Source organism: Actinoplanes sp. TBRC 11911 (assembly GCF_012933445.1).
GTDB lineage: Bacteria > Actinomycetota > Actinomycetes > Mycobacteriales > Micromonosporaceae > Actinoplanes.
Genome location: NZ_JABBNC010000007.1, coordinates 52,997 through 167,584, shown reverse-complemented (window position 1 = coordinate 167,584; position 114,588 = coordinate 52,997). Strand labels below are relative to the sequence as shown.

Annotated in this window: 105 protein-coding genes, 1 tRNA gene, 2 pseudogenes and 1 riboswitch (2 of these 109 only partly in view); of the genes and pseudogenes, 51 read left to right on the top strand and 57 right to left on the bottom strand. The window is 69.9% G+C overall.

Annotated features, from left to right (window positions below; translation table 11 throughout):
• Together HH310_RS13085 and HH310_RS13080 are read right to left on the bottom strand one after the other, a co-directional pair.
• A protein-coding gene (locus HH310_RS13085) for an ABC transporter substrate-binding protein (RefSeq protein ID WP_169175784.1) crosses the window boundary here: on the bottom strand, positions 1–621 show its start. Its footprint begins 687 nt before the window's first position; the window shows 621 of its 1,308 coding nt (coding positions 1–621); the start codon lies at positions 619–621; the stop codon falls past the left edge of the window.
• 22 nt (positions 622–643) lie between these two features.
• A complete protein-coding gene (locus HH310_RS13080; RefSeq protein WP_169175783.1) occupies positions 644–1,810 on the bottom strand; it encodes an ROK family transcriptional regulator in 1,167 nt (388 codons plus the stop codon).
• 174 nt (positions 1,811–1,984) lie between these two features.
• On the opposite strand from HH310_RS13080, the gene HH310_RS13075 reads away from it, so the two are divergent.
• Complete coding sequence (locus HH310_RS13075) at positions 1,985–2,698, top strand: chitosanase (protein WP_248293961.1); 714 nt, start codon at positions 1,985–1,987, stop codon at positions 2,696–2,698.
• A gap of 160 nt (positions 2,699–2,858) precedes the next feature.
• A complete protein-coding gene (locus HH310_RS44800) occupies positions 2,859–4,049 on the top strand; it encodes a chitosanase (RefSeq protein WP_169175781.1) in 1,191 nt (396 codons plus the stop codon).
• A 35-nt stretch (positions 4,050–4,084) separates the two neighbouring features.
• On the opposite strand, the gene HH310_RS13065 is transcribed toward HH310_RS44800, so the two are convergent.
• From HH310_RS13065 to HH310_RS13035, 7 genes are all read right to left on the bottom strand, one after another.
• On the bottom strand, positions 4,085–4,651 hold the full coding sequence (locus tag HH310_RS13065) for an HAD-IA family hydrolase (RefSeq protein ID WP_169175780.1): 567 nt from the start codon (positions 4,649–4,651) through the stop codon (positions 4,085–4,087).
• Positions 4,648–5,667 carry a LacI family DNA-binding transcriptional regulator gene (locus tag HH310_RS13060; protein WP_169175779.1) on the bottom strand — a complete coding sequence of 340 codons (1,020 nt, stop codon included), beginning with the start codon at positions 5,665–5,667 and terminating at the stop codon, positions 4,648–4,650. Before HH310_RS13060 ends, HH310_RS13065 begins: the two co-directional genes overlap by 4 nt.
• A 42-nt stretch (positions 5,668–5,709) precedes the next feature.
• The gene (locus tag HH310_RS13055; RefSeq protein WP_169175778.1) at positions 5,710–6,576 is read right to left on the bottom strand and encodes a glycerophosphodiester phosphodiesterase family protein; all 867 of its coding nucleotides are present in this window, start codon (positions 6,574–6,576) and stop codon (positions 5,710–5,712) included.
• A 10-nt stretch (positions 6,577–6,586) separates the two neighbouring features.
• Positions 6,587–8,269, bottom strand: coding sequence for an iron ABC transporter permease (locus tag HH310_RS13050; RefSeq protein ID WP_169175777.1), 1,683 nt, complete (start codon positions 8,267–8,269; stop codon positions 6,587–6,589).
• Between the two features lie 17 nt (positions 8,270–8,286).
• A complete protein-coding gene (locus HH310_RS13045) occupies positions 8,287–9,276 on the bottom strand; it encodes an ABC transporter ATP-binding protein (RefSeq protein WP_169175776.1) in 990 nt (329 codons plus the stop codon).
• A 38-nt stretch (positions 9,277–9,314) separates the two neighbouring features.
• A complete protein-coding gene (locus HH310_RS13040; protein WP_169175775.1) occupies positions 9,315–10,394 on the bottom strand; it encodes an extracellular solute-binding protein in 1,080 nt (359 codons plus the stop codon).
• Positions 10,395–11,358: 964 nt separating this feature from the next.
• Positions 11,359–12,516 carry a homogentisate 1,2-dioxygenase gene (locus HH310_RS13035; RefSeq protein ID WP_169175774.1) on the bottom strand — a complete coding sequence of 386 codons (1,158 nt, stop codon included), beginning with the start codon at positions 12,514–12,516 and terminating at the stop codon, positions 11,359–11,361.
• Between the two features lie 159 nt (positions 12,517–12,675).
• Here HH310_RS13035 and HH310_RS13030 point away from each other — a divergent pair, with 159 nt between their 5' ends.
• Genes HH310_RS13030 through HH310_RS13015 form a run of 4 tightly spaced genes read left to right on the top strand, consistent with a single transcriptional unit; the run spans position 12,676 to position 15,983 of the window.
• Complete coding sequence (locus HH310_RS13030) at positions 12,676–13,521, top strand: hypothetical protein (RefSeq protein WP_169175773.1); 846 nt, start codon at positions 12,676–12,678, stop codon at positions 13,519–13,521.
• Positions 13,518–14,615 carry a fumarylacetoacetate hydrolase family protein gene (locus tag HH310_RS13025; RefSeq protein WP_169175772.1) on the top strand — a complete coding sequence of 366 codons (1,098 nt, stop codon included), beginning with the start codon at positions 13,518–13,520 and terminating at the stop codon, positions 14,613–14,615. Before HH310_RS13030 ends, HH310_RS13025 begins: the two co-directional genes overlap by 4 nt.
• Before the next feature lie 52 nt (positions 14,616–14,667).
• Entirely contained in the window at positions 14,668–15,126 is a 459-nt protein-coding gene (locus HH310_RS13020) for an SRPBCC family protein (RefSeq protein WP_169175771.1), read from the top strand.
• Positions 15,127–15,176: 50 nt separating this feature from the next.
• Complete coding sequence (locus HH310_RS13015; RefSeq protein ID WP_169175770.1) at positions 15,177–15,983, top strand: SMP-30/gluconolactonase/LRE family protein; 807 nt, start codon at positions 15,177–15,179, stop codon at positions 15,981–15,983.
• Positions 15,984–16,034: 51 nt separating this feature from the next.
• On the opposite strand, the gene HH310_RS13010 is transcribed toward HH310_RS13015, so the two are convergent.
• Positions 16,035–17,156: an ROK family protein gene (locus HH310_RS13010; protein WP_312034023.1), complete on the bottom strand. Its 1,122-nt coding sequence runs from the start codon at positions 17,154–17,156 to the stop codon at positions 16,035–16,037.
• A 24-nt stretch (positions 17,157–17,180) separates the two neighbouring features.
• Here HH310_RS13010 and HH310_RS13005 point away from each other — a divergent pair, with 24 nt between their 5' ends.
• Entirely contained in the window at positions 17,181–18,353 is a 1,173-nt protein-coding gene (locus HH310_RS13005; protein ID WP_169175769.1) for an MFS transporter, read from the top strand.
• Here the strand turns inward: HH310_RS13005 and HH310_RS13000 are convergent.
• Positions 18,348–20,135 (bottom strand): glycosyltransferase, encoded by a 1,788-nt coding sequence (locus tag HH310_RS13000; RefSeq protein ID WP_169175768.1) that lies wholly within the window; start codon positions 20,133–20,135, stop codon positions 18,348–18,350. The genes HH310_RS13005 and HH310_RS13000 overlap by 6 nt on opposite strands.
• 189 nt (positions 20,136–20,324) lie before the next feature.
• On the opposite strand from HH310_RS13000, the gene HH310_RS12995 reads away from it, so the two are divergent.
• Entirely contained in the window at positions 20,325–20,855 is a 531-nt protein-coding gene (locus HH310_RS12995) for a SigE family RNA polymerase sigma factor (RefSeq protein WP_396027511.1), read from the top strand.
• A gap of 1 nt (position 20,856) precedes the next feature.
• Positions 20,857–21,864 carry a hypothetical protein gene (locus tag HH310_RS12990; RefSeq protein ID WP_169175767.1) on the top strand — a complete coding sequence of 336 codons (1,008 nt, stop codon included), beginning with the start codon at positions 20,857–20,859 and terminating at the stop codon, positions 21,862–21,864.
• A gap of 144 nt (positions 21,865–22,008) precedes the next feature.
• Here HH310_RS12990 and HH310_RS12985 read toward each other — a convergent pair whose 3' ends face one another.
• From HH310_RS12985 to HH310_RS12970, 4 genes are all read right to left on the bottom strand, one after another.
• On the bottom strand, positions 22,009–22,737 hold the full coding sequence (locus tag HH310_RS12985; protein WP_169175766.1) for a sulfite exporter TauE/SafE family protein: 729 nt from the start codon (positions 22,735–22,737) through the stop codon (positions 22,009–22,011).
• A 4-nt stretch (positions 22,738–22,741) separates the two neighbouring features.
• Positions 22,742–24,418, bottom strand: a complete 1,677-nt coding sequence (locus tag HH310_RS12980) for a fumarate hydratase (protein WP_169175765.1) — start codon at positions 24,416–24,418, stop codon at positions 22,742–22,744.
• Positions 24,419–24,503: 85 nt separating this feature from the next.
• Positions 24,504–25,799 (bottom strand): PQQ-binding-like beta-propeller repeat protein, encoded by a 1,296-nt coding sequence (locus tag HH310_RS12975; RefSeq protein ID WP_169175764.1) that lies wholly within the window; start codon positions 25,797–25,799, stop codon positions 24,504–24,506.
• A gap of 61 nt (positions 25,800–25,860) precedes the next feature.
• Complete coding sequence (locus tag HH310_RS12970; RefSeq protein ID WP_169175886.1) at positions 25,861–26,343, bottom strand: Lrp/AsnC family transcriptional regulator; 483 nt, start codon at positions 26,341–26,343, stop codon at positions 25,861–25,863.
• A gap of 95 nt (positions 26,344–26,438) precedes the next feature.
• Here HH310_RS12970 and hppD point away from each other — a divergent pair, with 95 nt between their 5' ends.
• The 3 genes from hppD to hisC all read left to right on the top strand — a co-directional run bounded on the left by hppD (position 26,439) and on the right by hisC (position 30,092).
• A complete protein-coding gene (hppD, locus tag HH310_RS12965; protein WP_169175763.1) occupies positions 26,439–27,593 on the top strand; it encodes a 4-hydroxyphenylpyruvate dioxygenase in 1,155 nt (384 codons plus the stop codon).
• A gap of 121 nt (positions 27,594–27,714) precedes the next feature.
• On the top strand, positions 27,715–29,001 hold the full coding sequence (locus HH310_RS12960) for an RDD family protein (RefSeq protein WP_169175762.1): 1,287 nt from the start codon (positions 27,715–27,717) through the stop codon (positions 28,999–29,001).
• A gap of 2 nt (positions 29,002–29,003) precedes the next feature.
• Positions 29,004–30,092: a histidinol-phosphate transaminase gene (gene hisC / locus HH310_RS12955; RefSeq protein ID WP_169175761.1), complete on the top strand. Its 1,089-nt coding sequence runs from the start codon at positions 29,004–29,006 to the stop codon at positions 30,090–30,092.
• 678 nt (positions 30,093–30,770) lie between these two features.
• Here hisC and HH310_RS12950 read toward each other — a convergent pair.
• Positions 30,771–31,349, bottom strand: a complete 579-nt coding sequence (locus HH310_RS12950) for a hypothetical protein (RefSeq protein ID WP_211192067.1) — start codon at positions 31,347–31,349, stop codon at positions 30,771–30,773.
• A 341-nt stretch (positions 31,350–31,690) separates the two neighbouring features.
• On the opposite strand from HH310_RS12950, the gene HH310_RS12945 reads away from it, so the two are divergent.
• The 4 genes from HH310_RS12945 to rlmB are packed head-to-tail and all read left to right on the top strand — an operon-like array spanning position 31,691 to position 38,469.
• Entirely contained in the window at positions 31,691–34,528 is a 2,838-nt protein-coding gene (locus tag HH310_RS12945; RefSeq protein WP_169175760.1) for an AfsR/SARP family transcriptional regulator, read from the top strand.
• Positions 34,525–35,922 carry a class II fumarate hydratase gene (locus tag HH310_RS12940; protein WP_169175759.1) on the top strand — a complete coding sequence of 466 codons (1,398 nt, stop codon included), beginning with the start codon at positions 34,525–34,527 and terminating at the stop codon, positions 35,920–35,922. Before HH310_RS12945 ends, HH310_RS12940 begins: the two co-directional genes overlap by 4 nt.
• A gap of 22 nt (positions 35,923–35,944) precedes the next feature.
• Positions 35,945–37,360 carry a cysteine--tRNA ligase gene (cysS, locus tag HH310_RS12935; RefSeq protein WP_169175758.1) on the top strand — a complete coding sequence of 472 codons (1,416 nt, stop codon included), beginning with the start codon at positions 35,945–35,947 and terminating at the stop codon, positions 37,358–37,360.
• On the top strand, positions 37,360–38,469 hold the full coding sequence (gene rlmB / locus HH310_RS12930; protein ID WP_169175757.1) for a 23S rRNA (guanosine(2251)-2'-O)-methyltransferase RlmB: 1,110 nt from the start codon (positions 37,360–37,362) through the stop codon (positions 38,467–38,469). Before cysS ends, rlmB begins: the two co-directional genes overlap by 1 nt.
• A 722-nt stretch (positions 38,470–39,191) precedes the next feature.
• On the opposite strand, the gene HH310_RS12925 is transcribed toward rlmB, so the two are convergent.
• Positions 39,192–39,854, bottom strand: a complete 663-nt coding sequence (locus tag HH310_RS12925; RefSeq protein ID WP_169175756.1) for an alpha/beta hydrolase — start codon at positions 39,852–39,854, stop codon at positions 39,192–39,194.
• Between the two features lie 112 nt (positions 39,855–39,966).
• Between HH310_RS12925 and HH310_RS12920 the strand changes: the two genes are divergently transcribed.
• Positions 39,967–40,593, top strand: coding sequence for a TetR/AcrR family transcriptional regulator (locus HH310_RS12920; RefSeq protein WP_169175755.1), 627 nt, complete (start codon positions 39,967–39,969; stop codon positions 40,591–40,593).
• Between the two features lie 3 nt (positions 40,594–40,596).
• On the opposite strand, the gene HH310_RS12915 is transcribed toward HH310_RS12920, so the two are convergent.
• The 5 genes from HH310_RS12915 to HH310_RS12895 all read right to left on the bottom strand — a co-directional run bounded on the left by HH310_RS12915 (position 40,597) and on the right by HH310_RS12895 (position 45,468).
• The gene (locus HH310_RS12915; RefSeq protein ID WP_169175754.1) at positions 40,597–41,061 is read right to left on the bottom strand and encodes an SRPBCC family protein; all 465 of its coding nucleotides are present in this window, start codon (positions 41,059–41,061) and stop codon (positions 40,597–40,599) included.
• 147 nt (positions 41,062–41,208) lie between these two features.
• On the bottom strand, positions 41,209–42,435 hold the full coding sequence (locus HH310_RS12910; protein WP_169175753.1) for an NAD(P)/FAD-dependent oxidoreductase: 1,227 nt from the start codon (positions 42,433–42,435) through the stop codon (positions 41,209–41,211).
• A 143-nt stretch (positions 42,436–42,578) separates the two neighbouring features.
• Positions 42,579–43,223, bottom strand: a complete 645-nt coding sequence (locus tag HH310_RS12905) for a PadR family transcriptional regulator (protein WP_169175752.1) — start codon at positions 43,221–43,223, stop codon at positions 42,579–42,581.
• 87 nt (positions 43,224–43,310) lie between these two features.
• On the bottom strand, positions 43,311–44,114 hold the full coding sequence (locus HH310_RS12900) for an MHYT domain-containing protein (RefSeq protein WP_312034022.1): 804 nt from the start codon (positions 44,112–44,114) through the stop codon (positions 43,311–43,313).
• Positions 44,115–45,394: 1,280 nt separating this feature from the next.
• Positions 45,395–45,468: transfer RNA gene (locus HH310_RS12895), tRNA-Thr, on the bottom strand.
• Positions 45,469–45,603: 135 nt separating this feature from the next.
• On the opposite strand from HH310_RS12895, the gene HH310_RS12890 reads away from it, so the two are divergent.
• Positions 45,604–46,689: an ABC transporter ATP-binding protein gene (locus HH310_RS12890; protein WP_169175750.1), complete on the top strand. Its 1,086-nt coding sequence runs from the start codon at positions 45,604–45,606 to the stop codon at positions 46,687–46,689.
• 42 nt (positions 46,690–46,731) lie between these two features.
• On the opposite strand, the gene HH310_RS12885 is transcribed toward HH310_RS12890, so the two are convergent.
• Positions 46,732–48,342 carry a PQQ-binding-like beta-propeller repeat protein gene (locus HH310_RS12885; RefSeq protein ID WP_169175749.1) on the bottom strand — a complete coding sequence of 537 codons (1,611 nt, stop codon included), beginning with the start codon at positions 48,340–48,342 and terminating at the stop codon, positions 46,732–46,734.
• Positions 48,343–48,449: 107 nt separating this feature from the next.
• On the opposite strand from HH310_RS12885, the gene HH310_RS12880 reads away from it, so the two are divergent.
• The 4 genes from HH310_RS12880 to HH310_RS12865 all read left to right on the top strand — a co-directional run bounded on the left by HH310_RS12880 (position 48,450) and on the right by HH310_RS12865 (position 54,834).
• Positions 48,450–49,661 carry an RNA-guided endonuclease TnpB family protein gene (locus HH310_RS12880; RefSeq protein ID WP_169175748.1) on the top strand — a complete coding sequence of 404 codons (1,212 nt, stop codon included), beginning with the start codon at positions 48,450–48,452 and terminating at the stop codon, positions 49,659–49,661.
• A gap of 141 nt (positions 49,662–49,802) precedes the next feature.
• Complete coding sequence (locus HH310_RS12875; protein ID WP_169175747.1) at positions 49,803–50,231, top strand: GNAT family N-acetyltransferase; 429 nt, start codon at positions 49,803–49,805, stop codon at positions 50,229–50,231.
• A complete protein-coding gene (locus HH310_RS12870) occupies positions 50,228–51,400 on the top strand; it encodes a low temperature requirement protein A (RefSeq protein ID WP_169175746.1) in 1,173 nt (390 codons plus the stop codon). The genes HH310_RS12875 and HH310_RS12870 overlap by 4 nt, the downstream gene beginning before the upstream one ends.
• A 191-nt stretch (positions 51,401–51,591) precedes the next feature.
• Positions 51,592–54,834 carry a S8 family serine peptidase gene (locus tag HH310_RS12865; RefSeq protein ID WP_396027510.1) on the top strand — a complete coding sequence of 1,081 codons (3,243 nt, stop codon included), beginning with the start codon at positions 51,592–51,594 and terminating at the stop codon, positions 54,832–54,834.
• 52 nt (positions 54,835–54,886) lie between these two features.
• Here the strand turns inward: HH310_RS12865 and HH310_RS12860 are convergent, their stop codons facing one another.
• A complete protein-coding gene (locus HH310_RS12860; protein WP_169175744.1) occupies positions 54,887–55,765 on the bottom strand; it encodes a hypothetical protein in 879 nt (292 codons plus the stop codon).
• Between the two features lie 115 nt (positions 55,766–55,880).
• On the opposite strand from HH310_RS12860, the gene HH310_RS12855 reads away from it, so the two are divergent.
• The gene (locus HH310_RS12855; protein ID WP_312034021.1) at positions 55,881–57,668 is read left to right on the top strand and encodes an NAD-binding protein; all 1,788 of its coding nucleotides are present in this window, start codon (positions 55,881–55,883) and stop codon (positions 57,666–57,668) included.
• Here HH310_RS12855 and HH310_RS12850 read toward each other — a convergent pair.
• On the bottom strand, positions 57,633–58,865 hold the full coding sequence (locus HH310_RS12850) for a DUF4032 domain-containing protein (protein WP_169175742.1): 1,233 nt from the start codon (positions 58,863–58,865) through the stop codon (positions 57,633–57,635). The two genes, HH310_RS12855 and HH310_RS12850, sit on opposite strands and share 36 nt — an antisense overlap.
• 92 nt (positions 58,866–58,957) lie before the next feature.
• Here HH310_RS12850 and HH310_RS12845 point away from each other — a divergent pair, with 92 nt between their 5' ends.
• Both HH310_RS12845 and HH310_RS12840 read left to right on the top strand, forming a co-directional pair.
• Complete coding sequence (locus HH310_RS12845; RefSeq protein ID WP_169175741.1) at positions 58,958–60,349, top strand: serine protease; 1,392 nt, start codon at positions 58,958–58,960, stop codon at positions 60,347–60,349.
• 10 nt (positions 60,350–60,359) lie between these two features.
• Positions 60,360–61,094, top strand: a complete 735-nt coding sequence (locus HH310_RS12840) for a phosphatase PAP2 family protein (RefSeq protein WP_169175740.1) — start codon at positions 60,360–60,362, stop codon at positions 61,092–61,094.
• On the opposite strand, the gene nagA is transcribed toward HH310_RS12840, so the two are convergent.
• From nagA to HH310_RS45785, 4 genes and pseudogenes are all read right to left on the bottom strand, one after another.
• Positions 61,060–62,154, bottom strand: a complete 1,095-nt coding sequence (nagA, locus tag HH310_RS12835; RefSeq protein ID WP_169175739.1) for an N-acetylglucosamine-6-phosphate deacetylase — start codon at positions 62,152–62,154, stop codon at positions 61,060–61,062. The two genes, HH310_RS12840 and nagA, sit on opposite strands and share 35 nt — an antisense overlap.
• The gene (locus HH310_RS12830; RefSeq protein ID WP_169175738.1) at positions 62,151–63,080 is read right to left on the bottom strand and encodes an ROK family protein; all 930 of its coding nucleotides are present in this window, start codon (positions 63,078–63,080) and stop codon (positions 62,151–62,153) included. The genes nagA and HH310_RS12830 overlap by 4 nt, the downstream gene beginning before the upstream one ends.
• Before the next feature lie 18 nt (positions 63,081–63,098).
• Positions 63,099–63,692: pseudogene (locus HH310_RS45790) on the bottom strand (SIS domain-containing protein); the annotation flags it as partial.
• Positions 63,693–63,866: 174 nt separating this feature from the next.
• Positions 63,867–64,157, bottom strand: a pseudogene (locus HH310_RS45785) (SIS domain-containing protein); the annotation flags it as partial.
• 191 nt (positions 64,158–64,348) lie between these two features.
• Here HH310_RS45785 and HH310_RS12820 point away from each other — a divergent pair.
• Positions 64,349–65,134 carry a DeoR/GlpR family DNA-binding transcription regulator gene (locus HH310_RS12820; RefSeq protein WP_169175736.1) on the top strand — a complete coding sequence of 262 codons (786 nt, stop codon included), beginning with the start codon at positions 64,349–64,351 and terminating at the stop codon, positions 65,132–65,134.
• On the opposite strand, the gene HH310_RS12815 is transcribed toward HH310_RS12820, so the two are convergent.
• Positions 65,101–65,511, bottom strand: a complete 411-nt coding sequence (locus HH310_RS12815; RefSeq protein WP_169175735.1) for a DUF6069 family protein — start codon at positions 65,509–65,511, stop codon at positions 65,101–65,103. The genes HH310_RS12820 and HH310_RS12815 overlap by 34 nt on opposite strands.
• Positions 65,512–65,881: 370 nt before the next feature.
• On the opposite strand from HH310_RS12815, the gene HH310_RS12810 reads away from it, so the two are divergent.
• From HH310_RS12810 to HH310_RS12775, 8 genes are all read left to right on the top strand, one after another.
• The gene (locus HH310_RS12810; protein WP_312034017.1) at positions 65,882–66,988 is read left to right on the top strand and encodes a histidine kinase; all 1,107 of its coding nucleotides are present in this window, start codon (positions 65,882–65,884) and stop codon (positions 66,986–66,988) included.
• A 1,520-nt stretch (positions 66,989–68,508) separates the two neighbouring features.
• Positions 68,509–69,204 carry a response regulator transcription factor gene (locus HH310_RS12805; RefSeq protein WP_169175734.1) on the top strand — a complete coding sequence of 232 codons (696 nt, stop codon included), beginning with the start codon at positions 68,509–68,511 and terminating at the stop codon, positions 69,202–69,204.
• A 78-nt stretch (positions 69,205–69,282) separates the two neighbouring features.
• Positions 69,283–69,600, top strand: a complete 318-nt coding sequence (locus HH310_RS12800; protein ID WP_169175733.1) for a hypothetical protein — start codon at positions 69,283–69,285, stop codon at positions 69,598–69,600.
• A gap of 52 nt (positions 69,601–69,652) precedes the next feature.
• Complete coding sequence (locus HH310_RS12795) at positions 69,653–70,759, top strand: putative T7SS-secreted protein (RefSeq protein ID WP_312034016.1); 1,107 nt, start codon at positions 69,653–69,655, stop codon at positions 70,757–70,759.
• Between the two features lie 37 nt (positions 70,760–70,796).
• Entirely contained in the window at positions 70,797–71,183 is a 387-nt protein-coding gene (locus HH310_RS12790; RefSeq protein WP_169175731.1) for a contact-dependent growth inhibition system immunity protein, read from the top strand.
• A 33-nt stretch (positions 71,184–71,216) separates the two neighbouring features.
• Positions 71,217–72,206 carry an ABC transporter ATP-binding protein gene (locus tag HH310_RS12785; RefSeq protein WP_169175730.1) on the top strand — a complete coding sequence of 330 codons (990 nt, stop codon included), beginning with the start codon at positions 71,217–71,219 and terminating at the stop codon, positions 72,204–72,206.
• Positions 72,203–73,201 carry an ABC transporter permease subunit gene (locus HH310_RS12780; RefSeq protein ID WP_169175729.1) on the top strand — a complete coding sequence of 333 codons (999 nt, stop codon included), beginning with the start codon at positions 72,203–72,205 and terminating at the stop codon, positions 73,199–73,201. The genes HH310_RS12785 and HH310_RS12780 overlap by 4 nt, the downstream gene beginning before the upstream one ends.
• 89 nt (positions 73,202–73,290) lie before the next feature.
• Positions 73,291–73,602: a DUF3263 domain-containing protein gene (locus HH310_RS12775; protein ID WP_169175728.1), complete on the top strand. Its 312-nt coding sequence runs from the start codon at positions 73,291–73,293 to the stop codon at positions 73,600–73,602.
• 2 nt (positions 73,603–73,604) lie between these two features.
• Here HH310_RS12775 and HH310_RS12770 read toward each other — a convergent pair whose 3' ends face one another.
• Complete coding sequence (locus tag HH310_RS12770; protein ID WP_169175727.1) at positions 73,605–75,815, bottom strand: AAA family ATPase; 2,211 nt, start codon at positions 75,813–75,815, stop codon at positions 73,605–73,607.
• A 131-nt stretch (positions 75,816–75,946) separates the two neighbouring features.
• Between HH310_RS12770 and HH310_RS12765 the strand changes: the two genes are divergently transcribed.
• From HH310_RS12765 to HH310_RS12750, 4 genes are all read left to right on the top strand, one after another.
• Positions 75,947–78,685: an alpha/beta fold hydrolase gene (locus HH310_RS12765; protein WP_169175726.1), complete on the top strand. Its 2,739-nt coding sequence runs from the start codon at positions 75,947–75,949 to the stop codon at positions 78,683–78,685.
• Positions 78,682–79,536, top strand: coding sequence for an ABC transporter permease (locus HH310_RS12760; protein WP_169175725.1), 855 nt, complete (start codon positions 78,682–78,684; stop codon positions 79,534–79,536). The genes HH310_RS12765 and HH310_RS12760 overlap by 4 nt, the downstream gene beginning before the upstream one ends.
• 85 nt (positions 79,537–79,621) lie before the next feature.
• Positions 79,622–79,757, top strand: a riboswitch (SAM riboswitch).
• Between the two features lie 11 nt (positions 79,758–79,768).
• Positions 79,769–81,052: a threonine synthase gene (thrC, locus tag HH310_RS12755; RefSeq protein ID WP_169175724.1), complete on the top strand. Its 1,284-nt coding sequence runs from the start codon at positions 79,769–79,771 to the stop codon at positions 81,050–81,052.
• A 1,032-nt stretch (positions 81,053–82,084) separates the two neighbouring features.
• The gene (locus HH310_RS12750) at positions 82,085–83,062 is read left to right on the top strand and encodes a GNAT family N-acetyltransferase (protein WP_169175723.1); all 978 of its coding nucleotides are present in this window, start codon (positions 82,085–82,087) and stop codon (positions 83,060–83,062) included.
• Here the strand turns inward: HH310_RS12750 and HH310_RS12745 are convergent.
• Both HH310_RS12745 and HH310_RS12740 read right to left on the bottom strand, forming a co-directional pair.
• Positions 83,001–83,486 (bottom strand): hypothetical protein, encoded by a 486-nt coding sequence (locus HH310_RS12745; RefSeq protein WP_169175722.1) that lies wholly within the window; start codon positions 83,484–83,486, stop codon positions 83,001–83,003. The two genes, HH310_RS12750 and HH310_RS12745, sit on opposite strands and share 62 nt — an antisense overlap.
• Complete coding sequence (locus HH310_RS12740) at positions 83,486–83,995, bottom strand: GNAT family N-acetyltransferase (RefSeq protein WP_169175721.1); 510 nt, start codon at positions 83,993–83,995, stop codon at positions 83,486–83,488. The genes HH310_RS12745 and HH310_RS12740 overlap by 1 nt, the downstream gene beginning before the upstream one ends.
• A 96-nt stretch (positions 83,996–84,091) precedes the next feature.
• On the opposite strand from HH310_RS12740, the gene HH310_RS12735 reads away from it, so the two are divergent.
• The 4 genes from HH310_RS12735 to HH310_RS12720 all read left to right on the top strand — a co-directional run bounded on the left by HH310_RS12735 (position 84,092) and on the right by HH310_RS12720 (position 89,126).
• Positions 84,092–85,021, top strand: coding sequence for a hypothetical protein (locus HH310_RS12735; protein ID WP_169175720.1), 930 nt, complete (start codon positions 84,092–84,094; stop codon positions 85,019–85,021).
• Between the two features lie 297 nt (positions 85,022–85,318).
• Complete coding sequence (gene groL, locus HH310_RS12730) at positions 85,319–86,941, top strand: chaperonin GroEL (protein ID WP_169175719.1); 1,623 nt, start codon at positions 85,319–85,321, stop codon at positions 86,939–86,941.
• 104 nt (positions 86,942–87,045) lie between these two features.
• On the top strand, positions 87,046–88,845 hold the full coding sequence (locus HH310_RS12725) for a glycerol-3-phosphate dehydrogenase/oxidase (RefSeq protein WP_169175718.1): 1,800 nt from the start codon (positions 87,046–87,048) through the stop codon (positions 88,843–88,845).
• Positions 88,842–89,126 (top strand): DUF4031 domain-containing protein, encoded by a 285-nt coding sequence (locus HH310_RS12720; protein WP_169175717.1) that lies wholly within the window; start codon positions 88,842–88,844, stop codon positions 89,124–89,126. Before HH310_RS12725 ends, HH310_RS12720 begins: the two co-directional genes overlap by 4 nt.
• Here the strand turns inward: HH310_RS12720 and HH310_RS12715 are convergent.
• Positions 89,123–89,758 (bottom strand): metal-dependent phosphohydrolase, encoded by a 636-nt coding sequence (locus HH310_RS12715; RefSeq protein WP_312034012.1) that lies wholly within the window; start codon positions 89,756–89,758, stop codon positions 89,123–89,125. The genes HH310_RS12720 and HH310_RS12715 overlap by 4 nt on opposite strands.
• A gap of 38 nt (positions 89,759–89,796) precedes the next feature.
• Between HH310_RS12715 and HH310_RS12710 the strand changes: the two genes are divergently transcribed.
• Positions 89,797–90,945 (top strand): FUSC family protein, encoded by a 1,149-nt coding sequence (locus HH310_RS12710; RefSeq protein WP_312034010.1) that lies wholly within the window; start codon positions 89,797–89,799, stop codon positions 90,943–90,945.
• Positions 90,946–90,997: 52 nt separating this feature from the next.
• Positions 90,998–92,746: a PrsW family intramembrane metalloprotease gene (locus HH310_RS12705; RefSeq protein WP_169175715.1), complete on the top strand. Its 1,749-nt coding sequence runs from the start codon at positions 90,998–91,000 to the stop codon at positions 92,744–92,746.
• A gap of 113 nt (positions 92,747–92,859) precedes the next feature.
• Here the strand turns inward: HH310_RS12705 and HH310_RS12700 are convergent, their stop codons facing one another.
• Entirely contained in the window at positions 92,860–93,156 is a 297-nt protein-coding gene (locus tag HH310_RS12700; protein WP_133876913.1) for a co-chaperone GroES, read from the bottom strand.
• A gap of 171 nt (positions 93,157–93,327) precedes the next feature.
• On the opposite strand from HH310_RS12700, the gene HH310_RS12695 reads away from it, so the two are divergent.
• Complete coding sequence (locus tag HH310_RS12695) at positions 93,328–94,584, top strand: AI-2E family transporter (protein WP_396027514.1); 1,257 nt, start codon at positions 93,328–93,330, stop codon at positions 94,582–94,584.
• 117 nt (positions 94,585–94,701) lie between these two features.
• Here the strand turns inward: HH310_RS12695 and HH310_RS12690 are convergent, their stop codons facing one another.
• The 5 genes from HH310_RS12690 to HH310_RS12675 all read right to left on the bottom strand — a co-directional run bounded on the left by HH310_RS12690 (position 94,702) and on the right by HH310_RS12675 (position 98,068).
• Positions 94,702–95,034, bottom strand: a complete 333-nt coding sequence (locus HH310_RS12690; protein WP_169175713.1) for a DUF1416 domain-containing protein — start codon at positions 95,032–95,034, stop codon at positions 94,702–94,704.
• 2 nt (positions 95,035–95,036) lie between these two features.
• Entirely contained in the window at positions 95,037–95,885 is an 849-nt protein-coding gene (locus tag HH310_RS12685) for a sulfurtransferase (protein ID WP_169175712.1), read from the bottom strand.
• A gap of 164 nt (positions 95,886–96,049) precedes the next feature.
• On the bottom strand, positions 96,050–96,127 hold the full coding sequence (locus HH310_RS45330) for an Ms5788A family Cys-rich leader peptide (protein ID WP_312034049.1): 78 nt from the start codon (positions 96,125–96,127) through the stop codon (positions 96,050–96,052).
• Positions 96,128–96,196: 69 nt separating this feature from the next.
• Positions 96,197–96,985 (bottom strand): DUF2993 domain-containing protein, encoded by a 789-nt coding sequence (locus HH310_RS12680; RefSeq protein ID WP_312034009.1) that lies wholly within the window; start codon positions 96,983–96,985, stop codon positions 96,197–96,199.
• Positions 96,986–97,060: 75 nt separating this feature from the next.
• Positions 97,061–98,068 carry a hypothetical protein gene (locus HH310_RS12675; protein ID WP_312034007.1) on the bottom strand — a complete coding sequence of 336 codons (1,008 nt, stop codon included), beginning with the start codon at positions 98,066–98,068 and terminating at the stop codon, positions 97,061–97,063.
• A 355-nt stretch (positions 98,069–98,423) separates the two neighbouring features.
• Here HH310_RS12675 and HH310_RS12670 point away from each other — a divergent pair, with 355 nt between their 5' ends.
• On the top strand, positions 98,424–99,293 hold the full coding sequence (locus tag HH310_RS12670) for a tyrosine-type recombinase/integrase (RefSeq protein WP_169175711.1): 870 nt from the start codon (positions 98,424–98,426) through the stop codon (positions 99,291–99,293).
• Here the strand turns inward: HH310_RS12670 and HH310_RS12665 are convergent.
• On the bottom strand, positions 99,290–99,607 hold the full coding sequence (locus HH310_RS12665; RefSeq protein WP_169175710.1) for a hypothetical protein: 318 nt from the start codon (positions 99,605–99,607) through the stop codon (positions 99,290–99,292). The genes HH310_RS12670 and HH310_RS12665 overlap by 4 nt on opposite strands.
• Positions 99,608–99,763: 156 nt before the next feature.
• On the opposite strand from HH310_RS12665, the gene HH310_RS45325 reads away from it, so the two are divergent.
• Positions 99,764–100,072: a hypothetical protein gene (locus HH310_RS45325; protein ID WP_312034006.1), complete on the top strand. Its 309-nt coding sequence runs from the start codon at positions 99,764–99,766 to the stop codon at positions 100,070–100,072.
• A 158-nt stretch (positions 100,073–100,230) separates the two neighbouring features.
• Here HH310_RS45325 and HH310_RS12655 read toward each other — a convergent pair whose 3' ends face one another.
• Together HH310_RS12655 and HH310_RS12650 are read right to left on the bottom strand one after the other, a co-directional pair.
• Positions 100,231–100,476 carry a hypothetical protein gene (locus HH310_RS12655; protein WP_169175709.1) on the bottom strand — a complete coding sequence of 82 codons (246 nt, stop codon included), beginning with the start codon at positions 100,474–100,476 and terminating at the stop codon, positions 100,231–100,233.
• Between the two features lie 184 nt (positions 100,477–100,660).
• Complete coding sequence (locus HH310_RS12650) at positions 100,661–100,909, bottom strand: hypothetical protein (protein ID WP_169175708.1); 249 nt, start codon at positions 100,907–100,909, stop codon at positions 100,661–100,663.
• Between the two features lie 235 nt (positions 100,910–101,144).
• On the opposite strand from HH310_RS12650, the gene HH310_RS12645 reads away from it, so the two are divergent.
• From HH310_RS12645 to HH310_RS12635, 3 genes are all read left to right on the top strand, one after another.
• Positions 101,145–101,366 (top strand): AlpA family transcriptional regulator, encoded by a 222-nt coding sequence (locus HH310_RS12645; protein WP_169175707.1) that lies wholly within the window; start codon positions 101,145–101,147, stop codon positions 101,364–101,366.
• A gap of 139 nt (positions 101,367–101,505) precedes the next feature.
• Positions 101,506–101,646: a hypothetical protein gene (locus HH310_RS12640; protein WP_169175706.1), complete on the top strand. Its 141-nt coding sequence runs from the start codon at positions 101,506–101,508 to the stop codon at positions 101,644–101,646.
• A 93-nt stretch (positions 101,647–101,739) separates the two neighbouring features.
• The gene (locus HH310_RS12635) at positions 101,740–101,946 is read left to right on the top strand and encodes a hypothetical protein (protein WP_169175705.1); all 207 of its coding nucleotides are present in this window, start codon (positions 101,740–101,742) and stop codon (positions 101,944–101,946) included.
• Here the strand turns inward: HH310_RS12635 and HH310_RS12630 are convergent.
• Complete coding sequence (locus HH310_RS12630) at positions 101,933–102,157, bottom strand: holin (RefSeq protein ID WP_169175704.1); 225 nt, start codon at positions 102,155–102,157, stop codon at positions 101,933–101,935. The genes HH310_RS12635 and HH310_RS12630 overlap by 14 nt on opposite strands.
• A 65-nt stretch (positions 102,158–102,222) precedes the next feature.
• Here HH310_RS12630 and HH310_RS43140 point away from each other — a divergent pair, with 65 nt between their 5' ends.
• Entirely contained in the window at positions 102,223–102,999 is a 777-nt protein-coding gene (locus HH310_RS43140) for a hypothetical protein (protein WP_211192063.1), read from the top strand.
• A 12-nt stretch (positions 103,000–103,011) separates the two neighbouring features.
• On the opposite strand, the gene HH310_RS12620 is transcribed toward HH310_RS43140, so the two are convergent.
• From HH310_RS12620 to HH310_RS12560, 13 genes are all read right to left on the bottom strand, one after another.
• Entirely contained in the window at positions 103,012–103,305 is a 294-nt protein-coding gene (locus HH310_RS12620) for a hypothetical protein (RefSeq protein WP_169175703.1), read from the bottom strand.
• Positions 103,302–104,240 carry a hypothetical protein gene (locus HH310_RS12615; protein WP_169175702.1) on the bottom strand — a complete coding sequence of 313 codons (939 nt, stop codon included), beginning with the start codon at positions 104,238–104,240 and terminating at the stop codon, positions 103,302–103,304. Before HH310_RS12615 ends, HH310_RS12620 begins: the two co-directional genes overlap by 4 nt.
• Positions 104,241–104,248: 8 nt before the next feature.
• Positions 104,249–104,692: a hypothetical protein gene (locus HH310_RS12610; RefSeq protein WP_169175701.1), complete on the bottom strand. Its 444-nt coding sequence runs from the start codon at positions 104,690–104,692 to the stop codon at positions 104,249–104,251.
• Between the two features lie 9 nt (positions 104,693–104,701).
• Positions 104,702–107,386: a hypothetical protein gene (locus HH310_RS12605; protein ID WP_169175700.1), complete on the bottom strand. Its 2,685-nt coding sequence runs from the start codon at positions 107,384–107,386 to the stop codon at positions 104,702–104,704.
• 10 nt (positions 107,387–107,396) lie between these two features.
• Positions 107,397–110,078 carry a hypothetical protein gene (locus HH310_RS12600; RefSeq protein ID WP_169175699.1) on the bottom strand — a complete coding sequence of 894 codons (2,682 nt, stop codon included), beginning with the start codon at positions 110,076–110,078 and terminating at the stop codon, positions 107,397–107,399.
• Positions 110,079–110,230: 152 nt separating this feature from the next.
• Positions 110,231–110,725 (bottom strand): hypothetical protein, encoded by a 495-nt coding sequence (locus tag HH310_RS12595; RefSeq protein ID WP_169175698.1) that lies wholly within the window; start codon positions 110,723–110,725, stop codon positions 110,231–110,233.
• A 3-nt stretch (positions 110,726–110,728) separates the two neighbouring features.
• Positions 110,729–111,205: a hypothetical protein gene (locus HH310_RS12590; protein WP_169175697.1), complete on the bottom strand. Its 477-nt coding sequence runs from the start codon at positions 111,203–111,205 to the stop codon at positions 110,729–110,731.
• Positions 111,206–111,208: 3 nt separating this feature from the next.
• Complete coding sequence (locus tag HH310_RS12585) at positions 111,209–111,619, bottom strand: hypothetical protein (RefSeq protein WP_169175696.1); 411 nt, start codon at positions 111,617–111,619, stop codon at positions 111,209–111,211.
• A 68-nt stretch (positions 111,620–111,687) separates the two neighbouring features.
• Complete coding sequence (locus tag HH310_RS12580) at positions 111,688–112,437, bottom strand: hypothetical protein (protein ID WP_169175695.1); 750 nt, start codon at positions 112,435–112,437, stop codon at positions 111,688–111,690.
• A 2-nt stretch (positions 112,438–112,439) separates the two neighbouring features.
• Positions 112,440–112,865 (bottom strand): hypothetical protein, encoded by a 426-nt coding sequence (locus HH310_RS12575; RefSeq protein WP_169175694.1) that lies wholly within the window; start codon positions 112,863–112,865, stop codon positions 112,440–112,442.
• Positions 112,862–113,116: a hypothetical protein gene (locus HH310_RS12570; protein WP_169175693.1), complete on the bottom strand. Its 255-nt coding sequence runs from the start codon at positions 113,114–113,116 to the stop codon at positions 112,862–112,864. Before HH310_RS12570 ends, HH310_RS12575 begins: the two co-directional genes overlap by 4 nt.
• 8 nt (positions 113,117–113,124) lie before the next feature.
• On the bottom strand, positions 113,125–114,000 hold the full coding sequence (locus HH310_RS12565; protein WP_169175692.1) for a hypothetical protein: 876 nt from the start codon (positions 113,998–114,000) through the stop codon (positions 113,125–113,127).
• A gap of 10 nt (positions 114,001–114,010) precedes the next feature.
• Positions 114,011–114,588, bottom strand: partial view of a DUF4082 domain-containing protein gene (locus HH310_RS12560; protein ID WP_169175691.1) — the 3' portion only. It continues 391 nt past the right edge of the window; the window shows 578 of its 969 coding nt (coding positions 392–969); its start codon lies off the right edge, out of view; the stop codon is at positions 114,011–114,013.

Here is a 114,588-nt window from a genome sequence, read left to right as displayed (position 1 = left end):
TGGCGCGTTCTCGTAGAAGTCGAACAGCGGCAGGAAGCCGACGGTCTTGAGCGAGCCGTCCGCGTTCTTGACGGTGAGTTTCTTGGCGTCCTCGGTGAGCTCGTCGAGCGTCTTCGGCGGCCCGGCGATCCCGGCCTTCGCGAACAGGTCCTTGTTGTAATACATCCCGTACGCGTCGGCGAGGAACGGCATCGCGCAGCGCTTGCCGTCGAACTCCGTGTACGAGCGGGTGGTCGCGTTCAACTGGTTCAGGTCGACCTTGTCGCGGCTGATGTACTGGCCGAGGTCGACCCACGCGCCGGACGAGCAGAACTTGCCGACGATGTCGGTGGAGTAGGAGAGCCCGACGTCCGGGCCGTTGCCGGCGCCGATGGCCTGGGTGACCTTGGCGTCGTCCTGCCCCGGCTTGATGGTGACCTTGATGTTCGGGTGCGACGACTCGAAGTCCTTGACCACCGTGTCGATGGCGTCGGCCTCCCGCTCGGTGAAGAAGTGCCACAGCTCGACGGTCCCGGAGACCTGCGTGCCGGGATCGGCGATCTTCGTTTCCTTGGGAGCCGGGGTGCAACCGGCGGCGACGAGAACTATCGCAAAAAGGGCATAGGGTATCCGTTTGTTCACTGTGGCCTCTCAAACTCGGGGGTTAGTGGATGGAGGCGATGAGGGCTTCGTGGACCGCGAGCAGCCCGGCGTCGAGCGCGCCGAGCAGCACTGCGTCGTCGTCGATGGAGGTCACCGCGATCGAGCCCTCGAGCGGCGCGACGCGGCGGGCGGCGGCCTTCACCGCGGTCAGCAACGTCTCACCGCCGGCCTGGGCGATCGGGCCGGCGAGCACCACCAGGTAGGGGTCGAGCACGGCGATCACCGCGGTCAGGCCGACCGCGATGCGATCGGCCAGCGCCGCGAGGAAATCGCCGGGACTTTCGGTCGCGGCACGCACGACTTCCGCAGGCGTGTTTCCCGGTACGCCGGTGTCCCGCGCCAGATCGAGGATGGCCGCACCGCCGAACAGGTCCTGCAGGTCGAGCTTGCGTTGGGTGGAGTCGGGGGAGTAGAGCGGCATGTACCCGATCTCGCCCGCACCGCCACGCGCGCCCCGGATGAGCGAGCCGCCGATGTCGATGGCCAGACCGAGACCGTCCTGACCGATCCAGAGCAGCGCGAACCCGTCGGCGTCGCGTCCGGTGCCGCGTTTGCGTTCGGCCACCGCGGCCAGGTTGACGTCGTTGTCGACGCCGACGTGCGTACCCAGGGCCGCGGCGATCTCCGGGATCAGTCCGGCGCGGGCGAAGCCGGGGACGTCCACGTGCCGGACGGTCTCGGTGCGCGGATCGTACGAACCGGGCACCCCGAGCTGGACGTGCCGGATCTTGTCGGCCGGGACGCCGGCGTCGTCGCGAAGTCGCGCGACAGCCTCGACCAGTTCGTGTGCCGGGTCGGTGGCCAGGAAGTCGATGCGCGACTCGAACCGGGCGCGGACCGCGCCGGTCAGATCGCACAGGGCGGCGGCCACCGAGGGCGTGCCGCTGGTGCCGATGTCCCGGACGGAGACGGCCACCGTGTATGCCGCGTCCGGGTTCGCGGCGTAGATCTCGGCGTTGGGCCCGGGCCGGCCACTGTTGTGCCCGACCACGTTGACCAGCCCCGCCTCGGTGAGCCGGCGCAGCACCTCGGAGATGGTCGGCGTCGACAACGCGGTCAGTTTCCGCAGGTCGGCACGGGTGAGCATGCCGGGATCCAGCAGATGAGCAAGCGCCGCGCTCTCGTTCATGGCGCGGAGCAGCTTGGACGAACCGGCCAGACGCGTCACCGGTGCTCCCATCGGCGTGATTGGCAAACTGACTTACGGTTGTTCGGACCGTAGGCAACCTCTGTCGATGTGTCAAGGACCACTCTCGGAGAGCCTAGACCATGTGATCGACGCCCATAAATGCGCCGCGACCCCGGCTGGACCGATCCGGCGGTGACCTTGCAGACTGGCCTCATGTCGGTTCCTGCCAGCGCAAACCTCGACGATCCGGGAAAGAAGGACGTCGCCATGCAGCTCGTGTCGGCGGCCGAGAACTCGACGCTCGACTGGCGTTCGCAATTCGCCTATATCGAGGACATTCACGACGGGCGGGGCTACACGGCCGGGATCATCGGGTTCTGCTCGGGGACCGGGGACATGCTCGAGCTCGTCGAGGCGTACACGGCGCTGAATCCCTCGAATGCGCTGGCCCGGTACCTTCCCGCGCTGCGCGAGGTGAACGGCACCGCCTCGCACCACGGGCTGCACCGCAAGTTCCGCAAGGACTGGGAGGCCGCGGCCGGCGACCCGGCGTTCCGGGCCGCGCAGGAGGCCGAACGCGACCGCTCGTACTTCGATCCCGCGGTGCGCGACGCCATCGCCGACGGCGTCCGGGCGCTCGGCCAGTTCGCCTACTACGACGCCGCGGTGATGCACGGCTACGACGGCCTGCTGGACATCCGCGCCGCGGCCTTACGGCACGCGACCCCACCGGCCCGCGGCGGTGACGAGCGCGAGTGGCTGAACGCGTTCCTGGACGCCCGCGTCGACGAGATGAACGAGGAGGAGGCGCACTCGGACACCAGCCGGATCGACACGGCCCAGCGCGTCTTCCTCAACGAGGGCAACCTCGACCTGAACACCCCGCTGACCTTCGCCGTCTACGGAGACCGCTTCCGCATCGACTGAGATCCCTGTTCGCCGGCCGGCGGGGACCATCGTGTCGCCCGCCGGCTTTGCCGTGCCCGGATCCGGTCGCATCGATAGGCATTGATAAAGTTCTTTAACTGTTCTAGCGTCTCCAACCAACGCGCGCGCTATCCCCGTATCCCCCTCTTCGAGGAGCGCCATGAACCGCGTCAGGAGACTCGCCTGCGCGCTCGTGGCCCTGGCCATCCCCGCTGCCGCCCTGCTCTTTGGGGTGCAGCCGGCCAGTGCCGCGAGTTCCGGGCCCATCACCGGCCTCGCCGGTAAGTGCGTCGACGTCGCTAACGCGTCGACTCAGAACGGTGCTGCCGTCCAGCTCTACGACTGCAACTCCAGCGCCGCCCAGCGGTGGACCGTCGGCAACTCGGACGGGACCATCCGCGCGCTGGGCAAGTGCATGGACGTCACCAGCGCCGCCACCACGAACGGCGCGAAGATTCAGCTGTACGACTGCAACGGCACCGGCGCGCAGAAGTGGACGGTGTCCAACGGCGCGCTGGTCAACGGCGGGTCGGGCAAGTGCCTGGACGTCACCGACAAGAGCTCGGCCAACGGCGCCCGGCTCCAGATCTGGACCTGCACGGGTGCCACCAACCAGGCTTGGGTGCTGCCCGGCGGATCCACCAACCCGACCGGCAAGAACCTGGACGACCCGGCGAAGAAGGACGTCGCCATGCAGCTCGTGTCGGCGGCCGAGAACTCGTCGCTCGACTGGCGGGCGCAGTTCAGCTACATCGAGGACATTCACGACGGGCGCGGGTACACGGCCGGGATCATCGGGTTCTGCTCGGGGACCGGGGACATGCTCGAGCTCGTCGAGGCGTACACGGCAACCAAGCCCTCGAATGTGCTGGCCAAGTATTTGCCGGCCCTGCGCGCGGTCAACAACACCGACTCACACGCCGGCCTGGACCCGAACTTCACCAGGGACTGGGTCACCGCGGCGGGCGACTCGGTGTTCCAGGCCGCGCAGGAGTCCGAGCGGGACCGGGTCTACTTCACGCCCTCGGTGCGGGACGGGAAGGCCGACGGCGTACGGGCTCTCGGGCAGTTCGCCTACTACGACGCGTCCGTGATGCACGGCTACGACGGCATGCGGGCCATCCGCAGCCGGGCCCTGCAGCGGGCGAAGCCGCCGGCCCAGGGCGGTGACGAGCGGACGTGGCTCAACGCGTTCCTCGACGAGCGGGTCATCGAGATGAACAAGGAGGAGGCGCACTCGGACACCACCCGGGTGGACACGGCCCAGCGCGTCTTCCTCAACAACGGCAACTTCGACCTGAACACGCCGCTGAACTTCAGCGTCTACGGGCAGGCGTTCCACATCGGATGACCGAGGGGTCGGAGAGCCGGTGACCGCGCCGGCTCTCAGACCGCAACGCGAACCCGCGCGTCCGTGACACCGGCCCACACGAACGCGTCCCATCCGTGCCGGCGGGCCGCCGCGACGTTGTCCGCGCGATCGTCGAAGAACGCGATCCGCGACGGCGGCAGATCCAGCAACGCGGTGACCCGCTGGTAGACGGCCGGATCTGGTTTCGCCACGCCCTCCCGGGCCGAGATGACCAGCCTTTCGAAAAGCTTGGCCCAATCGGACCGGCCCGCAACCGCGGCCAGGGCCAGCGGTGCGTTCGAGAGCAGTGCCAATCGCGTACGCCTGCGGTAAAGCTCTTCGAGGAGCAGCAACGAGTCCGCGGCCAGTTCCGTCCAGGTCTCGGCGTCGGCCTCGGCGAGCTGTCCCGGTTCGCCGGCCGCGGCCACGGCCGGCCAATAAGAATCATCGGGCAACCCCAGGTCGTACGCCTCCCGCAGGTCCCAGTACGCCACCGGGTCGACCTCGATACCGAACGCCCGGCTCAAGCGGCCGACCGGGTCGGGCGGTCGCGCCAGCACACCGCCCAGGTCGAAGACGACGGCGTCATAGCTGTCACTCATCGTGGCGGGGGTCCCAGCGTCCGGCCGGGCAGAAGGGTGCCGTGCAGTCGTTCATGTCTGATCTCCGTGGAGCCGTCGAGCAGGGTCTTCATGACCTCGGCGGCGCGTTGCGCGGCCTGCTCGACGGGGATGCGGACGGTGGTGAAGCCGATCATGTCGATGCCCGGGAGGATGCCGTCGCAGCCGGTCACCGACAGGTCCTCGGGGGTGCGCAGACCGGCCTCGCGCAGGTAGGGCATGAAGGCGAGCACGCGCAGATCCGCCGGGAACATCGCGGCCGTGACGTGCCCGGCCCGGTGCAGCTCGATGACCTCGCGCGCGCCTTCCTCCTGGGCGCCGAACGTCGGTGCGGCAACCGGATGCACCCGTACGCCGTGCTCGCGCAGCCGGGCCGTCATGGCGAGCGCCCGCCGATGCTCGGTCGCCGAGTTGCCGCCGGCCGGGGTCACCACGGCGACCCCTCGGTGTCCCTGCCCGGCCACGGCATCCGCGAGCTGGTACGCGTTGTCGTCCTCGTCGTAGGAGACGCTGTAGATCCGCGGGTGGCTCTCCGGCCGGCCGATGATGACCACCGGAACCTTGTCGAGAAACGGCTCGAGCATGTCGGCGCGGATCACGCCGGTCGCCACGAACATGCCGCCGACCCGCAGGCCGAGCAGCCGGTTCAGCGCCTGGCGCTCGAAGTTCGCGCCCTCGGCCCGTGACGGCGCGACCACCACCATCTGCAGGCCGAGACGGCTGACGTTTTCCTGCAACTCTCCGAAGAGGAGCCCGTACGCGGGGTTGGTCGGCCCGCGCAGCAACAGGCCGATGATGTCCGACGTGCGGGCCGCCAGCACCCGGGCCATCACGTTCGGCACGTACCCGAGGCGTTCCGACGCGGCGAACACGGCGTCGCGGGTGGATTCGGCGACCGGCGTGCTGCCGTGGAACACCCGCGACACCGTGGCCCGGGAGACGCCGGCGGCCTCGGCGACCGCCGACATGGTGACGCTGAGTGCACTGGAATCCGTCACCGGAACGGGCTCTGTGCTGCGCTTTCTTGGCACCACGCCAGCCTACCGACGCGCGATCGAGGACCCGGCCACGACGTCGGCGAGGTACCGGCCGAGCAGGTCGGGCCAATCGGTCTGGATGATGTCGGCGCCGTGCCGGACGAGCCATCCCCAGCCCTCACCGGGATCGCCGAACACCGAGGTGTGGTCGTCGCGTCCGGCGAACAGCGGCACCCCGTCCGGCAGGTTGATCGCGTTGATCAGCACCGCCAGCCCGGCCCCGTGCATCTCGGTCACCACGGCCGGCCGGGCCAGCTCGTGCTCGGCGCGTTCGGCGATCAGCTCGACCCCGACGAGGTTGATGTCCGGGTCGCCGAGCACCGCGTCGATGTCGGCCCGGCTGCGAACCATCGGCATGAACGGGTACTTGACCGGGTGCCGGCGCAGCTTCGCGAGCCACTCGTCGTCGACCGGGCTCTTGAACACCAACTGGCCGGGCCGGTCGAAGCCGTCGAGGAACGGCAGCAGGTCGTCCCAATACCACCAGGACCGGTCCACGTTGAGCAGCACGTCCGGGCCGAGCCCGCGCAGCAGCACGTCGAGACCGGTCACGCCGGCCCGGTGGTCGCTCCAGCGGTATCTAAGCGCACGGATCTGATCGCTGGTCATCCGCCGGATGTCGACGTCCTGATCGAACGCGTGGCGCTCGCCGCCGTCGTGGAACAGGAAGAAGTCGCCGTCGGTGGACTCGACGACGTCGATCTCCACCATGTCGGCACCCTGACGCAGTGCGGCGTTGACGGCGAGCCAGGTGTTCTCCGGGACGTGACCGAGGCCGGTGCCACGGTGCACGGCGATCAGCGGGGTGCGCTCGGCGAGACGAGCGTTGAGAAGTGCGTTGACGCGACGGTATCGGGGCTGGCCGAACATGGGTTCCTTACTATCGGTTGGTGCTACGACGGCCGTACACGAACCACATGGTCAACGTCGAGATGACCATGAGGACGACGGTGTAGACGAAGATGAGCGCGGTGGAGTCCGAGTTGCCGCTGCCGACGGCGGCGCTCTCGATGGTGATGCCGAGCGGCTGATACAACGGGTGGGCCAGGAAGGCCGCCGTGTCGTAATCGTCGAGCAGGCTGTTGAAGTTCAGCGCACTGACCGCCGCGGCCGCGGGCAACACCAACGGCAACAACACCTTGACGTACGTACGGGGCACGCTCGCGCCGAGAACCGCGGCTGCTTCCTCGAGCGAGTCCGGGATACCGGCGTACGCGGCCTTGAGAATGCGCAGTGTGAGCGGGATTTTCGCGGAGATGTAGGCGATCGCCAGCAGGGCCACCGTTCCGGTCAGGACGACCCCGCCGACCAAGGGCTGGCGTTGTGAATAGGTGACGATCAGTCCGATCGCGAGCAGCGTGGTGGGCAGCATCCACGGGATGTGCAGCAGGTATTCGAGCGTGATCGTGAACGCGTTGACCACCTTCTGCAGGAACCGCGCCACGAACAGCATCATGGCGATGACGACGATCGCGGTCACCCCGGCATAGACGATGCTCACCACGATCGGCCACGAAGCCGTCGCGTGCGTCAGCACCCGTTCGTAATTGGCGAGCGTGAAACTGTCCCAGGAGAGCCGGCCGGTCGAGATGGCCGCCGAGTCGGTGAACGAAAAGACCACGATCAATGCCGGCGGAATCAGATAGACCACGAACAGCCCGTACGCCACCACGTGCACCACGACGTTCGCCACCGGATTCTCGATGCGCTGTCGTTGCAACGTGGCGGACACCTTGGCGACCGAGAAATACGTGCCGCCGGCCTGCATCCGGTTGAGGATGGCCAGCAATAGCAGGGTCGCGGCGCCCAGGATCAGCGCGAGCGTGACCGCGAGATCGCGCGACGACGGGATCCCGGCGAAGGTCAGGATCATCGGGGTGATCGTCTCGAACTGCCGCCCGCCCAGCACTTGAGGCGCGGCGAACGCGGTGAGCCCACCCAGGAACGTCAGCACGGTGACCGCGAACAGCGTCGGCTTGAGCATCGGCAGCACGACCCGCCACAGCACCCGCCAGGTGGAGGCGCCGAGCTGCCGGGCGGCCTCGACCGTCTGCTGGTCGATGCGGGCGATCGCGGAGGACAGGAAGAGCAGGTGGTAGCCGGTGGTGGTCAGGGTCATCACGACCACCACGGCGAGCATGCCGGAGAACCATTCCGGGTCCAGGCCCGGAATCAGCTTCACCAGCAGCCGGGTGGCGTACCCGTGGTCGCCGTAGACGAACCGGTAGCCGGCCACCGCGACGACACCGCCGTAGATGAGCGTGGTGGCGTAGCCGAGCCAGAGCAGTCGCGCGCCGCGAACGGCGAAGTAGCGGGTGACCAGCACGACGAAGATGCCCACCGCGTTCACCGTGACGGCCAGGACGGCGGCCAGCACGAAGCTGTTACGCAGCGAGTCGAGGGCGCGCTGCGACTCCCAGAGCTTGGTGAAGGCGCGCACGGTGAAGGACCCGTGCGGGAAGAAGATCTGCTGGAGGTTCACCACGTTCGGGTAGAGCAGGAACGCCACGATGAACCAGATCAGGACCAGCGCCAGCAGGATCACCAAGGGTGAGCGGAGCATGGTCCGCAGCCACGGGCTCACGCGGCGGCCCCGGGATACTGCAGGACGTCCGCCGGGTCGATGACCACCTTGAGCTCCTGGCCGACGTCGAGGCGGTCCTCGCTCAGCACCATCTGCAGGACGTCGTCCTCGCTCCGAAGCCGATACTTGCTGTACGCCCCGTGAAACGTACGGGCGGTTACCGTGGCCGGGATGAGCACGCCTTGGGCGGGGGCGAGGCGTACGCGCTCGAACCTGACGTACGCCGATTTATCGGGATTTAGGCCTATAAGCTCGGTGAGCCGCGGGCTCAGTTTGTTCGCCTCGCCGACGAATGTGCACACGAACTCGCTCGCCGCCCGTTCGTAGATCTCCTCGGGCCGTCCGACCTGCTCGAGCCGCCCCCGGTTGAGCACCGCGACGCGGTCGCTCATCGACAGCGCCTCCTCCTGGTCGTGCGTGACGTACACGGTGGTGATGCCGAACTGCTTCTGCAGATCCTTGAGCTGGACCCGCAGTTGCTGGCGCAGTTTCGCGTCCAGATTGGACAGCGGCTCGTCCAGCAGCAGGATCTTCGGCCGCATGACGAGCGCGCGGGCGATCGCGACGCGCTGCTGCTGGCCGCCGGACATGTCGGCCACGCTCTTCGTGAGCTGGTCGGGCGAGAGGTCGACCTGCTCGGCGATCTCGTCGACGAGACGGTCGACCTCGGCCTTGGAGCGTCGCCGGGACTTCAGCCCGAACGCGATGTTCTCCCGCACGTTCATGCTCGGGAACAGGGCATAGTTCTGGAAGACCATGCCCACGTCCCGTTTGCCGCTCGGCAGCCGCGTGACGTCGCGGCCGGCGATCCGGACTTCACCTGAGGTGATACCGGCGAAACCGGCGATGGCCCGCAGCGCCGTGGTCTTCCCGCACCCGGAGGGTCCGAGCAGGGTGAAGAACTCGCCCTCGTCCACCTCCAGCGACAGGCTGGGCAGGGCCTCGACGGCGCCGAAGCGTACGGCGACGTCGGAAAGTGTGATCATGGCGTGTCCTTTGTGGCGACGCTGCGGGGCGGAGTGGCTCAGCCGTTGAGGTAGTCGAGCGTGGTCTTCTCGACCCACTGATCCAGGTGCTGCGTCACGAACGACCAGTCGATGTCCTGCGACTTGAACGAGTCGGTCGCGGTGACGGCCGCCTGCTCCGACGTCGGCAGGGCGTCGGTGTTCGTGGGCACCGTGAAGAACTGCTTCGACCAGGCGGCCTGCAGCTGCGCGCCGCCGAACCAGTCGATGAACTTCTTCGCGGTCGCCGCCTTCTTGGTGCCCTTGACCAGCGCGACCTGCTGAACGGTCATCGGCACCCCGACGCTCGGATGCGCCGCCTCGGTCTGGATCTGGTACTGCTTCTCGCGGGTCTGCTTGCCGGCCAGCCACATCTCGCCGGAGTCGACCTTGCCGTCCTTCATCCGGGCGTAGAGGTCGGTGCCCTTGACCGCGGGCGAGCCGTCCGCGAAGAACGCCTTGATCGCGTCCCACCCCGCCTTGCTCACGCCGTCCTCGCCGTTGTCGTCCCGGTAGCGGGCGAGGATCCCGGCGAGCACCACCTGGGCGGTCGCGCCACCGAGGTCGGAGGGCGTCTCGTAGGTGCCCTTGAACTGCGGCTTCGTCCACAGATCCGGCCAGTCGGCGGGCGCCTTGGCGGCATCCGGGTAGGCCGCCTTGTTCCAGACCAGCATGATCGGCTCGCGAACGATCGGGTAGAACTCCTGGTCCGGATCGCCGAGCTTGGGGTCCACCTTGCTCGCCCAGGACGGCGCGTACTGGTCCAGCACGCCGGCCGCCTTGAGCTGGTTGAAGTAGACGTTGTTCAGGCCGAAGGTGACGTCCGCGACCGGGTTGTTCTTCTCGGCGACCAGGCGGTTCTTGATGTCGCCGCCGCCGAGGTCGACGTACTGGATGGTGAAGCCGGCCTTCTTGGCCTCGGCCTTGAGCCAGTCACCGCGCCCGTCCGAGACGGAGTTGCTGTAGATGACGAGGTTGTCCGAGCCGCCGCCGTCGCCGGCACCGGCCGCGCTGCTGGCAGCCGGGGAGCCGCAGCCGCTGACGATCAGGGCGGCTGTGGCGAGCGCTGCCATGGTGGGCAGCAATGAACGCGCTTTCATGGGCTAATGAACGCGCTTTCATTCGACGGATGCGGGAACGGAAAGCAAACCTCGGGGGTCGGCGCGCCGAACATGAGAGTCGGGCGGGGCGGTTCGATCCCGCAGCGTGTCAAGCGTCTCGATCACGAGACCGCAAGTCGCTCTCTAGCGGGGTGCGCCGACGGCCGCTGTTGCCGCTATGCGGACACCGCAGCCACATCGTGGGCTTGTGAGCCGCTGCGTGGGGAGCCGCGACACCGAGGAGGTTGCGCTTCCCCACACCGCAGCCACCCCCGCCCCGGTGTGGGCAGCCGCGACACCGAGGAGGTTGCGGTTCCCCACACCGCGGCGACCCCCCACCCAGGTGTGGGCAGCCGCGACACCGAGGAGGTTGCGGTTCCCCACACCGCGGCGACCCCCACCCAGGTGTGGGCACTCGCCACGACCGGCAGGTCCCGGCTCCCCACAGCGACGGTCCGCGCAGGTCCGCCGCCGCGTAAGGCCAACCCATCGGAGGGTGCGCGGCGCGAGAAACAGCTGAACAGTTCCACTATGTGGACGCGGCGCTCCACATCGTGGGCTTTTGTGAACCTTGGAGAGTTGCGCCCACCTACGAGCCATAACTCTCCAAGGTTCACATTCGGCCGGAAAACCCTGCCGGGCAAAAGCCGCATTGATTGGCAAAAGTTCCATCCACAGTGGATGCGGGTCCCAGATAGCGGACGCTGAGTCCAGGACGTGGTCGCGCGTCTCAACAGGCGGCCGCCCATCCCACGGAATGGAAGCGCCGCACGCGCCTGCAAGGCCCAGCGGCTCCGGTCGCCTCAACCGACACGCTCGTCATCGGAAATATCGGATATGTGCGGGCGGGCCAGCGCGGTGGAATCCGGGACCTGGATGGCGACGCGGCCGACCCGGAACGAGCAACCCGCCCGTGGTCGAGGCGGCGGCCCGGCGCACTCTTACTGCACCGGGCCTCCACGTCTCAGCTGCGGTTCCAGGTCCAGGCGTAGGCCGTGTCCTCAACCGACAATGCCGCGTCGCATAAATCCAGCGGCCGGAACGTATCGACCATCACGGCCAGCTCGTCGAAGGCCTCCGCCCCGATAGCCCGCTCCACCGCGCCGGGCTGGGGGCCGTGCGTGAAACCGCTCGGGTGCAGCGAGATCGAGCCCTGCTCGATCCCCGAGCCGCGCCGCGCCTCGTAGTTGCCGCCCGTGTAGAACATCATCTCGTCGGAGTCCACGTTGTGGTGGTTGTACGGCACCGGGATCGCCAACGGGTGGTAATCGACCTTGCGGGGCACGAACGAGCAGACCACGAAGTTCGGGCCCTCGAACGTCTGGTGCACCGGCGGCGGCTGGTGCACGCGTCCGGTGATCGGCTCGAAGTCGTGGATCGAGAACGCCCACGGGTACAGGCAGCCGTCCCAGCCGACCACGTCGAACGGGTGATGGGCGTACACGTGCCGGGTCCACCCGGCACGGTGCTTGACGAACACCTCGACCTCGGTCTCGTCGCGCTGCAGCGGCGCCGCGGGGGCCCGCTGGTCGCGCTCGCAGTACGGCGCGTGCTCGAGGAACTGGCCGCGCACCGAGAGGTAGCGCTTCGGCGGTCCGATATGTCCGGTCGCCTCGATCGTCAGCAGACGAACCGAACCCTGCGGCACGATCCGATGCACCACCGAGGTCGGGATGATCACGTAGTCGCCGGCGGCCACGGAAAGCGAGCCGAACGTCGTTTCGACCAGCGCCTCGCCGTCCTCGATGTAGAGGCACTCGTCGCCGACCGCGTCGCGGTACAGCGGCGACGGCTGGTCGGCCACCACGTACCCGATCCGCACGTCGTTGTTGGCGAGCAGCGGATGCCGGCCCAGCACCGCGTCGGCCGGGCCGGTGTCGAGCTTGTGGGTGCGCAGGTGGCGCGGCTTCAGCGGCAGGTTCGGCGCCTGCCGCCAGGGCGGCACGGTGAACTCCTCGGCCGAGATGATCGCGGTCGGCGCGTGCCGGTGATAAAGCAGGGACGAGTCGGAGGAGAAGCCCTCCTGACCCATCAATTCCTCGGCGTACAGACCGCCGTCGGGACGCCGGAACTGAGTGTGCCGCTTGTGTGGCACCTCGCCGACGCTGCGGTAGTACGGCATCGTTGCCTCCCCGAAAACCGAGCGCAAAACCAAGCGCAGACCGAGCGCAAAACCAAGCGCAGACCGAGTGCAAACCGAGCGCCAAACCGAGCACCCGATAAAAACCGACATAGCGGACGCGGTTGTCCGCTTCTCGAAGCGTCTATTAGGTTCAGATTCGTGTCAACGCTGGTACCCACGCTGTTCGCCGGGCTGGTCGATGACGCGTCCCTGCTCCCGCCCAGTTTCGCCAGTCTGCCCGACGCGGTCACCAAGCACGGCGAACATCGCAAAGCCTGGTTCGCCGACCTGCTCGGACCGTTGCTCGTGCCCGCGTCCGTGGTGGGTATCGATGTCCCGCCGGCCGGCCTGACCGTCGCGCTGATCGGTGACGTGGCGGCGAGCGCGGTCCCGGTCGCGGTCGAGAAGCTGCGTTCGGCCGGCGCCGCGGTCTGCCACATCGAGGTGGCGGTCGCCCGCCGCGGCGAGGACCCGCAACCCGGGCTCGCCGATCTGCGCACGCTCGCCGGCCGTCATGACGAGCTGATCGTGTACGCCGAGATCCCGTTGAGCTGGGGGTTGCTGACCGCGCTCGACACCGTCGCCGAGGCGCGCGCGGCGGGTTTGCGGGTGGCCCCCAAGTTCCGGGTCGGCGGGCTGGCCGCCGAGCTGTTCCCGACCCCCGTCGAACTGGCCGCGGTGGTCTGCGCCTGCCGCGACCGTGAGCTGCCGTTCCGGCTGGCCGCGGGCTTGCGGCACGCGATCCGGCACACCGACCCGGAGACCGGCTTCACCCACCACGGCTTCCTCAACGTGCTGGCCGCCGCGCTCGTCGCGTCCGGCGGCGGCGAGGTGGCCGAGGTGGCCGAGGTCCTGGCCGCGACCCATCCGGTGCCGCTGGTCGAGTCGGTGCGGGTCCGCCGTGCCGAGCGCCGCCCGCTGTTCATCGGCTTCGGCGCGGCCAATGTTGTCGAACCCCTCACCGAGCTGGTCCGGCTCGGTCTGATCAACGGCGGTTACGAGTGACCCTCTTCGGCATCGACAATCTCCCGTACGGCGTGTTCAGCGCGGCCGGTGGGTCACGGCGATTAGGCGTACGCCTCGGGAATGCCGTTATTGATCTTGAAGGGCTCGGTGGGCTCTTCGCCGCGCCGTCGCTGAATCCGCTGCTCGCGGCCGGCCGGGCACAGTGGACACAGGCTCGCGCGGCGGTCATCGAGCACGTGCGGAGCGGCCCGCCGGAGATCCCGCTCGACGAGGTCACCCTGCACCTGCCGTTCGAGGTGGCCGACTACACCGACTTCTACTCGTCCGAGCAGCACGCGACCAACGTGAGCCGCATCCTGCGCCCGGACTCGCCCGGCCTGCCCCCGCAGTGGCGCCACCTGCCGATCGGCTACCACGGGCGATCGAGCACCGTCGTCGTCTCCGGCACCCCGATCGCGCGCCCGTCCGGGCAGCTCGCCGAGGGCGTCTTCGGACCGTCGCGGCGCCTCGACGTGGAGGCCGAGGTCGGGTTCGTGGTGGGCGTGCCCGGCCGGCTCATCCGTACCGCGTCGTTCGCCGACCATGTTTTCGGTGTGGTGCTGGTCAACGACTGGTCCGCCCGGGACATCCAGGCCTGGGAGTACCGTCCGCTCGGCCCGTTCCTGGCGAAGTCGTTCGCCACCTCGGTGTCGCCGTGGGTGCTGCCGCTCGAGGCGCTGGCCACGATCCCGGCGGTCCCGCAAGATCCGCGGCCGCTCGACCACCTGCTCCCGGCCGGTCCCGGCTTCGACATCCGGCTCGCTGTCGACTGGAACGAGACCAGGGTCAGCCATCCCCCGTACGCCTCGATGTACTGGACCGCCGCGCAACAGCTCGCGCATCTGACCTCGAACGGCGCGGACGTCCGCACCGGCGATCTGTACGCCTCGGGGACCGTCTCCGGACCGGCCCGCGACCAGGCGGGTTCGTTCCTGGAGCTGACCTGGAACGGGAACGAGCCGGTGAAGCTCGCCGACGGGTCCACCCGCGGCTTCCTCGAAGACGGCGACCACATCCGGATCAGCGGGACCGCGCTCGGGGCGGGCGGCGGCGAGATCGGCCTCGGCGAAGTCGTCGGCACCGTGGTCGCATAGTCACTGCCGGAAGCCGCCTCGGCCTCCTAAGGTGTACGCGGGAGGTCACGCTATGTCGACGGTCGCGGTGACGCGGATGATCGAGGCGCCGGTCGCGGCGGTCTGGAACGTGTGCACCGACCTGGCCCGCCGTCACGAGTGGCTGACCGCGGTCACCCGGGTCGAGGTGCGCACGGCCGGGCAGTTCGGCGCGGGCACGATCTGGCGCGAGACCCGGCAGATGTCCGACGGCGGCGAGATCACCGAGGAGTTCCGGGTCGACGAGTGCGCGGCCCAGCAGCGGTTCGTGGTCACCTCGCCGGGCATCGGCGCCGACTACCGCATGACGTATACGTTCATGCCGATCGTGGCCGGCCGGCACAAGGGCAGCACGATGATCACGGCGATCCAGGACGGCAACCCGACGGCCCCGTCCGGCCGGTTCCTCGCGCTGATCTTCGGTGGGCTGGCCGCCGAGACGGCCGAGGGTGCGCTGCGCCGCGATCTGGACGATCTGGCCGCGGCCGCCTGATTTCCCCGTCGGGCCGGTGATCATCGTGGTCGCCCGCATACGGTAAGCGCATGAGCAAGCCACAGGTGGTGCTGACCGACCTCGTGATGGGTGAGTCCGTGCGCTGGCACGACGGTCACGTCTGGTTGAGCGACTGGGTGCCCGGCGAGATCATCCGGGTGGACGGCGACAAGGCCACCGTTGTGACTCAGCTGACCGGGATGCCGCTGTGCTTCGACTGGACGCCGAGGGGCGTGCAGCTGGTGCTGGTCGGCTCGGAGGCGCGCCTGCTTCGCGGCGGTGCACTCTTCGCCGACCTGCGGAAGATCAACGACGCCCACCCCTGGAACGACATCACCACCGACTCACGAGGCAACACGTTCATCAACAACATCGGGTACGACTTCCCGGGCGGTGCGGAGCCGGGTCCCGGGCTGATCGCCGTGGTCACCCCGGACGGTTCGGCCCGGCAGGTGGCCGGCGACGTGCTGTTCCCCAACGGCATGGCGGTGACCGCCGACGACTCGACGCTGATCGTGGCCGAGTCGCACGGCGCTCGGCTGACCGCCTTCGACATCGCGGACGACGGCTCGCTGAGCAACCAGCGGGTCTGGGCCGACCTGCCCGGCGGCGCACCCGACGGCATCTGCCTGGATGCGCAGGGCGCCGTCTGGTACGCCGACGTGCCGAACGAGCACTGTGTCCGGGTCCGCGAGGGCGGCGAGGTGCTGGACCGCATTCCGCTGGACCGCGGCGCGTTCGACTGCGTGATCTCCGCGGACCAGAGCACCCTGTACGCGGCCACGGCCGACTTCTCCGACCCGCAGGCGATGTTCACCGGGCGCACCGGCCAGCTGGTAGCGATCCCGCTCGACTGAGCCGGGCCGAGCCACTCGGCCCAGCCGGCGGTTGAGCGGTCGCAGATCCACTCAGCCCAGCCTGGTGAGCAGCGCCGACCAAGCCTCCTCGGCGGCCCCGGCGATCGGGCCCTCGTCGCCGAGCGCGGCCGCGACCACCGGCGGGGGCGTCGGCCGGCGAAAGCCCATCAGACCCGCCCGGTAGGCCGCGTTCAGCTCCTCGGGCGCCGCCGCGAGCAGGTCCACCGCCACGCCACCCAGCGTCACCAGGTCGGGGTCGAGGCCGTTCACCAGCCCGGCGATCCCCCGGCCGAGCGCGGTGGCGAGCACGCCCACCACCGAGCCGCCCCGCGCGGTCCCGATGACCCGCCGCGCATACGTGACCGGGTCCGGTGGCTCCAGATCACCCAGCAGGCGCGCCAGCGCGGTGCCGTCCACCGCGGTGCCCCAACAGCCCGACGCGCCGCACGGGCAGACGATCGCCGGATCGCCGAACGGCATGTGTCCGAACTCGCCGCCCGCCCCCGACGCCCCGATCAGCAGCCGGCCGTGATCCACCACGGCGCCGCCGAGGCCGCCCTCGATGCGCAGGTGCAGCGCGACCTCGGCGCCGACCGCCGCGCCCCGGGTCGACTCGGCCGCCGCGGCCAGGCTGGCGTCGTTGCCGGCCACCAGCAGCGGGGCGTCCGGCCACAGCCGGGTCAGGTCGGCGTCCACCCAGCCCACGTTGGCGGCGTCCAGGCGAAGCTCGGGAGAGACCGGACCGGGCAACGAGACACCCATCGCGCGCACCCTCCCGGCGTACCGGGAACGCATTTGATCGGCAGCGGCGAAGACCGCGGCAGCCACCTCGGGCCAGGCGGTGCTCGCGTGCTCGCCGGACGCCGAGGCCAGCGTCGTGCCGCCCAGCTCCACCGCGTCGATCCGCCAGTCCTCGTGGCGCATCGCCACCGCCAGCACGAGCGGCCCGGACGGATGCGCGACCAGGACCGACGTGGGCCGGCCGCGGCTTCCGCTGGGTGCCGCCGGAGCCTCCGCCAGCAGCGAGGCCTGGGCCAGCCGGGCGACCAGCTCGGTGGCGGCACCGGTGCCCACGCCGATGAGCCGCGCGGCCTCGGCACGGGTGATTCCGGGCCGGGCGTGCGCGACCCGGAGCAGCTCGGCCGATCGCGTCATCTTCTTTTGCTCTGCCACAGAGTTTATTATCCGAGGGTGGTCATGAATCGACGAGCCTTGACCGTCCTCGGCGCCTCCGCGTTCTGCTATGTCACCGCCGAGACGCTCCCGGTCGGTCTGCTGCCGCAGATCTCCGCGGGTCTCGCCGTCGACGAGGCCCACGTCGGCCTGCTCCTCACCAGTTATGCCGTTGTCGCCGGCGTGACCACGATCCCGCTGACCGCGCTCACCATGCGGGTGCCGCGGCATCTGCTGATCGCGATCGCCATGGCCATTTTCGCGGTCTCGCAGGTCGCGGCAAGTTTCGCGCCGACATTTCTCATCCTGGTCGCGGCCCGGCTGATCTGCGCGCTGGCGCACGGCGTGTTCTGGTCGGCGATCGGTCCGGTGACCGCCCGGCTGGCGCCTGCCGGTCAGGCCGGCAAGGCGACCGCACTGGTCTTCCTCGGCAACTCGTTGGCCATCGTGCTCGGGGTTCCCTTGGGTACGGCGCTGGGCCAATGGCTCGGCTGGCGCGCGGCCACCGGGGTGCTCGCGGTCGCCGGGGCGCTGTGCGTGCTGGCCCTGTTGCGCGTACTGCCGTCGCTGCCGCCGATCCAGGCTTCCCGGGTGCGTGCGGATCTACGCGCCGCTTTCCTGATCATGGGCAACCGCCGGGTGGTGCGGCTCAGCATGATCACCACGGTCGTCGTGATCGGGCACTTCGCCGCGTACACGTACATCGCCCCGCTGGTCCGCCGCGACGGTGGCCTGTCCGGCGTCGGGCTGAGCGCGCTGCTGCTCGGCTACGGCGCGGTCGGGCTGATCACCAACTATCTGGTCGGCGGCTTTGTGGATCGCCGGCCGGGACCGGTGCTGACCGGCCTGCTCGGGGTCATGACCGTCGCGGTGGTCCTGCTGGCGCCGCCGCTGGGCGTGGCACCGACGGTGATCGTGACGCTGCTGTGGGGTGCCGCGTTCACCGCCATTCCGGTGTGCCTGGCCGCCGGGATCCTGCGGGTGGCGCCGCCCGAGGAGCGGGACGCGGCGTCGGCCATCTACGTGGTGGCCTTCCAGATCGGGATCGGTGGCGGCGCCTTCATCGGCGAACGCTTCGTCAGCGCCGGGTGGCTCGGCGTGCTACCCCTGCTGGCGGCCGCGATGGCGCTGGTCTCGTGCGTGCTCGTGGCCCGCGCCCGGCAGGTCTTCCCGGACCGGATGACCTACGCCTCATGATGCGGCCCTGGTGATCAGGTCCTCCATGTGTCGGCGGGTCAGCTCCATCCGGATCTGGCGGTCGCTGCGCGGATCCGTCGTGGTCGGGACGATCGGCTCACCGATCACGATCACCATCGTGGGCTTGCGGCGGAAGGTCCGGCCCCAGCCCGCCGGTGGCGCGAACCGGATCGACAGCGGCACCACCGGCACCCGAGCCTGGGCGGCCAGGTGGAACGCCCCGCGTTTGAAGTCGCGCAGGCTCGTGTCGTACGGCTTCAATTCGCCCTCGGGGAAGAAATGCACCACCCGGCCCTTCGCCAGCAGCAGTTCCATCTCGGTGAAGAAGCGCGGCAGACCCGAGGCCGTCGACGGTACGGCGACCGCGCCCAGCAACCGCACCAGACCCCCGTACAGGCGGTTCTGCAGGTTCATCGGCGCCGACGTGACGACGACCCGGCGCGGGAACAGGGCGAGCGCGACCAGCGCACTGTCCAACGTGTGTACGTGGTTGCAGACCGTCAGCACGCCGCCGGTACGCGGGAACCGGTTGCCGCCCTCGCTGCGGACACCGAGAACCACCCGCGTGTAGAGGAAGAGCAGCGGCATCGCGATCACGTAGTAGAAGGCGGTCGCCAGCAGCCGGTAGACGAGACCGGCCCGCCCGGCCGTCGCCTCCGCGGCCTGGCCCGCCTGCGCATACACCCTCTCCATCGCCTTCACGCTCCGGTCGACCGTGTAGAGCTGCGCATAGCGAGCATAGGTCTCCGAGGCGCTTTCCAGGCCCGCCGGGTCCTCGATCCATTCGTCGATGCGGGCCGCGAGCGAGGCCGGGTCGCCGGCTTTGAAGAGGTTCCGGGGCTCGAGCGCGAACTGGCTGGTCGCGCTGCGCTTGCCGTCCGCGATGACCGGGACGAGCCCGCAGGAGAACGCCTCCATGCAGGACAGGCCCTCGATCTCGACGTCCGAGGCGTGCACGTAGAGGTCGCAGTCGCGGATGACGTCGATGAGCTCGTCCTGCGAGTAGTACCCGAAGCGGGCCGGCCTCGGCAGGCGCGACGCCATCCGCCGCAGGCGTTTCTCCGCCGGTCCGTGGCCGGCGAACCACACCTCGATGCGGTCCGCGTACTTGCTCCGGCGTACCGCCCGGATCAGCACGTCCTGCCGCTTCTCCGGGGCGAACCGGCCCACCATGAGTATCCGGAAGACGCCCTCGTGCGGCTTGCCCGGCCCGGGCCGGAAGCTGCCGTCAACGCCGTTTGAGATGACGTGCAGCCGCGCCCGGTATCCGTGGTGCCGCAACTGCGCCGCGATGAAGGCCGACGGGCAGTGAATGTCCGCGAACCGTCCGTAGAACAGCACCCGTAGCAGGAAGTACACGAACTGCGCGGCGGGCGGGAACCAGCCGAGCCCGATGTTGTAGGTGACGTTCTCCGGCTGGATGTGGAAGGCGCCCACGGCCGGCACGCCGAGCCGCCGCGCGGTCCGTTCCGCGGCGTGACCCAGCGGCCACGGCTGATAGATGTGTACGACGTCGGCGCCGGTGATCGCCGCGGTCAACGTCTCCGCCACCGGCTTGGCGAACAACGTGTGCTGGCGATGCGCGAACCGGCTGGCGATCGGCACCACGAGCTCCGGCACCGGGAAAATCTCCAGGCGATCGACGTCGTCGCCCTCGTCGGCGCATGCGACCACCCGTACGGTGTGCCCGCGCGCGATGAGCGTGCGGGCGAATCGCATCGCCGACACCGTGGTCCCGTTGTTGCTGACGTTGAACGTGTCGGTGACCAGCGTGATGATCATTGGCGCGCCGTAGCTCCCTCGTTCGAGGCCTCGTCTCCGAGTCTCCGAAAGATCAACACGCCGTCCAACACGTGTCGACGGGACAGTCTTCCCGAAGATCGCCTAGCTCACCGGCCCCTTGCGAAGGTCGTGGGGAAAAGATCCGGACTCGCGGGCAACTTCCGCGCCGGTATCCGGATCTTCCTTCACGTGACGACCGTGATGAAGCACCGACCGGCCGGGACGGCGAGCGGCGCGGAGCAGGACTTCCGGATTTTCGTCCAGGGAATCGCCGCATCGCTGCACCGCACGGCGTACCTGCTGTGCGGGGACTGGTACCTGGCCGACGACCTGGTCCAAGAGGCCTTGGCGAAGACGTACAGCCACTGGCGCAAGGTCCAGCGTGCCGACAGTCCGTCCGCGTACGTGCGTCGAATCCTGATCAACGAGTCACGCCGCGGCTGGCGCCGCAACAAGAACAACATGGTGCATTCCGGCGGCGAGCTCGCCGACGTCCCCGTATCGGACATGTCCGACGGAGTGGTGAACCGCGCCGAATTGCGCCAGGCGTTGCAGTCGCTTCCTGAACGACAGAAGGCAACCGTCGTTCTGCGGTATCTCGAGGGACTCAGCGAGCGGGAGACCGCCGCGGCCCTCGGGTGCAGCGAAGGCACGGTCAAGAGCCAGACGAGCAAGGCGTTGCAGAAGCTCAAGTCCGTCCTGAACCGAGGAGACAACTGACATGTCGTACGACAACGAGGACCGCCTGAGCGCGGCGCTTCAGGACATCGTCGGAGATCGGCCCTACACCCCCGATGTCGACCAGATCGAAAGCAGAGGACGCAAGATGAAGACACGTCGACTGGCGCTCGGCGCCGGCGGAGCCACCTTCGCTGTCGCCGCGCTCGCCGCGGTTGCGGTGGCGGCCACCGGAGGCGGCGCCCAGGCGCCGGCCGCGAACCTCGCCGCCCCGCAGCCCGCGACCAGCACCGCCGCCGACGCTCCGGTGGTCAAGCTGGTCGGTTACCTGTCCACCGCCCCGCAGCCCACCGGCGACGCGACGTTCATTCTGCGCGACCAGGTGTTCCCGGGCCAGAAGATCGACGTCTACGACCTGATCGGCGACGACGGCAAGCTGTACTTCGGCACGACCCGCGACGCCCTGGTGAAGGCCGTGGCGGGCGGCCACCAGGCGCCGGGATCGTCCAAGGAGCAGACCGCCTTCGACAAGAAGGGCGTCGACGCGGCGAAGCTCGCGGCCACCGGCGACCTGAACGAGGCCCGCAAGCTGATGGGCGGCGACCCCACCGACGGGAAGCTGCCGCCGCGTCCGCTGCTGTCGCCCGGCGCCAAGGAGTCGTTCTCCCCCGAGGACCTCGCCAAGATCGCCAAGAAGGACAAGGCGACCGGGCAGAAGACCGACGTCGACAACATCCCGAACTACACCGACAACGCGGTCTGGAACAACTCGACCGACGCGCTGAAGTACGGCGCCGGCGACCCGAAGGTCCGCGCCGGTGTGATCAAGCTGGTGACCCAGATCCCGTCGGTCAAGGTCGCCCCGGGCACCTACCAGGGCGCGTCGGTGCTCACCCTGACCGCCGGCCAGGGCGTCACCGTCGACGGCGAGGAGAGCCTGGTCATCAACGCCGACAACGGTCTGCCGATCAAGTTCACCGCGGACGGCGTGACGATCAACTACGGGGTGCAGCGAGTGACCGTGGCCGACGTGGCCAAGGGCAACTTCTGATCCCCACCGACTGACGTCAGGGCCGGTCCGTCACACCGGCCCTGGCGTCACCATTCGTCGGGGCTGGTCACGGACAAAGCAGGCGGATGTTCGGCGCGATTCGGGCGCGCCGACCATCCGCCTTTCCGTATTCGGCGGGCCAGCTCACGTCGTCAGCGCCGCCACCAGCGTGAAAGCTCCGACGGCCACGAGCGTGCCCGAGGCGATCCGGTGCAGATGCCGGCGTGGCAGGCGGTGGGCCAGCGCCGCCCCCGCCACCACCCCGACGGCGGCCAGCGCGCCGAGCGCGGCCGCCAGTCGATAGTGCACCAACGACGAGCTCGCATACCCGAGCGACGCGAACGCCACCAGCGGCAGCGAGATCAGCTGCCCGGCCGCCACCGTCAGCAGCGGCTCGACGCCCAGCGCCAGCAACCCCGGCACCAGCAGCACCGGCCCGCCCGTGCCGGTCAAGGCCGAGCCGAAGCCCACCACCGCGCCGATCGCCACGGCGGCCGGGGCGGGCAGGCCGCGCCGCCCCGAAGCCGGATGCGACACCAGGTTGAAGATGCCGGAACCGGCGGTCACCAGCGCCAGCACCAGATGCAGGACGATCGCCGGCGCGATGCCATTCACCAGCGCACCAGCGGCCGCCGCAGGGGCCGCCCCCACGGTCAGCCAGCCGGCGAACCGCCACGGCATCGCACCCCGGCGGGCGTACGCGATGGTCCCCACCAAGCCGGTGAACAGGAACGCGAAAGTGGACGTCCCGGCGGCCGCGTGCGGGTCCAGGCCGCCCAGCCAGATCAGCGCCGGCGGCAGCAGCACCCCGCCGATCCCGATCGCCCCGATCAGCACCCCGGTCGGGAGCGCCAGAACGAGGACGAAACCCACGACGTCAGGCCGGCTTGCTGCCGATCGACAGGAGCTTCGGGCGGGTCACCTCGGCGAAGAAGTCGTTGCCCTTGTCGTCGACCACGATGAACGCCGGGAAGTCCTCGACCTCGATCTTCCAGATGGCTTCCATGCCGAGTTCCGCGTACTCCAATACCTCGACATGCTTGATGCAGTCCTGGGCCAGCCGCGCGGCCGGGCCGCCGATCGACCCGAGGTAGAAGCCGCCGTGCTCGGCGCATGCCTGGGTGACCTGCGCGGACCGGTTCCCCTTGGCCAGCATGACCATCGAGCCGCCGGCCGCCTGGAAGCTCTCCACATAGGAGTCCATCCGGCCGGCCGTGGTCGGGCCGAACGAGCCCGACGCGTACCCCTCGGGGGTCTTCGCCGGTCCGGCGTAATACACCGCGTGGTCGCGCATGTACTGCGGCATCGGTTCGCCGGCCGCCAGCCGCTCGGCGATCTTCGCGTGGGCGATGTCGCGGGCCACCACCAGCGGGCCGGTCAGCGAGAGCCGGGTCTTCACCGGGTACTTCGACAGCTCGGCGCGGATCTCGGCCATCGGGCGGTTCAGGTCGACCTTGACGGCCTCGTCGCCCTCCAGCTCGGCCGGTGTGACGTCGGGCAGGAAGCGGGCCGGGTCGGTCTCCAGCCGCTCCAGCCAGACGCCGGACGGGGTGATCTTCGCGACGGCCTGGCGGTCGGCCGAGCAGGACACCGCGATCGCCACCGGGCAGGACGCGCCGTGCCGGGGGAGGCGGACGACGCGTACGTCATGGCAGAAATAGCGTCCGCCGAACTGCGCGCCGATGCCGAAGTCGCGGGTCAGCTCCAGGACCGCGGCCTCCAGCTCGACGTCGCGGAAGCCGTGCGCCGCCATGGTGCCGTGCCGGGGCAGATTGTCCAGGTATTTCGCGCTCGCCAGCTTGGCCGTCTTCAACGCGTACTCGCCGCTGGTGCCGCCGATCACCACGGCCAGGTGGTACGGCGGGCAGGCGGACGTGCCGATCAGCCGCAGCTTCTCGTCCAGGAACTCCATCATGCGCGCCGGGTTCAGCAGCGCCTTCGTTTCCTGGTACAGGTAGGACTTGTTGGCCGAGCCGCCGCCCTTGGCCATGAACAAGAATTTGTACGCGTCGGGCTGGCCGCCGGGGTCCTCCGCGTACAGCTCGATCTGGGCCGGCAGGTTGGACCCGGTGTTCCGCTCGTCCCACATGGTCAAGGGCGCGAGCTGCGAATACCTCAAATTCAGCCGGGTGTACGCCTGGAAGACGCCCTCGGCGATGGCCGGCTCGTCGAACCCGTCCGTCAGCACGTGCCGCCCGCGCTTGCCCATCACGATCGCGGTTCCCGTGTCCTGGCACATCGGGAGCACCCCGCCGGCCGCGATGTTCGCGTTGCGCAGCAGGTCCAGGGCCACGAACCGGTCGTTCGGCGAGGCCTTCGGGTCGTCGATGATCGACCGCAGCTGGGACAGGTGGGCCGGCCGCAGGTAATGCGCGATGTCGTGCATCGCCTCGGCGGTGAGCTGGGTCAGCACGGCCGGGTCGACGGTCAGGAACCGCCGGCCGCCGGGACCGTTCACCACGTCCACGCCCTCGTCCGTGACCAGTCGGTACTCGGTCTGGTCGTCGCCGAGGGGCAACAGCGGCGAGTACGAGAATGCGGCGCCTCTGCTCATGAGCGGCAAGCCTAGGACAGGCCCGGTTGGAACCGCGAACGTGTCCTGCCCTGCGCGGATACCAGTTCGGTCAAATTCAAAAGTCTCAGGCGAAGGGCAGGTACGCCATGTCCCGTCCCGCGACGACGATCATCCCGGCCGGACCGACGGCGAAAACCTTGGCTTCCGTACGCACGTCCGAAAGCACTTTGCCGTCGGAGCGTGACAGCGCCGCCACCCGGCCCGGCTTAAAAGTGACGATGATCACTGCGTTCGGGGTCAGTGCCGCCGAGGCCTTCGGTCCCACCTGCCGGGCCCACGACGTGCGGCCGCGGCTGAAGGCGTACCCGCGCAGCAGCGTCTTGTCGGCCGAGCGGATCACCGCGCTCTGATCGTCGACGGCCAGCACGTCCTCGCCCTTGGCGCCGTGCCACAGCACCCGCCCGTCGTGCCCGGCCAGCAGCTCCTGCCGGCCGACCGGGTCGACGCCGAGCACCACGTCCTCGCCGCCGGCCGGGTCGTGGTCCTGTTTGCAGTCCGACCCGTCGTCCGAGGTCCGCAGGTTCAGGCCGTCCCGCTGCCACACCGCGCCCGCGGCCGGTGGGTCGGTGGCGACCACGCTGTAGTAACAGGTGCCGTCCTGGGGCGTACCGGTGATGGTCAGCACCCGCCCGCCGGCCATCGCCACCCGCTGGTCCCGGCCCGGCTCGACGACCTGGGCGACCTTCCCGGTCGCGGTGTCGATGACCCGTATCTTGCCGTCGTCCGGCAGCCCGATCAGCCCCGGCATCGGCCGTGGCCCGGCGACCTGGTCATCCACGTTGGACGCGGTCAGCTGCCTGGTGTCCGGCAGGTCGGGGTTGGCGGCGTCCAGCACGAACCCGATGCCGCCGGTGTCCACCGTCCACTTCGGTGTGCTGCCGCGCGGATCCCACGCGGTGAGCTGGCATTCGTTGCCCTTGCCGCAGTGCAGGTCGAGGACCGCGTCCTGATACGTCCAGACCGCGGTCGCCGTCTTCTCGTCCCGCAGCACCACGCCGGTCCGCGGGTCGAGCACCTGGTAGCCCTTGGTCAGCAGGCGCCCGGTGACCACCACGGCCGAGGTGCCCTGGCCGGCGACCGCGGCCCAGTCCGCGTTGTTGTTCCAGAGCTTGAGTCCGGCGGTCAGGTCGTAGGCGTCGACCGAGGTGCGATATTCGACGATCACCGCGTCGCCCGCGACCGTCACGCTCTGCGGGCTGCCGCCGATCCGCTGCTGCCATCGCGCCGCATCGCCGGCGATCGGTTTGCTGGTGTTCACCCAGGACCACACGTTCGGCCACGGATTCCACACATGGGTCGTGGCGAGGACGACCAGAATAATGATGGCGACCAGCGCATACGTCTTCCACCGACCCGCCATGCGCGCCACGGTAGATCAGGTCAATCCCCCGGTCGAGGGATCTTGATTTGCCCGTGTCGGTCTACTTTGTACCAGATGCCGCGATTACCAGCGGCTGCGTCCGATAGGGAATGAGCTCGGCCAGCGCGATGATGGTCGATGCGCGGACGATGCCCTCGTAGCCGACGATCTGGTCGATCACCCGCTGCAGGTCCGCGTTCGAGCGGGCGACGATCCGGCACAGCACGTCGCCGCTGCCGGTGATCGTGTGCGCCTCCAGCACCTCGGGAATCTCCGCGAGGTGGTCGGCCACCGCGGTGTGCCCGTACCGCTGGCTGATCTCCAGCGTCACGAAGCTCATCACCCCGTAGCCGATCACGGCGGGCACGACCTCCGGCCCGAAGCTCTTGATCGCGCCGCGGGCGACGAGTTTGTCCAGCCGGGCCTGCACTGTGCCGCGCGCGACGCTCAAGCGCCGGGACATTTCCAGTACGCCGATACGGGGTTCCGTGGCGAGCATCCGCAGCAGCCGCGCGTCGAGGTCATCGAGCTGGACAGATTGCATAGTCACATAAGCAAGCTACCGTACGGATCGCACAGAGTGTTCAGCGTTTTTACCGACCGTTGCCCAGTGGTGTGACCCAGGTCAATCATCAGCCAATGACGCAGACGATGGACCAAGCCGCTAAGACCGCCGACGTCTTTCCCGTCACGGGCGTCGACCACCTTCGCTTCCTCGTGGGCAACGCCAAGCAGGCGGCCCACTACTACTCCACCGCGTTCGGGATGACCTGTGTCGCGTACCGGGGACCCGAGCAGGGCTATCGCGACCACGCCGAATACGTGCTGGTCAGCGGCTCGGCCCGGTTCGTGGTCACCGGCGCCGTGCACGCGGGTGCGTCCGGCTCGGAGCACGTCGCCAAGCACAGCGACGGGATTTCCGACATCGCGCTCGGCGTCCCGGACGTGGACGCGGCGTACCAGCACGCGGTCGAGGCCGGCGCGCGTGGCGTGGCCGAGCCGCACGACCTCACCGACGAGCACGGCACGGTCCGGATCGCGGTCATCGCGACCTACGGCGACACGGTCCACTCGCTGGTGGATCGCTCTCGTTACGACGGACCGTTCCTGCCCGGTTTCGTCACCCGTGCCCCGATCGTCGACCGGCAGCCCGCCATCGAGGCGGGGCTCGACCCGAAGCGTTACTTCCAGGCCGTCGACCACGTGGTCGGCAACGTCGAGCTCGGCAAGATGGACGAGTGGGTGGAGTTCTACCGCCGGGTCATGGGCTTCACCAACATGGCCGAGTTCGTCGGCGACGACATCGCCACCGACTACTCCGCGCTGATGTCCAAGGTCGTCGCGGACGGCACCCGCAAGGTCAAGTTCCCGCTGAACGAGCCGGCCGTCTCGCAGCGCAAGTCGCAGATCGACGAGTACCTCGAGTTCTACGGCGGGCCGGGCGCCCAGCACGTCGCGGTCGCCACCAACGACATCATCGCCAGCGTCGACGCGATGCGCCGGGCCGGCGTCGAGTTCCTGGACACCCCGGACAGCTACTACGACGATCCTTCGCTGCGCGCCCGGATCGGTGAGGTGCGCGCGCCGATCGAGGAACTCAAGAAGCGCAAGATCCTGGTGGACCGTGACGAGGACGGCTACCTGTTGCAGATCTTCACGAAGCCGGTGCAGGACCGGCCCACGGTCTTCTTCGAGCTGATCGAGCGGCACGGCTCCCTCGGCTTCGGCAAGGGCAACTTCAAGGCCCTCTTCGAAGCCATCGAACGGGAGCAGGAGCTGCGCGGGAACTTGTGACATTTGTTAACGTGGCGTATCGACCTCCGTACCGGCGATGACCCGGCTGCCTTCGGGGCCCGCCTGCACGGCGGCCCCCGCGACAGAAGGTGGCCGGGACCGCCCTGGCTATGGTTTGCTCATGAGTTCGCTGCCCGCCGGCTGGTACAAAGACCCGGCCGACACCTCCACCCAGCGCTACTGGGACGGTGAAGGCTGGATCGGAGCGGCCATCCCGGCCGACGCGGTCCCGCCCGACGGCCCGCCACCCGTCCAGGAGGAACCGCCGCCACCCGCGGAAGCCGCCCAGCAGCCTTCGTGGATGCCGCCGCAGCAGCCCACGTCGCCGCCGCCGCCGGGATGGGGTCCGCAGCAGCCGCCTCCGCCCGGATGGCAGCCGCCGCCACACCTTCAGCAGCCGGGGCAGCCGCCCTATCCCGGCTACCCGGCGCCGCCGCCCGGCTATCCGCAGCCGGGTGGACAGACGCCGGGATCGTCGGCGCCTGGCGGGCAACCGCCCGGCTATCCGCAGCCGGGTGGCCCGACGCCCGGGTCGCCGGCCTCCGGCGGGCAACCGGCCGCTTATCCGCAGCCGGGCCAGCAAGGCCCGGGCGGGTCGCCGCAGCCCGGCGCGCAGATGCCGCCCGGATGGCAGCAGCCGCCGCCGGGGTGGCCGCAGCCGCAGGGCCAGCAACAGCCGGGATGGCAGCAGCCGCAGGGGTGGCAGCAACCTCCGCCCGGGTGGCAGCCGCCGCCCGGATGGGAACGCATGCCGCCCGCCATGCGCGCGGCCGCCTACCCGTTCATGGTTCAGGCGCGCCCGCACGGCTACGCCCTAGCCGGCCTCGGCCCGCGCCTGATGGCCCGGCTCATCGACATCGCGATCGTGCTGCTGCTCAACGTCGTGGTCAACGGCTGGTTCGTGTACCAGTGGGCGCAGGAGTTCCTGCCGATCTACCGCGCCGCGATGGACTCCATGGAGGCCGGCGGCAGCGCGTTCGCCGACGTGCCCCGCAGCGGCCGGATGGACGGCCTGACCTGGGCGATCCTGATCATCGCGACGTTGCTGTGGCTGCTCTACGAAGCGCCGGCGACCGGCTCCCGGGGCCAGACCCTGGGCAAACGCATCATGCGCATCAAGGTGGTCGCGCTGGAGAACACCGAGCCGCTCGGCTTCGGCCGCGCCTTCGGTCGTTGGGCCCGCCTCGGCCTCTGGACGCCCGCCTGGTACTGCCTCATCGGTTTCGTCATCCAGTTCATCGACTCGCTCTCGCCGGTCTTCGACCAGCAACTCCGTCAGGCATTCCACGACAAGACGGCTCGCACCGTGGTCGTTGCCCTGCCACCGCCGGGCACGCCCGAACCTGTCGACGCGAGCGTCGGCAGCGGCTCCTCGGAACACTCACCGCCAGGTTCCCCGGAAGGATGATCATGACTCGGCTGACCCGCCCCGATCTGGACGGCTTACCCGCCTACGTGCCCGGAAGGAACCTCGCGGATCTAGCGCGCGAGCTGGGCATCACCGAGGCGATAAAGCTGGCGAGCAACGAGGTCCCGTACGGCCCGTTGCCCGGCGTCCCCGAGGCAGCAGCCGAGGCCATGCTCCATTCGCACCGCTATCCGGACATGGCGGTCGCCGAACTCCGTGACACGCTGGCGAAGCGCTTCGGCGTGGACGCCCAGCGGGTGGTCACCGGGTGCGGGTCGGTCGCCCTCACCGAGCTGCTGATCAAGGCCACGTGCCTGCCCGGCGACGAGGTGATCTACGCGTGGCGCTCGTTCGAGGCGTACCCGATCGTCGCGGCCGGGGCGGCGACGACCAGCGTGCGGATCCCGAACACGGCGGCACACGGCCACGACCTTCCGGCGATGGCCGCCGCGATCACCGACCGCACCCGCGTGATCTTCGTGTGCAACCCCAACAACCCGACCGGTACGGCGTTACGCACGGGCGAGATCGCCAGGTTCCTCGCCGCGGTGCCCTCCGATGTGCTGGTGGTGCTCGATGAGGCGTACCGGGAACTCGTGACGGATCCGGACGTGCCGGACGGCCTCGAGGCGTACGGGGATCGCCAGAATGTGGCAGTGCTGCGCACCATGTCGAAAGCGTGGGGGCTGGCCGGGCTGCGCATGGGTTATCTGGTCGCGCATCCCGAGGTGGCGACGGCCGTGCGCAAGGTGCTGACGCCGTTCTCCACGAGCACCGTGGCGCAGGCGGCGGCGCTGGCGGCGTTGCGGCAGGCGGACGAGATGGCCCGCCGATGTGCGCTGGTCACCGTCGAGCGCGACCGGGTCACCGAGGCGCTGCGCAATCTCGAGGTCGACGTGCCGGACAGTCAGGCCAACTTCGTCTGGCTGCCGCTGGGTGACGGTGCGTTGCCGTTCGCCGCGTACTGCGAGCGGCAGGGCGTGATCGTCCGGCCCTTCCCCGGCGACGGCGTGCGCGTCTCGATCGGGACGTCCGCCGAGAACGATCTCTTCCTGGCGGCCGCGGAGGCGGCGCTGAAACAGATCGCGTAGGTCCAGCTAGTAATCGTGGCGGTAGGCGGTGAGTGATCCGGTCACGGTGTGGTGCGGTGGTGCGGTGGTGCCAGAGCTGAGGTGCTGTGGCGATCCGTTCGCGGGCTGAGCGGTCCCGCTATGTGGACACCGCGGTTACATCGTGGATTTTTGTGAACCTTGGAGAGTTGTGCCCACATACGAGCCATAACTTTCCAAGGTTCACATTCGGCCGGAGAAAGCTGCCGGGCGAAAGCCTCACTATGTGACAAAAGTGCGCTCTATGGTGGACGTTGGTCCCACATTGTGGACGGTGGGTCCACGATACGGGCGCGGGTCTCAGCAGGCGGTCACCCGTCTCACAAAATGGAAGCGCCGCACGGCCGCGCGCCGAGCCCTCCCGTTTTCGCCGGGGTGCTGACCGACCGGACCTACGTGGCCGTAACAGCGGCCCAGCCGATCCAACGTCGACGACGACGTGCAGCGCGCCGCCGTGCTCTCGCTGCACGGCTTCGTCAAATTTCAGGAAATGTCGGATATGCGAAAGGGCCGGCGGGGCTGGCGGACTGACAGCTATCAGATCGCTGATTCGCCTACGGCCGCTGACTCGCGTGTGGCCGCTGACTCGCCTGCGATCACTGACTCGCCTGCGGCCACTGACTCGCCTGCGGCCGCTGGCTCGGCTTAGGACTTACTCGGCTAGGACGATGCCGAGGGCGACGGCGCCACGGACGGTGGCGCCACGGACGACGGCGGTGTCGGTGACGACGACGGCGGGCCGCAGAAACCGGACACCGGGGTCAGCCACGTGTTGAGCTGGGACTCGATCGTGTTGTTGAAGTCCTTCAGGGTTTTGACCTTGGCGAAGTATTTGTGGTCCTTCGCGCTGGCCTCCAGCTTGGTCGCCGAGCTCGCGCCCGCCTGCTGCAACTCGGGGTCCTGAGCCGTCGCCGTCGCCTTGCGGATCTTCGTGGCGATCGCCGTCAGCTGGGCGGCGGCGCTGTCCTCGGCCTTCTTCGCGTCGGCGGCCTGCTTCGCCTCCTTGTACGTGATCATCTTGCCCACCGCGGCGCCCAGGGTGCGGACCTCGTCGGAGTAGATCGACTGGAACTCCGCGCAGACCAGCGCGGTATCGGCCGCGTAGTCCGGGGTGGGTGAGGTGGTCGGCGCCGCGGGGGCCGGTGCGGGGGCAGCCGCGGACCTGTCGTTGTGGTCGCAGGCGGACGCGCCGGCCAGCAGCGCACCGCCCGCGATCGCGGCGAGGAGGGCGCGTCGCATGGGGAAATCCTGTTCGTCGGGGGTCTCGTCGGGGTGCAAACCCAGCCGACGTTACGTTCCGGATCGGCGGTCGTCCAACCGTCGGTGATCAACGGAGTACGAACAGCCCGCCCGATTGCCGATCGGGCGGGCTGCTGCGTCCCCCATTTCCGGATTTAGCGTGCCCCACCGCGCTGGGGCGATGTGTATGAGACATCCACGGTGGGGCGACGCCTGTTCAGGCTGGCATGGACCACTATCGTTCGGCTGTCGATCCGCTCTCACGCCTCCGATAGGCTTCATGACCCAAAGTGAGTGCTCCGGGGGTCGGCATGCGGTACCGCATTCTTGGAACACTGTCCGTGACCGTCGATGGGCGTTCCGTCGGCGTCGCGGCCGGTCGTGATCGCGCGGTGCTGGCCATGCTTCTGCTGCACGCGGGGCGCACCGTCGGCGTGGCCGAGATGATCGAGGCGGTCTGGTACGACGACCCGCCGCCGACCGCGCGTGGCCAGCTCCAGACGTGCGTCTCGCGGCTGCGACGAGCGCTGCCGGCCGGGACCATCGAGACCGATCCGGCCGGCTATCGGATCCGCCCGCAACCCGACGATGTGGACGCTCTGGTCTTCGAGCGACTGGTCGCGGCCGCGCGCGACAAGAACGATCCGGCGCTGTTCCGGCAGGCACTCGACCTGTGGCGCGGCCCGGCTCTCGCCGAGATCGAGTCGCCGCCGGTCCGGCGCGCGGCCGCCGCGCTCGACGAGCGGCGGCTGGCCGCGATCGAGGACCGGGCCGGGATCGAGCTGGCTCGCGACCGCGCACCCCGCGAGCTGATCGGCGAACTGTCCACTCTGGTCGCCGAGTTCCCGTTGCGCGAGCGGCTGCGCGGCCTGCTGATGACCGCCCTGTTCCGCCAGGGGCGGCAGGCCGACGCGCTGGCCGAGTTCCGGCGGGCCCGCGCGGTGCTGCGCGACGAGCTCGGCATCGACCCGGGCCGCGAGCTGACCGAGCTGCACGCGCGGATCTTGAACGGAGACCTGCCGGAGCCCCGTACCGGCGTGGTCCGTTGCCTGCCGCGTACGGTCAGCGACTTCAGCGGCCGGTCGGCGGTGGTGGACCGGCTGGTCCGGGCGGTGGCCGCGAGCGATCCGGGGGCGCCGGCGATCGCGGTGATCGACGGCATGGCGGGCAGTGGCAAGACCACGCTGGCGCTGCACCTGGCGGCCCTGCTGAGCGAGCGGTACCCGGACGCGCATCTGTTCCTCGACCTGCAGGGGCACAGCTCCGAGCAGCCGCTGGAGCCGGCCGCGGCGCTGCTGATCCTGCTGCGTCAGCTCGGCATCGCGGCCGAGAAGATCCCGGCGGCGTACGTCGAGCGGGTCGCTCTGTGGCGCACCGAGATGTCCGGGCGCCGGCTGCTGGTGCTGTTCGACAACGCGGCGGCCAGCGGGCAGATCGCCGACCTGCTGCCCACCTCGCCGGGCAGCCTGGCCCTGGTGACCAGCCGTCGCCGCCTGACCGGGCTGGACGGAGTGCATCCCGAGTCGCTGGACGTGCTCGACCCGGACGAGGCCGTCGACCTGCTGGCCCGGATCGCCGGCGACCGGGTGCGCGCGGAACCGGAAAAGGCGGCCGAGGTGGCGCACCGCTGCGGCGGGTTGCCGCTGGCCATCCGGCTGGCCGGGGCCCGGCTCGCGCACCGGCCGAGCTGGCGGGTGTCCGACCTGGCCCGCCGGCTGGCCGAGTCGGCGCTGCCCGAGCTGGTCGCCGAGGATCGGACGGTGGCGAACGCCTTCGCCCTGTCGTACCGGCAGCTGGGGGATCCGGCCCGGCGGCTGTTCCGGCTGCTCGGCCTGCATCCGGGCACCGATTTCGACGTGCTCGGCGTGGCCGCGCTCGCGGGGCTGTCCGCCCACGACGCCGAGGCGGTGCTCGACGGCCTGGTCGACGTCCATCTGGTCGACGAGCCGACGTCCGGGATCTACCGCATGCACGATCTGCTGCGCGAGTTCGCCTCTACGCTGGCCGCGACGATCGGCGCCGGCGACCGCGCGGAGGCGCTGCGGCACCTGCTGGACCACGAGATGCACGCGGCCGCCGCGACGGTGCCGCCGGCCCTGCAGCCACATCTGATGGACGATCTGCGGGTGGGCGCGCCGCTGCGGCCCGACCTGCTGGACAAGCTCGACGACCCGGCGGCACGGCTGGAACGCGAACGCACGAACCTGATGGCGTACCTGGAAGTGGCGGTTACGGCAGACCTTCCCGAGTACGCCTGGCGGATCGCTCGCGCCGCGTGGCGGCACCTCTGGTACGGCGGCGACCTCGACGACGTGGACGCGCAGGGCCGTCGGGCGCTGCAGGTGACCGAGTCGATCGGCAACCGGACGGCAACCGCGATCATGCTGAACTACGCCGCGTCGGCCTCCGCCCGGCATGGCGCGGTCGACGAGGCGATCACCTTCCTGCGCCGCGCCATCGGCCTGCGGCAGGAGCTGGGCGAGACCGCCGGGGCGACGATCTCGATGGGCAACCTCGCGGTGATGTACGAGGTCTCGGGCCGCTGGACCGAGGCGATCGAGCTGGCCGCCGGCATGAGCCAGGGCCGGACCCACCCGAAGGACCTGCAGCGGGACACGAACCGGCTGAACGTCCTGGGCCTGTCCTGCTTCCGGCTCGGCCGGTACGCCGAGGCGCTGCGATATCACCGCCTGCGGCTTCTCGTGGTGCTCGACATCCGCGATCCACGTCTGATCGGGGACGCTCTGCAGAGCATCGTCGCGACCAAGTACCGCGGCGGCGTGATCGGCTTCGAGACCGCGTACCGGCAGATGAGCGTGGCTCTGCGGCTTCTCAATCGCAGCGGTTACGCCTCCGCCGAGGTGGACGGCCGCGCCGAGCTGGCCGGCATGCTGCGCGATCAGGGCCGGTTCGCCGACGCCATCGCCGAGCTCCGGCGTGCGTTGACCCAGGCCGAATGGCAGGGCGAGCGCATCCAGCAGTCCCAGTTGCGATGCGCCCTGGCCACCACGACGCAGCTCGCCGGCGACGTCGCGGGCGCCCGGGAGCTCTACGAAAGCTCGCTCGCCATCGCGACCGAGCTGCGCGTTCCCTATCTGATCGCGGACGCGCGGCGCGGGCTGGAATCTTTAGGGCCGGTGCTGCGGCGGATCGGCGGCGGAGAGACGATGGTCGCGTGACGACAGAGCAGAGTGGCTTCCGGGTCGAGCGGGACACGATGGGTGAGGTCCGGGTGCCGGCCGACGCCCTGTGGCGGGCGCAGACGCAGCGGGCGGTGGAGAACTTCCCGATCTCGGGGCGCGGCATCGAGTCCGCGCAGATCCGGGCGCTGGCCCAGATCAAGGGCGCCGCCGCGCAGGTGAACGCCGATCTCGGCGTCCTGGCGGAGGATCTCGCGAAGGCGGTGGCGACGGCCGCCGCGCACGTCGCCGAGGGCGGGTACGACGACCAGTTCCCGATCGACGTGTTCCAGACCGGCTCGGGCACCTCGTCGAACATGAACGCGAACGAGGTGATCGCGACGCTGGCCGCGCGCGAGCTCGGCCGTCCGGTGCACCCGAACGACGACGTCAACGCGTCGCAGTCGAGCAACGACGTGTTCCCGTCGTCGATCCACCTGGCCGCCACCGAAGCCGTGGCCAACGATCTCGTGCCAGCCCTCGAGCACCTGACCGCCGCGCTGCGCGAGAAGGCGGCGGCCTGGGCGGATGTCGTCAAGAGCGGCCGGACGCATCTCATGGACGCCACGCCGGTCACGCTTGGTCAGGAGTTCTCCGGGTACGCGCAGCAGGTGTCCAACGGCGTGGAGCGGCTGACCGCGACGCTGCCCAGGCTGGCCGAGCTTCCGCTGGGCGGCACCGCGGTCGGCACCGGGGTGAACACGCCGCCCGGGTTCGCGGCCGCGGTGATCGGACGCCTGGCCGAGGCCACCGGGCTGCCGTTGACCGAGGCGCGTAACCACTTCGAGGCGCAGGGCGCGCGGGACGCGCTGGTCGAGGCGTCCGGCCAGCTCCGGGTGATCGCGGTCGGCCTCTACAAGATCGTGAACGACATCCGGTGGATGGGCTCGGGGCCACGCGCCGGCCTGCGTGAGCTGCGGCTGCCCGATCTGCAGCCGGGCTCGTCGATCATGCCGGGCAAGGTGAACCCGGTGGTGCCCGAGGCGGTCCGCCAGGTGTGCGCCCAGGTGATCGGCAACGATGCGACGGTCGCGTTCGCGGGCACCCAGGGCGACTTCGAGCTCAACGTGATGCTGCCGGTGATGGCCCGCAACCTGCTGGAATCGATCCGGCTGCTGGCCAACGCGTCGCGCCTGCTCGCCGACCGGTGCATCGCCGGAATCGAACCGAATGCCGAGGTCGCACGGGCGTACGCGGAAGGATCGCCGTCGATCGTCACCCCGCTGAACCGGGTTCTCGGCTACGACGAGGCCGCGGCCATCGCCAAGCAGGCCCTCGCTTCCGGCCGCAGCATCCGCGAGGTGGTCGTCGAGCGCGGGCACCTGGAGTCGGGCAAGCTCACCGAGGAGCAGTTGGACGCGACGCTGGACGTGCTCCGCATGACCCGCCCCTGACCGATGTCGGTACTCTTGTCCGGTGACTCTGCGCTTGTACGACACCGCGACCCGATCCGTCCGGGACTTCGTCCCGCTGACGCCCGGTCAGGTCGGGATCTACCAGTGTGGTCTCACCGTGCAGTCACCGCCACACATCGGGCATCTCCGGTCCGCGGTCAACTACGACATTCTGCGTCGCTGGCTGATGCACACCAGCTACGAGGTCACTCTTGTGCGCAACGTCACCGACGTGGACGACAAGATCCTCGACAAGTCCAACGCGCAGGGGCGGCCGTTCTGGGCGATCGCGTACGAGAACCGGCTCAAGCTCGAGGCGGCGTACCGCGCGCTGAACGTGCTGCCGCCGACGTACGAGCCGCTGGCCACCGCGCACATCCCGGAGATGCACGAGCTGATCACCGAGCTGATCGAGCGCAACCGGGCGTACCCGGCGGCCGGCGGCACCGGCGACGTCTACTTCTCCGTCCCGTCGTACCCCGAGTACGGGTCGCTCTCCGGCCAGGACCCGGAGGACATGCGCCCGCCGACCGACGGCGGCGAGCCGGACAAGCGCGACTATCGTGACTTCGCCCTGTGGAAGGGGCACAAGCCCGACGAGCCGGAGGCCGCGTCCTGGCCGTCGCCGTGGGGCCGTGGCCGTCCCGGCTGGCACATCGAGTGCTCCGCGATGGCCCGGCGTTACCTGGGTGCCGAGTTCGACATCCACGGCGGCGGGCTCGACCTGACCTTCCCGCACCACGAGAACGAGCAGGCGCAGTCCCGCTCGGCCGGGCTGCCGTTCGCCCGGTACTGGGTGCACAACGCGCTGCTCAACCTGGGCGACTCCAAGATGAGCAAGTCGCTGGGCAACGTGATCGACCTGGGCGTGGTGCAGGAGATGGGCATCCGGCCGGTCGAGCTGCGCTACTACATGGGTACGCCGTACTACCGCTCCACGATCGACTACTCGGACGACGCGTTGCGGGAAGCCGCCGTGGCGTACCGGCGGATCGAGGGTTTTGTGCAGCGTGCGGTCGAGGTGGTCGGTACCGGCCGGCCCAAGGACGTGCCGCCGGCCTTCGCCGCCGCGATGAACGACGACCTCAACACGTCGGCCGCGCTCGCCGTCGTGCACGAGACGATCCGCGAGGGCAACACCGCGCTGGCGGCCGGCGACGAGCCGGGGATCCGGGGCGCGCTCACCGAGGTGCGGGCGATGCTCGGCGTGCTCGGCCTCGACCCGCTCGACCCGGCCTGGCGCGGTAAGGACGAGAAGGGCGACCTCAAGCCGGTCGTCGACGCGCTGGTCAAGCTCGCGCTCGACCAGCGGGCCCAGGCTCGTGGGCGCAAGGACTGGTCGGCCGCGGACGCGGTCCGTGACCAGCTCAAGAACGCGGGAATTCAGGTGGAGGACACTCCGGCCGGGCCTCGCTGGACCGTAGGGGAGCAGCACTGATGCCGGGCAATTCGCGCAATGCGAGCAAGCGTGTGACGTCCAAGAAGGGCGCGTCGATGGGGTCCGGCGGTAAGAACCGCAGCGGGCTCAAGGGCCGGGGCAAGACCCTGCCCGCCGACGAGCGGCCGTGGCACAAGGGCTACTCGGGCACCGAGAGACTGCCCGACAAGACCGCGCGCAAGCAGGACAAGGAACGCCGGGCGGCGGCCGCCGAGGGCCGTGCGCCCAAGGTCGGCGTGCCCGGGACGAAGGACACCACGTGGGGCCGTGGCGGCACCGGTCGCCCGGCGCCGCAACGCGGCAAGGTGACCGGCCGCGGCGGCCCACGGGTCGCCCCCGGCCGCCGGTCCAACCCCACCAAGGAGGGGCCGGAGCTGCTGCTCGGCCGTAACCCGGTGGTCGAGGCGTTGCGGGCCGCGGTGCCGGCGACCGCGCTGTACCTGGCGCAGGGCATCGACATCGACGACCGGATCGCCGAGATCGTCCGTACCGCCGGCGACCGCGGCATGCCGATCCTCGAGATCAGCCGCAACGAGCTGGACCGGATGACCGGCGGCGTGCTGCACCAGGGCGTGGGCCTGCAGGTGCCGCCGTTCGCGTACGAGGACTTCGACGACCTGGTGGCCGCGGCCCTGGAGCAGACGTCGCCGCTGCTGGTGGCCCTGGACGGCATCACCGACCCGCGCAACGTGGGCGCGGTGATCCGGTCGGTGGCCGCGTTCGGCGGGCACGGCGTCTTCCTGACCCAGCGCCGCGCGGCCGGGATCACCGCGACCGCGTGGCGCACGAGTGCCGGGGCGGCGGCCCGCGTGCCGGTCTCCCAGGTGGTCAACCTGACCCGGGCGATCAAGCAGGCGCAGCAGGCCGGCTTCACCGCGATCGGGCTGGACGCCGACGGCGAGACCGACCTCTACCAGTTGGAGGCCGCGGTCGGGCCGCTGCTGGTGGTGGTGGGCTCCGAGGGGCGGGGTCTGTCCCGGCTCGTCGGCGAGACGTGTGACCTGCGGGTGCGCATCCCGATGGCGTCCGACGTCGAGTCCTTGAACGCGAGCGTCGCGGCCGCCGTGACGCTGGCCGAGGTCGCCCGCCGACGCGCCGCCGAGAGCTAGCCGGATAGGTCGTTTTCGGCTCGGCTGTGCTGGGGGGCGGTCTGGGGCCGGTTCGGCTGTGCTGGGGGGCGTCTGGGGCCGGTTCGGCTGTGCTGGGGGGCGTCTGGGGCCGGTTCGGCTGTGCTGATGGGCGCCCTGGGGCATGTTCGGCTGTGGAGATCGTCGTGGTCGCGCGGAGATCTGCTCGCGAGCTAGCGGTCCCGCTATGTGGACATCGCGACCACATCATGGACTTTTGCGAACCTTGGAGAGTTGCGCCCATATATGAGCCCTAACTCTCCAAGGTTCACATCCGGCCGGAAAAGCGTGCCGGGCAAAAGCCGCATTTCCTGACAAAAAGCGACTCCACAATGGACGAAGGTCCCATATCGCGGACTGCGGGTCCAGAACGTGGTCGCCGGTCTCAGTAAGCGGTCACCCGTCCCATGTATTGGAAGCGCCGCGCGCGATCCGCGGACTCCAGCCACGCGATCTGCCGGACTCGCGCGATCCGCCGGACTCTAGCCACGCGATCCGCTGGACTCGACTCGCGCGATCCGCCGGACTCCGGCCGCGCGATCCGCTGGACTCGACTCGCGCCACCTGCCCGACCTCACCCGCCTGACCCGGCGGCCGAGGCAATCGAAATATCGGATATATGGGTTGATGGTTGGTGGGCGTGACCGCAGCGCCGGGCGATCTGGGACTAGGTTTCTGATCGCCTACAGCGGTGGACTCGCTTGCTAGTTCTCGCTGGCGATCTTGTCGAGGAGGACGGCCAGGTCGGTGGGGCTGGACAGCATCGGGGAGTGGCTGGTCGGCAGGTGGTAGGTGGCGCCCGTGCGGGTTGCCATCCGCTCCTGGAACTCCGCCGGCAGCGAGTGGTCGTCGTCGGTGATGATGTAGCTGGTCGGGACGGTTCGCCACGCCGCGCGGGTGGTGCGGTCCACGAACGGCTGCAGCCGCTGGTCGACCATCAAGCTGACGGCCCGCTCGCGCATCTCCTCCGGCAGGTCGTGGTAGAGCTGCTCGCGCGGGTCGCGCGGGATGTGGAACAGCCCTTCGCTGGAGTCCGGTTCGGGTGCGCCGTGCAGCGACACCATCGACTCGTTCGCGTCGGGCACATAGGCAGTCAGGTAGACGAGGTGCTGGACGTTCTCCACCGCCTCGCTCGCCGGGATGCCTCCGTACGAGTGCGCGACGACCACGATCGGGCCGCTGAGCTTGTTGATGGTCGCGCGGATGGCCGCCGCGTCCTCCTGGAGGCCGCCGCGCGGGTCGGTTCCGTTCGTGGCCAGCTTGACGGCGATGCTGGCGTAGCCGAGGGCGTCCAGCTCGCCACGGAGCAGATCCCATGAGGACGGAAGATGCCAGGCTCCCGGAATGAGTACGAAAGTGGGCCGCACGTTAGTCTCCCCAGCTCGGACGTTATGTCGGACATGGTGTCCGAAGAAGTGTAGCTCGCCTCGGACAGTGCGTCGGACGGCGTGTCCACTTCCTACGGCGTAGGATCGCCGGATGGCTTCCGTCACTCGTCGGCCGTCCACCGGCATCGACCGCCGCGCCGCCGTCGAGGAGAAGATCGTCGAGGCGGCCGAGCGCCTCCTGCGGAACGGCGAAAGCTTCACGGAGCTCGGCGTGCAGCGGCTCGCGGCCGAGGCGGGGATCGCCCGCTCGACGTTCTATCTGCACTTCCGGGACAAGTCGGAGCTGTTGCTACGGCTCGTCAAGTCGCTCGTCGACCCGCTCTTCGACCTTCTCGTCGACGTGTCCCATCCCTCGAAGGGGCTGGACGGGATGGTCCAGGGCATGATCCTCGACGTGCGTTACTACCGGGAGCGCCGGCATCTGCTCGCCGCCGTGGTCGAGGTGGCCGCCTACGACCCGGTGATCCGCGCGTTCTGGGACGGCCAGCTGCAGCGCTTCATCGATCGCGCCGAGGAGTGGCTGCGCGCGGAGAAGGCAGCCGGGAACGCGCCCGCCGACATCGACCCGGCGACCGCGGCCCGGGTGATGGTCTGGGGCGGTTTCCAAGCGCTGGCCAATCAGGTGCTGACCGGGCCGCCGGAGCAGGACGAGGTGGTGGCGCGGGAGATCGCGAAGCTGGAGTGGTACGGCGCGTTCCGCCGCCCGGCGGACGCGTGATACTCAGCTCTCGGCGGCCCGGGTGCCCGCGAGGAAGACCGGAAGGCCCCGCTCACCGCGATTCATCAGCAGGGCGTGGTTCCACCGGAACACCGGCCGCGCGATCGGTGCCAGAATCCGCAGCAGGAGCTTGGCGGCGATCACGTCCTCCTCGAAGATCGCCTGGCAACCGCCGTCGGTCGCCGTGATCGTCCACCGGGAGAAACCCTCCAGGTCGCCGCGCAGGTCGGCCTGCAGCACACCGGCCTGCTCGTCCTGCCAGCTCGTGATCGTGCGGAACACCAGCGAGAACGGCAGCACCGATCGGACCTCGGTGTCGAATGTGGTCGCGTCCACCCGGCGGACCCGGCGCATCCCGGGCCACCAGGTGGGGTAGGTCTCCAGATCGGCCAGCACCGGGAAGACCTCGTCGGGCCGGAACGACAACCGCCAGACCGTCCTGAAGTGATAGTGGTTCAGGTTCGCCATGGGTCGTCCGTCCTGTATCGGCTTTCTCACCGGCTCAACGGGCGCGGCCACGTCCTGGTTCACGGACCTCGGCAGACGTCGACCCGGAAACCGCCGCCGAGGTCATCGACCGGGGCGGTTTCCGGGCGAACGCGAGCCGGCGGCCGATCAGTTCTTCGGGGCGTACCGGCGGCCGGACACCGGGGCCTCCCAGTCGATCACGTAACGCTGCTCGGGGCCGGCCACCTTCTCCGGGTTCATGGCGATCCGGGTCAGCAGCGGCATCAGGATCGGCATCAACGCCTTCGCGATCGGGCCCGGGGCCTTGGCCTGGTTGATCCGCGCCGCCCGGGCCGCCACCTTCTCCACCCGGCCACGGCGGAGCTGCTCGAAGGCCGCGAACGCCGACGGGATGTCCGGAAGATCGCGCAGGCAGCGGGCGATCTGCACGGCGCTCTCGATCGCCAGCGAGGCGCCCTGGCCGGAACTGTTGGACGGCGCGTGGGCCGAGTCGCCGACCAGCACCATGCGGCCGCGGTGCCAGTGCTCGACCGGCGGCATGATGTGCATCGAGCCGACCACCTGAAGCTCGTCGGCGCTACTGGCGAGCAGCAGCTCCCGGGCCGGGTGGTCATCGGCGTACCGGGCAAGAAGGGTTTTCATCCACTCGGTTGACGGCACCGCCCGCGCCTCGGCGAGGCTGATCGGGCGGTCCTGCGGCAGGTTGATGCCCCACCGCGTACCGCCGCCGGGGTTCGGCATGTAGAGGTAGAAGCCGCCGTTGCCGAAGGTGAACGTCATCGTGCCCGGCTCGACACCGACGTCGTGCCGCGCGACCGCTTCGAAGCCCAGCAGGCCGGTGAAGTTCGGGCCGGCCGCCTTCGGGTCGATCAGGGTGCGCACGGTCGAGCGGACGCCGTCGGCTCCGATCAGGACGTCGGCGGTCGCGGTGCTGCCGTCGGCGAACCTCGCGGTGATGCCGTCCGGGGTCTCCTCGGCGTCGACCAGGCGCTTGCCGTACTCGAACTGGACGCCGCCGGCGACGGCCAGATCGTGCAGCGTGCGGTGCAGATCGTTGCGGTGGACCAGGCGCAGCGGCGGGACGTCGGCGAGGCCGGGGAGCTCGAAGCGCTTGCGGCCGACCGACATCACACTGCGCGTCACCGGGCTGGAGATCGCGATGACCGCCTCGTCGGCGCCGACCACCCGCAGGGCGGCGATGCCGTTCGGGGCGATGGCGAGCGTGCCGCCGATGCCGCCGGTGGTGCTCGGGTAGGCCTCGTAGACGGTGGCCTCGATGCCGGCCTTGCGTAACGCCAAACCGGCCACCGGGCCCGCGACGCCGCCGCCGATGATGATCGCTGTCTTGGTCTCTGCTGTGTTGGTTTCGAACATGCTCTTCTCCCCTGTGATGACGTGTCTGCTGACCTGGGAAGAAGCGCGGCTACCCTAGTGAGTGCAGTCTCGGGCCGAGCGCCTTCTCAGGTGTGGTTCGAGCCGCCCTGGCGTGGTGTTGGCGCACCCCGCCAGGGCGTTTTTCATTCCGTGGTTCTCTCGGCGATCTCGGTCAGCTCCTGCGGGACCTCGCCGGTTTCGTGGTACGACCGCCACCAGTCGAGCCCCGGGTACGTGCCTGAGGTGATCTCGTCGAGCAGGCCGCGGATGAAGGTCGCCTCCGCCTCCTGGACCGCCAGGTCGTATTCCAGCTCGACCAGGAACAGGCGTGGGACCTGCTGGTGCGTGTGGTGCGCGAAGGCGTCGCGTACGGCGGAAATGTTTTGCTCCAACGAGGCCAGCCGCCGTCGGAGCAGGTCGGCGGCCTCGTCCGGATGGAGCACGGCCAGCACCGAGAGGCCGGCTCGGAAGTGCGGGTATTCCTGCATGGGCGTGGAGACCAGCTCACGCGCCCAGTCGACCAGCTCGGCGCGGCCGGCCTCGGTGATGCGGTAGACGGTGCGCTCGGGGCGACGACCCTCGCGGACGCTTTCCACGGCCGCGATGAAGTCGTGCTTCTCCATGTTGCGGACGACCGTGTAGAGCGAGCCCCACTTGATCTCCATGTCCTGGTCTTTGCCCCAGGAGCGCAACGCGGTGGCGATCTCGTACGGATGCATGGGCCGCTGGACCAGCGACGACAGCACTGCCAGTGCCAGCAGGTTGCTGACCTTGCGCCGCTTCGCCATGCGTCTCACCTCGACCTCGTCTGCGATTACTTGTGTACGAGTATACGCAGACGAGTGTCGATGGCAAGCCGGTTTTAGATCCGGGTTTTAGCTCCGGTCGCGATATGTCCAGGAGCCGGAGCCGAGCGCGCCGTTGCGCCGGTCGCCCGGGATCTGCGGCTGGTTCGGATCGGGGCCGGTGCTCGCCAGCCCACCGGTGCGGCGCCCGGCCAGGTAGGCCGCCGCCGCCCGGTCCTCGTCGGTAGGCGCCGCGAGCAGCGCATACCCCAGCCCGACCACGGCGAACAGCAGTGCCACACCGATCGGCACGATGAGGCTGGTCCCGGTGGCCCCGCTCGGCTGCGTGAGCGACGAATGCTCCTCGACCGACATCGCCGACATGCCGGTGAAGTGCATGCCGTTGACCGCGACCCCCATGATCAGCGCGGCCGCGAAGACCGTGAGCGGCCGCCGAACCGTGATGGCAAGCCAGAGCGCCACGGTCGCCGCAACCAGCGCGATCACCACGGACAGCGCCACCCGAACCTTGCTGTACTCGATGTCCCCGTTGAGCCGCATGGCAGCGATGCCGATGTAATGCATCGCCGCAATGCCCAGCCCCGCGATGATCCCGCCGGCGATGACCCGGGCATTACGCGCCCGCCCACCGCCCAGCGTGGTGATCGACAGCCCCAGCCCCACCGCGACGATGGCGATGATCGCACTGGCCACGGTGAGCCCGACGTTGTACCGAATGGCCGTACCGACAACCCCGAACCCGAGCATCCCCACGAAGTGCATGCTCCAGATCGCCGTACCCCCGAGCGACACCGACCCCATCACCAGCCACCAGATCCGCCCGCGGCGAGTGGTAGCGGTCCGCTGCCGCAGAGCACAGGTAAGCCCAAGCATCGAGCCAAGCACGGAGAGTACATAGCTAATCGCCGGAGTAACCCACCCGTGCTGCAGCTGATGGATCTGCGCCATAAACCTTCCCTCCCCCCAGTTACTACGGAGAGGAATGGTCCTCCAGCAACCCCCAACACCGTGAGTGATTGTGACACACATTTCGCCCCACCCCGGTGTCCTTAATAGACCCCTACCCCCACCGCAACGCCCCGTTAAAACCCCGTTCCAACCCACCCCCAAAACCACGCACAGTAACACCGAGGAGGCAGCGGCAGCCGAAGGCCGGCGCCCTAGCGAGACGGCGGCGGCGCAGGCGGACGGTGGCGCCGCGGCCAGCCACGAGACGACTAAGTCGTAAGCCGACTCAGTGGGCCGTAGGCGATCAGCGATCTGATCGCCGTCCGTCCGCCAGCCCCCGGGCCGCCGCAACGAGGCCATCGTCCGGGTCCGGCTCGTCCCCGGCACTGGCAAGATCCGCCGCGACCGCCTGCGCCTGATACACCAGCCATCGATCACCGAAATCCCCCGGGCCAGGCGGCGCATATCCGACATTTCGCGAAATTTCCCAGATCGGCTGGGGCGCCGGGCAGGCGGGCTCAGCACGCGGCCGCGCCGCGCTTCCATTCCGTGAGACGGGCGACCACCTGCTGAGACCCGCGCCCGCATCATGGACCCACCGTCCGCTATACGAGACTGACGTACATTGTAGAGAGTGTGTTTGTCACGTAACGAGGCTTTCGTCCGGCAGCTTTTTCCGGCCGTATGTGAACCTTGGAGGGTTATGGCTCGTATGTGGGCGCAACTCTCCAAGGTTCACAAAAATCCATGATGTGAGCGCGGTGTCCCACATAGCGGAACCGCCCACCGACGAACGAATCGCCACAACACCTCAGCTCTGCCACCACCGCGCCACCGGCCACACCGCGACCAGGTCACTCGCCGCTGACCACCACGGTTAGGACTTACTACATCTAGACCGCGGCGGGGGCGCAGGCCGCGAAGGTGGCACCCGGCGGCAGTGCCGACGCGGTGGGGGAGCGGGCGGGTGGCGGCGGCCGCCGGCGATGAGGCGCAGGCCAGAACGCCGGGCCGGGGGCAGCGCCCAGCGGGCGGCACCCACCGTGCGGCACCCAAGCGGGCAGCGCCCACCGGGCGGCGCCCAGAGCGCAACCGACCCGATCACCGCCACCACCGCAACGTGGGGGTTTGGGGGGCTCGGCCCCCCAGCAGAAATGCGAGGCGGCAAGGTCTGCGCACCCCGCAGACACACTCCTCCTCCGGCGAGCCCCCGGTCGGGATCGAACCGACGACCTCGCGTTTACAAGACGCGTGCTCTGGCCAACTGAGCTACAGGGGCGCGGGGCACAGCATATCGTCCGGAAACATCACAGCGCCCTTGGCAGGTCCTGTAAAAAGATTTACGTTTGCAGCACTGTTTTCCACTCGGATCGTCCGGCACGTTCCTGCCGGTGGAAAGGAAGTCTGTTTCCCCATGGCTACCGTCACTTATGACCACGCCTCTCGGATCTACCCCGGGTCCGAGCGCCCCGCCGTCAACGAGCTGAACCTGGAGATCGGCGACGGCGAGTTTCTCGTCCTGGTCGGCCCCTCCGGTTGTGGCAAGTCCACCAGCCTGCGCATGCTCGCCGGCCTCGAGGACGTCGACAAGGGCCGCATCCTCATCGAGGGCAAGGACGTCACGAACCTGCCGCCCAAGTCGCGTGACATCGCGATGGTCTTCCAGAACTACGCTCTCTACCCGCACATGTCGGTGTACGAGAACATGGCGTTCGCGCTGAAGCTCCGCAAGACCGCGAAGTCGGAGATCGACCGGCGGGTCAAGGAGGCCGCGGCGCTCCTGCAGCTCGACGAGTACTTGTCGCGCAAGCCGAAGGCGCTTTCCGGTGGCCAGCGCCAGCGGGTCGCGATGGGCCGCGCGATCGTGCGTGAGCCGCAGGTGTTCCTCATGGACGAGCCGCTGTCGAACCTTGACGCCAAGCTCCGCGTCCAGACCCGTTCGCAGATCGCGACGCTGCAGGCCAAGCTGGGCGTCACCACCGTCTACGTAACCCACGACCAGGTCGAGGCCATGACGATGGGGCACCGGGTGGCGGTGCTGCTGGACGGCGTTCTGCAGCAGGTGGACACCCCGCGGGCGCTGTACGACACCCCCGGGAACGTTTTCGTCGCCGGCTTCATGGGTTCCCCGGCCATGAACATCAAGACCGTTCCGCTGACCGAGACCGGCGGCACCTTCGGCGCGATGACCGTGCCGTTGACCCGCGAGCAGGTCGCGGCCGCGAAGAGCGGCAACGGCAAGGTCACCATCGGCTTCCGTCCGGAGGCCGCCGACCTGGTCACCGAGGCCGAGGGCGCCCTCCCGATCGTCGTCGACCTGGTCGAGGACCTCGGCTCGGACGCGAACGTCTACGGCCACGCCGACATCGACGGCAGCTCGGAGCGGTTCGTCATCCGCACCGACCGGCGCATGATGCCGTCGATGGGCGAGACCGTCTACGTGAAGCCGCAGACGAGCTCGATCCACGTGTTCAACGCGACCAGCGGCGAGCGCATCTGACGGTTCGGCAAAAGGCGGCCTCCCGTTTCGGGGGCCGCCTTTTTACTTGGCGAACGTCTGCAGCACGAAGTCTTTGTCGGCGGCGCAGGCCATGATGGACGTGTCCCACGAGCAGGTGTCGGACCGGATGTCGCTGAGATAGCCCAGCGGCACCGCCTCGTCGCCCAGGTGGCGCCCGGCCACCGCCGGGTTGTCCGGCGAGCGGGTCAGCGGCTTCGAGAATTCCAGCAGATTGCCGCCGTCGAGCCGGGCCGCCTCGCCGGTGCGGGTCCAGATCTGCCGCCCGGCGTCGTCGATCAGGGTCGTCTGCCCGGCCAGGCTGCTCGCCACGACTGCCTGACCGACCGGCACCAGCGTGTCGATGTCCGCGACCGGGTACTGCCACAGCCGTTTGCCGCCGGCCACGTCGAGCGCGACGACCTTGTCGGTCTTACCGTCGTACCCGGTCTCCTCGCCGAAACACACCCGATCGTCGCCGCACGGGGTCACGGCCTTCATCCGCGCGTTCTGCTCCTGCGCGGTGTAGAGCACCCGCGGTTCGCCGAGCTTCGTCAGGTCGTACGAGACGATCCTCTGGTCCTGGGGCTGCAGCACGATCAGCCGTCCGTTGTGGGCGACCATCTCGTCGTCCGGGTCCGCCACGTTCTGCCGGGACGTCTCCACTTTCCCGGTGTCGGCGTTCAGCACCTGCACCGATTTGTCCGCGCCGACCTCGACGATCCGCGGGTCATCGGTGAGGCTCGGCTGGTACGGCCGTCCGGACACGGTGGCCGGTCCGTCCAGATCCTTCGGCGTCGTCACGGTGAGCACGGCCGGCGCGATACTCGACGTGCCGGCCGGATCGTTGCGTGACCACCGCTCGTCGCCGTCGGTGATGTTCAGTCCGAGCAGCCGCTTCCCCGCGTGATCGGTGACGACCGCGCTCTTCCCGGCGAAGAACACCTCGTCGTCGTCCGCGATCGTCCGCTGCCACCGCAAATCCCCGCGGTCCGCGTCCAGCACGGCGATCCGCCGCGTCCCGGCCGCCGAATCCGGATCGGTGAACAGGGCGACCCCGTCCGGCAGCGCGACCATCGACTTCCAGCGCGCCGCGGTCCCCGCCTTCAGGCTGGTCCAGGCCGGCTTATCCGCGCCGACGTCCATCGCGACCACGCCCACCGCGCCGGTCTCCGCATCGGAGCTGGCGAAGTAGACCCGTTTACCGATGATCTCCGCATCCGACCAGTCCGACCCGACCGGCACCACCGGCGCGATCCGCCGCGGCTCACTGAGCGGCTGATAGTCCAGCGCGCTCCCCCCGGGCCAGAAAACCCAGACCCCAGCCCCCACGACAAGAATCAACACCAAAACGATCATGTACGGGCGTAGCAGAAGTCCCCGGCGCGCAGCGGCCGCCGGCGGGGTGGTCACCCCCGCCACCGGGCTTCCGGCCGGTGTGGTGGGTCCCGCCGCACCTGGCGGCGACGCCCACCCGCTCGGCGGGTCGACCAGCGTTGGCGACGTCGGCCATCCGCTCGGCGGCTCGGGCGTGAGATCAGCCGCCGTGGGCAGGGCGGCTGCCTCCGCCGCAGCCCACGGGTCAACAGGCGTGGCCCGGAGCCGCTCATCCGTGTGGTCGTTCCCGTCAACGAAGCTGTTGGTCGGATCGGTCATCGGATTCCCTCCGTGGACACCCGGTCCTCGATGGTCGGAAAGAAACGGAGGCTACGGCCATGTGGCGCGCCTGCGTGGCCTTCACAAAGTTGGCTAGTTTGTGAGGCATGACCACGAAGGCGGTGAAGCGCGCATTCAAGTTCCGCTTCTACCCGGACGATGCGCAGGCCGCTGAGCTGTCGCGCACGTTCGGGTGTGTCCGGCTGGTCTACAACATGGCGTTGCAGGCCCGCAGCGAGGCGTGGACGCTGCGGCAGGAACGGGTCAACTACAACGCCACGTCGGCCTTGCTCACCGGGTGGAAGAAGACCGAGGAACTGGCGTTCCTCAACGAGGTGTCCTCCGTCCCACTGCAGCAGGCCCTGCGGCATCTGCAGGTGGCGTTCACCAACTTCTGGGCGAAACGGGCGAAGTACCCGAGGTTCAAGTCCAAGAAAAAGTCGCGGCGCTCGGCGGAGTACACGACCAGCGGGTTCCGCTGGCGTGAGGGCCGGCTCACCTTGGCGAAGATGGCCCGCCCGCTGAACATCGTCTGGTCGCGTCCGCTGCCCGAGGGGGCGGGCCCGACCACGGTCACGGTGTCGCGGGACGCGGCCGGCCGCTGGTTCGTGTCGCTGCTCTGCGACAACACGATCGCGCAAGCCCCGGTGGTCAACGCCGCGGTCGGTATCGACGTGGGGCTCGACTCCCTGCTGATCTTGTCCACCGGAGAGAAGATCACCAACCCGAAGCACGAGCGAACCGACCGCAAAGCTCTCGCCAAGGCGCAAAGGGCCATGGCGAAGAAGGCGAGGGGCTCGAACAACCGAACCAAGGCTCGGGTGAAGGTCGCCCGCGTGCACGCCCGGATCAGCGACCGGCGCCGCGATTTGCTCCACAAACTGACCACTCGGCTCGTGCGTGAGAACCAAACGCTCGTGATCGAGGATCTGACCGTGCGCAACATGGTCAAGACCCACAGCCTGGCTCGCGCCATTAGCGACGCGGCCTGGCGACAGTTCCGCACCATGCTCGAATACAAGGCCGACTGGCACGGCCGTGAGTTGATCGTGGTGGATCGCTGGTTCCCCAGCTCGAAACTGTGCTCGGCGTGTGGTGAGCTCGCCGAGCGGATGCCGCTGAGCGTGCGGTCGTGGAGTTGCCGGTGCGGCGCCGTCCACGACCGCGACGTCAACGCGGCCCGCAATATTCTCGGGGAGGGGCTCTCCCTGATTGCCTGTGGAGGCGGTGTAAGACCTCAACGAGAGTCCTCTCGAACGGGGCAGTCGTCGGTGAAACAGGAAAACCCAAGGGTGACCAAGGGAATCCCCGTCCCGTAAGGCGGGGAGGATGTCAACCGCCCGCCTTCCCCCGAGCCGTCGTCGGCCGTCATGTTACGGCCCGCGTACGACGCTTTTCGCAGGTGGAAGGGGTGGCAAAGAGGGACCAGATCGTGACAATCGGCCCTTATCGTGGGCGCCATGCGGATCGAACGGATCGTGGAGGCGTCAAAAGTTCACGCCGCGGCTGATCTTTTCGACGCGCCGCCGCTGACGGTCGCCACCGAGCATTTCCTTGCGCAGGCCGGTCACCACCTGCTGCTCGCGTACGACGAGGGCGGCCGTGCGGTCGGCATGATCTCCGGGATCGAGATGACCCACCCGGACAAGGGCACCGAAATGTTCATCTACGAGTTGGCGGTGGCGCCGGCCGCCCGCCTGCAGGGAGTCGGATCGGCTCTGGTGGCGGCGCTGGGCGAGGTCGCCAAGGACAACGGCTGCTACGGCATGTGGGTCGGTACCGAGCCGGACAACATCGCGGCGCTCGCCACCTACCGCCGGGCGGGCGCTTCCGAGGAGGCTTCGTTTACGCTGCTCAACTGGGATCTGATCGAAGGGGCGAGCGAATGACGGGACCGACCCGCGCCTTCCTGGCGCCGATGCGCGCCCGGGCGGCCGACGAGCCCAACCGCGTGTCCACGCCGCTCGAGCTGTTCTTCGACCTGTGTTTCGTGGTCGCGGTCGCGCAGGCGGCGGCCCCGCTGCATCACGCGGTCGCCTCCGGTCACGCTGCCGAAGGCGTACGCAATTATTTGATGGTCTTCTTTGCCATCTGGTGGGCCTGGATGAATTTCACCTGGTTCGCCTCCGCGTTCGACACCGACGACGTGGTCTACCGGCTTACCACGCTGGTGCAGATCGCCGGCGCGCTGGTGCTGGCGGCGGGCGTGGGACCGGCGTTCGAGGGTGACTGGCTGGTCGTCACGGTCGGCTATGTGATCATGCGGCTCGCGCTGGTCGGCCAGTGGCTGCGGGCCGCCCGCGGCGATCATCGGCACCGGGCGTCGGCCGTGCGGTACGCGATCGGTGTCTCCTTCGTCCAGTTGCTGTGGCTGCTGCGTCTGCTGCTTCCGGACGAACCGGCGCTCATCTACCCGGCGTTCGTCTTCCTGGTGCTGCTCGAACTGGCCGTGCCGGTGGTGGCCGAGAACGCGCCCGGCGGCCCGACCACGTTCCACCCGCACCACATCGCCGAACGCTACGGGCTGTTCACGATCATCGTGCTGGGTGAGTCGGTGGCGTCGGCGACGGTCGCGTTCCGGGGCGCTCTGGACGAGACCGGCGACCACAATGCCGCGCTGTTACGGCTGGCCGTCTCCGGCGTGGTGATCGTCTTCTCGCTCTGGTGGCTCTATTTTGACCGCTCGGGGCATGGCCTGCTCACCTCGCTGCGCGTGTCGCTGTTCTGGGGCTACGGCCATTACTTCATCTTCGCGGCGGCCGCGGCGATCGGCGCGGGCCTGGGTGTCGGCGTCGATTTCGTCACCGAGCACGCCGAGATCTCGCGGACCGCTGCCGGCTATGCGATCGCGTTACCGGTGGCGGTCTATCTCTTCGCGGTCTGGTTGCTGCACATCCGCCCGTTCCAGTCCGGCCTCACGCTGGTGACGATGCCGGTCGGGGTCGTGCTGGTGCTGCTGACCCCGCTCGTCCCGGCATCGACCGAAGTGCTCGCGGCCCTGCTCGTGGTGCTGGTCGCGCTGACGATTTGGCTCAACCGGACGCCGCGCCTTTCATAGCCGGAAATCCCATGCGTTAAACGGTATGTCACGGGCTTGTTACAAGATCATATTGCATAGTGACTTCTCCATGTCTCGATCGGGAAGATCGCCGGAGATGCGCCCGGTGAACCCCGCCGGGTGCCTTCGGACCGGAGGACCCGTACGTGAGACACACATCCACATGGGGCCGGCGGACGTTTATTTCTGTAGTGGCCGTCGGCGTGGCCACGCTCAGCGGCGCGATTCCCGCAGCCGCCGGGCCGAGTGCGGGGGCCGTTCCCGCCGCCTTGCAGAAAGCGCCCGAGGACCCCGCCACCCCCAAGGAGTCGCCGGCCGGCACGCTCGGCTCGCACGACGCCGACCTGCTGGCCAAGGCGGAGGCCGCGCACAAGAAGAACGTCACGGTCATCATCGCCACCGACAAGGGCAAGACCGCGGACGTGGCCGCCAAGGTGAAGAGCCTCGGCGGAACCGTGACCCGGCGCGTCGACCAGGTGGGCTACGTGCTCGCCTCGGTGCCGACCGGGAAGGTGTTGAACGCGGCGAAGCTGCCCGGCATCTCGGCGGTCGACCTGGACGAGACGATCAAGCTGCCCGATGTCGGTAAGGCTTCACTCGACCGTGGCGCGGCCAAGCAGGCGCCGGCGCCGTCCGGCCCGGGCCCGAAGACCCCGGCGGCCAACCCGTACATGCCGACGGACGAGACCGGCTCGGTCGAGTTCAAGAAGCAGAACCCGAAGTACGACGGCCGCGGCGTGACCATCGGCATCATGGACTCCGGTGTGGACCTGGACCACCCGGCGCTGCAGAAGACGACCACCGGCGAGCGCAAGATCGTCGACTGGGTCACCGCGACCGACCCGCTGCTCGAGGGCGACGGATCCTGGCGCGCGATGATCACCCAGGTCGCCGGGCCCACCTTCACGTACGCCGGTGAGCAGTGGAAGGCTCCGGCCGGCACCTGGCGCATCAACCGTTTCGCCGAGAACATCACGATCAACGACGAGGCGGCCGGCGACGTCAACCGGGACGGCGACACCACCGACACGTGGGGCATCCTCTACGACCCGAACAGCCACGACATCCGCGTCGACGTGAACCAGAACCACGACTTCACCGACGACGCCGTGATGCGGCCGTACAACCAGAAGTTCCAGGTTGGACACTTCGGTACGGACAACCCGGCGACGGCCGTACAGGAAAGCATGCCGTTCGTGGTCGAGTACCGCGAGGACGTCGACCTCACCCCGGCGGGCCTGCCGGGTCAGACGTCCGACTTCGTGAACATCGGCATCACCGAGGGCCTGCACGCCACGCACGTGGCCGGTATCGCGGCCGGCAACGACCTGTTCGGTAACAAGAACCTCGACGGCCAGGCACCGGGCGCGAAGATCGTTTCCGCGCGGTCCTGCTCGTGGGGCGGCGGCTGCACCGCGGCGTCGCTGACCACCGGCATGGTCGACCTGGTCGTGAACCGGCACGTCGACGTGGTCAACCTGTCGATCGGCGGCCTGCCCGCGCTGAACGACGGGAACAACGCGCGTGCCGTGCTCTACGACAAGCTGATCAACGACTACGGCGTCCAGATCTTCATCTCGGCCGGCAACGACGGCTCGGGTGTGAACACGGTCGGCGACCCGGGTGTCGCCACCGACGCGGTCACCGTCGCGGCGAGCATCAGCGACGACACCTGGCTGGCGAACTACGGTTCGGTCACGCGTAAGCCGCTGCAGCTGTTCCCGTTCTCCTCGCGGGGCCCGCGGGAGGACGGTGGCTTCAAGCCGAACATCGCCGCGCCGGGCTCGGCGATCTCGTCCACCCCGCTGTGGGAGAACGAGCCGACCCTGGCGACCGTCGGCTACACGCTGCCGCCGGGCTACGCCATGGAGAACGGCACCTCGATGGCGGCTCCGCAGACCACCGGTGCCGCCGCCGTGCTGCTGTCCGCGGCCCGCGCGAAGGACCTCGGTGTCACGCCGGCGTCGCTGCGCCGGGCGATGTACTCGTCGGCCAACCCGATCAACGGCGAGGGCGTGTACGAGCAGGGTTACGGCCAGCTGAACGTGCCCGGCGCGTGGAAGCTGCTGGCGAAGAACTCGCCGGTGCGTGACTACACGTCGTCGGCGCCGGTCTGTTCGCCGCTGTCCGACTTCCTGGCCACGCCGGACCAGGGCACCGGCATCTACAACCGGTGTGCGACCGGCGAGGGTGGCCTCAAGACCGGCCAGTCCAAGACGTACACCGTGAAGATCACCCGGACCAGTGGTCCGAACAAGACGATCAAGCACAAGCTGAGCTGGCTGGGCGACAAGAAGTCGTTCTCCGCGCCCGGTTCGGTGGATCTGCCGCTGAACAAGACGGTCAGCGTGCCGGTCACCGTGCACGCGGTGGACGGCGTGGCGAGCGGCCTGTTGAAGGTCGACGACCCGGCCACCCCGGTGGTCGACTTCGAGGTGCTGAACACGGTCGTCACCGGCGTCGACACCAAGAAGCCGGCCTACTCGACGACGGTCTCGGGTTCGGTGGACCGCAACTCCACCACCTCGTACTTCGTCACCGTGCCGGAGGGTGCCACCGCGCTGCAGGTGGACCTGTCCGGGATCGCGACCGGTTCGCAGACGCGGTGGGTCGCGATCAACCCGTGGGGTGCGCTGGCCGACTCCTCGGCCGCGGCCGACTGCTACACGAACTACTCGGACGCCAACGTCTGCAAGCCGCAGGAACGGGCGTACGAGAACCCGATCCCGGGCATCTGGGAGCTCGAGGTGGAGTCGCGGCGCACCTCGCCGTCGCTGAACAACCCGTTCAAGCTCACCGCCAAGGTGCAGGGCGTTGCGCTCTCCCCGGAGTCGGTCACGCTGCCCAGTGCCCAGGTCGGCGTGCCGGCTCAGGTGACCTGGACCGCGAAGAACACCTTCGGCCCGCTGGTGGTCAGCGCGCAGGGCGGTCCGCTCGGCAGCTCGTCCAAGCAGCGTCCGACCATCGCCGAGGGGGAAAGCCAGGAGTTCACGGTCGAGGTGCCGACCGGGGCGCAGCGGCTCGACGTGTCCATCGGCAACCCCAGCGACGTCGCGTCCGACCTGGACCTGACGGTCTACAAGGGCGACGTTCAGGTGGCGCAGCAGGCCGACGGCGACGCGGAGGAAGCGGTCTCGATCGCCAACCCGTCGGCCGGCACGTACACGGTGGTGGTCGACGGCTACGCGGTGCCCTCGGGCTCGACAGCCTACGACTACCTCGACGTGTACTTCAGCCCGGCGCTGGGCTCGATCACCGCGCCGGCCACCGTGGTCTCGCTCCCGAACGGCGCGAGCACGACGGTCACCGGCGAGGTCACCGCGGCCGCACCGGCTCCGGCCGGCCGCGACCTGTTCGGTGAGGTCGCCGTGGTGACGGACGAGGGCGCGGTCGTCGGCCGCGGCTCGGTCGTCATCGGGTCGGTCACCGACTGACGTCCGCACCTGGAGGAAACCCCGCCCGGGACGACCCGGGCGGGGTTTTCGTCTAGTCGAACTCGCGGTCGACCCCGGCTACCGGGCGGGCGTCCGACGAGAAGGACCGGCGCTCGCCGTCGATCGGCTCCTCGTGCAGGCGCGGGTCGTCCGGCGCGGCGGCGGCACCGGCCGGTTGCGGCTGGTCGGCGGCGGGTTTGGCGTGGGTCGCGACGGACGCCGGGGGCGCGGTGACCCCGAAGGCGGGGTCCGGAGCGTCCGGCCGGAGCAGCGCGACGCCGCCGCCGGGCAGGCCGGACGTGTCCGGCACGGTCCCGGCCCGCAACGACCGCGGCAACGAGTCCTCCGGGAGCAGCCCGCCCAGCCCGCCGAGCAGCGGCGCACCGGCTTCGGTCTGGCGCAGCCAGGAGCGGTCGTCGCCGCGCTGCAGAAGATCGTCGTCACCGAGCAGACGGTCGTCACCGAGCGGCCGGTCGTCGCCGAGCAGACCGTCGTCGCCGAGCAGCAGGCGGTCGTCGCCGGACAGATCCGACGGTGAGCCGAGGGGCAGCAGGCCGAAGTCGGTGATGTCGGTGCCGAGGCCACGGTCCGCGTTGTCATCGGCCGGCATCATGCCGTAGACCGGGGCCAGGCGGCCCGCGTTCCCGATCAGGTCACTGAACGGCAGCCGCTGAAGCGGAACTTCGGGCTGGCCGTCCGCGCCGACCACATCGGCCTTGGGCAGCCGGTTCGGCGAATCGGTCGCGTCGGTGACGAGCGGGTCGAGATCCGGGGCGCGGTGCCCGGCCGGGTCGCCGAACACGAGTCGCTGGTCCGCCTGCTGCACCGCCGTCCCGGTGTCCGGCAGCAGATCGGCCTGCGCCGGGGACGCGGCCCCGAACAGGAAGATCCCGCCGGTGAGGGTCGCTCCGGCGTACCACAACTTGCGCATTGATCTCCTCCTGGCGAATTCGGCGCGCTGGTATATGTCTGCATTTCGGACGAATGACATCGGATGGGGCAACGAGTGGCCCCGCCGTAGGGTGGCGGCTCGCTACGATCGCGACGTGGCTACGGAAGGGATCAACCAGGTTCCACGAAGGTCACTGGTGTCCCGGTTACGCGAGCGCAACGGCGACGCCCGCGCGCATTTCGTGGTCTGTGGCGCGGACGCGCTGGTCTATACGCTCGCGCAGGAACTGTCCAATTCGGTCAATCCGGTCAGGCTTACCGTGATCGTCCCGCCGGAGCTGCGGCCCGACGTGCCTGACCTCGACGAACTGCCCGACGTCAAGGTCATCCGGGCGGTGCGGCTGGACGAGCGGACCTTCCAGGAGGCCGGGTTGCCCGGCGCCGACGCGCTCGCGCTGATCATGCCGGACGACATGGTCAACCTGCATGCGGCGTTGTGCGCCCACGCGGTCGAGGACCGGCTGCGGGTCGTGGTGCGGATGTTCAACACCGGACTGGGTGGCGCCATCCGCCGCCTCTTCGCCGACAGCGCCGTCCTCTCCGACGCGGGCATGGCGGCGCCGGCCTTCGTCGCGTCCGCTCTCGGCGAGGTCGCTCCCACCCATTTCCGGTACGCCGGTCGCACGCTGCTTCTGGCGCGGCGGCAGGACGTACCGGAGCAATCGATCGTGTTGCCCCTGGCCGCGTCGAACGGCGGTGGCCACGTCCGGATCCTCCCGGCGGAACCCCTTTCCGGCGGCCCGCAACCCACCGATCTTGTGCTGGCCGAGGCGACCGTCCGGCGTAACGCCCACGACGTCGCCGCCCGCCGCCTGTCCCGCTCCGGACGCCGCCGGCGCCAGTGGTTGTCGTTCGTCCGGGCGTTCCGCGGCGGCGTGACCAGCAAGCTTGGCTTCGCGGTGCTGGTCACCGTGGCTGTGACGGTGCTGTCCGGGCTGTCGCTCACCCGGTTCATGGACGTGCAGGGCTTCTGGCGCTCGATCTACATCACGCTGCTCACCGTCGTCGGATCATCCGATGTGGAGCCCAATCGGCAACCGATCGCGCAGGTCGCGCAGGTCGTGCTGACGATCGCGGGTGTCGCGCTGCTTCCGCTGATCACGGCGGCGGTGGTCGACGGCATGGTCCGCACCCGGCTGGCGCTCGACCGCGGCGAGGTCGTCGGCCTGCACAGCAACCACATCGTGCTGGTCGGTCTCGGCAACGTGGGCACCCGGGTGATGCGCCGCCTGCAGGATCTCGGCGTGGACGTGGTGGCGATCGACCGGAACCCGGACGCGCGGGGCATGCAGATCGCCGAGCAGCTCGGCGTTCCGGTGATCATCGGGGATGCCTCGCGGGAGGAGACGCTGCGGGCCGCCTCGATCGAGACGTGCCGGGCGTTGGTCGTGCTGTCCACCGACGATGCGGTAAACCTGCAGGCCGCGCTGCACGCCCGCGCGATCATCCCGGACCTGCGGGTGGTGCTGCGGCTGTTCGACGACGACTTCGCGCGGCGGGTGCAGGACGCCTTCGACATCACCATCTCGCGCAGCGTCTCCCGGCTGTGCGCGCCCGCGTTCGCCGCCGCCATGCTGGAACGCGACGTGCTGGCCACCATCCCGGTCGACCGGCACGCGCTGCTGGTCGCGACGGTGAAGGTGGTCTCCGGCGCACCGCTCGACGGCGCACCGCTGCGCGACGCGGACCGGCCGGAGAGCGCCCGGGTGATCGCCATGACCGCGGCCGGGTCGACGTGGGTGGACTGGTCGCCGGATCATCGGCGGGTGCTGGCCCCGGGCGACGAGATCGTCGTGGTGGCCCGGCGGGCCGGCCTGCGCGCGCTGGTCGAGCAGGCGTGCTCGCCGTTAGCGCAGCCCGGCCTCGACTCCCTCGGCAAGTGAGTCCACCTCGACGCCGAGAACGGCCTGCTCGTCCGGCTTCTTGACGAGCACGTCGGTGAGGTACGAGTGCACCGCCGGCGCCATGCCGACGTCGCGTCCGGCCTGCTCGGACAGCAGCCACTTGTGCTGGATGATCTGGGTGAAGATCTCCTGCGGCTCGAGTTTGCGGCGCAGGTTCGCCGGCACGGCGCGGACCACCGGTTCGAAGACCTCGGTCACCCAGCGGTGGGCGGCCTGCTGCTCGTCGGTGAGATCGCTTTCCGCCCGGTACGTGTCCAGATCGTTCAGCAGCTGCCGGGCCTGATTCTCCTCGGCGTCCAAGCCGGTCAGCCGCAGCAGCCGACGCGTGTGATACCCGGCGTCGACGACCTTGGGGCGGATGCGGTAGCCACCGTCCACCGTGGACATCGCCACCTCGGCCACGTCGAACCCGAGCTCGTTGAGCCGCCGGATCCGGCCCTCGATGTCGTGCCGGGCGTCGCGCGGCACCTCCTGCTCGTAGGTGACCTCGTGCCACAGCCGTTCGTAGCGCGCCACGATGTCGTCGACCACCGCCTCCGGGTCGATCGACTCGTGCAGCAGCTCGGCGGCCTGCAGGTCGAGGCACTCGCCGAAGATGTTCAGCCGCAGGATCTCGATGTCCTCGCTGCGCTGGCCCTCGGACAGTTTCGGGTAGAGATTGCCGGTCTCGGCGTCGACCAGGTAGGCCGCGAAGGCGCCCGCGTCGCGCCGGAAAAGTGTGTTGGACAGCGAGCAGTCGCCCCACGAGAAGCCGGTCAGGTGCATCCGCACGACCAGGGCGGCGAGCGCGTCGAGCAGGCGGTTCAGCGTGTCCGGGCGCAGCACGTGCGAGAACAGCGCGCGGTACGGCAGCGAGAACTGCAGATGCCGGGTGATCAGCACGCTTTCCAGCGCCTCGCCGCCGGTGCCCTCCCGGTCGGTGACGATCGCGACCGCCTCGACGGCCGGGAAGTCGATGCGCTCCAGAGCGCGTAGCAGGTCGTACTCCTTTTCGGCGATCCGCTCCCGGGTCTCCTTCAACGCGTAGACCACGTCGTTGAGCTTCACGAATCGAACGATGTGGCGCGAGATGCCCTGGGGCAGGGCGACCAGATGGTCGGCCGGCCACTCCTCGAGCGGCACGCCCCATGGCAGATCCAGCAGCGCCGGGTCGACAAGGGCGGAAGTGATGCGCACCGACCAAGTGTGCACGCCCGGTACGCGCGTCGCTGCCGCAGGTGGCTCGTTACACACCCAAACCCCTTACCGATCGGCGGAGTTGATCGAAAATGCGACGTAAGGCAGGCATAGCCCTCGCCGCGGTGGCGGTCCTGACACTGTCCGGAACGGCCGGCGCGACCGCCTGGCGCTACACCGAGGCCCATCGTCCGATCGGCACCTGGGAGCAGGGCGCCGGCGTCGAAAGCACGCCCGTGGCCGCGGAACGCCAGATCGAGACACCGTCGCCGTCCGCAACAGCGGATCCGCAGGCCAGCGCGGCCGAACCGAGGTCCGGGACACCGGAACCCAGCGCGAGCGCCACGTCCTCGCCAACCAGCCGTACGGTCGAGTCGGCTCCGGCGCGTGGTGACGCCGGCCGCCAGCGGGTCGGCGAGCTGCTGTCGGTGCGCAAACTGCTGGACTACCTGGGTGGCGGGCCGAAGACCGAGACGTTCCGCTACCCCGGAGCGTCCTATGTGAAGCTTCACTTCGCGCGGATGGCGATGCTGCCCGGCGACTATCTGACGGTCTCCAACCCGTCCGGCACCGAGTCCTACCGGTACGACGCTCCCGGGGTCCTGAACACCGGAAACGCCGACAAGTGGGCGATGTCGATCACCGGGGACACCGCGGTCCTGGAAATGCACCGAGGTGCCACCGCGCCGCTCAGCGCCCTGCTAGGACAGCTCGGCGTGGGTGTCGACCAGGTGGCGCGCGGGTTCAGTCGTACCGAACAGGAACGTCAGCCGGAGGGACAACTGACCGCGCCGGGCCGTACCGGGCGGGAGGAATCGGTTTGCGGCAGCGACACCTCGGCCGACGCCGTGTGCTACCGATCGGCGGACCCGATGGCGTACACGAAAAGCAAGGCCATCGCCCGGCTGCTGATCAACGGGACCGAGCTGTGCACCGGCTGGCGGGTCGGCACCAAGAACCGCATGCTCACCAACAACCACTGCCTGACCACGTCCGCGGAGGCGTACGACACTGAAGTCTGGTTCAACTATCAGTGCGCGCAGTGCGGCGGCTACGACGTGTTCCAGCCGACGAAGGTGTGGGGCGACAAGGTCCTTTCGACCGACCATGTGTACGACTACACGCTGTTCTCGGTGAGCGGTTTCGCCGCCGTGGAGAAGTTCGGGTACCTGGTGCTGGACGGGACGCGGCCGGTCAAGGGGCAGGAGCTGTACGTGCCGCAGCATCCGGCGGGCGAGCCGACACGCATCGCCGGGTCGCTGGGGGAGAAGGCCGGGAACTGTTCGGTGGCCGATCCGGCGTACAACGGCTATGCCAACAACTCGGACGTTTCGTACTATTGCGACACCGAGGGTGGTTCGTCCGGATCACCGGTATTGTCGCGTAAGACCAACCGGGTGGTGGCGCTGCATCACTTTGGCGGCTGCCCCAATTCCGGGGTGCGGGGCGACCTGCTCGCCGCCAAGTTGCGCAGCCTCCTCTAACTTTGAGGGCGTGACTGCGACGATCGCGCGTACCCGGACCAGGCCGAAGCTCGGCTGGTGGTTCGACCTGGTCCTGGTCGCGGCGTTCGCCGGGCTCACCGCGCTGCTGATCAACGGCCACCTGCTCACGTTCGATCAGCGGGTGGCCGACTGGGCCTTCGCCCACCAGCCCGGGCCGGCGTATTGGACCGCGCGGGTCTTCAACTACCTGGGCCAGGGCGGTCAGGTGCTCACCCCGGTGGCGCTCATCCTGACCGTCTGGCTGTGGTGGCGCACGCGATCGATCCGGGCGATTTATCCGTTCGTCGCGGCGTACGTGCTGCTGTATCTGACGATCGGACCGCTCAAGATCTGGGCCGACCGGGCCGCGCCGAGCTTCAGCGGCCCGGACAAGACGATCATGTTCAACCCGTACGCCGACGGCAGCCGGGCGATGAGCTACCCGTCCGGGCACATGGGCAACACCCTGGTCTGGTACGCGGTGATCGCGCTGCTCGCCGCCGCTCTGCTGCGCCGGCCGTTACGGCGATGGGAGACCTACGCGCTCCGCGTCGCGCCCGTCGTGATCGTCTTCTGCACCACGGTCTACCTGGGCTTCCACTGGATCACCGATTCGATCGCCGGCGTCTTCCTCGGCCTGTTCCTGGCCCGCCTGCTGGTCCGCATCCCGTTCGACAAGATCCCACCGGCGTCGATCCGCCCGGCGGAGTTCAGAGCCACTCGCCCGCCCGCATCACGCGCTTGACCTCCAGCCGCGGCGAGAGCACCACCAGGTCGGCGCGCAGGCCGGCCTCCAGGGCTCCGACCTGGTCGTCCAGGCCCAGCACCCGGGCCGGGGTGGTCGCGGCCATCGCGGCCGCGTCGGGCAGCGGGATCCCGGCGGCCACCGCGTTGCGCAGCGCCGCGTCCATGGTCAGCGTGCTGCCCGCGATCGAGCCGTTGCGGGCCAGCCGGGCCACCCGGTCGGCCACCACCACCTCCTGGCCACCTAGTTCGTAGCCGCCGTCCGGCATGCCGGCGGCGTCCATCGCGTCGGTGATCAGCGCGGCCCGGTCCGGGCCGGCCGTGCGGGCCGCGAACGCCAGCGCACCCGGGTGCAGGTGGATGTTGTCGGCGATCAGCTCGACGACCGCGGTCGACGCGAGCAGCCCCACCACCGGGCCGGGCTCGCGGTGGTGCACCGGCCGCATGCCGTTGAACAGGTGCGTTGCCACCGCGCCGCCCGCCTCGACCCCGGCCAGCGTCTGCTCGTAGCTCGCGTCGGTGTGCCCGATCGCCGCGACCACCCCGTGCTCGCGCAGGAAGGCGATCGCGGCCAGTGCGCCGGGCAGCTCCGGGGCGACGGTCACCATCCGGATCGCGTCCCCACCCAGCTTGACCAGCGCGGTCAGCTCGTCGATCGACGGGTCCCGCAGAAAGTCCGGGTTCTGCGCGCCGCACCGGGCCGCGGACAGGTACGGGCCCTCGAAGTGCACGCCCGCGAGCACGCCCTCCTGGACCAGCGGCAGGAAGGCCGCGGTGGCGTCGCGCATCAGCTCGAACGGCGAGCTGACCAGGCTGGCCAGCATCGTCGTGGTGCCGTGAGCGCGGTGGAACGCGGCCGCCCGCCGGGCCTGATCGGCGTCGCCGGTGGTGAACGTGTGCCCGCCGCCGCCGTGGCAGTGCATGTCGACGAAGCCGGGCACGATGATGTCGTCGCCGGCCCGCGCGTCCGCCGCGACCGTGAGGATCGCCGGGCCGTCCACCTCGACGTGGCCGGGGGTGACCGCGCCAGCGGTGACGACGTGGCCGCTGATCCGGGTCATGGGGTCTTCTTCTCCAGGTGGTCGAGGGCTAACAGGGCGGCGCCGATGCAGCCGGCGTTGTCGCCGAGCTCGGCGCGCACGATGTCCGGCATCCGCTGGAAGGTAAGCCGCTCCCGGACCGCCTCGCGCAGCGGGTCCAGCAGGGCGTCGCGCGCCTCGGCCAGCCCGCCGCCGATGACGAGCGCGTTCACGTCGTACAGGCCCTGGCAGATGACCAGCCCGTCGGCCAGCGTGCCGATCGCCTCGCGCCAGACCGTGGCCGCCAGTTGGTCGCCTTGGCCGGCGCGGGTGACCACGTCGAAGGCGGTGGCGCCGGGATGACCGGACAGCTCGGCGTAGCGGCGGCCGATCGAGCGGGCCGAGGCGTGTGCTTCCAGGCAGCCGCGGGCGCCACAACCGCACGGGTTCCCGCCCGGACGCACCACGATGTGCCCGACCTCGCCGGCCGCGCCGTGCGCCCCGCCGTAGCCGACGCCGTGCACGACCAGGGCCGCCGCGATGCCGGTGCCGATCGCCATGAACAGGACGTGGGAGTGGCCGCGGCCGGCCGCCAGCCGGGCCTCGGCGACGCCACCGACGCGGACGTCGTGACCCAGGGCGGCGGGCAGGCCCAGCCGGTCGGCGACCAGATCGCGCAGCGGCACGTCGCGGAAGCCGACGTTCGAGGACCAGACCGCGATGCCGTTCGCCTCGTCGATCACGCCGGGCACCGCGACGCCGGCCGCGATCGGGTCGAGTCCGTCGTCCCGGGCGCGCTGGGCGAGGCCCTCGGCGACGTCCAGGATCGTGCCGATGACCGCCTCCGGGCCGCGCTCGGCCCGGGTGGGATGGCGCTCCGCGTGGTGGACCGTGCCGTCCGGGCGGACGAGCGCGCACTTCATGCCGGTGCCGCCCACATCGAGGGCGACGACTGCCGCGTCTTTCACCGTTCTATGTTCTTTTACTCAGGCCAGGAGGACCGAACGGGTCAGGTTGCGGGGCTGGTCCGGGTCGAGGCCGCGGGCGGTGGCGAGCTGGACGGCGACGCGCTGCGCGACGATCAGGTCGGCCATCGGGTCCAGCGGCGCGCGTCCGCCACCCCAGCGGCCCAGTGCGGCGTATCCGCCGTGGTGCCGGCTGTGCACGAAGGAGGCGCCGGTCGCCTCGACGTCGTCGGCCAGCCCCGGCGGGATGTCGCCGAACGCCCAGACCACCCGGTGCGGCCCGGCGATCGAGATGGGTCCGTGCCGATAATCCATTGCCGGGTACGCCTCGGCCCAGTAGTTGGCGGCCTCGCGGCACTTCAGCGCGGCCTCCTCGGCGATCCCGACGGTCCAGCCGCGGCCCAGGAAGGTGATCTGCTCGGTCTGCCCGGGGTGCACCGGAAGCGGTAATCGCACGGCGACCTCGGCGTCCATGGCCAGCGACTCGATGTCAGCGCCGAGGTGGGCGCGTAAGAGGGCGAGGGCGCTGGTGGCGAAGCGGGTCTGGACGACCGATCGCTCGTCGGCGAAGTCCAGCGCGATCGAGTCGGTGGCCAGGTCCGCGGCGGGCTGGGTCGCGTCGGAGGTGATCACCGTGACGGGCGTGGCGGCTGTGCCGCGTGCGCCTGTGGTGTCGCGTGTGCCTGTGCCGCCTGTGTCGCGTGTGCCTGTGCCGCTTGTGTCGCGTGTGCCTGTGCTGCCTGTGTCGCGTGTGCCGGTCGCGGCGCCTGTGCCGCTTGCTTCGGTAGTCAGCGCGCGGACCAGGTCGACGATCTCGGTCGTGGTGCCGGACCGCGTGATCGCGATGACCCGGTCGTACCTACGGTCGTACGGGAATTCTGATGCCTGGAATGCGTCGGTCTCGCCCTGCCCGGTCCGCTCCCGCAGGTTCGCGTACGCCTTGGCCATGAACCAGGACGTGCCGCAGCCGACGACCGCGACGCGTTCCCCGGCGGCCGGAAGGCCCGGTGAACCGGCCAGCTTGGCGGCCAGACGCCAGCAGTCGGGCTGGCTTTCGATCTCCGCCGTCACGTAAGACATGGGCCATCCCTTACCGCGTGTCGTTGCGCAGATGCGCTCGGTCCCCGGCACTTTCGAGCGCCATTCTGCGTGCAAGATCCGAGCACGCGCAATAGCCGTCCCTCGACCGCGCAGGCCAGAGCTTTGCTTTCCCGGGCTTTCGCGCACTAATGTGCACACACTTATCACGGAACGTGCATCGGGGGGTGTGGGTGGACCGGTACGCGCGGTGGAATGCCCTGCTCGAGTTACTCGCGGAGAGTGGCCGGGTCAGTGTCGAGGATGCTGCCGACCGCCTGGACGTCTCACAGGCCACCATCCGGCGCGACTTCGACCAGCTCGCCCAGCAGCAGATGATCACCCGGACCAGGGGCGGCGCGGTCGCCAACGGTGTCTCGTACGACCTCCCGCTGCGCTACAAGAGCGCCAAGCACTCGGCCGAGAAGCAGCGGATCGGCGAGGCCGCCGCCGAGCTGGTCACGCCCGGCACCGTCGTCGGCCTCAACGGCGGCACCACGATGACCGAGGTGGCGCGGGCCCTGGCCGTGCGCCCCGACCTGAACGCCAGCGGCGAGGGCGCCCAGCTGACCGTGGTCACCAACGCGCTGAACATCGCCAACGAGCTGCTGGTGCGCTCTCGCATGAAGATCGTGGTGGCCGGCGGGATCGTCCGCCCGCAGTCCTTCGAGCTGGTCGGCCCGCTCGGCGGCGCCCTGCTCAAGGAGGTCACCCTGGACATCGTGCTGCTCGGCGTGGACGCGCTGGACGTCGAGCTGGGCGCCGCGGCCCACCACGAGGGTGAGGCCGCGATGAACAGCCTGATGGTCGCCCGCGCCAAACGGGTCGTGGTGATCGCCGACTCGTCGAAGCTGGGTGGCCACGCGTTCGCCCGCATCTGCCCGATCGCGAAGGTCGAGACATTGGTGACGGACTCCAGCGCGGCCCCCGGCCTCGTCGCGGCGTTTCAGGAGGCCGGCGTGCGGGTCATCACCGCCTGAGGCCGGCCGCTCTTGGGCAGGTTCGGAATCAGGATCAAGGCGATGAGCATGTGCATGCCGGTCAGGATCAGCTTGCTGGACAGGTCGGCGCCGCTGCCTAGCGGCCCGGCCAGCGAGACGACGAAGACCGCCAGGGCGATGATCCGCCAGGTGCGGGCCGGGTGCTGAGCTCTTCGTTCCAGGAGGGCGAGCAGCGCCCAGGCCAGGAAGCCGACGATGAGGGTGGTGGCGGCGACCGAGACCGGGCCGATCGGCTGTGTCTCGCCGCCCTGACGGATCGCGAGATCGACGCCGCCGATCCCGTCCGTGAGGGTCCAGTAGACGAGGGCGGAGGCGGTGGCGGCGGCGATGGTGACGAGGCGCGTTGTGGTTTCCATGCCGATGAATGTGGCCCAGCCGGCATGGTCGCCACATCGGCCAAGAGATATTTGTGCCACCAACTTAAGTAGGTATCGGCGGCCGACGCCGCTTGGTTAGCCTCGCCGCGTGAATCGGATTCGAGGTCGCTTCGGCGGACGGCAATCACACCCGGCACCCGCCGGGCGTGCTGCCGCGTCGCCATCGCGGTCTGCAAGCGACGGTCGCGGCGTCGGGTCGCCGTCGCAGCCGCTGAGCGACGGTCGCGACATCGGGTCGTCGTCGCGGCCGGTGCGCGACGGCCACGACGTCGGGTCGCCGTCGCAGTCGGCAAGCGCTGGCCGCCTTGTCGCGCCGCCATGGCACATCGCCGGGGCAGGTCGTGTCGGCGTGGCCGTCGGCGTGGTCCTGACCCTTGTTCCGCTGGGCGTGCTGACCGGCCTGACGATCTGGGCCGACTGGGACGGGCCGGTGCCGATGCTCGACCTGGTCGCTGGCGTGCTGGCCTGGGCCGCGTCGCCGCTGGTGCTGTGGCGGCCGGTCGGCGGGGCGCTGGTGATCAGCGCCCTGGCGCTGGTGTCGCCCGCGGCCACCCCGGCGGCCTCGTTCGGCGCATTGCAGACCGCCCGCGAGCGGCGCTTTCCGGTCGCACTCGCGGTTTGCGGTGCCGGGCTGGCCGCGCACGCGATCCAGGGGGCTTGGCGGTTCAAAGGCGGCATTTCGTACGGCTGGTGGTTGGCCCTGGTCGCGATCGGCTATGGTGCGCTGCTCGGCTGGGGCGCGTGGGCGCGGGCCCGGCAGGCGTTGATTCGTTCGCTGCGCGACCGCGCCCACCGCGCTGAGGCCGAGCAGGGCCGGCGGGTCGCGGAGGCGCGGATGCTGGAGCGGCGCCGCATCGCCTGGGAGATGCACGACGTGCTCGCCCACCGGTTGTCGCTGCTCGCCACATTCGCAGGCGCCATGGAATACCGTCCCGATTCCTCGCCGGAGCAGATGGCACGAGCCGCCGGGGTGGTCCGCGCCGGGGTGCACGAGGCCCTGGGCGAGCTCCGCGAGGTGATCACCCTGCTGCGCGACGACGAGCCCGGCTTCGAGACGCGTCCGCAGCCCGTGCTGGCCGACGTCCCTCGGCTGATCGAGGAGTCCACCGCGGCCGGCGCCGAGGTGCGCTTGCATGACGAGGTGCGCGACCCGGAGGCGTTGCCCGCCGCCGCGGCCCGCACCGCGTACCGGGTCGTCCAGGAGGGACTCACCAACGCCCGCAAGCACGCGACCGGCCGCCCGGTGTCGGTGACCATGACCGGCGAGCCCGGCACCCGCCTGGAGATCGACGTCCGCAATCCGCTGCCGCCCGAGGGCGCGCTCCCGTCCGTGCCCGGTACCGGCACCGGCCTGGTCGGCCTGACCGAGCGGGTCCGCCTGGCGGGCGGCGAGCTCGACCACCGCCGAGCCGACGGCGGCTTCCGCCTGCACGCCTGGATCCCGTGGCCATCCTGACCAGCGGGTCACCACCGGGGCAGATGCGACCAGTCTTGGGCCAGCGTGACCGGCGTGCCCCAGACGCTGCGCACGCGTGACCGGTCCGGCCCCTGATACACGCGCCGGCCCGGCCCAGGGGCTGGCCGTTGTGGATTTGTCGGCCTACCGCGGCTGCGGTGCTGCTTCGGCGCAATCCCGATCGGCAAAGCCAGCCCGCCGCCGACGGCAAACCCCGGCGCGGCTGCGGCGGACCTGATATGCAGCCTGGGGCGGCTGCGGCCGACCTGATATCCAGCCCGGACCGACTGCGGCCGACCTGATGCGCGACGTAAGGCGCTGCGGCGTCGGAGATCGTCACGGTCGCTGCGACGATCCGCTCGGACGCGCACACTCCACTATGTGGACAGTCGAAACTACATCGTGTGACTGTTCAGCTGGTTCCGTCGGCCAGGAGTCCCTCGTGCGAGGCGACCCCGCTAGGCCCGGGCAGGTCCCAGCTGCCCACAGTGGCCGCCCACCCGGGTGTGGGCAGTGGCGACGGCTGGGAGGTTGTGGTTGCCCACGCCGCGGCGACTGCGGCCCGGGTGTGGGCAGTGGCGATGGCTGGGAGGTTGTGGTTGCCCACGCCGCGGCGACTGCCGCCCGGGTGTGGGCAGTGGCGATGGCTGGGAGGTTGTGGTTGCCCACGCCGCGGCGACTGCCGCCCGGGTGTGGGCAGTGGCGACGGCTGGGAGGCTGCGATTCCCCACACCGCGGCGACCCTACCGGGTGTGGGTACCCGCCACGGCCGGTACGTCCCAGCTCCCCACGGCGACAGCCCTCGCAGGGGCCGCCACGGAAGGCCAACTCATCGGAGGGTGAGCGGCGCGAGAAACAGCTGTACGGTTCCGCTATGTGGGACGTCGCAGCCACATCGTGGACTTTTCGTGGACCTTGGAGAGTTGCGCCCACATACGAGCCATAACTCTCCAAGGTTCACATTCGGCCGGAAAAGTCGGCCGGGTGAAAGCCGCATTACCGGATAAAACGATCATCCATAATGGACGAGAGTCCCACATCGCAGACGCTAGGTCCAAGATGTGGGTGCCGGTCTCAGAGGGCGGTCGCCCGTCCCACTTAGTGGAAGCGCCGCACGCCACCCGCCGAGCCCAGCAGCCCGATAGCTCAGCCGATCGAGGCTAATCACCGGAAATGTCGGATACGGCGCCACGCTTGGCCGGCCCGAGCGCACGGGCAGTGGGCGGTGGCGGCGCGCGGCGTTCGTGGGGGCGAGCGTACGGGCAGCGGGCGGTGGCGGCGCGCGGCGTTCGTGGGGGTGAGCGCACGGGCAGCGGGCGGTGGCGGCGCGCGGCGTTCGTGGGGGCGAGCGCACGGGCAGTTGGCGGAGGTGGCGCACGGCGTTCGCTCGCTACAACGCCGGCCGCCCCGGCGAGTTTGCGCAGGCTGCTTGCGAATCGCGGCAGGTGGGGATGCGGGTCGGACGACGGCGTGCCACCAACCCGTCTGGGGACAGCGCGACCACCAGGTCCGTCGATAGCATGGCCGGCGTGACCGATCCGGCCGTGGAACCCGCCGGCGGCGTGAGCCGGCCGGTGCGCGTGCTCGTCGTCGACGACGACGCTCTGGTGCGCGCCGGGCTGACCATGATGCTCGACGGCGCCGCGGGCATCGCCGTGGTCGGTGAGGCCGCCGACGGCGAGCAGGTCCCGGCTGCAACCGACGCACACGCCCCCGACGTCGTCCTCATGGACCTGCGCATGCCCCGGATCGACGGCATCACCGCGACCCGCCGCCTGCGCGGCCGCCCGCACCCGCCCGAGGTCATCGTGCTGACCACTTTCGACACCGACGAGAACATCCTGCACGCCCTGCGGGCCGGCGCCAGCGGCTTCCTGCTGAAGGACACCCCACCCCCGCAGATCGTGCACGCGGTCCGCCAGGTGGCCGCCGGCGAGCCGATGCTGTCCCCCGCGGTCACCCGCCGCCTGATGGACCGGGTCGCATTCCAGGCCGGCACGTTCCAGCAGGCCCGAGGCGAACTGGCCGCCCTGAGCCCCCGCGAGCGCGACGTGGTGCTGGCCATCGCCCGCGGCCAGTCGAACGCCGAGATCGCCGCCGAGTTAACCATGACGGTGGCCACGGTCAAGGCCCACGTCTCGCACATCCTCACGAAGCTGGCCTTGGACAACCGCACCCAGATAGCCCTCCTGGCCCACGACGCCGGCCTGGCCTGACCCGATTCGACGATCACCGTCGATGTTGCCGCGCGGTCCTAGCATCGTCGCTGAGCGTCACGACGGGGGTGGGCGACCATGGATGGACCGGGTTTTCACGTCGAGGTCGACGTGCTGGAGGCCGCCGCGACCGGCATCGCGCAAAGTGTGGCGGATCAGCGCGAATCCGCTTTAGACGAGCTTGATCGCGAGGAAGCCACCTACGGCCACGCCGGGGTGCACCAGGAGATGGAGAACCTCTGCCGACGGTGGGGCGACGGCCTCGACATCCTGGTCAAGGACGCCGACGCGATCGCCGAGATTCTCACCGCGGCGGCGACGGCCTACCGCGAGGCGGACGCTTCGGCGGCGGGACGGCTGACCTCCGACCCGGCGGAGAGGGTCGTCGATGACTGAGCTCGGCGCGACTCATGACCCTCGTGCCCTGGTACCGGGCGATCCGGCCACGGTGGCCGCGAACGCGAAGGCGCTTCAGGTGCGCGCCGGCCACCTTGAACTGACGGGCGACGGCCTGGCAGACATCGATGCAGGCGGCTGGCAAGGCGTCGCGGCGGACGAGTTCCACGTGAAGTTCAGCTACGAGCCCAACAAGTGGTACTCGGCTGCCAACTCGCTGGCCACCGCCGGAGATGCCCTCACTACGTATGGGCACACGCTTGAGTGGGCACAGGGCCAGGCGGCCGAGGCGATCCGGCTCTGGGACGAGGCCGCAGCCGAATCCGCGCGAGCGCGCGGCGCCTACCAGCAAGCCGTGGCGCAGACTCCGCCCGGCCAGCTGATCGCACCGTTCATGGACACCGGCGAGCCGGGCCGGCAAGCCGCGCTCGACACCCTGCGTATTGCGCGAGACCAGGTCGAAAGCGCCGGGAAAACCGCCGGGCGCTTCCTCGCCCAGGAGGCGGACGCCGCCCCGGAGAAGTCAAGCTGGCTGCACCAGGTCGGCGACTTCGCGCGGAACGTGGGGGCCAAGGTCGTCAACGGATTCGCTTCGTTCGGCAACGCCATGGTGCACCACCCGGGAGAAACGGCCGCGTTGGCCGGAGGGATCGTGCTCACCGCCGTCAGCGCGGCCGGCGACGGGCTGGGGTTCGCCCTCGACGCCACCGGCGTGGGGGCCGTCGTGGGCACGCCCCTCAACATGGTCGCCACCGCGGGCGTGGTGGCGGGCGCCGGCATCACCGGAGCGGCCACGACCTCGCTGATGCAGCACGCTGCCGGCGAGGACGCGGTCTCTCCGGTCAGCGGCAGCAGCCCGGCGCGGTCGGTGCCGCGCAAAACCGATCGGCTGAAGGAGCATCTGACCGAGAAGGACCTCGACGCGGCGAGCCGGGAACTTAAGGGCGAGGTCGTCGCGACCAAGTCCACCGGCCAGCCATGGGATCACGTCGACGAGGTCCAGAACGCCCAGCGCGGTCTCGTCAAGCGCATCGATCAGCTCAAGCGGCTTCTCGGCGACGCCCGGGCCTCGGAGGCCGAGAAGGCCGCTTACCAGGAGGAACTCTCCGAGGCGAGCCGATTGCTCGACCACTCGGAACAGTTCGTGCCGCGGCCCTAGGATCCACACGTCGACGATGGGAGGAGGTGATCTCGCGATGTCCGAGGAGCGGTCGCTCGAGGAGATCGAGGAGGACTACTGGGGGGATCCGCCCGCCGGGGCCACGCGGCTCGTCGCGACTGTTCACGGGCTTCGGCGGCGGCCGGTGGGCAGCCTCGACACCGAGGACCTTCGGGTTCTCATCGGGCAGAAGGTGGGGCTGGGGGCGCTGCTGCCGCTCGCGCTCGACCGGCTGGAGGAGGATCCGCTGGCCGAGGGTGACTTCTACCCCGGGGACCTTCTCGTGGCGGTGCTGCGCGTTCCGCGCGACTACTGGGCGGGGCATCCCGAGCAGCACGTACGGGTGAACGGTGTGGTTGAGCGGCTCGGGGCGGGAGACCTGGATGACACTCTGCGAGATGACATCACGGCGTTCCGCGCATAGCGGACATTGACGAAGTTGCCTAGAGTCTCGCGGATGAGTCCCGTACTGGAGATCGCCGGGCTGCGGAAGACGTATCGCAGCCGCAAGGGCGTACGGAAGGCGCTGGACGGCTTCGACATGGTGGTCGAGGCCGGGCAGGTGCACGGCTTTCTCGGGCCCAACGGCTCGGGCAAGACCACCACCCTGCGTACGCTGCTCGGCCTGATCAAGCCCAACGGCGGGCGGATGGCGCTGCTCGGCCAGGAGGTGCCGGTCAACCTGCCGCGGGTCGCGGGGCGGGTGGGCGCGATTGTGGAGAGCCCGCAGTTCTTCGGCAACTTCACCGCACGGGACACGCTGTCGCTGCTCGCCGACGCGGGCTGCGTGGACCGCAACCGGGTCGTCGCCGTGCTGGAGCTGGTCGGGCTGCGGGACCGCGCCAAGGACCGGGTCAAGACGTACTCGCTCGGCATGAAGCAACGGCTCGCGGTCGCGTCCGCGCTGCTCAAGGAGCCGGCGCTGCTGATCCTGGACGAACCGGCGAACGGGCTGGACCCGGGTGGCATCCGGGAGATGCGCACGTTGATGCGCACGCTGGCCGAGTCCGGCATGACCGTCGTGCTGTCCAGCCACATCCTCGCGGAGATCCAGCTCATCTGCGACTCGGTCACCATCATCTCGGCGGGACGCCGGGTGGCGTACGGGAAGGTGGCCGACGTGCTCGCGCAGCACGCCGAGGCCGGCGGCGTCAAGGTGCGGCTGGAGCCGGGGGTCGACACGCGCAGCGCGGTCGAGCTGCTGCGGGCCAACGGCGCCCAGGTCACCGTCGAACATGACCACTTCACGGTCGGCAACGCCGGGAACCCGGCCCAGATCACCCGGATCCTCGCCGAGAAGCAGATCTACGTGAGCGAGCTGAGTCCGCTGGCCGCCGACCTGGAGAGCGTCTTCCTGGAGATCACCCAGACCGCCCCGGTGGACGGCAAGAACCGACAAGTCGACCAGACCGCGATGGCGCCGGCGCAGGGCGGGTGGGGCGAATGAGCCTCTACCAGGCGGAGACCCGGCGGCTGCTCAAGCGCCGCTTCACCCGGCTGTTCGTGCTGGGCGGCCTGCTCATCCTCGCGGCGGTCGCGGCCGGCACGTTCCTCACCAGCGAAAAGGTCGGCCCCGATCAGATCGCCGCGGCGCAGCTGAAGGCGCAGAACGAATACCGTTCGGCGCTGGCCGATGCCGAGAAGGTGAAAGCGGACTGCGCGGCGGCCCAGGGCGCCGCGGACGCCCCGGACTGCGCGAACCTCTACACCCCGACCCCGGACAATTTTGCGGCCGAGTGGTACATGCCGCCCACATTCGACTTCCGCGAGAAATTTCCGGATATGGTCACTACGCTGGCGGCGATCATGGCGGTGGTCGCGTTCATTGTCGGCGCCAGCTTCGTCGGGGCCGAGTGGAGCAGCGGCGGCATGATGAACCTGCTGCTCTGGCGACCCCAGCGGATCCGCGTGCTGAGCACCAAGCTGGCCGCGTTCCTGGTCGGGGTGACCGCGCTGACCGTCGTCCTCGCCGCCGCCTGGACCGGCCTGTTCGTCCTCATCGCGCACGCCCGCGGCAGCACCGCCAGCATGACCTCGGGCGCCTGGCAGTCGATGGCCCTGATGGAGCTGCGCGGCCTGGGCCTGGTTGTCGCGGCGGGCACTCTCGGCTTCGGTCTCGCCTCGATCGGCCGGCACACCGCGATGGCGCTCGGCGCGGTCGTCGGCCTGGTCATCGTCTTCCAGTTCGGTCTCGGCACGGTGCTGAACCTGGCCCACGTCAAGTTCTTCGAGGCCTACCTGATTCCGGTCTGGATGATCGCCTGGATGAGCAAGCGGTACACGATCCAGGACACCTCGTCGTGCGACTTCAGCGCCACCAGCGGCTGTCAGCCGGACACGCTCACGCTCACCTGGCAGATGGCCGGCACCGGCCTCGCCGCGATTTTTCTCCTCGTTGTGATTGCTTCTCTGTGGACGATGCGTAAGCGAGACGTGACATGAGGTAACGTCGAGCTGCCCATGCGGAGGGAGGGCCGCCAGCATTTATGCTGGCGGTTCCGCTGCAGTCGTGCATTCGTTTTTGGAGCGCCATGGAGCCCAACCCCGCTCCACAAGAGCAGGACCAAGAGCCGGAGCACATCCCCGCTCAGCGCGCGCCGGAACACTCCGAGGCCGCCCTCGACGATCGCGAGCTGCAGATCCTCGAGTTCGAGAGCCGGTGGTGGAAGCACGCCGGCAGCAAGGAACAGGCGATCCGGGACACGTTCGGCGTCTCGTCCACGCGCTATTACCAGCTGCTCAACACGCTTCTCGACAACCCGGCCGCGCTCGAGCACGACCCGGTGCTGGTCGGCCGCCTGCGGCGCCTGAGATCCACCCGAGCCCGTACGCGTCGTCGTTGACCTCAGCCGCGCTGGTGGTTTTCCGCGTACGCCTCGAGCCACCCCACCTGAACCGGATCGAGCGACGCCCGCACCCGTTCCCGCGCGTTCGCCACGTTCGCCGCGGTTACCGTCGTCGCCTCCAGCGAGTCCCGCATCGCGGCCAGCGCCGACTCCCGGATCAGCGCCGCACAGTCGGCAGCCGAGAAACCGGTCAGCTCGGCCCCCAGCTTTACCAGGTCGACCGACTCGTCCAGCGGAACGGTCTGGGCCGACGCCCGCAGGATCGCGGCCCGCGCCTCGGCGTCCGGCGGCGGCACGTAGACCAGGCGTTCCAGCCGGCCGGGCCGCAGCAGCGCCGGGTCGATCAGGTCGGGCCGGTTGGTCGCCCCGACCACGACGACGTTGCGCAGGTCTTCCACGCCGTCCAATTCGGTCAGCAGCGCGGCCACCACGCGGTCAGTGGTGCCGCCGTCGGTCGCCTGGCCACGGGTCGGCGCGAGCGCGTCCACCTCGTCGAGGAAGACCAGCGTGGGCGCCGCTTCCCGGGCCCGGCGGAACAGCGCCCGCACCGCCCGCTCGCTGTCGCCGACCCACTTGCTGAGCAGCTCGGCGCCCTTGACCGAGAGCACGTTCGCGCGCCCGGTGCCGGCGATCGCCTTCACCAGGTATGTCTTGCCGCAGCCGGGCGGGCCGTAGAGCAGGACACCGCGCGGCGGGGACACCCCGAGCCGGGCGAACGTGTCCGGATAGGTCAGCGGCCACAGCACCGACTCGGTGAGCACCTGCTTGACCTCGGCCATGTCGCCGACGTCGTCCAGGGTCACGGCGGCCACCTCGAGCGTCGAGTCGGCCATCGAGGTGGGCCGGACCACGTCGAGCGCGGCCTCGAAGTCGGCCATCGCCACGGTCGGTGACTCGGACTCCTTCTGGCGCAGGGCGGCGCGAACACCGGCCTCGCGGGCCAGGGCACCGAGGTCGGCGGCCACGAAGCCGGGGGTGCGGCCGGCGACGTCGTCGAGGCGTACGTCCTCGGCCAAGGGCATGCCGCGGGTGAGCACGCCGAGCTGCTCGCGGCGCATCGCCGAGTCGGGCAGCGGCACGGCGAGCTGGACCGCCAGCAGGTCGGGCGCGCGCAGCGACGGGTCGACCGACTCGGGACGGCTGGTCGTGCACACCACCGCCACGCCGGCGCCCACCACCTCGGCCAGGATCTGCCGGAACACCGTCGACAACGGGCCGGGCTCGTCGCGCGGGGCGAGCGCCTCGACGTCCGAGAAGATCAGCACGGCGGGCTCGGGGCCGCGGGCGTCGCGGACGAGCTGACGCAGCCGGCCGGCCGCCGCGTCGTTGGTCAGCGCCGCGAGCTCGGGCGCCCAGACCGGCACCACCCGCGCGCCCACCTGCGCCGCCACCGCACGCACCAGCGCCGACTTGCCGGAGCCGGACGGGCCGGAGATCAGCACGCCGAGCGACACCTTGGTGCCCAGCCGGGTCAGCACCTCGCCGTGGTGGAAGCCGAGATCGAGCAGCTCCTGCAGCTCCTTGGCCTGGGCGCGCAGGCCGGGCAGGTCGTCGAGGCTAGGCGGCGGCACCTCGGGGTCGGTGGAGGCGGGCGCGTGCGGCCGGACCGCCGCCGCGGGACCGTGCGTGGGGGCCGCGAACTGCCCGTCCGCCCAGCCCACCACCGTGTCCATGGTGACCAGGGCGGCGTCCGCGTCCTCGACCGCGACGACGGTGAGCAGGGTGCTGGTCCAGGCGTACCCGACGCGGTTCGCCAGGCTGCGCCGGGCCGCCTCGACCAGCGAGCGGTTGCCGGCCTCGGGCAGCACGTCCTGCGGGAGCAGCGAGACGTCGTCGCCGGAGCTGACCACCTTGCCGAGCAGGGCGAGCCGCAGCATCTCCGGGGAGACGACGGCGACGATCTCGGCCGGGCCGCTGAGCGTCACCCGCCGGGCCGCCACCACCGGCAGCGGGGCGATCGTGACCTGGCCGCCGTCGCGCATACCGAGGTTGCCCAGGGTCAGGTCGTCGGCGTAGAGCAGCGCCCGGCTCGCGGGGGTCTCGGTGCGGGCGGCGACGCCTGCGGTCGTGCGCGGACCGGTCAGGCGTACCGGATCGCCGGGGTTGATCGCCAGCGCGGCCATCACCTCCGGGTGGAGGCGGACGATGCCTCGGCGAGCGTCGAGAGCGGCCGGACGCAGGGTGACGGTGAGCGTCAGTTCGTCAGCCACAGAGAGTGCCTTCCATTCAGAGCCGGCTCCGATCGTCCACGCTATCGCCCGGAACAAGCTGAGAGTCCCCGACCGGTTCGCTGAGAGCTTTCACAGGCAACAACCTGGGCATCCCGGTTACCGTTCACGGCATGTCTGGGCTGCGCCGATTACGGATGACCCGCGGACGCCTCATCGCCTCCGCGGTGGTCGTCGCATTGATCGCCGCGGTCGTCGGCTGGGCCGCCTGGCCGGATCGTGACTCGTGGACCACGCACGATCAGATGATCGCGATGCTCACCGGCCCGGACCGCAATCAAGCGGTCTCCATCGACACCCGGCTCTACTTGCCCGATGATCGTTCCGGCAAGGTCCCGGCGGTTCTGCTCGCGCATGGCTTTGGCGGCACCAAAGAGTCGCTCGACACCGACGCGAAGAAGCTGGTGCAGCGCGGCTACGCGGTGCTGACGTATACCGCGCAGGGGTTCGGGCACAGCGGCGGGCAGATCCATCTGGACAGCCCCGACTACGAGGTGCGCGACGCGGAAGGACTGCTCGACTGGCTGGCCGCCCGCCCGGAGATCCAGACCGACGCGCCCGGCGATCCGCGGGTGGCGGTGGTCGGCGGCTCCTACGGCGGGGCGCTGGCGCTGCTGCTGGCCGCGCAGGACCACCGCGTCGACGCGATTGTGCCGTCCATCACATGGAATGACCTCGGCCACGCCTTCCTGCAGCAGTCCGCGGACACGAGCGCGACCGGCGTGTTCAAGAAGGGCTGGGCCGGCATCTTCTTCGGCAACGCGGGTGCGGTCCCGGCCGGTCAGAGCACCGCCACCAGCGGCATCGACCCCGCCTGCGGCCGGTTCGCGCCGGACGTGTGCGCCGCCTACTTCTCGCTGGCCACCGCCGGGCACCCCGACCAGAAGACGCTCGACCTGCTGCACCGATCCAGCCCGGCGCCGGTGCTCGATCAGATCAAGGCGCCGACACTGCTGATCCAGGGCGAGGTCGACTCGCTCTTCCCGCTCTCCGAGGCGGACGCCAACGCCCGGGGCATCGCCGCGACCGGTACGCCCGTGCGGGTCGCCTGGTTCACCGGCGGGCACGACGGCGGCGTGGGCCCGAAGACCGACCAGGACCGGGTGCAGTTCCTGACCGCCCAGTGGCTCGACCACTACCTCAAGGGCGAGGGGACGGCGCCGGCGTCGAGCTTCACGTACTCGCGGGTGGCCGGGTTCAGCGCCGAGGATCGAGGGCTGGTCACGAACGGGTACTCGGTCAAGGCGTACCCGGGGCTCGGCGGAACCGAGACCACCCGGCTGGACCTGACCGGCCCGGCGCAGCCGATCGCGAACCCGCCGAACGGGAACCCGGCCGCGCTCTCCTCGCTGCCCGGCGCCGACGCCCGGCTGAGCACGCTGCTGGCCGGCACCGTCAACGACATCCCCGGACAGCACGCCACCTTCGAGTCGCCGCCGGTGCGCAGCGCGGTCGAGGTGGCCGGCGCGCCGACGCTGCAACTACGGGCGGCGTCCCCGACCGGCGAGGCCACGCTGTTCGTCAAGCTCTACGACGTCGACCAGACCGGGGCCGAGACGCTCACCGCCGGCCTGATCGCCCCGGTCCGGCTCACCGGACTGCCCAGCCTCATCGACCAGGCCCGGCCGGTGCGCGTCACCCTGCCCGGCATCGTCCGCGAGATCGCGCCCGGCCACCGCGTGCGGGTCGTCGTCGCCACCACCGACCAGGCCTTCCTCTCGCCGACGCAACCCGCGACCTACACCGTCGCGCTGGGACCGCAGCTCACGCTGCCGACGCTGGTGGGCACGCCGATCGCCAACCCCGAGGCCATCTGGTGGTACGTGCTCGCGGCGGTGCTCGTGGCGCTCGCGATCGGACTGCTCGTGGTGCTGGTGTTGCGCCGGCGGCGGCTGCGTCGACGCGATCGGCCGGCCGAGCCCGAGTTCGCCGAGACGCCGCTGGTCGTGCGGGACCTGCGCAAGGCGTACGCGGACGGGTTTGTCGCGGTGGAGGACATCAGCTTCACCGTGGAGCGCGGCCAGGTCGTCGGGCTGCTCGGCCCGAACGGCGCCGGCAAGACCACGACGCTGCGGGTGCTGATGGGCCTGACCATGCCGACCGAGGGGGAGGCGCTGGTCTTCGGTCACCGCCTGGTGCCGGGCTCGCCGATCCTGTCCCGGGTGGGTGCGCTGGTCGAGGGGCCGGGCTTCCTGCCGCATCTGACCGGGCTGGACAATCTGAAGGCGTACTGGACCGCGACCGGCCGCCCGCTCGAGGACGCGCACTTCGACGAGGCGCTGGAGATCGCCGGGCTGGGCGACTCGGTGCATCGCAAGACCCGCAAGTACAGCCACGGCATGCGGCAGCGGCTGGCCATCGCGCAGGCCATGCTGGGGCTGCCCGAGCTGCTGGTGCTGGACGAGCCGACCGACGGGCTCGATCCGCCGCAGATCGCCGAGATGCGCCGGGTGCTGCGCCGGTACGCCACCGGGGGCCGGGCGGTGCTGGTCTCCAGCCATCTGCTGGCCGAGGTGGAGCAGACCTGTACGCACGCCGTGGTGGTCAACAAGGGCCGGATCGTCGCGTCCGGCCCGGTCGACGACATCGTCGGCGAGTCGCCGTCGGTGCAGCTCGAAGTCTCCGACGTGCCGGCCGCCGAGCGGATCCTGATCCGGCTGGGCGTGCGCTCGGTGACCCACGACGGCAATTCCGGACTGATCGTGGACATGAACGGGACACCGCGCGCCGAACTGGTGGCGACGCTGGTGCGCGAGGGCGTGGACGTCGACCGGGTGGTGCCCCGGCGCCGCCTCGAGGACGCCTTCCTGGCCCTGGTGGGCGACAACTCGGTGGGGAGTGGGGACCGATGACCGCGATGGGGTACCGGCCCTCGGCGACGCTGCCACTGTGGGCCGAGGTGCGGCGGCAGGCTTCGCGGAGGCGTACGCAATTAGCTCTGGGGTTCATGGCGGCCTTGCCGTTGATCGTGCTGATCGCCTTCGAGCTCGGCGGCAACCGCACCGACGACGACCCGAACGACGTGGGGCCGTTCGGCAGCCTGAACGACCTGGCCACCTCGGGCGGGCTCAACTTCGCGTTGTTCTGCCTCGCGGTGTCGGCGGGGTTCCTGCTGGTCGTGGTGGTCGCGCTGTTCTTCGGCGACACGGTGGCGAGCGAGGCGGGCTGGGGCAGTCTGCGCTATCTGCTGGCGGTTCCGGTGCCGCGCGCCCGGCTGCTCGGCGTCAAGCTGGTGGTGGCCGGCGGGTATTCGCTGGTGGCGTTGCTGCTGCTGACCGGCGTCGGGTTGCTGGCCGGCACGTTGCGCTACGGCTGGCATCCGCTCGGCAGCATGGTCTCGTCGCAGATCCCGGAAGCGTCGGGCCTGGTGCGGGTGCTCGCGGTGGCCGCCTACCTGGCGGTGAGCCTGCTGGTGGTGGCGGGGCTGGCCTTCCTCGCGTCGGTGCTCACGGACGCGCCGCTGGGGGCGGTCGGTGGTGCCGTGATGGTGTGGATCCTGTCCAGCATCCTCGATCAGATCAACTCCCTGGGCGACGTACGGGACGTGCTGCCCAGTCACTACGGCAACGCGTGGATCGGGTTGCTCTCCACCCCGGCCCAGATCGATGACCTTGCCAAGGGGGCGATCACGTCGATCCTCTACGCGACGCTCTTCTGGGGTCTCGCGTTCTGGCGCTTCACCAAAAAGGACATCACTTCGTAGGATCGGATGTTGAAGTCGCTCACACCTCGGGACACACCGATGAAGATCGTGACGCGACGTCGTAAGGTGATGGACACAACTGAAGACCTCATCCAGAGGGGCAGAGGGAACGGCCCTGTGAAGCCCCGGCAACCACCACGCATGTCTCGATGGCGAGGCCGCGCGCGGAGAGGTGCTAATTCCGTCCCTGGTCGGCAGATCGCCGCGGGGAAAGATGAGAGGGAAGGCCTCCATGACGTCCGCCGTCAGTGCACCCAGCGCTACCCCCACCTCACCCGCTCGCGGGCTGGTCTGCCGCGCCTGCGGCGCCGAGTACCCGTTGGCCGCGCAGCACGCCTGTTACGAATGTTTCGGCCCGCTCGAGGTCGCGTACGACCAGGCGGCGCTCGCGCGGGTAACCCGGGCCGACATCGAGTCGGGCCCGCAGAACATCTGGCGGTACGCCGCCCTGCTGCCCACCGGGCAGGACCCGGCTCAGCGGGTCACCCTCAACCCGGGCATGACCCCGCTGGTCGCCGCGCCGGCGCTGGCCTCGGCGATCGGGCTGCAGGCGCCGCTGTACGTCAAGGACGACTCGGCCAATCCCACGCACTCGTTCAAGGACCGGGTCGTCTCGGTGGCGCTGACCGCCGCCCGCGGGCTCGGGTTCAACCGCTTCGCCTGCGCCTCCACCGGCAACCTGGCCAACTCGGTGGCCGCGCACGCCGCCCGGGTCGGCGCGCCGAGCATCGTGTTCATCCCGTACGACCTGGAGCAGGGCAAGGTGATCACAACCGCGGTGTACGGCGGTGACCTGGTCGCCATCGAGGGCTCGTACGACGACGTGAACCGGCTCTGCGGCGAGCTGGTCGAGACCGACGAGTTCGAGGACACCGCGTTCGTCAACGTGAACGTGCGGCCGTTCTACGCCGAGGGCTCCAAGACCCTCGGGTACGAGGTGGCCGAACAGCTCGGCTGGCGCATCCCGGCGCAGGTGGTGATCCCGATGGCGTCCGGGGAGCTGCTCACCAAGATCGACAAGGCGTTCTCCGAGCTGGTCGAAATCGGTCTGGCTACCGCTCCGGCCGACGGGTGGACGGTCTTCGGCGCGCAGTCGGAAGGCTGCAACCCGATCGCGACGGCGCTGCACCGCGGCACCGACGAGATCATCCCGGTGAAGCCGACCGGCATCGCGAAGTCGCTGAACATCGGCGACCCGGCCGCCGGGGCGTACGCGATCGAGGCGGTCCGGCGTACCGGCGGCTGGATGGACTACGCGAACGACGAGGAGATTCGCGCGGGCATCCGCTTGCTCGCCGAGACAACCGGGGTCTTCGCGGAGACGGCGGGCGGCACCACGGTCGCGGTGCTGCAGAAGCTGGTGGCCGCCGGAAAGCTCGACCCGTCGAAGGAGACCGTCGTCTACAACACCGGCGAGGGGCTGAAGACGATCGATGCGGTGGCCGAGCAGGTCGGGCCGACATATCAGATCAAGCCGTCGCTGCGCGGGGCCCGGGAGGCCGGCCTGCTGGGATAACGCTGGGTGACGGCGTATCAGCCAATCGTCAAATTTTCCAACCGTCGAGGACTTGCGCACCGATCTCAACCTTCGGCAGGATGCTCTCTTGCGGGAGGACGAGACGCCGTACGCGGAACCTCACTAGAGCTTGGCGACAATCTCCGAGGAGCCCAACGACCCAGTGCCGGAGGCGCTGTGTGTCCCTCCTCCCGACCACGTGCCGGGGTGCCCCTGTCTGCGGGAAGCGCAGACGGGGGCACTTTGGTTCCTGCCTGCCGAGCTTAAGTAGTTCCTGCTCGGGACCGTTACTCGGCGTCCCTATGGCTGGGGCGTTCCGAGCGGTGGTTGCGCTTCAACCGTTGTGCTTGGTCCAGGCGCAACGCTTGGTCCTGCTGCGGGCCTTCTCAGCGGGGGCTGCTTTTTTCGCGCCGCCGGTCGGCCTCCGCCACCCCGCCGCCACTCCTCTCGCATATCCGATATTTCCTGAGATTTGTCGGCAGGAACGAGTTGTAGACCACGACCGACGCGCCGATACCGGCTTTGGCGGCGCACGTTCGGGTCGGCTGGGACGCTGGACGGGTGGGCTCGGCGCGCGGCGCGGCGCTTCCATTCCGTGAGACGGGCGACCGCCTGCTGAGACCCGCGTCCGCATCATGAACCTGCCGTCCACGATGTGGGACGTGCGTCCATTATAGAGAGTGTTTTCGTCACGTAATGAGGCTTTCGTCCGGCAGATTTCTCCGGCCGAATGTGAACCTTGGATAGTTATGGCTCGTATGTGGGCGTAACTCTCCAAGGTTCACAAAAATCCACGATGTGACCGCGGTGTCCACATAGCGGGACCGGCCCGGCGGCGAACGGATCACCGCAGCGCCTGAGCTCTGGCACAACCGCGCCACCGGCCACGTCGACCGCGGCCCGGACCACCTCGGCCCGCCGTGACCAGGGCACGCCGCCAACAACCACGGTTAGGACTTACTCGTCCGCCCTCCGCCTGTGCGCTTGCTAAATCGCTCGCATTGATCAGCGTTGGGGTGTTGGGTTGCCGCCATGGTTGTGTCGGTTGAGGCGCTTGGTGAGGCCGCGGACGCGTTTGAGATTGACCGGGCCGCGTGGGAGATGGACTATCCGGACATTCCGCATCCCACTCTGCGGGAGTTTCGGAAGGATCTTGCGCTGCCGGACCCGGGGATCGAGACCGAGCATTACCTGGGGTTACTTGACGGGGTGGCGGTGGGGCATCTGGCGATTCAGATACCGCGGCGGGACAACCTGGACAATTTGCTGGTCAAGCTGGCCGTGCACCCGGCGCGGCGGCGCTGTGGGGTCGGGCGGGCGCTGTTCGGGCGGGCCGTGCAGCGGGCGCGTGAGCTCGGGCGCAAGAACGTGGCGGGGGAGAGCGTGCGGCACCAGGTCGCGGGCTCGGCGTTCGCGACCGCGATGGGGGCGACCGCCGTGCTGGACGAGACCCGCAGCCGGCTCGACCTGCCGCCGGGTGATCCGGGGCGGCTGGACGAGATGCTGGCGGAGGCGCGCGAGCACGCGAGTGACTATCGGGTGGTCCGCTGGGACGGCGTGCCGCCCGACGAGATCATCGACAGCGTCGCCGTCATGCTGGGCAGCTTCCTCGGCGAGGCGCCGCTGGGTGACCTCGCGTGGGAGGCGATGAACGTGGACGCCGACCGGCTCCGCGAGGACGAGCGGCGCCGGATCGAGCGCGGGCGGATCGTCTACAACACCGGTGCGGTCCACGACGGCCGGGTGGTCGCGCTGACGTCGATCATGGGCTCGCTCGCGCGGCCGGAGCACGCGTGGCAGAGCATCACGCTGGTCGATCCGGCCCATCGTGGCCACCGTCTGGGACTGCTGGTCAAGCTGGTGAACCTGGCCTATGCCCGTGAGCGGCAGCCGGGTCTCGCGGCGATCGACACGTTCAACGCCGGGTCCAACGAGCACATGGTGCGGATCAACCGCGCGATGGGGTTCCGGCCGGTGGGCGCGGTGTCCTACTGGCAGTGGACCGGGTGATCCGGAGCAGCCACGGCCGCAGCGGCCGCGCCGGGTAGTTGCCCGCCGCGAGACCGGCCCGCACCTCGAAGATGTTGCGGGCGTGCCAGGTGCCGGTCAGCGCCCGCGACCAGCCACACGCCGCCCAGTAGGCCGGCCAGAAGAGCGGTCCCAGAAACGCGTACTGGCCGGCGTGGTGCTGCTCGTGGCCGAACAGCGCGGCCCGCTGGTCGTCGAGCAGCCACTCGGCCGGGTGGCGGGTCAGGATCACCGAGCCGACCGTGAAGCAGGCGGCGGGCGGGATGCGCGGGCGGTAGCCCTCGGCGATCAGCATGTGGTCGCGAGCCTCGCGGACGCGGGCGCCGGTCAGGCGGGCGATCAGCAGGCCGGCGCCGGTGGTGCCGTTGACCGCGGTGACGAGCCGTCGCGTCCGGTGGCGGTCCATCAGATCCGCCGGCGCATCCGCAGCTCGGTCAGGACCGGGACGACCGGATGCGGCACGCGCTCGCCGGTGTCCTCGAAACCCAGCTTCTCGTACGCCCGTACGGCCCGCCCGTTGCCGGTCACCACCTCGAGCATGAGCCCCTCGCGACCGGCCGCCCGCGACCAGGACGCCACCGCCTCGACCAGGTCGGCCAGCACCTTCCCGCCGCGGTGGGCCGGCGTGACGTACACCGCGAAGATCACCGTCTCGTCCGGCGACCCGGCCATCACCGTGCCACCGGCGTGCCCGATCAGCCGGCCCCGGCCACCCGGGTCGGCCACGAACTGGGCGAGCTGCCCGCCGCGCGCCGCCTGGGCCAGCCGCCGGCGATAGCCCTCGTGCGAGCGGGCCGCGTGCTGCGCCAGGGTCTCCAGATACGCCAGCGGGTGGTCGGCGAGCATCTCGAGGCGTAGCGCCCGCATCCGCGCCGCGTCGTCGGCGGTCACCCGGCGCACGTTCCACCCGTTCATGGGGTCCTGATTACCGCGCCCCGGTGGGCGGCGGCAACCCGGTTGCCGGGAATCGGACGGGTGGCGCCGTCCCGGGCTCTGCGGCAAGGTGTTCGGATGACCGAGCCCGAGGACGCCATGCGGATGGTCGAGGGCCCGGTGGTGGAGCGAGCCGACCCGTTCGACCCGTTCGATCCGGAGGGCGGCACCGTCGAGCTGGCCCGTCCCGGCGCGCCGTCGCCGGCGGCGTGGCCGCGTGACCCGCTGGCCCCCGCCGGTGACCTGCGCGGCTGGCTGGCCGGCCTCGCGTTCGTGCTGCGGCGCTGCACCCTGCCGATGCTGCCGGCCGCGGCGCTGGCCGCCCTGCCGGCGCACTTCTTCGCCGGCCGCGTCGACGACACGGTGGTGGCCGCGCCCGCGCTCTCCGAGGCGGCCGGCGTCTTCGGGCTGTTGCTGCTGCCGCTGATGTGGCTGGCGTACTTCGCGGTCGCCGCGCTGCCGTACGTGATCCTTCTCGCCGGCATGGCCGGTGTCGCGGTCCCCGCCGCCTCGGGCGCCCGGTCCGGCCTGCGCACGGCCTGGCGGCTGGTGGCATACCGATTGCGTGGGCTGTGGCTGTGGCTGGCCGCGTTCGGCGTGGTGGTGCAGGCCCTCGGGCTGCTGCTCACCGCGGACCGGCTGGGCTCGGCGCCGGCGGCTCAGCTCGCGGTCGCGCTGGGGATCGCGGCGGTGGCGTCGCTCACCATCACCGGCGTGCTCGGCTGCGTGGTCCTGATCGAGGGCGGGCCGGGACTGAGTCGCGCGGCGCATCTGCTGAGCCGCCGGACGGCCGGGCCGCTGGTGGTGGCGTCGCTCGGCGTCCTGCTGCTGCCCCGGGTGGGCGAGCTGATCGCGGGTGGGCCCGGTTCGACGATCGCGGCGGTGGGGGCCATCCTGGTGTGGGCGGCCGCGGCCGTGGTCACCTACGCGCAGGCCCGGTTCGCCGACCGTACGGCGGTGAGCAGTTCCCGGCTGCTGGGCGAGCTGGAGGCGTCCGGCGCGGCGTGATTCCGCCCTCGGCGTACGGGTCCTCGCAAGGGCGTCGTTTCCTTGCACTCGCCCCGGGGGAGTGCTAAACAAGTCATTGGCACTCACGACTGTTGAGTGCCAAGCAGGTCGGGGCGGTGGGGTTCCGGTCGCGGCGCCGCCATCGGTGCCGGGGCACGGGCCGGTCGTCGCGGGCTATCCGGCTCGGCCTGAGGACGTCACATCGCCAGGTGGTGACGTCCGCAGAGTTCCGCAACGTGTGCGGGGCGCGGGGTCCTAGCGACCCGGCACCGCGAATGTCCAGGAGGACAAAGCCGAATGCCCAAGATCATTGCGTTCGACGAGCAGGCTCGTCGGGGCCTCGAGCGGGGTATGAACCAGCTCGCCGACGCCGTCAAGGTGACGCTCGGCCCCAAGGGTCGCAACGTCGTGCTCGAGAAGAAGTGGGGCGCTCCCACCATCACCAACGATGGTGTATCCATCGCCAAGGAGATCGAGCTCGAGGACACCTTCGAGAAGATCGGTGCCGAGCTGGTCAAGGAGGTCGCGAAGAAGACCGACGACGTCGCCGGTGACGGCACGACGACGGCGACCGTCCTGGCCCAGGCGCTGGTTCGCGAGGGTCTGCGCAACGTGGCCGCCGGCGCCAACCCGATGGCCCTGAAGCGGGGCATCGAGGCCGCCGTGGCCAGCGTCTCAGAGGGGCTCCAGCAGCTCTCGAAGGAGATCGAGACCAAGGAGCAGATCGCCTCCACCGCCTCCATCTCGGCCGGTGACAACACCGTCGGCGAGATCATCGCCGAGGCGATGGACAAGGTCGGCAAGGAAGGCGTCATCACCGTCGAGGAGAGCAACACCTTCGGGCTCGAGCTTGAGCTCACCGAGGGCATGCGCTTCGACAAGGGCTACATCTCGGCGTACTTCATGACCGACGCCGAGCGCATGGAGGCCGTCTTCGAGGACCCCTACATCCTGATCGCGAACAGCAAGATCTCCGCGGTCAAGGACCTCCTCCCCGTGCTGGAGAAGGTCATGCAGGGCGGCAAGCCGCTGGTGATCATCGCTGAGGACGTCGAGGGCGAGGCGCTGGCCACCCTGGTCGTCAACAAGGTGCGCGGCACCTTCAAGTCCGTCGCCGTCAAGGCCCCGGGCTTCGGCGACCGCCGCAAGGCCATGCTGGAGGACATCGCCATCCTCACCGGTGGCGCGGTCATCAGCGAGGAGGTCGGTCTCAAGCTGGAGAACGCCGACCTGAGCCTGCTGGGCTCCGCCCGGCGGATCAGCATCACCAAGGACGAGACCACGATCGTCGACGGTGCCGGCAACTCCGACCAGATCCAGGGCCGGGTCAACCAGATCCGTGCCGAGATCGAGAAGTCGGACTCCGACTACGACCGTGAGAAGCTGCAGGAGCGCCTGGCCAAGCTGGCCGGCGGCGTTGCGGTCATCAAGGTCGGCGCGGCCACCGAGGTCGAGCTGAAGGAGCGCAAGCACCGCATCGAGGACGCCGTTCGCAACGCGAAGGCGGCCGTCGAGGAGGGCATCGTCCCCGGTGGTGGCGTCGCGCTGGTGCAGGCCGGCAAGACCGCGTTCGACAAGCTGGACCTCAAGGGTGACGAGGCGACCGGCGCGCAGATCGTGAAGCTCGCGCTCGACGCCCCGCTGCGTCAGATCGCCGTGAACGCCGGCCTCGAGGGCGGCGTCGTGGTGGAGAAGGTGCGCAACCTCGACGCTGGTCACGGCCTCAACGCCGCGACCGGTGAGTACGTTGACCTGCTGGCCGAGGGCATCATCGACCCGGCCAAGGTCACCCGCTCGGCGCTGCAGAACGCCGCGTCGATCGCCGCGCTGTTCCTCACCACCGAGGCTGTCGTTGCCGACAAGCCCGAGCCCACCCCGGCCCCGGCCGGTGCGCCGGGCGGCGGGGACATGGACTTCTAAGTCCTACGCGTCAACGAGGGCGGGTCGCTTCGGCGGCCCGCCCTTCCGCGTCCGCGAGCAATATCCCTCGCGTAGGTGACACCTGCGGGCGCTAACGTGGGACGGTGCGCGATCCCTCCGTCTCCCGCTACACGGCCGGCAGGCTGTCCCCGATCCGCCGCGTGGCGGATCTGCAGCGCCTGCGCAACGAAGAATTCGACGTCCTGGTCATCGGCGGTGGGGTCACCGGCGCCGGTGCCGCCCTCGATGCCGCCTCCCGCGGTCTGAAGGTCGCCCTGGTCGAGGCCCGTGACCTGGCCGCGGGCACCTCCAGCCGGTCCAGCAAGCTGATCCACGGCGGCCTGCGGTATCTGGAGCAGCTCGAGCTGCATCTGGTGCACGAGGCGCTCACCGAGCGCGGCCTGCTCTCCACCCGGCTCGCGCCACATCTGGTGCGGCCGTTGCCGATCCTGGTTCCGCTGCCGGCCGGCAATCCGGTGGTGCGGGCGGGGCGCCGGGGCTACTACGGGATGGGTGTGGCGACGTACGACGCGTTCGCCGGGGTGTTCGGCACCGGGCGGGGCATGCCGCTGCACAAGCACCTGAGCCGCGGCGGCACCCGGCAACTTTTCCCGAGCCTGCGGGCCGACGTGGTGTCCGGCGCGATCCGCTATTACGACGGCCAGGTGGACGACGCCCGGCTGGTGGTGACGCTGGCCCGCACGGCGGGCAGCCTGGGCGCGGCCGTGGTGACCAGCGCCCGCGTGGTCGGGTTCCTGCGCAAGGCCCGCGAGGTGGTCGGGGTCCGGGTCCGCGATCTCGAGTCGCCCGACTCACCCGAGTTCGAGGTGCGCGCCCGCACCGTGGTGGCCGCCACCGGCGTGTGGAGCGACGACATGTCGACCATGCTGCACGACGTCGGCGTCCGTCCCGGCCTGCGGGTTCGCGCCTCGAAGGGCGTGCACCTGGTGGTTCCGCGGTCGGCGATCACCGGCGAGGCCGGCCTGATCCTGCGTACGCCCACGTCGGTGCTCTTCGTGCTCCCGTGGGGCGGCCATTGGATCATCGGCACCACGGACACCGACTGGCAGCTCGACCGGTCCCATCCGTCCGCGTCCGCGCGCGACATCCGATACATCCTCGACCAGGTCAACCAGGTGCTCGACCGGCCGCTGACCACCGACGACATCGAGGGCGTCTACGCCGGTCTGCGGCCGCTGCTGTCCGGCGAGGCCGACTCGACCTCCAAGCTGTCCCGCGAGCACGCGGTCATCGAGCCGATGCTCGGTCTGCTGCTGGTGGCCGGCGGGAAGTACACGACGTACCGCGTCATGGCGGCCGACGTCATCGACATGGCGGTCCGCCGGCTCGGCGGGACGCGGCGGCCGTCGCGCACCGACGAGCTGCCGCTGCTCGGCGCCGACGGCTACCAGGCCGCGTGGCGCGACCGGCAGGACACGGCCCGGCGGCACGGCGTCACCACCGGCGTGGTCGAGCATCTGCTGGAGCGGTACGGGACGCTGTCCATGCACCTGCTCGCCATGATCGCGGCCGAACCGGAGCTGGCGACCCCGCTCGCCGGCGCCCCGGAGTATCTGGCGGCCGAGGTCGCGTACGCGGCGCTGGCCGAGGGCGCGCTGCACCTCGACGACGTGCTCACCCGCCGCACCCGCATCTCGATCGAGACGGCACACCGCGGCACCGAGTCCGCCGAGCACGCCGCCGTGCTGATGGGTGAGGCGCTGGGCTGGGACGCCGCCGTCCGCGAGCGCGAGGTCGAGCACTACCTGGCCCGGGTCACCGCCGAGCGGCAGTCGCAGACCATGCCGGACGACCTGACCGCGGACGCGGCCCGGCTGGGCGTACCGGATGTCCGGGGAATTGCCGCTGACCGCGGGGATGATCTGCTCGAGATCGACCTTTGATCTTCGTCGACGAACCGCGATGGCCCGGCCGCGACCGCCTCTGGTCCCATCTGGTCAGCGACCTCTGCTACGAGGAGCTGCACGTCTTCGCCCAGATGCTGGGGGTGCCGCCCCGGGCCTTCGACCGGGACCATTACGACATATCGGAGTTACGGTTTCGCAGCGCGGTCTGGCTCGGCGCCACCCTGGTGCCGTCCCGGGAACTGGCTTTCCGATTACGGGCGTCGGGGTTACGCCGGCCTAAGCATCTCCACCCCGCCGACCGGCCCGAACCGGACTAAAGCGTGGCCATCTCCTGGGTGAGGTTGGCGCGAGCCTTCTCCTCCCACTGCTCGCGCAGCGGCGCCAGGCGGTAGATCGAGGGCAGCTCCAGCAGCGCCTTCAGGACCTGGGTCCGGCCGGTCTTGAAGTCGTCGTCCGGCACATGGGCGTACTCCCGGCGAATTGCCTCCGTGTACGCCCGGTACGCCTCCTCGTCGCCGGCCAGCACGGCGAGGTCGGCGTCGCAGAGCAGTTCCCCGTCCGGGTCATCGGCCTCGGTCGCGTGCCCGGCGGTCAGCCCCACCAGACGCGCCACCTCCTCGGCCGTGGCCGCGGGCACCCCGAGCGTGGTCAGCAGCCCCGCGGCGAACTCGGCGCTGTCCCGCTCGTTCGCGTCGCCGAGCGCGCGCGGGTCGTACACCGCGTCGTGCATCCACGCGGCGAGCTGCACGCGTTCCGGATGCGGGGCGAGATCGGCGTACCGGTCCACCACGTCGAGGACCTCGGTCAGGTGCGTGACCGTGTGGTACTGCCGCTGCGGCTCGGACCAGCGGCCCACCAGGTATCCGGCGGCGGCGTCCAGGTCGTCGTCCGGCACGGTCGCCCCGGCCGCCCGGGACGCCGACCGGAATCGATCTACGAGAGATGTCACGCGGGTAATCCTGGCACGACGCCCTATGGTCATTGGTTGTGGTGACGGAGCTGGGCAACCGGTCGCGGACCGGCCTGCGTGGCGCGCTGCGGCGGGGTCGCGGCGGGGTCGCGCTCGCCGTCCAGGCCTCGCTCGCCGCCGGACTCGCCTGGTTCGTCGCGCACACCCTGATCGGCACGGCCAGCCCGTACTTCGCGCCGATCGCCGCGGTGATCACGCTGGCCTCGTCGGTCGGGCAGCGCCTGCGCCGCACCACCGAGCTCGTCATCGGCGTCGCCCTCGGCATCGGCCTGGGCGACGCGCTGGTCGTGCTGATCGGCACCGGACCGTGGCAGATCGGGCTGATCGTGCTGCTCGCCGTGCTGGTCGCGACCACGCTGGGCGGCGGGACGTCGCTGGTCGTGCAGGCCGCCTCGTCGGCCGTCCTGGTCGCCACCCTGACGCCGAACACCGGGGCGCCCTGGACCCGGTTCTTCGACGCGCTGATCGGCGGCGGGATCGCGTTGCTGGTGATGACCGTGGTGCTGCCGCTCAACCCGCTGAGCGTGGTGCGCCGGGCGGCGGATCCCGCGTTGCGGGTGCTCGCCAACGGGCTGCACGAGCTGTCCGCCGCGATGAGCGCCCGGGACGCCGACGCGATCGACCGGGTCCTGGACGAGTTGCGCGCGGCCGACCGGTTGTTCACCGGGTTCCAGGACGCGGTCGCCGCCGCCCGCGAGAACGTCGCCTTCGCCCCCGCCCGGTGGCGCAACCGGACCGCGCTGGCCGAGTACGTGGACGGGGCCGACCACGTCACCTGGGCGTCGCGGAACGTCCGGGTGCTGATCCGGCGGGCGCACACCGCGGTCCGTGACGACGAGAAGATCCCGGATTGCCTGCCGGAGGCGCTCGGGCTGCTCGGCGACGCGGTCGACCTGCTGCGGCAGGAGTGGGCGAAAGGGGTCGAGCCCGCGGCTACCCGGGAACGGGCGCTGGCGGCGGCTGCGGAGGCGGGGAAGGCGTACGGGGAAGGGGTGGGGTTTTCCGGGGGTGTGGTGGTGGCGCAGATCCGCACCGCGGCGACCGATCTGCTGCGCGCCACCGGCATCGACCACAACGAGGCGCCGCGGATGGTGCGCGACGCGGTCGGCTGGCGGATGCGGCGGCGAGGGCGGCGGAGGCGGCCGCAAACCCGGCTTGATCATTAGAGGGTCCTCCTCGGGCCCTCGCGCCTGAGTGCGGATGACTACGCTTGCTTGCATGGCCGACGTTTCGCCGGGCGGAGCACCCGCACCGGAAACCCCGGTGCCGCAGTCCGCGCCGGAATCCCCGGTTCCGCAGCCGCCCGCGCCGGAATGGGTGGTTGCGCCGCCTGCTGCCCCGCAGACCACCGCTGTGGCGGCCCCGGTGGCGCTTGCCGGGGTCGCGCCGGCCGAGACGGCGGACGGGCTGCTGGCCCGGGAGCGGCGGAAGAACGGCTGGCGGCGCTGGCTGCCGATGGCCGGGATCATCACGTTCCTGATGCTGGTGGCCATCGGCCTGTTGCTCTTCCTGGGCGTCCGGATGGGCCCGGCGGCTCTCGCGATCGGTCTGATCGCCGCCGTCCTGCCGGTGCCGCTGCTGGTCGGTGCGTTCCTCTGGCTCGACCGGTACGAGCCCAACCCGCTTCGCTACCTGGCCTTCTGCTTCGTCTGGGGGGCCGTGGTCGCGACGTCGGTCGCGCTCGGCGTCAACACGCTGGCGGCCAACCTCTTCGACCGATGGGGTCTCTCGGATTCGCTGGTCGCGGTCCTGGTCGCACCGTTCATCGAGGAGTCGATGAAGGCACTCGGCCCGATCCTGCTGCTCTGGCGCCGCCGCGCCGACTGGTCCGGCATCACCGACGGCATCGTCTACGTCGGTCTCTCCGCGCTCGGCTTCGCCATGGTGGAGAACGTGCTCTACCTGGGCGGTCACGGCTACCAGGCGGGCGTCGAGCAGTACGGCCCGGCGACCGGCCTGATGAACCTGTTCGCGGTGTTCATCGTGCGCATCCTGTTCACCGGCTTCGCGCATCCGCTGTTCACCTCGATGACCGGCATCGGCCTGGGCATCTCGTCGCGCTCGGCGGACCGCCGGGTGCGCTGGCTCGCGCCGATCGCCGGCCTGCTCGCGGCGATGATGCTGCACGGCACGTTCAACCTGCTGCCGACGCTCACCGTCAAATTCGAACAACCGTTGATCATGCTGTACGGGTATCTCGGGTTCATGGTGCCGCTGTTCTTCGCGGTGCTCGGCTTCGCGATCGCGCTGCGCAGCTGGGAGGGCCGGCTCACCGAGCGGATCCTGCCCTACTACGTCCGCACCGGCTGGTTCGCGCCGCCCGAGGTGGCCGCGCTCGGCAGCCTCGGACGCCGGCACTCGGCGCGGCAGTGGGCCAAACGGGTCTCCGGCGACGCCGGGCAGCGGGCGATGCGCAGCTTCCAGTCCGCGTCCACGCAGCTGGCCCTGCTCCGCGACGGTCTGCAGCGCGGGCTCACCCAGCGCCCGGAGGACCTGAGCCGGGCCCAGCTCCAGGAGCAGCGGCTGCTGTCCGAGATCACCGGCTACCGGACGCTGTTCAACGGCCGCGATCCGCAGACGCCGCGCGCGTTCTGGAACGGTGCGGACTATCAGATCGCGTTCCCGGACGGGGTCACGCGCACGGTGGCCGCCCCCGACGAGCCGGTCGTCCCGGTCCCGGTGAGCTATGCGCCGCAGCCCGTGTACGGCGGTTATCCGGGTTACCCGGGGTACGGGCCGCCGCCGTTCGCCGCCGCGCCGTACGCCTACCAGCCGGCTCCGTCGTATCCGCAAATGCCGGCCTCGCCGTACGGGCAGCCATCGGCCCCGCCGTACGGGCAGCCGCCGGTGTCTTATGCGCAACCGACGGCGTCGCCCTATGCCGAACCGCCCAACCAGCAGCCGACGCCCGAACCGGAGCCGTTACAGCCGGACCACCAACCCTGGCAGCCACCGCGGGCGGGCTGACGCTCGTCACCGGAGGTTTGAAAGGCGCGAAAGGCCGGGCAACCAGAGGGCCGGGCGGCCCGAAGCAGCGGAGGCCGGCCGAGAAGTTCAGAGGCGGAGGCCGGCCGAAAATGTCAGAGGTAGAGGCCGGTGCCGTCCGGCTCGACCCGGCTGGCGGCGACGGCGTGCACGTCGCGCTCGCGCAGCAGCACATACTCGCGGCCGTGAAGCTCCACCTCGGAACGGTCGTCCGGGTCGAACAGCACCCGGTCGCCCACCACGATCGACCGCACGTTGGGCCCGACCCCCACGGCCGTCGCCCAGGACAACCGGCGGCCCATCGACGCGGTCGCCGGGATGACGATGCCGGCCGAGGATCGGCGCTCGCCCTCCCCACCGTCCTGCCGGACGAGAACCCGGTCGTGCAGCATGCGGATGGGCAGAGCGGTGTCGGTTCGGGCATCGGTGCTCACGAGCAGACGGTACGCCCGTCCGGATCCACCGCATGCTTCGGTAGGCCTGGTGTTGACGGGGTACTGTGCGGCGCCGGGCCACTACGGTGGTAGCGGGATCGTGATGGCGAGGGGGTGGCGTTGACCAGGTTGCAACGGGTTCGGGACAACCTCAAGAAGGCCTACGATTCCGGCCGCGAGTCGGTGCGTCTCGCGCGGGCCGAGGACGGCGTCGGCGAGGAGCCGGGGCACGAGGTCGAGTTCGAGGTTCCGCCGCCCCAGACCGACAACAATCACCATTCGACCAGCAGCCGGGACGACTCCGAGGTTCCGCATTCGCTGCGCATCGCGGCCGCGTGGAGTTGGCGGCTGATCGTGGTCGGCGTGCTCGGCTGGGCGTTGCTGCATTTCATCGGGATCATCCGCATCGTCGTGGTCCCGCTGGCCATCGCGCTGCTCTTGTCGGCCTTGCTTGCTCCGGCCGTGGGGTGGTTGCTGCGGTTGCGCCTGCCGCCGTCGCTGGCCACCTTCCTGGTGCTCTTCGGCGGCATAGCGGTGATCGGCGGCACCCTCACGCTGGTGATCAACCAGTTCGTGAACGGGGTGCCGGAGCTGACCCAGAACGCGAGCGAGGGCGTCCGGCAGATCCAGACCTGGGCGCGCACCGGGCCGCTGCATCTATCCGACGACCAGGTGAACTCGGCGATCGACAGCGCCCAGCAGTGGATCAACTCGAACACCGACAAGCTGACCTCGACCGGCATCGCCACCGCGACCACGTTGTTCGAGGTGCTCACCGGGGCGCTGCTGGTGCTCTTCTCGACGTTCTTCTTCCTGCGCGATGGGCGGAAGATCTTTCGGTTCGTGGTGCGCCTGTTCCCGGTCAACGCGCGCTGGTCGCTGGCCGACGCCGGGGACGCGTCGTGGCGCACGCTCGGGTCGTACGTGCGGGCCACCGTGCTGGTCGCCTTCATCGACGCGGTCGGCATCGGCATCGCGCTGGTCGTGCTGAACATCCAGTTTCCGTTGCCGCTGGCCGCGCTCGTGTTCCTGGGCGCGTTCGTCCCGATCGTCGGGGCCAGCGTGTCCGGCGCGGTGGCGGTCCTGGTCGCGCTGGTCGACAAGGGCTGGGTGGTCGCGCTGATCGTGCTGGGCGCGGTGATCCTCGTGCAGCAGCTCGAGGGCCACGTCCTGCAGCCGCTGATCATGGGCCGCGCGGTGGCGATCCATCCGCTCGTGGTGATCATCGGGATCGCGTCCGGCGTGATCCTGGCCGGCATCATCGGCGCGCTGGTGGCGGTCCCGCTGATCGCCGTGCTGAACACGGGCATCCGCCGTCTGTCCCGCCGCCGTCCGGAGGTGCCCCCCACCGCAGTTGTGGTGGGCGGCGCCGATACAGCCAAATAAGCCGATTTAAGGCATAAAAAGGGCGTGGCGTGCGGGCCTGCAGCGAGCGTGTCCACATTGCAAAGGTGGGGCCCCAACGCGGGACCCCACCTTCTCAACAGAGCGCGAACGTCAAACTCAAACCGCCGCCACGCTGAGCGCGACCTCGTTCACCCCGCGCGTCGCATCCAGGGTCAGGTCGCCATTGCCGGAGCGGCTCAGGGCGCGCAGCGTCCACGAGCCGGGGGCCGCGAAGAAGCGGAACACACCGTCCGGAGAGGACACGACTTCGGCCGTGAACTCACCGGACGAGTCGAGCAGCCGCACGTAGGCACCGGCGACCGGCGCACCATCAGCGCTGCTGACGATGCCGGTGATGACCGTTTCCTTCTCCAGGTCGACGCTGGCCGGAATCGGCGCCGACTGGTCCGGAGCCCCGCAGCCGTCGGCCAGGTCCAGGGAGATGTTCATGCTCAGGCCTCCCCGGACTCGTCGCCGAGGACGATCGGCACGCCGATGAGCGAGCCGTACTCGGTCCAGGAACCGTCGTAGTTCTTGACGTTCTGCTGGCCGAGGATCTCCTTGAGCACGAACCACGTGTGCGAGGAGCGCTCGCCGATGCGGCAGTACGCGATGGTGTCCTTGCTGCCGTCCAGCCCGGCCTCACCGTAGATCTTGGCGAGCTCGTCGTCCGACTTGAACGTGCCGTCCTCGTTCGCCGCCTTGCTCCACGGCACGTTGATCGCGGTCGGGATGTGCCCGCCGCGCTGCGACTGCTCCTGCGGCAGGTGCGCCGGGGCGAGCAGCCGGCCCGCGAACTCGTCGGGGCTGCGCACGTCGACCAGGTTCTGCACGCCGATGGAGGCGACCACCTCGTCGCGGAACGCGCGGATCGAGAGGTCCGGCGCCGACGCCTGGTACGAGGCGCGGGCACGCTGCGGAACGTCCTTCGAGTACGGGCGGGCGTCGAGCTCCCACTTCTTGCGGCCGCCGTCGAGCAGCTTCACGTCGCGGTGGCCGTACAGCTTGAAGTACCAGTAGGCGTACGCGGCGAACCAGTTGTTGTTGCCGCCGTAGAGCACCACGGTGTCGTCGTTGGAGATGCCCCGCTCGGACAGTAACGCCGAGAACTGCGCCTGGTTGACGAAGTCGCGGCGAACCGGGTCCTGCAGGTCCTGCTTCCAGTCGATCTTGACGGCCCCGGGGATGTGCCCGCCGTCGTACGCGGTGGTGTCCTCATCGACCTCGACGAAGACGACGCCCGGGGTTTCCAGGTTTTTTTCCGCCCAGTCGGCGGACACGAGTGCGGTGTCGCGACTCATCGTTTTACTCCCTTGGGGTGAGAGATGGGGGTGAGTCAGCGCACGGATACGTCGCACCGCGCGCGGGACCCAGTGGTGACAGGTTGGGTTCTCGGGCTGTTGTGCGACGGCGCCACTGCCGGCAGAGAGAAAGAGCTAGAACGTGCTCAGCACAAGTGGCCCCGTCAGATGACAGGGCGACACAGGCAGGCGGCCATGCGGCACAGGTCGACCGCACGCCTCTTGGTGAGCATCGGGCTCATAGACACGGACCCTACCAGCGGTTCCTATCGGCGGGACAGGAGCGACCACCTTTCGGGAAGAGTCCGATATCACAGCCCGCCCGAGTTGAGCGCCACGTCGCGTGCCGCGGCCGTCACTTTCAGGCCGTCCGGCGCGGCCTCGACCTTCTGCAGGGCCAGCTTCAGCGGCAGCGCCGGCACCCGCAGATCAAGAGCCAACTTCTGCGCGTACGAGTTGACGAGGTTCTGCACGAGCGGGATGTCCGGCAGCCCCGCGGCCTTGACGTCGGAGAACCGGACCTGCACGGCACCGCCCTTGACCGTCAGCTCGGCCGTACCGGTCACGTTGTAGGTCTGGCCGAGCGCCTGCACCGGTGCCGTCCCCACCAGCTTGCCGCCCTGCTCGGAAAGCTTCAGGCCGGGCTGGTCGATCAGCTCGGCGACCTGGCTGTACGGGATCGTGGCGGTGCCGGTCACGGTCGACGCCACGATGTCGCCGTTGCCGGAGCGCAGCGTGTCGAGCGGGGCCTTGACATCCCCGGCGCGGATGTCGAGCAGCGGCACCGCGATCGTCTTGTCGTTGCCGGCCGGCCCGGAGAAGTCGCGCAGCTCGATCTTGATCGCCTGGTAGCGCCCGCCGGCCACCTGGGTCAGGAACGGGAAGCCCTCGATCGTGACGTCCGGCTTCTCGCTGGTCGCCTTCTGCTGCGCCACCTGGTCGGAGACCTTGTCGCCGATCACCCGTTCCGCGTACGACGCGGCCACCCGGTCGGCCACCGCCAGCAGGCCGACCACGATGATCACCAAGACGATGAACGTGATCAGCAGGCGCCGTCCCCAGCGCTTGCGGGGCCGCCCCGTCCCATAGATCTCGCCCACCGAAAAGACCCCTCGTCGTCCGCCCGTACTTGTCGAGGAACGTACATGCCCGGATCCACCATCGGGCCAAACGGGTCAGGCGATGTACCAGTGGGCCATCGCGTACGCGAACGGCATGACCAGCGCGAAAGCCCCCAGCGGGCCCTGCATGTGCCGGGCCAGCCAGAACGTCGGCGCGTCCCCGGCCAGCCGGCGCCCGGCCTCGCCGAAGTTCACCGCCAGATCGACCAGGTTCGCGATGACCGCGGCGATCAGGCCCACCACCGCGCCCTTGGCCGGGGTGAACGGCAGCACCAGCACGCTGCCCAGCCCGGCGGCGGCCAGCGTGCCCAGCATGGCGCCGAGCACGATGCCGGCCGCGCCGCGCGGCACCTGCGCCGCGATCCGGGGCTTCGGGAAGATCGCGTCGGTGACCCGGGAGACCAGCAGGCTGACCGCCGTCGCCGCGGCCGCGACGATCACCGTCTGGGTGCCGACCTCCTGCCGGGTGAGGACGATCGGGATCGCGTACGCCACGACACCGAGCACGATCAGCAAGGTGGTACGCCACGAGTCGCTGATGCGGGACCTGTCCCCGGCCCGGACGAACTGCCCGATCAGCGCCGCCGCGAAGCCGCCCAGGGCCACCAGCAACAGCGGGAGCAGGCCCGGAGGCGTACGGGAAATGGACAGGTAGTCGGCGATGAGCGCGACCACCGCGCTGATGCTCGCCGTGGTCTTGGCCGCCGGCGGGTTCAGCGCCATGGTCCAGGCCAGCAGATAGAGCAGCTGAACCCCGAACAGCACCACCGCGAACGGCCAGCGTGAGTCCGGCGCCGAGGTCTGCGCGCCGAGGATCAGCGCGAGCCCGAGCAGCGCCGAGAAGCCGGCGATCGCCACCGACAGCTGCCGGCGGACCGGGACGACCTCGATCTCCTCGATCTCCTCGAGCTCCTCGTCGTCCTCCGGCTCGCGATCGTCGGGCTCCCGAGGGGGCTCGTCGGGCACGGCGCCGTACAGGCCGGCGGGTGGCCGCTTGGACCGCGCGATCTCTCGCGAGGCGTCAGCGTCCCAGGCGTCGTCCTGCGGCATGGAGGGGAACACGGATGCGATCGTGCCAGAAGCGCCCCGTGAGCCCAATTCACGGACGCGCCCTTGTTAAAGGTCGGTTTGACGCGAGGTGGCCGAAAGGCTGACCCGAGCCGGGCGGATCCGGTGCCGGTCTCGCCGATGCGGCGGCAGCGGGTGGACGTCAGTCGGCCGGTCTCGGCCATCCCGGCGAACCAACGAAGGCCGCAACCTGTTAGGCGCGGCGGCGCTCGGCCGAACTGACCGGCCGATCGGCGATTGTGAATCGATCTCACGAACGGAAGCCTCGGAGATCATCAAAACAGAGCCCCCGGCATACGGCGCGGCCACGCCAACCGAGGGCTCCGGACCGCAGAGAGGACCTGCAGTCGTGGAGACATTAACCACAGAACCCGCCGAACGCGCGGCGACCGACCTGATCGCCCAGTACGAGGCCTACCTGAAGTTCAAGCGCAAGGCCGCGACAACCATCGAGATTTACATCCCGGTCCTGCGCGCGATGGACCGCGACCTGCCGGCCGGGCTTGCCTGCGCCACCACCGACGAGATCCACGCCTGGATCTATAACCCCGAGCGCGAGCGGGGCGACAGCACGTACGCGTTCTACAGCACGATCGCCCGCGGCTTCGGGAAGTGGGCGTCGAACCCCCTTGAGCCGCGCGTCGACTTCAACGCGAGCGCGCTCCTGCCGCAGATCCGCGGCGACGCGGAGCAGGAGGCCGAGCCGGTCACCGAGCAGGAGCTGGCGGACATCCTGGCCCGGGCCAGGGAGCCATACCTCGACCTGTACTTCCTGGCTGCGTTCGCCGGCATGCGCTGCATCGAGATCTCTCACACGCAGCGGCAGCACATGACGAAGGAGAAGGTCCGGATCTACGGCAAGGGCGGCAAGTGGCGGTCGGTGCCGACACACCCCGCGATCTGGGAGCGCTTCTGCGACCGGCCGGCCGGGCCGCTCGCCCTGGACGTCGCCGGCGTCCCGATGGACCGCAAGAAGGTGATCGCCGCAGGGAACCGACACCTGCAGCAGAGCCTCGGATACAAGGAGCGGTCGATGCACTCGTTCCGCAAGCGGTTCGCGACCCAGGTGTACGAGGACTCCGGCCACGACATCATGCTGGTCAAGGACCTACTCGGGCATGCATTCGTCAGCACCACCCAGCGGTACGTCGGCATCAACAAGGCCCGCCAGGCCGCCGTGGTGGCCGGCCTGGCGGTGCCGACGAGGATCAACCCTTAGGAGATGATCCGGGGCCGGCGGTGGTGGGCGCCGATCCTGCGGGTCTCCTTCTGGTCAAACCGCACGCGGGTGCGGATCTCGTGTCCGACGAACTCGACCCGGGGCGTACGCCTCGGGTCGAGGTGTTCCTCGCGTGCGACGACCACGACGGTGGCCGGCCCGGCGTCGATGGTCTTGTTGATCAGGTCCCAGTCGTACAGAACGCTGTAGAGCGTGTAGCCGTGCTGCTCGATGTGGGCCAGGCACTGCTGGGCGTACGTGCCTTCGAGGGTTTCGCCCTCAGGTAGGTAGATGATCGCGTAGATCGTGTCCACGGCAGGTTGTCCCCGTCCCTTCGTGTCCTTTGGTGATCATGTGGGGACGGCTAGTTAACGCCCGCGTTACGACAAGTGAGATCAGCCTCACCGTGGATCATGTGTGCACGTTTTAATCGAAGTCGGTCGAAACGTCCACAACGGACTCCGCTGGCCGTGCCGAAAGATCCGACCTTTATTGACGCCCAGCTCAGCGTGCGTATTCTGGCGCAGCTATTCGCCCTGCGGAAGTCCCCTACGGAAGCCTTAGCGTGCAGCCTCGTGGCGAAACTGGACGTGATGGGCACCGCGGAAATCGCGGTGCGCCTCGGCGTGGGCACCCGCCGCGCCCGTCAGATCGCCATGATGAAGGGGTTCCCCGAGCCGGCCGCCGAGCTCTCGATCGGAACGATCTGGCTGACCGCCGACGTCGAGGCGTGGATCGCCCAGTTTCGGCCGCACCTGGCGAAAGAAGACCGGGCCTAGCCGCTCGGAGTTGCGGCCAGGCCCGGCTGGGGATCGATCACGGTTCCCGGGGTCATCCGCCGTGCATCGCGACTCCCCTCCGGGCCCGCCCATAGGCCCTGATCGCCGGGACACGGACCGCCGTCACGACACTGCGACGGCGGGGATCGGGGCCGGGGTTATAGCCGCGCGGGCAGGTGGCCGGCACGCATCTGGTACTCGCCGTCGACGAGCTGCACGTAGAAGCTCCGGGCGTTCCGGTGCTGACCCTCCGGTTCGACGACCACCCCGCGCAGCCAGGTCCAGCCCGGCTGGGCCGCGCCATAGCCGGTCGGCTCCCCGATGTACTCGATGACGAAGTCGTGGAGTCCGTCCGGCCACTTGATAGGGACGAGGTCGCCGGGCCTGGGCGGTTGGGTGCTCATCTGGTCAACCTCGCAATCAGGACGCGGATGGTGTCGTGGTCCGTGTCGGGCAGGCGGATGTCGCGCTCTAGGGCGCCGAGGATGGCTACCTGGTCGGCGGGGCTGAGCTCCAGGCGCAGACGTGGCGTGCGCGCCGCGTTCTTCTGGCCAGCTGCTGGGGGCTCGGGGTACGAGTCACGGGTACTCACCATCGGCGCCACTGGCCGCGTTGGTCCCTCCAGCCGGGCTGAAGCTGCCACTCTTCGAGCGGCCCGAACTCGCGGCTGGGCGTCACGTTGTTCAGCCGGACGTAGTACAGCCAGGCCTCGCCGGGCACAGTCCGCGAGACGACCGCGTAACGCTGGAACTGGAGGATGTAGTCGTCGCGGTCACGTGGCATGACGGTGACCTCGGCGCCGATCCCGAAGACGAGTTGATCGCGGGCCCTGATCAATGTTGCGCCTCCCCTGCGTCGAGAGGGTGACGCAGCGACGACGCAGGTCAGTCACCACGCCACCCCCGTCCGGGGTGACGACGGCGGGCGGGAGCGTACCCCCCACGTGATCATCCGACGGTGCCGAGAAAGTTCCGCCGACGTCAGCTCGGGACTATACGCTGGGATATGACATGCGCATAGAACTTCCGTGTATACACGTGCGCATAGCGTGATCATCTCTAGCGTGCGTGCTATGCCGTCGCGTAGGGACATCAAGCTGATGGGGCCCGCAGAGATCGGCCGACGTCTCGGTGGAGTCGGCCGTGCGCGCGTCTACCAGATCACCCAGCGCCGCAACTTTCCCGAGCCCATCGCCAAGCTGGAGATGGGCTACGTCTGGCTAGCCGACGACGTCGAGGAATGGGTCCGCCAGCACCGGCCCGAGATCGCCGACGGGCCTGAAGGCCCGGAGTAGCTGTGCCCCGGCATCGCAGACATTCCGGCCGGGCGAACTTGCTTAAGCGATCGCCCGATTGGCCGGTCATCGACGCCGATCATCCACAACGGACCACCGGCACGTGCATGGAACGCGCGGCGGCTTCACTCTGTGGAACATGTCGAGTCTCGATCGGGCAAACCGCCGGCTGAACCGCGCCAGTCGCATCGTCGGATTCCTCGCCACGCTGTGGCTGATCGGCTTCTGGAGCATCGTCATCGCGGCCGTTGGCCTCGGCGTCTACGTGCTTGTCGGCTAGTCGACAAGCGCAAAAACGCGGGCCCCTGTGGATAGCCGTGAGGCTTATCCACAGGGGCCTGCGTCATGTCGATGGGTTGGCTACCGTCCCACTATGGACGAGTTAGCGAAGCGGATCGAGCAGAGACTGATCGCGGCCGCGGACGCAGCCGAGCGCGCGGGGCTGCTACCTCCGCCACCCGAAGAGCGTGGCCACGGCCTGGCCGTCGAAGGTTGGGAGTACGGCGACCCGCTGATCCTGCTGACGGTGGCCGACGTGGCACGGATCGCGGCAGATGAGGCGCGTGCTACTCGGCCTTGACCGCGCTCGGGCTGTCCGGCTCGCCGACGCCGGACGTCACGATCGACGTCAGCACGGACGCCAGGGTGGCCAGTCCGGCGACGTCGAGCGTGTGGCCCCAGGCCAGATCGGTAATGCCGAGGCCGTCGACGGCGATCAGCGCGAGCGAGGTCTGCGCGAACGTCTTGATCGCGCGCTCGATCGTCTGTTTCCAGAACTGCTTGGTGAGCATGAGTGCCTCCCTAAACTTTGCAATCTCTCGTTGCATCACTTTGCAATGTGTGGTTGCATAGATGCATGACGACGTTCGACCTCACGAACCGCCCGACCGAGATCACGACCGCCGACGGCATCACCGTCGAGATCCGCTGGGACGCCGAGTGGCGGCGGCCCGACACCCGCCAGGCCGACACCTGGCACGTCGAGCGCGGCCACTGCGCGAACCTGCACGGCCGGCCCGGGCACCCCGACCCGTTCGCCGAGCCGACGATCGGTGAACAGTGGCGCTACACCTGGATGGACCGGCCGACCAGCATCGAGGGCATCGACGACGCCGACATGGACGACGCGATCGCGCTGCTCGTCGACGTCGGCCGCGCCATCCGGACGTCGGCCACCTTGCGCCGGCAGCGCACCGAGCGCACCATCGAGGTCCTGCAGACCCACGGCGACGCGCGGCACGCCGCGCTGACCTCCGGCACGCCCGGCCCGGAACGCTGGCAGGCACACCAGACCGCCACCGCCCAGCTCCACCGGGTCGTCCTGGCCGCGTTACGCGACCAGCTGCTGAGCGAGGACCAGATCGCCGACGCGTCCGACCTCACTCACGACCAGGTGCGCGCGCTCACGGCGGAGGTCGAGTATGGGCGGCCCGCGACGCAGTACCTCGGCGACGACGCATTCGCGCGACGACTCGGCATCGCCGTCACCACGCTGCGCTCGTACAAGAGCCGAGGCCGCCTGCCCAAGCCGGACATCGAGCTCGGCGGCGCCGACGGCTGGTCGGTCGAGACCGTCGAGACGTACGCCGCGACCAAGCTGGGCCAGGGCACCCGCACCGACCTGATGCACTGACCGCAGCCTGCGCTAGCGGGTGAGCGCTACCGCAACCGCTACGGCCAGCGACGCGATCGCCAGCAGCACGGTCACCGACGTGATCGGCCACCGCGACTTCTCGATCGTCCGGATCCGCGACTCGTGGTCGAGCAGCTGCTGCGCGGCACTGGCCAGCGGACGCAGGTCCGCCTCATGCTCCGCGATTATCTGATCGGCGCGGTCCTGCCGCGCCAGCGACGTGTCCACCCGCTGAGTGAGCGCCACCAGCTGCCCGTAGATGTCCGCGAGAGTGATGATCACGCCGCCGTTGGGCGGCTGCGTCACGACGTCGGGAGCGCGTCGATGATCTTGTCCAGCTTCGCCTCGATGCTGGCCACCCTGGCCGGGATGCCGAGCAGCTCGAGAAGCGGTGAGTCCGGCGCGTATCCGGCGGCCTTGGTGCCCGTCTGGTCACCCTTGAGCACGTCGCGCAAGCCGTGCAGGTCCAGGATGAAGTCCTGCAGGTCGCGGCTGGGCCACGCCTTGCTGCCGACCTTGTCGGTGAGTTCCACGTCTTCCCCCTCGGTTGGTGCCGCCCAGCCGGGGGCGACAAGTGCTTTGAGCTGCGCCAGTGTTCCGCGGAACGCATTGGCGTCCGATGTGGTCTGACCGCCGATGGTCGCGGTCGAGCTGTACTGCCAGATGACAGGCATTTGCCCGGAGTAGGTCTGCCAACCGCCGCCTTTGTCGCCGCCCATCCGCGCGTACAGCGACTTGAAATCGCCGGTCGTGTTCGGCAGCGGGTAGCGGGCGTTCCACAACGGGATCGTCAGGCCACGGAGTTCGTCGCCGTACTGGCCTTTCGAGGCGTAGCAGAGCGGCCGCAGCTTGGGCATCTTGGCCATCAGCCGGTTCGCCAGCGTCTGGATGTAGGCCCGGTTCGGTTTGGTCTTCGCCCCGGCCGGCCACTTCTCCGCGTCGATCTGCAGAATGTGCTCGCGGCCCGTCCAGCCAGGGCAGCTGCGGTTCAACACACCCAGCCACCGGTCGGCCTCGCTGGTCGGGTTGCCGTAGAGGTCGGGCCGCGGCACCCAGTAGGTGCCCAGCAGCACCTCGTCCGGATCGGTGCCCTTGACGTATGCCCACCAGTCATCGAGTTCCGTGTCGCCGGCGTTGGAGTCCCCGCCGGCCTTGTGTGTCTGGAAGACGATGCCCTCGCGGATCATCGCGATGGTGTTGGGCAGGTCGTAGTGCGAGACGTCCGAGCCGTAGATCGTCATCGTTCTCCTTAGGGCTCTTCGTAGGTGCCGGCCCAGCGGACGATGTCGCCGGACGCGAGGGTGAACGGAATGGTGTTCGTGACGAGGCCACCGGTCGGAGCGCCGATGAGGACGTAGGGCACGGCAGAGGCCATTGACGTGGAGGTGAGGTAGCCGGCCGTACCGGCTGAGACGTCGAGCAGCATCGCCGAGCCGATGTAGTCGATGGCCGCGTTCGGGGTGGAGGGCAGCCCGAACCGCAGGAAGCTGGTGCCGGTGACCGTGGTCGAACCCCAGGTCATGCGGGCGACGTAGAAGACCGTCTTGCCCATGCGCAGGTAGCGGCCGACGAGGCTGCCGTTACCGATCGCGGGGCTGCCGCCGGCAGCCCCGTACGTCGGCGTGAAAGCGGTCCAGGGGCCGAGCTGTGGCAGGAAGTCGTCGAGAAAGATCTCGTCACCGGCGAGCGGCACAGCTGCCTCCTACAGTCCGTATCGTTGTCGGGCGGCGATGCGGATCTCAGCGCCGGCCGGGAGAGGCTTGCTGACCGTGCCGCGGGTGACGGTGGCGGTCTGTTCGTTGGCTCCGGACACCAGCGAGGCGGTCCCCATCGCCGTGACGGTGAGGCGTTCACCCGCGATGACCACGTCGTAGGGCGTGTTCGTCGACCAGGTGATCGCGAGGTTGGTTGTGCGGAAGATCAGCGAGATCGCGCTGTTGGTGACCCCGGTCTTGAGGGTGGTCGTGCGCGGGTTCCACCGCGACTTTTCGTACACGCCGACCTCGCCCCACGGCCCGGTCGGCGCGCAGTTGAGCTCGACCGTCCACGAGTAGGGCTCCAGCCGCTGCGTGTGCCCCAGCGCCGTGATGTCGACCGCGTTGCCGGCCACCTGCGACGGTTCGTTGGCGATCGTGGTCCGGGGGAACGGCTTCGCCGCCCGCCACAGCGGGATCTGCCCGGTGTTGCGGGCCAGCTGCAGCACGATCAGCGGCCACCGGTACTCGTCGACCGTGGTCGTCTTCAAGCGCCAGTTGGCCCAGTCGGGCAGGCGGTCGTCGGTGGCGATGGCGACCGTGGCGCTGTCGTCGAGCAGGTCGACGGCCTCGATAGAGGCGTCGTCCTGGGCGACCGCGCTGGACCCGCCGTCCCGCGTGATCGTCCAGGAGTTGCGCAGCTGCTGGTCGTCGTCGGTCGGCTCTGGCGGCTCGGCGACATCACCGGGCGCGAAGTCGAGCGCGAGCTCGACCGCCCGGTTGTATCGCGCGTACCGGGGCCGGTAGCCGAGCCCGGCACCACGCTCGTACAAGATCCCGAGGTCCGCGGCCTCCGCCGCGTACAACAAGTTCAAAAACGTGTCGACGCGTTGGGCGCCGAGCGGTTCCGAGTCGCCGGGCTCGACGACGAGTTGGACGCCTTGCTCCGCGCAGAGCCGTTTGACGCGGGCGGCGGCGAGTTCGCCGACGTAGCCGTTGGCCGCGTTGATGAACTCGGCGTCGATGAACGGGGGCTCGTGGTTGTACGCGGCTACGGAGGCCATCCGGCCGCCGTTGAAACCGAGCGAGCCCTCGGCGCGCCAGCCGGTCGGCGCCCCGATCGTCCCGGTAGCGGTGTCCGACATGAAGAAACCGCCGCTGATCGTGACGTCGATGCCCGCGATGAGCAGCTTCGCGTCGATCGTGCCGCCGACCTGCGTGACGATCAGGTCGTAGGCGATCCACCGCGGCGGGGTGATCTGGGCCGCGTAGGAGTTGATCGCGCTGATCACGGTGTTGCCGTCGGCGTCGACCCCGGTCAGATACATGCCGGTGGCGTCCAGGTCGAACGTCCAGGTCCGCACCGTCCCGGTCGAGGTGACCTTCATGATCGTGGTCCGGGCCGCCGGCGGGGCGAGCAGCTGCGCGAACCACACCACCGCCCATACCGTGGGCGTGCCCATGGGCAGGAACGACGCCGCGAGCACTGTGCTCGCGGTCATGCCGACGGTCTGCAGGGCGCCGGGCAGTACCGGGCTGTTCTGGCCGAACTCGACGTTGTTGGCGCCGGCTGCCGTACCGCGCGGTAGCGCCGAGGCGGCCGATTTGGCTTCGGACTCGTCCTCGAGCGCCCAGAACGCCCAGGGGCTGTTGCGCAGCACCATCCGGGTGATCGGGGACCGCAGCGGCGTTTTGCCCTGCTGCAGGCGACGCAGGATCCCGGACGAGGTGATCGTGGCGGTCGCGTCCTTACGCGACTTGTCCCAGCGCGGCGGCCATTCCCACACGACGCCGGTGTGTTCGATCGCCTCGATCTCGAGGTCGTCGAAGGACATGATCACGGTGCCGGCGTTGGTGTTCGCCGCCGGCCGCCACGGGCGTAACCCGACCCCGGAGCCCTGGCAGACCGTGTCGTTGGCGGTGACCGTCCACGTCGTCGGTTCCGGCGACGCCTCCTCCCAGATACGTAGCCGGATCGCCGGGCCGTCCCATTGGACGCGTACCTTGATCCGCTCGTTCGCGGAGTAGGTGAACGCGGTCGTCGCCGACGCCAGGTCCGTCAGCGTCCCGCCGGACTGCCGGCCGATGATGCCCTTGACCGCGCCCGAGAGGTCGAGCTCGCACCGCACGTGCAGGTGGTCGGAGCTGTCGGTGTAGCGGACCTGCAGCCCGTAGCGCAGCGAGGCGCCGGTGGCGATCACGGGCGAGCTGACGACGAACGTGGCGTCGCCGTCGCTGCAGCTCGCACCGGTCAGGATCGCCGACTGCGCGAACCCCGCGCCGGTGAACGACACCCGGCCCATGCCGGCGCTGGCCGACCAGCCGCCGCCCTCGAGGGTCCACGGCCCGCCGGTCTCCGGCGTGCCCCAGGTACTGGCCGCCGCAGCCGTCCAGGTCGCCGCGCCAGAGATCGTGCCGACCCGCAACGGGGTGCCCTTGCGGATCTGCCCGTACCACGCGCCGAGGATGTTGCGCGTGCTGAATCGGCCGTCGCGGTTGTCGATCGTCAAGGTGCATTTGCCCGGGTCGACCTTGGATCCTTCGTCCGAGCGGCCGGCCGTGATCTCGATAGCCGACGCGGTGCGCACCCACTGTGTGATGTCGGTCCACACCCACGTCGCCGGATCGGCTTTCGGGCTGCCGCCCAGTGCCAGCTTCACCCGCACGGGCAGCACGGTCTGAGGAAACGCCATGACGCCTCCCTCACGCGTTCAGCAGGTTTTGGGTGCGCATGGCCTTGCGGAACCACTTCGCGAATTCGCGTTCGGCGCCGTCGAAGTCGAACCACACCCGGGTGGTGCCACCGCTTCCACCGGCGTTCTGCAGCAGCCGCGGCAGCTCGTCGAGCGGGGCGACGACCTCACGCTGGCCGCCCTCGCCGGCCACGATCGGCATACCGCCGCGCACGGCGGGCACGATGCCGCCCTTGGCCAGGTACGGAACCGTGGGGATGCCGAAGGAGTTGCCGCCGAGGCCGGGCACCCAGCCCGGCACCGAAAAGCGCATGCCGCCGAGGCTGCGGTTCCACAGGCCGGCTACGGCGTTGAACGCCGCCCGGAACGGTGCGGTGAAGAACCGCGACAGCGCGCCGAGCGCCTTACCCAGCCGCGACGGCAGACCAGAAAACCAGCTGGTCAGCGACGTGAACTTGGAGACGATCCAGTCTTTCGTCGCGCCCGCTCCGGACTTGATCTTGTCCCAGTTTTTGGTGATCGCCAGGACCGCGACCCCGATCGGGCCAGTCAAGATCGCCAGCAGTAACGGCCAGTTTTTCTTCACCCACCCCCAGACCGCCGAGGCTGCGGACTGGATCATGTGCCATGCGCCGATCCAGAACGCCCGGAAGCCGTCGGAGTGCTTCCACAGCAGGATCACCCCGGCGACCAGGGCGGCGATCGCGAGGATCACCAGTCCGATCGGGTTCGCCGACATGGCCGCGTTCCACAGCCACTGAGCGGCGGTCGCTGCGCCCGTGGCCACCGTGGAGGCGACCGTCGCCACCTTCTGGGCCACCAGCGCTACGGCGGCACGGCCCTTGGCGAAGGTACCTGCGTTGTCCGCCGCGGTGTTCGTGGCGGTCGCCGCCGCCGCCGTACCGGAGGCGACCGTGTTCTCCCGCAGCGCCACGGTGTGGGCCCGGATTGCCGCGGCCATCGCGAACTGCGAGGCGATTTGGAAAGCCTTAACGCCGAGGCTCACGCCGGCCGCGATGCCAGAGTGCTTGAGCAGCAGATAGCCGGCGGCCAGCACCGGCAGGAACTTGAGCAGCGGGCCGAGGTGGTCGACGGCGAACTGAGCCGACTCGCCGAAGATGTGCACCGCGCTGCCAACGTCGTCGCTGTGGCCGGCGAGGTCGCCGAGCAGCGGCCCGATCTGCGCCACGGCACCGCGCAGCACCGCGAAGAACTGGGCGATCTTCTGCTGGCCCTCGGCGCTCTGCACCCACGCCCGCAGAGCAGCCGAGCCGCGGACCAGGAAGTCCAGGGTGCCGCCCCCGTCGCCTCCGGCGTGGACGATGGCCAGCAGCGTCGCACCGACGTTGACCGCGATCGCCCAGAACTGCCTCAGGTAGCCGACGCCCGTGCGGATCCAGTCCGCGGCCTTCCCGGACTCGCGCATCCGGATCGACCACGTCTCGAACTGCTTCGCCAGATCGGTGACCCCACCAGCGAAGCCCGGCAGGAAGCTGGACCCGACGGTGACCCATTGCAGGATGCCGTTGAGCACCGGCCGGACCGCGGCCGCCAACCGGTCGGTCGCCGCCGCGGTGTTGCCCGTGAAAATCCCGACGTCGCGGACGGTGTCGCGGGCGGTGGCCAGCCCCAAGCTCTGCCGTATTGCCGTGTTGAAGCTCCCGCCCATCCGGGTCAGCCACGACGTGGCCATCGGCAGGTAGGTCGCGGACAACACCCGCAGATCCCCGGCCACGCCTTTGAACGTGGCCTGCTGACCGGCACGGGCCGCGCCCTGCCATGCCGGCACCAACCCCCGCAACGTCAGGATCACGTCGCGGCCGGCCGGGGACAGCTTCGCGAGCGCGGCCGCGGCCGGGTCGATCCCGCCACCCGCCGCGCCCGCACTCGCGGTCTCCACTTTGGTCTGCGCGTCGGCGAGCTGCTCGGCCGCCCGCCGCGCCTGCTCCTGCGCATCCGCCTGCCGCTGCAGCGCCTGCTGCACGGCATCGCTGCCCTCGACGCCCTTCTTTGCCCCGTCGGCCTGCTCAGTGGCCAGGTCTTGCGTACGGTCCTTCGCCTCGGCCAGCGTCTGCAGGCTCTGGCGGTAGGCGAGGTCGGCCTGCTGGATGTCGTAGTTGCTGCCGCCCGCTCGGGCCACCGCCAGGTCCTGCGCGGCTTTAGCGACTGCCTGGGTGGCGGCTTCCTCGTCGAGGCGAGACCCTGCGAGGGACCGCGACAGGTCCTCGAGGCGTTCCTTCTCCTCGGCGCGGGCCCGGTTGACGGCCTCGGTGGCCCGGGCGGCCTCGCGCTGGGCGTCGGCGAGCGCGTACTGCGCGTCCCGCACCGCCCGGGCGTCGTTGACCGCCTTCTGCGCCGCCTGCGACGCCTTCCCGCCACCGCCGGTCGCCGCGACGCCGGTGGCCTTCCAGGCGTCCGCCAGGCCGAACGTGTTCGCTTTGTACGCGCCGACGAGCGCGACCCCGCCGGCCAGCCCGGCCGGGATCGCCGCGGCGGCGCCGGCCGCCGACAGCGCCGACGACGCGAGCGCGACCGCCCGGGCCGCCGTGAACGCCATCGCCCCGCCGAGCGCCACGGTGGACGCGGCGGAGCGAAGGTTCGCGGCGGTGACCGCGTTGCTCGTGCGGGTCAGCAGCGCGTTGACGCCCCGGTCACGGCCGACCGCGTTGAACGCGAGGGAGACCTCCGACATGACCCGGCCCCCTCAGTTGTTGAGCTTGGCCATCTCGGCGTTGTGGGCGTCGACCTGCCTGGTCAGAAATGTGAGCTGGTCGACGGTGAGCCGATCGAGGTCCCACGGCGGAATCTTGTGCAGCCGCAGGATCCCGTACCAGTAGCGGTCGATCAGCTCGTCGAGAGAGCCGGGTCCGCCGTCGGCGTCGAGACAGCCGCCGGGGCATCCATCGGCAGCGCCTCGGGCTGCGGCGCCGGTTCGGCAGGAGTGACCGCCTGGGCTTTTCCCGGCGACAGCGGCGCCGACCGGATCGCGATCCGGGTGAACGCGATGCCTGCCAGCCGCTCGGCCTCGGGCATGCTGCCCTTGGCGTCTTCGAGGTCGGCCAGGTCCTGCTCGAGCTCGTCGACGTCTTTGACCAGCTTCACCTCGTCGCCGGCGAAGTCGACGTCTTCGATCTTGAGCGCGGGGTGCTGGCGGCGCAGGTAGGTCCACAGCAGCGCCTGCAGAGCGTCGATGTTGCCGAGCTGCAGCTCGGCGGCGAACTGGCCCCATTTGATGCCGGACACCTGCTGGATGAGCTTCATCTCCGGCACCCGGAAGTTTCCGGGCTTCATGTGCCAGCGCTGCGTCGGCTGGCCTTCCGGGCTGTATTCGAGGAACAAGGGTCAAACCTTCCTGGCGATGCGGCCGGCACGCCCGTCGAGTGCCGCGTACGCGGCGGCGTGCAACCGGGAGTTGTCTTGCAGGGTGTCGTCGAACCAGCCGGGGGCGCCGATCTGGATGACGGTGACGTTGGAACCGAAGACCCGGCGCCGCCAGCCCCCGCGCTCGTTGAGTCGCTTCGGGGCGTGTGCGAACTGGCGGACCTGCGGGGTGTGATCGGCGACGATCGTGGCGCCCGAGTCGAGCGGGACTACGTGCACCGCGGCGGCGACCGCCTGGCGCAGCGGCTGGCCCTCGTGGCCGGCGCCACCGCCGCGCGAGAGTACGGCCGAGCGGACGGCGGCGACGCCCGGGGCGAGCGCGGCCCCCATGCCCTTGGACAGATCCTGCCGCCATTCCCGGCCGGGCGCCTCGTCGCGCAGCGCCCGGGCGACCCGGGTGAATGAGTCGTGGTCCGGCTCGATAGCGACAGCGTCCATGACTCAGGCGGTAGCCCGGGTGATCGGCCCGGAGCACGTCCACGTGTAGGAGGCCTCGTTGACGTCGCCCGGAGCGCCGGAGATCGGGGTCAGCGTGCCGATGCCGACGGACCCCGTGTACTTCGGGTTGGACACGCCAACCACGGCGTTGGAGACCCGGACCTCGAACGGCACGATCGTGCCGCGCAGCGCCCACAGCAGCTCGTCGAGCTGCCCGGTCGCGACGTCGTTTTTCAGGGTGACCGCGAGCTTGGATCCCTCCAGCCCGTACAAGATCTCCTTCGCGCCGCCGCTGGTGAAAACGGTCGCGTCCTTCTCCTCGTACTCGATCGTCAACTCGATCTTGCTGCACCACGACGACCGGTCGACACCGTTGACGCCGAGAAAGGCCGCCTTGATCGTTTGCTTGGCCACGACGGGCCTCCTTCGGGCATGAAAAAAGCCCGGCGGACGGCCGGGCCGAAGACGAAGAGCGGAATGGGCTAGTCGATGCCGATGGCGGCGGCGACCAGGAACGACGGCGTCGTGCCGGTGATCGTCCACGACAGCCGGTAGAAACCGTCGGTGATCGGCCCGGCCAGGGTCTGATACTGGCCACCGAGAGCCGTGGCGGCCGCGAACGTGATCCGGTCGGTCGGGCCGGAAAACCCGACCGCGGCCGCCGACTGAACCTTCGTGGTGATCGTCGGCGTCGCCGTGCCCGCGATCGACAGGACATGCAGCGACGCGTGCAGCCGCTTACCCGCCGGAACGGCGCCGAGGTTGAGAATCGTGCCGGTGCCGGTCGCGGTCCGCGCGGTCCCGGGCGCGCTGGCCACCTGCCCCCGCGCCATCCAGCCGGTCCCGGTCATCGACGCCTGCCACGGAGCGACATCACCGGGCGCGCCGAGCAGCTGATAGGACGACTCGCCCGCGGTCATCATGTAGGCGACCGCCGCCTCGAGGGAGCCGTCCGGACAGGCGGTCCAACCCGCGAACCCGCCGCGGCTGGCCCACAACGCGTCGTCGACCAGCGAGGGATCGCCGGCGTCCCACAGGCCCGATGCGGCGATCTTCGCGCTGAACAGGCCGAACAGGATCTCTTTGGCGATGCGAGTCTGGGAGTCGGCGACCGGCCAGCAGGTCGAGTCCTTCTCCTCGAACTCGCCGCTCAATTCCAGCTTGTTGGACTGGCCGGTGAGGTCGCAACCGCCCATGAACAGGCGGACGTTGCGCAGGGTCTGCTTGGCCATCGCTACTCCTGACTGCGTACGCCGATGACCGTGATCGGCAGCTTGGCTCCGTAGAAGGTGCCGGTGCCGACCTGGTAGGTCCGATAACCGGTCGCGTTGCCGATCACCAGGTCGTCGCAGGCCCCGCCGAGGGACTGCGGATTACCGGGCAGGCCCTCGATCGCGTCGACCACGCTCTTCGCCGTGCCGACCGACAGGTATTGGTCGAGCAGCGCCTGCCCGGCCTCGTCCTCGGCGTGCGAGGTGAGCAGGTAGCCCATGACCATGACCTCGGCGTCCCCGCCGTAGGTCTGGTGATATTTGATCTCGACCTCACCGCAGTAGAACGTCGGCGGCTCGATCGCGTCCGGGCAGAACGCGTACGCCGTCAAACCCTTGACCTGCCGGGCGTTCGCGGCGATGCCCTTCTTGATCGACAGGACGTTCACTTCGCCGCGGCCTCCGGCCTGCGCTCGGGCAGCGCGGGCTCAGGAAATGCGGGTTCTTCCTCGACCAGGCGCATGTGCACGCCGATCTGGCCGATCAGCCCGCGCGCGCGGTCGACGTCGTCGGTGTCGACGGTGGCCAGCTCGGCCACCAGCCGGGCGATCGTCTCCTGAGAGATTATTTGCTGCCGCACGTCCTCTCCTGCGGCCGCGCGCTTGCGCAGGTCCTTGAGGATCGTCTCGGTGCTACGCACTACGCCTCCTAGGCGGTGATCAGGATGTACGGGGCGATCAGCGATTCCACGTCCGGGTCGAACCGGGACACCCGCACCGCGCCCCACTCAGAGTTGCCCAGCACGCCCTCCGGAGAGTCCTTGCGGCGGTAGAGCCGCGCGGCCTGCAGCGCGCACGCCTGCGACACCTCGTCCGGCACCGACGGCCAACCCCACCGGCCGGTCACCCGCACCTTCGTGGCGTCGCTCAGCCACCCGGCCACGGCGAGGATCTCCGTCGACGGCCGGCCATCGAGCGCCGCGTTGTCGGGCCCGGTCTCAAAGCCCGTGACCGGCGACCAGGGCGAGCCGAACCGTGTCCGGGTCTCCACGATCAGGCCGGTCGGCGAGGCGAGGTCGTCGATGTGCAGCGACTGGGCACCGTCGGGCGTCGTGATGAACCGGTCGAGCGCCGGGAAAATCCGGGCGACCAGGCCGGTGTCGGCGTAGAACCGCCGGCCGCACCGGTTGTCGATCTGCCGGGACGCGGCGCCGATCGCGTCGTCGATCAGGTCACCGCGCACGTCGATCGGCTGCGCACCGGACTGCCCGGTCAGCGCCTTCTTGACCTTCTCGGCGTCGGTGTAGGCCGGCGTCGTGCGGGCGACCACGGTCCAGGTCACCAGCTTGACGTCGGTGACCGCGCCGGACACGGTCCACGCTCCGGCCCAGAATTCCAGCTGGTTCGCTGGCGCGAGCGCCCGGTACACGCCGACGCTCGGGTGTTCAAGCGTCACGTCCGGGTTGGTGCCGTCGGGGGCGGTGACGGTCAGCGCCACCGCGGCGTCGACCAGGTTGCCGTCGCCGTCGTACGCCAAGTATTCGAGCGGGACGGCGTCGCCGAGGTCGTACGTGGCCATCGCCATCCGGCACCTCCTACAGCGGGATCGCCCGCCCGGTCGTCGTGATGACCTGGCGGCGAGATGTCGTGGACAGCACCGGCCTGCGCGATGTCGCGACCAGCGCCGCGTTCGGCGACGACGGCCCGCCCTCGACCGCGCCGGAACCGGTGACCCGCAAGGCCGGCAGGATCAGCGCGGCCGCGCCGGTGATGGGTGAGCTGCCGACACCCGAGACGCTCAGCGAAGGCAGGACGATCGCGCCGCTGCCCGCCGCGGCCGCGGTACCGGATCCGGCGGCCGCGAGAGGCGCAAGGGTCAGCCCGCCGGCGCCCGCCGCGGTGGCCACCCCCGCGCCCGCCGCGGTGATCGCGGGCAACGCGATCGCGCCAGAGCCGGTAGCGGACACGATGCCGGCGCCGGCCGCGGTCAGCGAAGGCAACGCGATCGCGCCCGACCCGGTGACCGCCTCCTCGAGGGAGAGCACGAACTCGACGTCGGCGAAGTAGCAGGTGCTGCCGAAGAAGTCCGTCGGGTACGCGAGAGCGGCGTTGACCTCGAACGTTCCCTGCCGGATGGTGCCGATCCCGCCGACGATCTCGCCGTCCTCGAGGG

Bases quoted from the DNA above. Each gene is read 5' to 3' on its own strand.
- HH310_RS12915 (WP_169175754.1), bottom strand. From the start codon at position 41,061: ATGGCGAACCTGAACCACTATCACTTCAGGACGGTCTGGCGGTTGTCG.
- HH310_RS12745 (WP_169175722.1), bottom strand. From the start codon at position 83,486: ATGGACCGCCACCGGACGCGACGGCTCGTCACCGCGGTCAACGGCACC.
- HH310_RS12685 (WP_169175712.1), bottom strand. From the start codon at position 95,885: ATGAGTCGCGACACCGCACTCGTGTCCGCCGACTGGGCGGAAAAAAAC.
- HH310_RS13000 (WP_169175768.1), bottom strand. From the start codon at position 20,135: ATGATCATCACGCTGGTCACCGACACGTTCAACGTCAGCAACAACGGG.
- HH310_RS12590 (WP_169175697.1), bottom strand. From the start codon at position 111,205: ATGGACGCTGTCGCTATCGAGCCGGACCACGACTCATTCACCCGGGTC.
- HH310_RS12565 (WP_169175692.1), bottom strand. From the start codon at position 114,000: ATGGCGATGGCCACGTACGACCTCGGCGACGCCGTCCCGCTCGAATAC.
- HH310_RS12860 (WP_169175744.1), bottom strand. From the start codon at position 55,765: ATGCGCAAGTTGTGGTACGCCGGAGCGACCCTCACCGGCGGGATCTTC.
- HH310_RS12640 (WP_169175706.1), top strand. From the start codon at position 101,506: ATGTCGAGTCTCGATCGGGCAAACCGCCGGCTGAACCGCGCCAGTCGC.
- HH310_RS12885 (WP_169175749.1), bottom strand. From the start codon at position 48,342: ATGACCGATCCGACCAACAGCTTCGTTGACGGGAACGACCACACGGAT.
- HH310_RS12705 (WP_169175715.1), top strand. From the start codon at position 90,998: ATGGCCGACGTTTCGCCGGGCGGAGCACCCGCACCGGAAACCCCGGTG.
- hisC (WP_169175761.1), top strand. From the start codon at position 29,004: ATGACTCGGCTGACCCGCCCCGATCTGGACGGCTTACCCGCCTACGTG.
- HH310_RS12740 (WP_169175721.1), bottom strand. From the start codon at position 83,995: ATGAACGGGTGGAACGTGCGCCGGGTGACCGCCGACGACGCGGCGCGG.
- HH310_RS43140 (WP_211192063.1), top strand. From the start codon at position 102,223: ATGACGACGTTCGACCTCACGAACCGCCCGACCGAGATCACGACCGCC.
- HH310_RS12635 (WP_169175705.1), top strand. From the start codon at position 101,740: ATGGACGAGTTAGCGAAGCGGATCGAGCAGAGACTGATCGCGGCCGCG.
- HH310_RS12890 (WP_169175750.1), top strand. From the start codon at position 45,604: ATGGCTACCGTCACTTATGACCACGCCTCTCGGATCTACCCCGGGTCC.
- HH310_RS12790 (WP_169175731.1), top strand. From the start codon at position 70,797: ATGTCCGAGGAGCGGTCGCTCGAGGAGATCGAGGAGGACTACTGGGGG.
- HH310_RS12905 (WP_169175752.1), bottom strand. From the start codon at position 43,223: ATGGCGAAGCGGCGCAAGGTCAGCAACCTGCTGGCACTGGCAGTGCTG.
- HH310_RS12910 (WP_169175753.1), bottom strand. From the start codon at position 42,435: ATGTTCGAAACCAACACAGCAGAGACCAAGACAGCGATCATCATCGGC.
- HH310_RS13035 (WP_169175774.1), bottom strand. From the start codon at position 12,516: ATGCCGTACTACCGCAGCGTCGGCGAGGTGCCACACAAGCGGCACACT.
- HH310_RS12815 (WP_169175735.1), bottom strand. From the start codon at position 65,511: ATGGAAACCACAACGCGCCTCGTCACCATCGCCGCCGCCACCGCCTCC.
- rlmB (WP_169175757.1), top strand. From the start codon at position 37,360: ATGCCGGGCAATTCGCGCAATGCGAGCAAGCGTGTGACGTCCAAGAAG.
- HH310_RS12655 (WP_169175709.1), bottom strand. From the start codon at position 100,476: ATGAGCACCCAACCGCCCAGGCCCGGCGACCTCGTCCCTATCAAGTGG.
- HH310_RS12690 (WP_169175713.1), bottom strand. From the start codon at position 95,034: ATGAACATCTCCCTGGACCTGGCCGACGGCTGCGGGGCTCCGGACCAG.
- HH310_RS13015 (WP_169175770.1), top strand. From the start codon at position 15,177: ATGAGCAAGCCACAGGTGGTGCTGACCGACCTCGTGATGGGTGAGTCC.
- HH310_RS13020 (WP_169175771.1), top strand. From the start codon at position 14,668: ATGTCGACGGTCGCGGTGACGCGGATGATCGAGGCGCCGGTCGCGGCG.
- HH310_RS12780 (WP_169175729.1), top strand. From the start codon at position 72,203: ATGAGCCTCTACCAGGCGGAGACCCGGCGGCTGCTCAAGCGCCGCTTC.
- HH310_RS13065 (WP_169175780.1), bottom strand. From the start codon at position 4,651: ATGAGTGACAGCTATGACGCCGTCGTCTTCGACCTGGGCGGTGTGCTG.
- HH310_RS12975 (WP_169175764.1), bottom strand. From the start codon at position 25,799: ATGGCGGGTCGGTGGAAGACGTATGCGCTGGTCGCCATCATTATTCTG.
- HH310_RS12700 (WP_133876913.1), bottom strand. From the start codon at position 93,156: ATGCTGCACGACCGGGTTCTCGTCCGGCAGGACGGTGGGGAGGGCGAG.
- HH310_RS12970 (WP_169175886.1), bottom strand. From the start codon at position 26,343: ATGCAATCTGTCCAGCTCGATGACCTCGACGCGCGGCTGCTGCGGATG.
- HH310_RS12605 (WP_169175700.1), bottom strand. From the start codon at position 107,386: ATGGCGTTTCCTCAGACCGTGCTGCCCGTGCGGGTGAAGCTGGCACTG.
- HH310_RS12980 (WP_169175765.1), bottom strand. From the start codon at position 24,418: ATGAGCAGAGGCGCCGCATTCTCGTACTCGCCGCTGTTGCCCCTCGGC.
- HH310_RS13045 (WP_169175776.1), bottom strand. From the start codon at position 9,276: ATGATCACACTTTCCGACGTCGCCGTACGCTTCGGCGCCGTCGAGGCC.
- HH310_RS12750 (WP_169175723.1), top strand. From the start codon at position 82,085: ATGGTTGTGTCGGTTGAGGCGCTTGGTGAGGCCGCGGACGCGTTTGAG.
- HH310_RS12630 (WP_169175704.1), bottom strand. From the start codon at position 102,157: ATGCTCACCAAGCAGTTCTGGAAACAGACGATCGAGCGCGCGATCAAG.
- HH310_RS12990 (WP_169175767.1), top strand. From the start codon at position 20,857: ATGTCGTACGACAACGAGGACCGCCTGAGCGCGGCGCTTCAGGACATC.
- HH310_RS12785 (WP_169175730.1), top strand. From the start codon at position 71,217: ATGAGTCCCGTACTGGAGATCGCCGGGCTGCGGAAGACGTATCGCAGC.
- HH310_RS12960 (WP_169175762.1), top strand. From the start codon at position 27,715: ATGAGTTCGCTGCCCGCCGGCTGGTACAAAGACCCGGCCGACACCTCC.
- hppD (WP_169175763.1), top strand. From the start codon at position 26,439: ATGACGCAGACGATGGACCAAGCCGCTAAGACCGCCGACGTCTTTCCC.
- HH310_RS12765 (WP_169175726.1), top strand. From the start codon at position 75,947: ATGTCTGGGCTGCGCCGATTACGGATGACCCGCGGACGCCTCATCGCC.
- HH310_RS12880 (WP_169175748.1), top strand. From the start codon at position 48,450: ATGACCACGAAGGCGGTGAAGCGCGCATTCAAGTTCCGCTTCTACCCG.
- HH310_RS13005 (WP_169175769.1), top strand. From the start codon at position 17,181: ATGAATCGACGAGCCTTGACCGTCCTCGGCGCCTCCGCGTTCTGCTAT.
- HH310_RS13040 (WP_169175775.1), bottom strand. From the start codon at position 10,394: ATGAAAGCGCGTTCATTGCTGCCCACCATGGCAGCGCTCGCCACAGCC.
- HH310_RS12800 (WP_169175733.1), top strand. From the start codon at position 69,283: ATGGATGGACCGGGTTTTCACGTCGAGGTCGACGTGCTGGAGGCCGCC.
- groL (WP_169175719.1), top strand. From the start codon at position 85,319: ATGCCCAAGATCATTGCGTTCGACGAGCAGGCTCGTCGGGGCCTCGAG.
- HH310_RS12760 (WP_169175725.1), top strand. From the start codon at position 78,682: ATGACCGCGATGGGGTACCGGCCCTCGGCGACGCTGCCACTGTGGGCC.
- HH310_RS12920 (WP_169175755.1), top strand. From the start codon at position 39,967: ATGGCTTCCGTCACTCGTCGGCCGTCCACCGGCATCGACCGCCGCGCC.
- HH310_RS12615 (WP_169175702.1), bottom strand. From the start codon at position 104,240: ATGACGATCTACGGCTCGGACGTCTCGCACTACGACCTGCCCAACACC.
- HH310_RS12775 (WP_169175728.1), top strand. From the start codon at position 73,291: ATGGAGCCCAACCCCGCTCCACAAGAGCAGGACCAAGAGCCGGAGCAC.
- HH310_RS12600 (WP_169175699.1), bottom strand. From the start codon at position 110,078: ATGTCGGAGGTCTCCCTCGCGTTCAACGCGGTCGGCCGTGACCGGGGC.
- HH310_RS13050 (WP_169175777.1), bottom strand. From the start codon at position 8,269: ATGCTCCGCTCACCCTTGGTGATCCTGCTGGCGCTGGTCCTGATCTGG.
- HH310_RS12645 (WP_169175707.1), top strand. From the start codon at position 101,145: ATGCCGTCGCGTAGGGACATCAAGCTGATGGGGCCCGCAGAGATCGGC.
- HH310_RS12870 (WP_169175746.1), top strand. From the start codon at position 50,228: ATGACGGGACCGACCCGCGCCTTCCTGGCGCCGATGCGCGCCCGGGCG.
- HH310_RS45330 (WP_312034049.1), bottom strand. From the start codon at position 96,127: ATGAGCCCGATGCTCACCAAGAGGCGTGCGGTCGACCTGTGCCGCATG.
- HH310_RS13075 (WP_248293961.1), top strand. From the start codon at position 1,985: ATGTCGGTTCCTGCCAGCGCAAACCTCGACGATCCGGGAAAGAAGGAC.
- HH310_RS12875 (WP_169175747.1), top strand. From the start codon at position 49,803: ATGCGGATCGAACGGATCGTGGAGGCGTCAAAAGTTCACGCCGCGGCT.
- HH310_RS12580 (WP_169175695.1), bottom strand. From the start codon at position 112,437: ATGGCCAAGCAGACCCTGCGCAACGTCCGCCTGTTCATGGGCGGTTGC.
- HH310_RS12735 (WP_169175720.1), top strand. From the start codon at position 84,092: ATGACCGAGCCCGAGGACGCCATGCGGATGGTCGAGGGCCCGGTGGTG.
- nagA (WP_169175739.1), bottom strand. From the start codon at position 62,154: ATGACCCGGATCAGCGGCCACGTCGTCACCGCTGGCGCGGTCACCCCC.
- HH310_RS44800 (WP_169175781.1), top strand. From the start codon at position 2,859: ATGAACCGCGTCAGGAGACTCGCCTGCGCGCTCGTGGCCCTGGCCATC.
- HH310_RS13055 (WP_169175778.1), bottom strand. From the start codon at position 6,576: ATGTTCGGCCAGCCCCGATACCGTCGCGTCAACGCACTTCTCAACGCT.
- thrC (WP_169175724.1), top strand. From the start codon at position 79,769: ATGACGTCCGCCGTCAGTGCACCCAGCGCTACCCCCACCTCACCCGCT.
- HH310_RS12950 (WP_211192067.1), bottom strand. From the start codon at position 31,349: ATGCGACGCGCCCTCCTCGCCGCGATCGCGGGCGGTGCGCTGCTGGCC.
- HH310_RS12805 (WP_169175734.1), top strand. From the start codon at position 68,509: ATGGCCGGCGTGACCGATCCGGCCGTGGAACCCGCCGGCGGCGTGAGC.
- HH310_RS12900 (WP_312034022.1), bottom strand. From the start codon at position 44,114: ATGCTTGGGCTTACCTGTGCTCTGCGGCAGCGGACCGCTACCACTCGC.
- HH310_RS12845 (WP_169175741.1), top strand. From the start codon at position 58,958: ATGCGACGTAAGGCAGGCATAGCCCTCGCCGCGGTGGCGGTCCTGACA.